The sequence below is a fragment of the Streptomyces sp. NPDC002580 genome (assembly GCF_042889485.1).
GTDB lineage: Bacteria > Actinomycetota > Actinomycetes > Streptomycetales > Streptomycetaceae > Streptomyces.
Genome location: NZ_JBIAQZ010000009.1, coordinates 173,015 through 288,357 on the forward strand (window position 1 = coordinate 173,015; position 115,343 = coordinate 288,357).

92 protein-coding genes, 4 pseudogenes and 1 riboswitch (2 of these 97 running past the window's edge) are annotated in these 115,343 nt (G+C 69.5%); of the genes and pseudogenes, 41 read left to right on the forward strand and 55 right to left on the reverse strand.

Annotated elements, in window-relative coordinates; genetic code table 11:
* From ACFYW7_RS26820 to ACFYW7_RS26840, 5 genes are all read right to left on the reverse strand, one after another.
* Positions 1-464, reverse strand: partial view of an ABC transporter permease gene (locus ACFYW7_RS26820; RefSeq protein WP_389506738.1) — the start only. The gene continues 613 nt to the left of window position 1, outside the view; 464 of the gene's 1,077 nt are visible here — the first part of the coding sequence; it begins with the start codon at positions 462-464; its stop codon lies beyond the left edge, outside the window.
* The gene (locus tag ACFYW7_RS26825) at positions 461-1,480 is read right to left on the reverse strand and encodes a sugar ABC transporter substrate-binding protein (protein WP_389506740.1); all 1,020 of its coding nucleotides are present in this window, start codon (positions 1,478-1,480) and stop codon (positions 461-463) included. The genes ACFYW7_RS26820 and ACFYW7_RS26825 overlap by 4 nt, the downstream gene beginning before the upstream one ends.
* A 438-nt stretch (positions 1,481-1,918) precedes the next feature.
* Positions 1,919-3,079 carry a Gfo/Idh/MocA family protein gene (locus ACFYW7_RS26830; protein WP_389506742.1) on the reverse strand — a complete coding sequence of 387 codons (1,161 nt, stop codon included), beginning with the start codon at positions 3,077-3,079 and terminating at the stop codon, positions 1,919-1,921.
* Between the two features lie 412 nt (positions 3,080-3,491).
* Positions 3,492-4,187 carry a type 1 glutamine amidotransferase domain-containing protein gene (locus ACFYW7_RS26835; RefSeq protein ID WP_389506744.1) on the reverse strand — a complete coding sequence of 232 codons (696 nt, stop codon included), beginning with the start codon at positions 4,185-4,187 and terminating at the stop codon, positions 3,492-3,494.
* 217 nt (positions 4,188-4,404) lie between these two features.
* Positions 4,405-4,980: a PadR family transcriptional regulator gene (locus ACFYW7_RS26840; protein WP_389506746.1), complete on the reverse strand. Its 576-nt coding sequence runs from the start codon at positions 4,978-4,980 to the stop codon at positions 4,405-4,407.
* Between the two features lie 82 nt (positions 4,981-5,062).
* Here ACFYW7_RS26840 and ACFYW7_RS26845 point away from each other — a divergent pair, with 82 nt between their 5' ends.
* Positions 5,063-5,455, forward strand: a complete 393-nt coding sequence (locus tag ACFYW7_RS26845) for a nuclear transport factor 2 family protein (protein WP_389506748.1) — start codon at positions 5,063-5,065, stop codon at positions 5,453-5,455.
* A 51-nt stretch (positions 5,456-5,506) separates the two neighbouring features.
* Positions 5,507-5,878 (forward strand): ferredoxin, encoded by a 372-nt coding sequence (locus ACFYW7_RS26850; protein ID WP_389506750.1) that lies wholly within the window; start codon positions 5,507-5,509, stop codon positions 5,876-5,878.
* A 75-nt stretch (positions 5,879-5,953) separates the two neighbouring features.
* Here ACFYW7_RS26850 and ACFYW7_RS26855 read toward each other — a convergent pair whose 3' ends face one another.
* On the reverse strand, positions 5,954-6,529 hold the full coding sequence (locus ACFYW7_RS26855; RefSeq protein ID WP_389506752.1) for a histidine phosphatase family protein: 576 nt from the start codon (positions 6,527-6,529) through the stop codon (positions 5,954-5,956).
* 123 nt (positions 6,530-6,652) lie between these two features.
* A riboswitch (cobalamin riboswitch) is annotated at positions 6,653-6,815 on the forward strand.
* A gap of 36 nt (positions 6,816-6,851) precedes the next feature.
* Here ACFYW7_RS26855 and ACFYW7_RS26860 point away from each other — a divergent pair.
* The 3 genes and pseudogenes from ACFYW7_RS26860 (at position 6,852) to ACFYW7_RS26870 (ending at position 9,459) form a co-directional block, all read left to right on the forward strand.
* Positions 6,852-7,073 carry a CbtB-domain containing protein gene (locus tag ACFYW7_RS26860; RefSeq protein WP_389506754.1) on the forward strand — a complete coding sequence of 74 codons (222 nt, stop codon included), beginning with the start codon at positions 6,852-6,854 and terminating at the stop codon, positions 7,071-7,073.
* A gap of 233 nt (positions 7,074-7,306) precedes the next feature.
* On the forward strand, positions 7,307-8,497 hold the full coding sequence (locus ACFYW7_RS26865; protein WP_389506756.1) for an acyl-CoA dehydrogenase family protein: 1,191 nt from the start codon (positions 7,307-7,309) through the stop codon (positions 8,495-8,497).
* A 206-nt stretch (positions 8,498-8,703) separates the two neighbouring features.
* Positions 8,704-9,459, forward strand: a pseudogene (locus ACFYW7_RS26870) (transposase family protein).
* Between the two features lie 111 nt (positions 9,460-9,570).
* Here ACFYW7_RS26870 and ACFYW7_RS26875 read toward each other — a convergent pair.
* On the reverse strand, positions 9,571-10,599 hold the full coding sequence (locus ACFYW7_RS26875; protein WP_389506758.1) for a zinc-binding dehydrogenase: 1,029 nt from the start codon (positions 10,597-10,599) through the stop codon (positions 9,571-9,573).
* Positions 10,592-11,029, reverse strand: coding sequence for a 4-oxalocrotonate tautomerase family protein (locus tag ACFYW7_RS26880; protein WP_389506759.1), 438 nt, complete (start codon positions 11,027-11,029; stop codon positions 10,592-10,594). The genes ACFYW7_RS26875 and ACFYW7_RS26880 overlap by 8 nt, the downstream gene beginning before the upstream one ends.
* Before the next feature lie 78 nt (positions 11,030-11,107).
* Between ACFYW7_RS26880 and ACFYW7_RS26885 the strand changes: the two genes are divergently transcribed.
* On the forward strand, positions 11,108-11,692 hold the full coding sequence (locus ACFYW7_RS26885) for a TetR/AcrR family transcriptional regulator (RefSeq protein WP_389506761.1): 585 nt from the start codon (positions 11,108-11,110) through the stop codon (positions 11,690-11,692).
* A gap of 184 nt (positions 11,693-11,876) precedes the next feature.
* On the opposite strand, the gene ACFYW7_RS26890 is transcribed toward ACFYW7_RS26885, so the two are convergent.
* The 10 genes from ACFYW7_RS26890 to ACFYW7_RS26935 form a co-directional block, all read right to left on the reverse strand.
* The gene (locus ACFYW7_RS26890; protein ID WP_389506763.1) at positions 11,877-12,527 is read right to left on the reverse strand and encodes a CoA transferase subunit B; all 651 of its coding nucleotides are present in this window, start codon (positions 12,525-12,527) and stop codon (positions 11,877-11,879) included.
* The gene (locus ACFYW7_RS26895) at positions 12,527-13,282 is read right to left on the reverse strand and encodes a CoA transferase subunit A (RefSeq protein WP_389506765.1); all 756 of its coding nucleotides are present in this window, start codon (positions 13,280-13,282) and stop codon (positions 12,527-12,529) included. Before ACFYW7_RS26895 ends, ACFYW7_RS26890 begins: the two co-directional genes overlap by 1 nt.
* Entirely contained in the window at positions 13,279-14,076 is a 798-nt protein-coding gene (locus ACFYW7_RS26900; protein WP_389506767.1) for an SDR family NAD(P)-dependent oxidoreductase, read from the reverse strand. The genes ACFYW7_RS26895 and ACFYW7_RS26900 overlap by 4 nt, the downstream gene beginning before the upstream one ends.
* The gene (locus tag ACFYW7_RS26905) at positions 14,073-14,828 is read right to left on the reverse strand and encodes an SDR family NAD(P)-dependent oxidoreductase (RefSeq protein ID WP_389506770.1); all 756 of its coding nucleotides are present in this window, start codon (positions 14,826-14,828) and stop codon (positions 14,073-14,075) included. The genes ACFYW7_RS26900 and ACFYW7_RS26905 overlap by 4 nt, the downstream gene beginning before the upstream one ends.
* Complete coding sequence (locus tag ACFYW7_RS26910; protein ID WP_389506772.1) at positions 14,825-15,796, reverse strand: fumarylacetoacetate hydrolase family protein; 972 nt, start codon at positions 15,794-15,796, stop codon at positions 14,825-14,827. Before ACFYW7_RS26910 ends, ACFYW7_RS26905 begins: the two co-directional genes overlap by 4 nt.
* Positions 15,797-15,886: 90 nt before the next feature.
* Positions 15,887-16,825, reverse strand: coding sequence for a VOC family protein (locus tag ACFYW7_RS26915; protein WP_389506774.1), 939 nt, complete (start codon positions 16,823-16,825; stop codon positions 15,887-15,889).
* Between the two features lie 12 nt (positions 16,826-16,837).
* Positions 16,838-17,842 (reverse strand): amidohydrolase family protein, encoded by a 1,005-nt coding sequence (locus ACFYW7_RS26920; RefSeq protein WP_389506776.1) that lies wholly within the window; start codon positions 17,840-17,842, stop codon positions 16,838-16,840.
* On the reverse strand, positions 17,839-18,969 hold the full coding sequence (locus ACFYW7_RS26925; RefSeq protein ID WP_389506779.1) for an FAD-dependent oxidoreductase: 1,131 nt from the start codon (positions 18,967-18,969) through the stop codon (positions 17,839-17,841). The genes ACFYW7_RS26920 and ACFYW7_RS26925 overlap by 4 nt, the downstream gene beginning before the upstream one ends.
* A gap of 23 nt (positions 18,970-18,992) precedes the next feature.
* Positions 18,993-19,958, reverse strand: a complete 966-nt coding sequence (locus ACFYW7_RS26930; protein ID WP_389506782.1) for a cyclase family protein — start codon at positions 19,956-19,958, stop codon at positions 18,993-18,995.
* Positions 19,955-20,956, reverse strand: coding sequence for a fumarylacetoacetate hydrolase family protein (locus ACFYW7_RS26935; protein ID WP_389506784.1), 1,002 nt, complete (start codon positions 20,954-20,956; stop codon positions 19,955-19,957). The genes ACFYW7_RS26930 and ACFYW7_RS26935 overlap by 4 nt, the downstream gene beginning before the upstream one ends.
* 126 nt (positions 20,957-21,082) lie before the next feature.
* On the opposite strand from ACFYW7_RS26935, the gene ACFYW7_RS26940 reads away from it, so the two are divergent.
* Both ACFYW7_RS26940 and ACFYW7_RS26945 read left to right on the forward strand, forming a co-directional pair.
* On the forward strand, positions 21,083-21,994 hold the full coding sequence (locus ACFYW7_RS26940) for a LysR family transcriptional regulator (protein ID WP_389506786.1): 912 nt from the start codon (positions 21,083-21,085) through the stop codon (positions 21,992-21,994).
* A gap of 260 nt (positions 21,995-22,254) precedes the next feature.
* Positions 22,255-23,481, forward strand: a complete 1,227-nt coding sequence (locus tag ACFYW7_RS26945) for an MFS transporter (RefSeq protein ID WP_389506788.1) — start codon at positions 22,255-22,257, stop codon at positions 23,479-23,481.
* 10 nt (positions 23,482-23,491) lie between these two features.
* Here the strand turns inward: ACFYW7_RS26945 and ACFYW7_RS26950 are convergent, their stop codons facing one another.
* A complete protein-coding gene (locus ACFYW7_RS26950; protein WP_389506790.1) occupies positions 23,492-24,487 on the reverse strand; it encodes a LacI family DNA-binding transcriptional regulator in 996 nt (331 codons plus the stop codon).
* A gap of 111 nt (positions 24,488-24,598) precedes the next feature.
* Positions 24,599-25,612 (reverse strand): LacI family DNA-binding transcriptional regulator, encoded by a 1,014-nt coding sequence (locus ACFYW7_RS26955; RefSeq protein ID WP_389154008.1) that lies wholly within the window; start codon positions 25,610-25,612, stop codon positions 24,599-24,601.
* Between the two features lie 296 nt (positions 25,613-25,908).
* On the opposite strand from ACFYW7_RS26955, the gene ACFYW7_RS26960 reads away from it, so the two are divergent.
* From ACFYW7_RS26960 to ACFYW7_RS27010, 11 genes and pseudogenes are all read left to right on the forward strand, one after another.
* Entirely contained in the window at positions 25,909-27,225 is a 1,317-nt protein-coding gene (locus ACFYW7_RS26960) for an ABC transporter substrate-binding protein (protein WP_389506792.1), read from the forward strand.
* Positions 27,226-27,326: 101 nt separating this feature from the next.
* Positions 27,327-28,211, forward strand: a complete 885-nt coding sequence (locus tag ACFYW7_RS26965) for a carbohydrate ABC transporter permease (RefSeq protein WP_389506794.1) — start codon at positions 27,327-27,329, stop codon at positions 28,209-28,211.
* Between the two features lie 5 nt (positions 28,212-28,216).
* Entirely contained in the window at positions 28,217-29,125 is a 909-nt protein-coding gene (locus ACFYW7_RS26970) for a carbohydrate ABC transporter permease (protein WP_389506796.1), read from the forward strand.
* A 310-nt stretch (positions 29,126-29,435) separates the two neighbouring features.
* Positions 29,436-31,766, forward strand: coding sequence for a family 78 glycoside hydrolase catalytic domain (locus ACFYW7_RS26975; protein ID WP_389506798.1), 2,331 nt, complete (start codon positions 29,436-29,438; stop codon positions 31,764-31,766).
* A gap of 520 nt (positions 31,767-32,286) precedes the next feature.
* Positions 32,287-34,710: a glycoside hydrolase family 3 C-terminal domain-containing protein gene (locus ACFYW7_RS26980; RefSeq protein ID WP_389506800.1), complete on the forward strand. Its 2,424-nt coding sequence runs from the start codon at positions 32,287-32,289 to the stop codon at positions 34,708-34,710.
* Positions 34,711-34,881: 171 nt separating this feature from the next.
* The gene (locus ACFYW7_RS26985; protein WP_389506802.1) at positions 34,882-36,084 is read left to right on the forward strand and encodes an ABC transporter substrate-binding protein; all 1,203 of its coding nucleotides are present in this window, start codon (positions 34,882-34,884) and stop codon (positions 36,082-36,084) included.
* A 48-nt stretch (positions 36,085-36,132) separates the two neighbouring features.
* On the forward strand, positions 36,133-36,897 hold the full coding sequence (locus ACFYW7_RS26990) for an IclR family transcriptional regulator (RefSeq protein WP_389506804.1): 765 nt from the start codon (positions 36,133-36,135) through the stop codon (positions 36,895-36,897).
* Between the two features lie 163 nt (positions 36,898-37,060).
* Positions 37,061-38,019, forward strand: a pseudogene (locus ACFYW7_RS26995) (PDR/VanB family oxidoreductase).
* 43 nt (positions 38,020-38,062) lie between these two features.
* Complete coding sequence (locus tag ACFYW7_RS27000; protein ID WP_389506806.1) at positions 38,063-39,280, forward strand: cytochrome P450; 1,218 nt, start codon at positions 38,063-38,065, stop codon at positions 39,278-39,280.
* A gap of 64 nt (positions 39,281-39,344) precedes the next feature.
* A complete protein-coding gene (locus ACFYW7_RS27005) occupies positions 39,345-40,430 on the forward strand; it encodes an S-(hydroxymethyl)mycothiol dehydrogenase (RefSeq protein WP_389506808.1) in 1,086 nt (361 codons plus the stop codon).
* Positions 40,430-41,062 carry an MBL fold metallo-hydrolase gene (locus ACFYW7_RS27010; protein ID WP_389506810.1) on the forward strand — a complete coding sequence of 211 codons (633 nt, stop codon included), beginning with the start codon at positions 40,430-40,432 and terminating at the stop codon, positions 41,060-41,062. Before ACFYW7_RS27005 ends, ACFYW7_RS27010 begins: the two co-directional genes overlap by 1 nt.
* Before the next feature lie 519 nt (positions 41,063-41,581).
* On the opposite strand, the gene ACFYW7_RS27015 is transcribed toward ACFYW7_RS27010, so the two are convergent.
* The 4 genes from ACFYW7_RS27015 to ACFYW7_RS27030 all read right to left on the reverse strand — a co-directional run bounded on the left by ACFYW7_RS27015 (position 41,582) and on the right by ACFYW7_RS27030 (position 46,045).
* Positions 41,582-41,770, reverse strand: coding sequence for a hypothetical protein (locus ACFYW7_RS27015; protein ID WP_389506812.1), 189 nt, complete (start codon positions 41,768-41,770; stop codon positions 41,582-41,584).
* A gap of 68 nt (positions 41,771-41,838) precedes the next feature.
* Positions 41,839-43,188 (reverse strand): chloride channel protein, encoded by a 1,350-nt coding sequence (locus ACFYW7_RS27020; protein WP_389507236.1) that lies wholly within the window; start codon positions 43,186-43,188, stop codon positions 41,839-41,841.
* Positions 43,189-43,979: 791 nt separating this feature from the next.
* The gene (locus ACFYW7_RS27025) at positions 43,980-45,626 is read right to left on the reverse strand and encodes a cation acetate symporter (protein ID WP_389506815.1); all 1,647 of its coding nucleotides are present in this window, start codon (positions 45,624-45,626) and stop codon (positions 43,980-43,982) included.
* Positions 45,626-46,045, reverse strand: coding sequence for a hypothetical protein (locus ACFYW7_RS27030; protein WP_389506818.1), 420 nt, complete (start codon positions 46,043-46,045; stop codon positions 45,626-45,628). Before ACFYW7_RS27030 ends, ACFYW7_RS27025 begins: the two co-directional genes overlap by 1 nt.
* Positions 46,046-46,419: 374 nt before the next feature.
* Between ACFYW7_RS27030 and ACFYW7_RS27035 the strand changes: the two genes are divergently transcribed.
* Positions 46,420-46,617, forward strand: coding sequence for a hypothetical protein (locus ACFYW7_RS27035; RefSeq protein WP_389506820.1), 198 nt, complete (start codon positions 46,420-46,422; stop codon positions 46,615-46,617).
* Between the two features lie 1,105 nt (positions 46,618-47,722).
* Here the strand turns inward: ACFYW7_RS27035 and ACFYW7_RS27040 are convergent.
* From ACFYW7_RS27040 to ACFYW7_RS27070, 7 genes are all read right to left on the reverse strand, one after another.
* Complete coding sequence (locus tag ACFYW7_RS27040; RefSeq protein ID WP_389506822.1) at positions 47,723-49,315, reverse strand: GMC family oxidoreductase; 1,593 nt, start codon at positions 49,313-49,315, stop codon at positions 47,723-47,725.
* The gene (locus tag ACFYW7_RS27045; RefSeq protein WP_389506824.1) at positions 49,312-50,943 is read right to left on the reverse strand and encodes a long-chain fatty acid--CoA ligase; all 1,632 of its coding nucleotides are present in this window, start codon (positions 50,941-50,943) and stop codon (positions 49,312-49,314) included. The genes ACFYW7_RS27040 and ACFYW7_RS27045 overlap by 4 nt, the downstream gene beginning before the upstream one ends.
* 31 nt (positions 50,944-50,974) lie before the next feature.
* The gene (locus ACFYW7_RS27050) at positions 50,975-52,681 is read right to left on the reverse strand and encodes an aldehyde dehydrogenase family protein (protein WP_389506826.1); all 1,707 of its coding nucleotides are present in this window, start codon (positions 52,679-52,681) and stop codon (positions 50,975-50,977) included.
* 103 nt (positions 52,682-52,784) lie between these two features.
* A complete protein-coding gene (locus ACFYW7_RS27055) occupies positions 52,785-54,098 on the reverse strand; it encodes an MFS transporter (RefSeq protein ID WP_389506828.1) in 1,314 nt (437 codons plus the stop codon).
* An 87-nt stretch (positions 54,099-54,185) separates the two neighbouring features.
* A complete protein-coding gene (locus ACFYW7_RS27060; protein ID WP_389506830.1) occupies positions 54,186-55,109 on the reverse strand; it encodes a TauD/TfdA dioxygenase family protein in 924 nt (307 codons plus the stop codon).
* Between the two features lie 118 nt (positions 55,110-55,227).
* Entirely contained in the window at positions 55,228-55,830 is a 603-nt protein-coding gene (locus tag ACFYW7_RS27065; RefSeq protein ID WP_389506832.1) for a TetR/AcrR family transcriptional regulator, read from the reverse strand.
* 626 nt (positions 55,831-56,456) lie between these two features.
* Positions 56,457-56,885: a hypothetical protein gene (locus ACFYW7_RS27070; protein WP_389506834.1), complete on the reverse strand. Its 429-nt coding sequence runs from the start codon at positions 56,883-56,885 to the stop codon at positions 56,457-56,459.
* Positions 56,886-57,568: 683 nt separating this feature from the next.
* Here ACFYW7_RS27070 and ACFYW7_RS27075 point away from each other — a divergent pair.
* Positions 57,569-58,083, forward strand: a pseudogene (locus ACFYW7_RS27075) (DinB family protein).
* A 242-nt stretch (positions 58,084-58,325) separates the two neighbouring features.
* Here the strand turns inward: ACFYW7_RS27075 and ACFYW7_RS27080 are convergent.
* Together ACFYW7_RS27080 and ACFYW7_RS27085 are read right to left on the reverse strand one after the other, a co-directional pair.
* Positions 58,326-58,619 carry a hypothetical protein gene (locus ACFYW7_RS27080; RefSeq protein ID WP_389506836.1) on the reverse strand — a complete coding sequence of 98 codons (294 nt, stop codon included), beginning with the start codon at positions 58,617-58,619 and terminating at the stop codon, positions 58,326-58,328.
* 26 nt (positions 58,620-58,645) lie between these two features.
* Entirely contained in the window at positions 58,646-60,076 is a 1,431-nt protein-coding gene (locus ACFYW7_RS27085) for a DUF2252 domain-containing protein (protein WP_389506838.1), read from the reverse strand.
* A gap of 527 nt (positions 60,077-60,603) precedes the next feature.
* Here ACFYW7_RS27085 and ACFYW7_RS27090 point away from each other — a divergent pair.
* The 4 genes from ACFYW7_RS27090 to ACFYW7_RS27105 are packed head-to-tail and all read left to right on the forward strand — an operon-like array spanning position 60,604 to position 65,631.
* Positions 60,604-62,427 (forward strand): glycoside hydrolase family 15 protein, encoded by a 1,824-nt coding sequence (locus ACFYW7_RS27090; protein WP_389506840.1) that lies wholly within the window; start codon positions 60,604-60,606, stop codon positions 62,425-62,427.
* The gene (locus tag ACFYW7_RS27095) at positions 62,420-63,406 is read left to right on the forward strand and encodes a cyclase family protein (protein WP_389506842.1); all 987 of its coding nucleotides are present in this window, start codon (positions 62,420-62,422) and stop codon (positions 63,404-63,406) included. The genes ACFYW7_RS27090 and ACFYW7_RS27095 overlap by 8 nt, the downstream gene beginning before the upstream one ends.
* Positions 63,407-63,466: 60 nt before the next feature.
* The gene (locus ACFYW7_RS27100) at positions 63,467-65,047 is read left to right on the forward strand and encodes a GMC oxidoreductase (protein ID WP_389506844.1); all 1,581 of its coding nucleotides are present in this window, start codon (positions 63,467-63,469) and stop codon (positions 65,045-65,047) included.
* 44 nt (positions 65,048-65,091) lie between these two features.
* Positions 65,092-65,631, forward strand: coding sequence for a gluconokinase (locus tag ACFYW7_RS27105; RefSeq protein ID WP_389506846.1), 540 nt, complete (start codon positions 65,092-65,094; stop codon positions 65,629-65,631).
* Positions 65,632-65,763: 132 nt separating this feature from the next.
* Here ACFYW7_RS27105 and ACFYW7_RS27110 read toward each other — a convergent pair whose 3' ends face one another.
* The 3 genes from ACFYW7_RS27110 to ACFYW7_RS27120 form a co-directional block, all read right to left on the reverse strand.
* Positions 65,764-66,726: a 2-hydroxyacid dehydrogenase gene (locus tag ACFYW7_RS27110; protein ID WP_389506848.1), complete on the reverse strand. Its 963-nt coding sequence runs from the start codon at positions 66,724-66,726 to the stop codon at positions 65,764-65,766.
* A gap of 124 nt (positions 66,727-66,850) precedes the next feature.
* A complete protein-coding gene (locus tag ACFYW7_RS27115) occupies positions 66,851-68,161 on the reverse strand; it encodes a DUF2254 domain-containing protein (RefSeq protein ID WP_389506850.1) in 1,311 nt (436 codons plus the stop codon).
* Positions 68,158-69,915: a cation:proton antiporter gene (locus ACFYW7_RS27120; protein WP_389506852.1), complete on the reverse strand. Its 1,758-nt coding sequence runs from the start codon at positions 69,913-69,915 to the stop codon at positions 68,158-68,160. Before ACFYW7_RS27120 ends, ACFYW7_RS27115 begins: the two co-directional genes overlap by 4 nt.
* Positions 69,916-70,366: 451 nt before the next feature.
* Here ACFYW7_RS27120 and ACFYW7_RS27125 point away from each other — a divergent pair, with 451 nt between their 5' ends.
* Entirely contained in the window at positions 70,367-71,824 is a 1,458-nt protein-coding gene (locus tag ACFYW7_RS27125) for a cytochrome ubiquinol oxidase subunit I (protein WP_389506854.1), read from the forward strand.
* Between the two features lie 26 nt (positions 71,825-71,850).
* On the forward strand, positions 71,851-72,891 hold the full coding sequence (gene cydB, locus ACFYW7_RS27130) for a cytochrome d ubiquinol oxidase subunit II (RefSeq protein WP_389506856.1): 1,041 nt from the start codon (positions 71,851-71,853) through the stop codon (positions 72,889-72,891).
* A 280-nt stretch (positions 72,892-73,171) separates the two neighbouring features.
* Here cydB and ACFYW7_RS27135 read toward each other — a convergent pair whose 3' ends face one another.
* Entirely contained in the window at positions 73,172-73,426 is a 255-nt protein-coding gene (locus ACFYW7_RS27135) for an integrase core domain-containing protein (protein WP_389506858.1), read from the reverse strand.
* 9 nt (positions 73,427-73,435) lie between these two features.
* Positions 73,436-74,011, reverse strand: a complete 576-nt coding sequence (locus ACFYW7_RS27140; RefSeq protein WP_389506860.1) for an IS3 family transposase — start codon at positions 74,009-74,011, stop codon at positions 73,436-73,438.
* Positions 74,012-74,052: 41 nt separating this feature from the next.
* On the opposite strand from ACFYW7_RS27140, the gene ACFYW7_RS27145 reads away from it, so the two are divergent.
* From ACFYW7_RS27145 to ACFYW7_RS27155, 3 genes are all read left to right on the forward strand, one after another.
* A complete protein-coding gene (locus ACFYW7_RS27145; RefSeq protein ID WP_389506862.1) occupies positions 74,053-74,427 on the forward strand; it encodes a DUF6308 family protein in 375 nt (124 codons plus the stop codon).
* Positions 74,428-75,106: 679 nt separating this feature from the next.
* Complete coding sequence (locus ACFYW7_RS27150) at positions 75,107-78,196, forward strand: glycosyl hydrolase (protein WP_389506864.1); 3,090 nt, start codon at positions 75,107-75,109, stop codon at positions 78,194-78,196.
* Positions 78,197-78,548: 352 nt separating this feature from the next.
* Positions 78,549-79,118, forward strand: a complete 570-nt coding sequence (locus ACFYW7_RS27155; RefSeq protein WP_389506866.1) for a hypothetical protein — start codon at positions 78,549-78,551, stop codon at positions 79,116-79,118.
* Between the two features lie 446 nt (positions 79,119-79,564).
* Here the strand turns inward: ACFYW7_RS27155 and ACFYW7_RS27160 are convergent, their stop codons facing one another.
* From ACFYW7_RS27160 to ACFYW7_RS27175, 4 genes are all read right to left on the reverse strand, one after another.
* A complete protein-coding gene (locus tag ACFYW7_RS27160) occupies positions 79,565-80,140 on the reverse strand; it encodes a rhodanese-like domain-containing protein (protein WP_389506868.1) in 576 nt (191 codons plus the stop codon).
* Positions 80,141-80,308: 168 nt separating this feature from the next.
* Complete coding sequence (locus tag ACFYW7_RS27165) at positions 80,309-81,052, reverse strand: sulfite exporter TauE/SafE family protein (protein WP_389506870.1); 744 nt, start codon at positions 81,050-81,052, stop codon at positions 80,309-80,311.
* Positions 81,049-81,414, reverse strand: coding sequence for a rhodanese-like domain-containing protein (locus ACFYW7_RS27170; RefSeq protein WP_389506872.1), 366 nt, complete (start codon positions 81,412-81,414; stop codon positions 81,049-81,051). The genes ACFYW7_RS27165 and ACFYW7_RS27170 overlap by 4 nt, the downstream gene beginning before the upstream one ends.
* Before the next feature lie 47 nt (positions 81,415-81,461).
* Positions 81,462-82,820 (reverse strand): rhodanese-like domain-containing protein, encoded by a 1,359-nt coding sequence (locus tag ACFYW7_RS27175; RefSeq protein ID WP_389506875.1) that lies wholly within the window; start codon positions 82,818-82,820, stop codon positions 81,462-81,464.
* A 538-nt stretch (positions 82,821-83,358) separates the two neighbouring features.
* Here ACFYW7_RS27175 and ACFYW7_RS27180 point away from each other — a divergent pair.
* Positions 83,359-83,526: a hypothetical protein gene (locus ACFYW7_RS27180; RefSeq protein ID WP_389506877.1), complete on the forward strand. Its 168-nt coding sequence runs from the start codon at positions 83,359-83,361 to the stop codon at positions 83,524-83,526.
* Between the two features lie 183 nt (positions 83,527-83,709).
* Here the strand turns inward: ACFYW7_RS27180 and ACFYW7_RS27185 are convergent, their stop codons facing one another.
* The 4 genes from ACFYW7_RS27185 to ACFYW7_RS27200 all read right to left on the reverse strand — a co-directional run bounded on the left by ACFYW7_RS27185 (position 83,710) and on the right by ACFYW7_RS27200 (position 88,547).
* Positions 83,710-86,268 (reverse strand): alpha-amylase family glycosyl hydrolase, encoded by a 2,559-nt coding sequence (locus ACFYW7_RS27185; RefSeq protein ID WP_389506879.1) that lies wholly within the window; start codon positions 86,266-86,268, stop codon positions 83,710-83,712.
* 170 nt (positions 86,269-86,438) lie between these two features.
* The gene (locus tag ACFYW7_RS27190) at positions 86,439-86,903 is read right to left on the reverse strand and encodes a carbohydrate-binding module family 20 domain-containing protein (protein ID WP_389506881.1); all 465 of its coding nucleotides are present in this window, start codon (positions 86,901-86,903) and stop codon (positions 86,439-86,441) included.
* 448 nt (positions 86,904-87,351) lie between these two features.
* Positions 87,352-87,957, reverse strand: a complete 606-nt coding sequence (locus tag ACFYW7_RS27195) for a class I SAM-dependent methyltransferase (RefSeq protein WP_389506883.1) — start codon at positions 87,955-87,957, stop codon at positions 87,352-87,354.
* A 137-nt stretch (positions 87,958-88,094) separates the two neighbouring features.
* On the reverse strand, positions 88,095-88,547 hold the full coding sequence (locus ACFYW7_RS27200) for a rhodanese-like domain-containing protein (protein WP_389507238.1): 453 nt from the start codon (positions 88,545-88,547) through the stop codon (positions 88,095-88,097).
* Between the two features lie 17 nt (positions 88,548-88,564).
* On the opposite strand from ACFYW7_RS27200, the pseudogene ACFYW7_RS27205 reads away from it, so the two are divergent.
* Positions 88,565-88,798: pseudogene (locus ACFYW7_RS27205) on the forward strand (MFS transporter); the annotation flags it as partial.
* A gap of 48 nt (positions 88,799-88,846) precedes the next feature.
* On the opposite strand, the gene ACFYW7_RS27210 reads toward ACFYW7_RS27205, so the two are convergent.
* The 3 genes from ACFYW7_RS27210 to ACFYW7_RS27220 form a co-directional block, all read right to left on the reverse strand.
* Complete coding sequence (locus ACFYW7_RS27210) at positions 88,847-90,463, reverse strand: multicopper oxidase family protein (RefSeq protein ID WP_389506885.1); 1,617 nt, start codon at positions 90,461-90,463, stop codon at positions 88,847-88,849.
* 817 nt (positions 90,464-91,280) lie between these two features.
* Entirely contained in the window at positions 91,281-91,802 is a 522-nt protein-coding gene (locus ACFYW7_RS27215; protein ID WP_389506887.1) for a DinB family protein, read from the reverse strand.
* Positions 91,803-93,196: 1,394 nt separating this feature from the next.
* On the reverse strand, positions 93,197-93,445 hold the full coding sequence (locus ACFYW7_RS27220) for a hypothetical protein (protein ID WP_389506889.1): 249 nt from the start codon (positions 93,443-93,445) through the stop codon (positions 93,197-93,199).
* A gap of 504 nt (positions 93,446-93,949) precedes the next feature.
* Here ACFYW7_RS27220 and ACFYW7_RS27225 point away from each other — a divergent pair.
* Together ACFYW7_RS27225 and ACFYW7_RS27230 are read left to right on the forward strand one after the other, a co-directional pair.
* A complete protein-coding gene (locus tag ACFYW7_RS27225; RefSeq protein WP_389506891.1) occupies positions 93,950-96,229 on the forward strand; it encodes a tetratricopeptide repeat protein in 2,280 nt (759 codons plus the stop codon).
* A gap of 172 nt (positions 96,230-96,401) precedes the next feature.
* Positions 96,402-97,967 (forward strand): phytoene desaturase family protein, encoded by a 1,566-nt coding sequence (locus ACFYW7_RS27230; RefSeq protein ID WP_389506893.1) that lies wholly within the window; start codon positions 96,402-96,404, stop codon positions 97,965-97,967.
* Between the two features lie 197 nt (positions 97,968-98,164).
* On the opposite strand, the gene ACFYW7_RS27235 is transcribed toward ACFYW7_RS27230, so the two are convergent.
* The gene (locus ACFYW7_RS27235) at positions 98,165-99,949 is read right to left on the reverse strand and encodes a serine hydrolase (RefSeq protein ID WP_389506895.1); all 1,785 of its coding nucleotides are present in this window, start codon (positions 99,947-99,949) and stop codon (positions 98,165-98,167) included.
* Positions 99,950-100,119: 170 nt separating this feature from the next.
* Here ACFYW7_RS27235 and ACFYW7_RS27240 point away from each other — a divergent pair, with 170 nt between their 5' ends.
* The 3 genes from ACFYW7_RS27240 to ACFYW7_RS27250 all read left to right on the forward strand — a co-directional run bounded on the left by ACFYW7_RS27240 (position 100,120) and on the right by ACFYW7_RS27250 (position 104,497).
* Positions 100,120-101,232, forward strand: a complete 1,113-nt coding sequence (locus tag ACFYW7_RS27240; RefSeq protein WP_389506897.1) for an NAD(P)H-dependent flavin oxidoreductase — start codon at positions 100,120-100,122, stop codon at positions 101,230-101,232.
* On the forward strand, positions 101,229-102,779 hold the full coding sequence (locus tag ACFYW7_RS27245; RefSeq protein ID WP_389506900.1) for an acyl-CoA synthetase: 1,551 nt from the start codon (positions 101,229-101,231) through the stop codon (positions 102,777-102,779). Before ACFYW7_RS27240 ends, ACFYW7_RS27245 begins: the two co-directional genes overlap by 4 nt.
* 218 nt (positions 102,780-102,997) lie before the next feature.
* On the forward strand, positions 102,998-104,497 hold the full coding sequence (locus ACFYW7_RS27250) for an acyl-CoA synthetase (protein ID WP_389506903.1): 1,500 nt from the start codon (positions 102,998-103,000) through the stop codon (positions 104,495-104,497).
* 188 nt (positions 104,498-104,685) lie between these two features.
* Here the strand turns inward: ACFYW7_RS27250 and paaK are convergent, their stop codons facing one another.
* From paaK to ACFYW7_RS27265, 3 genes are all read right to left on the reverse strand, one after another.
* Positions 104,686-105,993 (reverse strand): phenylacetate--CoA ligase PaaK, encoded by a 1,308-nt coding sequence (paaK, locus tag ACFYW7_RS27255; protein WP_389506905.1) that lies wholly within the window; start codon positions 105,991-105,993, stop codon positions 104,686-104,688.
* A gap of 171 nt (positions 105,994-106,164) precedes the next feature.
* Positions 106,165-107,496: an enolase C-terminal domain-like protein gene (locus ACFYW7_RS27260; protein ID WP_389506907.1), complete on the reverse strand. Its 1,332-nt coding sequence runs from the start codon at positions 107,494-107,496 to the stop codon at positions 106,165-106,167.
* A gap of 133 nt (positions 107,497-107,629) precedes the next feature.
* The gene (locus ACFYW7_RS27265; protein WP_389506909.1) at positions 107,630-108,589 is read right to left on the reverse strand and encodes a 5-dehydro-4-deoxyglucarate dehydratase; all 960 of its coding nucleotides are present in this window, start codon (positions 108,587-108,589) and stop codon (positions 107,630-107,632) included.
* A 246-nt stretch (positions 108,590-108,835) separates the two neighbouring features.
* Here ACFYW7_RS27265 and ACFYW7_RS27270 point away from each other — a divergent pair, with 246 nt between their 5' ends.
* Both ACFYW7_RS27270 and ACFYW7_RS27275 read left to right on the forward strand, forming a co-directional pair.
* Positions 108,836-109,297 (forward strand): SRPBCC domain-containing protein, encoded by a 462-nt coding sequence (locus ACFYW7_RS27270; RefSeq protein WP_389506911.1) that lies wholly within the window; start codon positions 108,836-108,838, stop codon positions 109,295-109,297.
* Complete coding sequence (locus tag ACFYW7_RS27275; protein WP_389506913.1) at positions 109,294-109,632, forward strand: ArsR/SmtB family transcription factor; 339 nt, start codon at positions 109,294-109,296, stop codon at positions 109,630-109,632. Before ACFYW7_RS27270 ends, ACFYW7_RS27275 begins: the two co-directional genes overlap by 4 nt.
* A 121-nt stretch (positions 109,633-109,753) precedes the next feature.
* Here the strand turns inward: ACFYW7_RS27275 and ACFYW7_RS27280 are convergent, their stop codons facing one another.
* Positions 109,754-111,535, reverse strand: a complete 1,782-nt coding sequence (locus ACFYW7_RS27280) for a sulfatase (protein ID WP_389507240.1) — start codon at positions 111,533-111,535, stop codon at positions 109,754-109,756.
* Between the two features lie 870 nt (positions 111,536-112,405).
* A complete protein-coding gene (locus ACFYW7_RS27285) occupies positions 112,406-114,034 on the reverse strand; it encodes an acyl-CoA synthetase (RefSeq protein ID WP_389506915.1) in 1,629 nt (542 codons plus the stop codon).
* Between the two features lie 196 nt (positions 114,035-114,230).
* Between ACFYW7_RS27285 and ACFYW7_RS27290 the strand changes: the two genes are divergently transcribed.
* Both ACFYW7_RS27290 and ACFYW7_RS27295 read left to right on the forward strand, forming a co-directional pair.
* Positions 114,231-115,031 carry a crotonase/enoyl-CoA hydratase family protein gene (locus tag ACFYW7_RS27290; RefSeq protein WP_389506917.1) on the forward strand — a complete coding sequence of 267 codons (801 nt, stop codon included), beginning with the start codon at positions 114,231-114,233 and terminating at the stop codon, positions 115,029-115,031.
* A gap of 73 nt (positions 115,032-115,104) precedes the next feature.
* Positions 115,105-115,343, forward strand: the beginning of a protein-coding gene (locus tag ACFYW7_RS27295) for a Zn-ribbon domain-containing OB-fold protein (protein ID WP_389506919.1). Its footprint extends 706 nt past the window's final position; 239 of the gene's 945 nt are visible here — the first part of the coding sequence; it begins with the start codon at positions 115,105-115,107; its stop codon lies off the right edge, out of view.

The window sequence follows — 115,343 nt, forward strand, 5'->3', positions numbered from 1 at the left end:
GTTCCGAGGGTCACCAAGAAGCTCGGCAGCCCGCTGCGGACCATCATCCAGCCGTTGAACGCGCCGATCGCGAGCGAGACGACGAGCGCGACGACCACACCGACCCAGACGTTCACGGTGAGTTGGTAGCTGAGCATGCTCGCCGTCAGCGCCGAGGCGATCACCGCGACACCGGCGGACAGGTCGAACTCGCCGCCGATCATCAGCAGGGCCACGGGCAGCGCCATGATGCCGATCGTCGACGACTGGTAGAGCACGGTCGCCATCGAACCGCCGGAGCGCACCGAAGGCGCCGCGACCAGGAAGAAGACGAACACGGCCACGGCACCGAGGAACACCCCGACCTCCGGCCGGGCGAGCAGCCGCACCACCGGGGTGCGCCGCGCCGCCCGCCCGTCGGTCTTCCGGGGGCCGGGAGCCGGCGGCACGGTCACCGCCGGTCCGGCCCGACCGGCCGTGCTCACCGGGTGCCCTTCGAGGCGAACTCGGCGACGGCCTCGACGTTGCTCTTGTCGACGAAGGCCGGGCCGGTCAGGACCGGCTGTTCCCCGCCGCCGCTGTAGTTGCCGTTGTTCTTGTAGAGCCACAGCGAGTCGATCGCCAAGTAGCCCTGGAGGTAGGGCTGCTGGTCGACGGCGAACTGGATGGTGCCCTTGCTGATGGCGCCGGTGAGGTCCTTGTTGAGGTCGAAGGTGGCGATCTTCGCCTTGCTCCCGGCGTCCGAGACCGACTGCACCGAGGTCAGGGCGTACGGGGCGCCGAGGGTGACGACGTAGTCGATCGCGGAGTCCCGCTTGAGCTTCGCGGTGATCGTGGACTTCACGGACGGCATGTCGGTGCCGTTGACGTACAGGGTCTCCGTGCTGCCCTTGAAGGTCTTCTTCACGCCGTCGCAGCGCTGGGTGAGACCGACGTTGCCCTGCTCCTGGACCACGCAGACGGCCTTCTTGGCGCCCTCCGTGTTCAGCCTCTTGCCGAACGCCTCGCCCGCGACGGTCTCGTCCTGGCCGAAGAACTCCGTCAGGCCCAGCTTCTTCCAGTCGCTGAGGCCCGAGTTGAGCCCCACGACGGGTATGCCGGCCGAAGTCGCCTTGCCCACCGCGTCCTTCATGGCGTCCGGCTTGGCGAGGGTGACCGCGATGCCGTCGACCTTCTGGTCGATCGCGTTCTGGACCAGGTTGGCCTGAGCGCCCGCGTTCGGGTCGTTGGCGTAGAGGAGGTCGATGTTGTCCTTCGCCGCGGCCGCCTCGGCGCCCTTGCGGACGATGTCCCAGAACGTGTCACCGGCCGCCTGATGAGTGATCAGGGCGACCTTCATCTTGGGGGTGTCGGCCTTGCCCGTGGCGGCGCCGTCCCCGTCGTCCTCGGACTTCTTGCCGCCCGAGCCGCTGGAGCAGCCGGCGGCGAGCAGGGCGGACGCCGCGGCCAGGGCGATGAACGGGGCGAATCTCCGGGAACGGGGGTGGAACGTGCGATCCATCTTCCAGCACCTCACTGTGCGGTCGGGGGAAAGCGAACGGGACGGCGCGGGGCGCGGGGCCCGTGCGGGGTCCGGACGGCGGATCCGGGCCTGGTCCGGTGCGGCGGCGGTTTCGTTGGGACGGGATACAAGTCCCTGGCGCCCCCACCTGTCAATGCTTTGTTAAGACATCACTTCAGAAACAGGTCCGAATGTCTGTACAAATAGCCTGATCGAAAGAGGATGAGGGCACGTCTCCAAGGCATAGGCGTCCTGCCCCCTCGCATCCCCAACATCCCCCGCACCTCCGGCATCAGGAGCGTCACGCGTGTCTGAGTCCGCTCTACCCAGGGTCTTCGGCGCTGACTCCGTCGAGGTCTCTCGATCCGATCACGGCGGAACGGATCGGCGCCGTCGCCCGGGCGGGCTCCGCGGTGTCGGGAGGACGGTGACCCGGGGTCACTCCGCGTCGAGTGTCACCCAGGCGCCCGACGCGGCGGAGCGGGCCATCGCGTCCAGCGCGGTCGCGCTGCGGACCGCGTCGACCAGCGTCGCACCGTACGGCGTGTTGTCGGCGACGGACCGCAGGAAGGTGTGCGCCTCGACGACCTTGAGGTCGTCGTAGCCCATGCCGTTCGCCGCGCCCGGCTGGAAGGCGCCGTAGTCCCCGGCTTCCGGACCGACGTACACGGTGCTGACCGGCTGGTCCTGGTACGTCGTGCCCCGGCTGACCCCCAGCTCGCCCATGCGGCGGAAGTCCCAGAACACGGCGCCCCTGGTGCCGTGCACCGCGAAGCCGTAGTTGTTCTGCTCGCCCACCGAGACCCGGCAGGCCTCCAGGACGCCACGCGCGCCGGAGGCGAAGCGCAGCAGGCAGTTGACGTAGTCCTCGTTCTCCACGGCGGCCGGTTCGCCGCCGCTCGCGCGGGCGTGACCCGAGGTCGCGCCGGCCGGGCGGGCCCGCAGCGGAAGGAAGACCGCGCTGTCCGCCGTCAGCGCCTCGATCTCGCCGAGCAGGAAACGGGCCAGGTCCACGCCGTGCGAGGCCAGGTCGCCGAGGACTCCGCTGCCGCCCCGCTCCCGCTCGTAGCGCCAGGTCAGCGCACCCTCCGGATCCGCCGCGTAGTCGCTGAGGAGACGGATCCGCGCGTGGGTGACGTCACCGACGGCGCCGGAGGCGATCAGCTCACGGGCGGCCACGACGGCGGGGGCGCCCCGGTAGTTGAAGCCGACCGTGCCCCGCACCCCGGCCCTGGCCACCGCGTCCGCCACCGCCCGGGCGTCGTCGGCGGTCAGGCCCACCGGCTTCTCGATCCAGATGTGCTTGCCGGCCTCGGCCATGGCCACACCGATCTCGCGGTGCAGGAAGTTCGGCGCCGCGATGCTCACGGCCTCGACGCGCGGGTCGGCGGCGATCTCCCGCCAGTCGCGCGTGGCGGTGGCGAACCCGTACCGCGCTGCGGCCTCCGCCGCCCGGCCCGGCACCTCGTCGGCGACGGCGACCAGTTCGGGCCGCAGGGCGAGGTGCGGGAAGTGGTGGCTCACACGGGCGTACGCCTGGGTGTGCACCCGTCCCATCCAGCCGAAGCCCACGACGGCGACGCCGAGCGTACGCACCATGACTGCCCACCCTCCTCGGACCGGCCGGACTGCCTCCGGGCTCACAGTGAAGCCCACACGGCGCCGGTCCGGACAGGCCGCGCGCCGACGGGAACCGAGAAAGACGGACCGCCGGCCACCTGATCAGCGCCCTCCTTGCGGGTGACCCGCCCGCCGCCGTCCCGTCGCGGTCGGTCCACCCCTGGTCCCGTCGCGGTCGGCCCGCCACCGGTCCCGTCGCTGTCGCCCCGTCGGTCTCTCCGCGACGCCGGGTACGGCCGCCGGGCAGCCCGGTAGTGGTCGCGGGCGCCCGGCGATCGGGTCAGCGGGGTGTGGGGCGCCGCGGCGGGCGGCCGTACGCGGCCGAGATCCTCGGCGGGCGGTCACCGGTCGTCGCCCGGACCGGCTGCCGCCGGAGCCGCCGGGCCACGGCTCAGGCCAGCTTCTTCAGCAGTTCCGCGGCGAGCGGGGCGGAGGAGGCCGGGTTCTGGCCCGTGACGAGGTTGCGGTCGACGACCACCTTCGGGGCCCACGGCTCGCCCTCCTGGAAGTCGACGCCCGCCGCGACGAGCCGGTCCTGGAGCAGCCACTTGGCCTTGTCGGCGAGACCGGCCTGGGTCTCCTCGACGTTCGTGAAACCCGAGACCCGGTAGCCCGCGAAGGAGTTGGAGCCGTCCTCCCGGGTGGCGGCCAGCAGCGCCGCCGGACCGTGGCACACCACGCCGAGCGGCTTGCCCGACTCCAGCGCGCCGGTGAGCAGCCGTCCGGACTCGGCGTCGGCCGAGAGGTCCTCCATCGGGCCGTGGCCGCCCGGGTAGAAGACGGCGGCGTAGTCGTCGAGGTTCACTTCCGACAGCTTGAGCGGCTGCCGCAGCTCGGCCATGGAGGCGATGGTGCGCGCGACCTTGTCGGCGCCCTCCTGCCCGCCGTTGAACTCGGGCGCCAGGCTCCCCTGGTCCACCGTCGGTACGACCCCGCCCGGCGTGGCGACGACGACGTCGTGCCCGGCCGCCTTGAAGGCCTCGTACGGTGCCGCGGCCTCCTCGGCCCAGAAGCCGGTCGGGTGGAGGGTGCCGTCGGCGAGCGTCCAGTGGTCGGCGCCGGTCAACACGAAAAGGATCTTCGACATGGTGCGTTCTCCGGGGGTGCGGGTCCTGTCGGACCTGGAAGGGATCTCGTTCGTACGCCCTGACGGTCCAGGTGCGGAACGTCGGGGCGGTGATGTCCTCGACCGTATGCGGGCCGGACATAGGTGACCAATAGGGAACCCGCTCGCAGCCATAGGCCATCCGATGGGGTGGCGGGAATATCCGTGGCCGGGGCGGTGGCCCTGCGGTCGTGATCCTTCAGGGCCCGTCCGGGCGCGGCGTGGACGCGCGCCGTTCCAGGACCCGCAGCGTCCGTTCCGCCCAGTCGATGATCGCCTGCTCGAAGGCGCGTCCCCCCAGGAGAGTGAGGTACGGGCCGACGCGATCCGTCCCGGCGAGGTACTCCTCCTCGGTGCGGCCGTCGAGGAGGCGAACGCCGATCCGGTCGTAATGGGCCAGCTTGGCGCGCGCCCATTCCAGCCGCTCGGCGACCGACGCCCGGACGGCGTCCGCGTCCCCCTCGTCCAGGGCGTACACCTTCACCATCAGCTCGTCGCGGATCGCGGTGGGCCTCGCCGGATCGGCGGTGAAGGCCGCCAGCGCGGCGAGACCCGCCGCCGTCAGGGAGAACACCCGCTTGTTGGGCCGGCGCTCCTGCTGCACGAGCCTGGCCTCGATGAGCCCGTCGGACTCCATCCGGTCGAGTTCCCGGTACAACTGCTGGGGGGTCGCCATCCAGAAGTTGGCCACCGAGGCGTCGAACCCCTTGGCCAGGTCGTAGCCCGACGCCTCACCCTCCAGGAGCGCGGCCAGAACCGCGTTGCGCAATGCCATCCCGTCAGGCTAGACGGCACTCACCCATCCGACTAATCTGATCCGCACCTAATCAATTAGTTGAGTATGAGAGGCGGGTTCGATGAACTCCTTCCGCAAGGCCGTGGAGGCCGGTGACCTCGGCGCGGTCGAGGAGCTGCTGGCCGACGGTGTCGTGTTCACCAGTCCCGTCGCCTTCAAGCCGTATCCGGGCAAGGCGATGACCGCGGCCATCCTGCGCGGTGTCTGGCGCGTCTTCAGCGACTTCCGCTACGTCCGCGAGATCGCCGGAGCCGACGGCCGTGACCACGCGTTGGTCTTCACCGCCAAGGTGGGGGACAAGGAGATCAACGGCTGTGACTTCCTGCACTTCGACGAGGACGGGCTGATCGACGAATTCACCGTGATGGTGCGGCCGTTGTCGGCCGCGCAGGCGCTCTCCGAAGCCATGGGAGCGCAGTTCGAGCAGATCTCCCGGGAGGCGGCCGGGGCGTGAGGTCCCCGCGCCGCGCGGTTTGAACCGACTCCTTCCGGCTACCCGCCCGTTGTGACGACGACTTCCGAGCAAGAGCTCTTCCGGTTCCTGGAGGACCGGTTCGCCTGCGCCCAGGCCTGCGCCGATTGTGCCCTGGCCTGTGCGCTGCGGGTCGGCCTCATGGGTTCCGAGGGGCCCGAGGAGCAGGATCTCGCCCGGCGCAAGGGCATCCAGTGCGCGGAGGTGTGCGAGGCGACCTGTCACGTGCTGTCCGGGCAGCCGGGGCAGAACGAGTCGCGTATCCGCACCCAGTTGGAATGGTGCCGTGACGTCTGCCTGGAGTGCGCGGACGTCTTCGACGGGCAGCCCGGCGCGGAGGCGAGCGCCAAGACCAGCCGCGCGTGCGCCCAGGCGTGCGCGGACTTCATCGCCACGCTGAGGTGAGGGCGCCGGCCTACCCGGTCGCGCCCGACCGGGCCCTGGCCACCCACGTCCGCGGGCCGATGGGCCGAACGGCCCCTATCCGAGAGGGCGTCCGGCCCGCACGTTCCAGCGCCCCGAGCGCCCGCTGAACTCGGTCATGGTGAGCGGCGGCACGTCGACGCGCCAGAACGCCGAGTCGGGAGCCCCCAACACCCGTACCGTCAGGGCCCGTACGATCTCGGGTTCCACCACCGCGACGGTTCTGCCGTCGAACTCGGCCGCCGAGTCCAGGTGTTCGGTGACCCGGTCGCAGAACGCCCGCACCGACTCCCCGTCGTGCGGCGCCGACGAGGGATCCGCGAGCCAGCGCGCCACCGCCTCCGGCTCCTTCGCGCTCACCTCGGCCAGGGTCGCCCCGTGCCAGCGGCCCACGTCCAGACCGGCCAACTCCGGTGCGTCGACACCGCCGTCGAGCCCGAGCGCCTCCGCGGTCTGCCGGCACCGCGCGGTGGGGGAGACCCGCAGTCGGGCTCCGGCCGGCACGGCACCCGCCTCGGCCGCCGCCCGGGCGGTCCGCAGCCCGGCGGCGTCGACCGGACTCCCGGCGTCGAAGCGGGCCTCGCGCAGCGCCTCGCTGATCGCCGCGGAGATCAAGAACACTCGGCTCGTCATGCCGTCACTCTGCTACGCGCCGACCCGTTCGCCAAAGCCGGGCCGCGGTCCGGCAGGGCGGTCCCCGCGCGTCTCCGGCGCGCGGGGCTCACACGGCGCGGGCCGTGCGCGCCCTTTTCCGGGAACACGCTTCGCGGTACGGTCGCGTGGATATTGACGACGGTTCGGCGGAAGTCCGGTGGGAATCCGGCACGGTCGCGCCACTGTGAGCCCGGTACACGCCGCTCCGGCCAGGAGCGGTGAAGGCGGGCCGAGTCAGACCCGTGGCTGTCGTCCTGTGCACCACCGAGACGGGACGCGAGTTCCCCAGGAGGTTCCGCCCATGGCACAGTCCGTCGTCCAGCCGACCGTCACCCCCACTGCCGTACCCGCCAAGCTGCCGATCGGCGCGATCGCCCCCTGGGCGTTCTTCTTCGGCGTCCTGATGCTGGTCCTGCTCTACTTCGTCGGCGCCGAACAGGGCGCCACCTCCCTCGTGTCCGGCGAGAACGTCCACGAGTGGGTCCACGACGCACGCCACCTGCTCGGGTTCCCCTGCCACTGACGGCGGGAGACCGACGAGCCGAGAGATCACGCGACGACCGGCGGCCGACGGCCGCACGGGCGGCCGTCGCGACGGGGCGGAGCCGGGTTCGACCGGGCTCCGCCCCACCGCTTTGCCCCGTCGCACCCACCGCCGCGCCCCGAATCTGTCTCCCATGTCATCGGCATTCCCAATTTCTGCAACACGTTCTACGGTGTGCGCCGTCAGGTCGGCTCGGAGGGGCAGGAGGCGCCGTGCATCTCGAATACACGCCGGAGCAGCAGCGGTTGCGGACCGAACTGCGGCTCTACTTCGCCGAGTTGGTACCGGGCAACGCCTATGCGCGATACGGCGACCCGGCGGCGCAGAAGCGGTTCTACCGCGAGACGATCCGACGCCTGGGCGCGGACGGCTGGCTCGGGGTCGGCTGGCCCGAGGAGTACGGCGGCCGGGGCCTGAGCCCGATGGAGCAGTTCATCTTCTTCGACGAGGCGGCCCAGGCCGGGGTGCCGTTGCCCCTGATGGCGCTCAACACCGTCGGGCCGACCATCATGCGGTTCGGCACGGAGGAGCAGAAGTCGTACTTCCTGCCGAAGGTCCTCTCCGGTGAGATCGACTTCGCCATCGGCTACAGCGAGCCCGACGCCGGCACGGACCTCGCCGCTCTCAAGACCAAGGCCGTACGGGAAGGCGACACGGAGACCGGCCACTACACGGTGAACGGCCAGAAGATCTGGACGACGAACGGTGACACGGCCGACTGGGTGTGGCTCGCCGTCCGTACCGATCCGGACGCCCCGCCGCACAAGGGCATCACCATGCTGCTCGTGCCGACCTCCGACCCCGGCTACTCGTGCACGATCATCAACACCCTCGCCTCGCACGACACCACCGCGAGCTACTACGAGAACATCCGCGTCCCCGCCGCGCGCCGGGTGGGCGAGGAGAACAAGGGCTGGCGGCTGATCACCAACCAGCTCAACCACGAACGCGTCACCCTCGCGGCACACGGCACCATGGCCATCCGTGCCCTGCACGACGTCCAGCGCTGGGCGATGGAGACCAAACTCGCCGACGGCCGCCGCGTCGTCGACCTCCCGTGGGTGCGCCGCCTCCTGGCCCGCACGCACACCAGGCTCGACGCGATGAAACTCCTCAACTGGCGGATGGTGAACGCCGTCCAGGAGGGCACGCTCACCCCGCAGGACGCCTCCGCCGTCAAGGTGTACGGCTCGGAGGCGCGCCGGGACGCGTACGCCTGGCTGATGGAGATCGTCGCGGCCCCCGGCGTCCTCAAGGAGGGCTCCTCCGGAGCGGTCCTGAACGGCGAACTCGAACGGGGCTACCGGTCGGCGGTGATCTTCACCTTCGGCGGCGGCAACAACGAGATCCAGCGGGAGATCATCTCGTGGATCGGGCTGGGGATGCCGCGGGTGCGGCGGTAGTTGTGTGTGACGAAGCTTTTTAGTTGGCACAAAAGCGGGATAGTTGGCACCGAACCTCCGACGCGGACCGAAGGGTAGCGGGCCTGGCTTGCGGACTGAGCCTTTCCAACCTGCCTATGATGCCCGCGTGTTGGACGGTTCAGCGAAGCGGCGAAGCTCCTGGTAGACGGGTTCTCGACCAAGATCACCCGTACCGCCAGGAGCGCGTGCTTGTTCACCCGTCGTCGATCGACCTGTCCAGTCGCACTCTGCGGCACCTGACCGGGCAGCTCGCAGGCCGCCGCAGGGAGATCGGTACCCGGTGGCGGCGGCCGGCGGCCGGGCGTCAGGCCCCGCTCGCCCTGGCCCACCTGCGGTGCGGTGACACCTGTGTCCGGTTCGCTGCCGGGTTCAGCGTCGGGATCGCGACGGTCTACCGCTGCATACGCGAGGCCGTCGAGGTTCTGACCACACCGGCTCCCACCCTGGCCGAGGCGATGACGACGGCCCGGACGAAGGCGTTTGTGATCCTGGACGGCACGCCGCCGCCGATCGGCCGGATCGCCGCCGACACCCCGTAGCACTCCGGGAAACACAAACGCCACGGCATGAACGTGCAGGTCCTCGCCGATCCGTTCGGACGTCTGCCGTGGGCCTCAGCAGCGCTGCCCGGCTCGACTCACGATCTGACGGCCGCCCGGCACCACGGGATCATCGACGCGCTCACCACCGCGGAGCTGAAGTGCTGGGCGGACAAGGCGTATCAGGGGGCCGGTGGTCCCATCCGAGTCCTGTTCCGGGGCCGTCGCCTCAAGCGATGGAAGCGGCGCCACAACACAACCCACGCCAAGATCCGCTGCGTCGGCGAGCAGACCATGGCCGTCCTGAAAGGCCGGCGTCCGCTCCGCGAACTCCGCTGCAGCACCAACCGGATCACCGACGTCGTGAAGGCCGTCCTCGTCCTTCACCACGCATCAACATGAGGCTGGAAGAGGCTCCTTGTCTTCCTGATCTTGCGGGGTGCCGCTTGTGGCGGTGAGGGACGTGTTCATCAGGTGTCTCTGTATGTGTGGTTGCGAGCCGCCGTGCCGTGGTCAGGGTGCAGCCTGGGGCGGGGCGGAGTGGCGGACGAAGACGGGCTTGAGGTGCTTCTCGGGCAGGGCGTCGGGGAGCTGTTCCCAGTCGAGGACGTGGGAGACGACTCGGGCGGGGTCGACGGTGCCGGAGGCGGCGAGGTCGAGGGCATCGGGGATGTGGGCGCGAACGTTGTCGCGGGCGATGCGCAGGGTGACGCCGGTGAGGTACATGTCGAGGAATGGCAGTTCACCGGGGCGGAAGTGGTTGCCGGCTGATTCGCAGATGCCTTCGGGCGCGAGTGACTTGACGGCGAGGGTGAGCTGGTCGACGCGCCCGGTTGCCTCGACCGCGAGGTCGAAGCCGTGGCGGATCGCTTCGATCGATTCGGCGGTGCGGGCGCCGAAGCCCTCGGCGAGCTTGCGGTGCTCCGCGTCGGGGTCGACGTAGAGAACGTCGGAGGCGCCGAGGGCGCGGGCGATGTCGCAGACGTACAGGCCGATGCTCCCGCGGGCGACGACCAGGACCCGGGCGCCGGGGCGGGCCTTGAGGTGGGGCGCGACCAGGCGCCAGGAGAGCGACCAGTTGTCGCTCGCCGAGGCCATCGCGACCGGGTCGAGACCGGCGGGCAGGGGTACCAGCATGGCGTCCGCGTACGGGACGCGGACCAGGTCGGAGAAGAGGCCGCCCCAGCTGCCGCCGATCGGCGCGCCGTACATGGCCATGTACGGAACCGAGGTGCAGTGGGCGGTGAGTCCGTTGCGGCAGTGGTCGCAGGTGCCGCAGCTGATGGACCAGGGCACGACGACGAGGTCGCCGGGGGACACGGTGGTCACCGCGTCGCCGATGTCGGTGACGCGGGCGATGCACTCGTGGCCGAGGGCGAACGGCGGATCGATGAAGCCGTGCCCGGCCAAGATTGCCGAGTCCACGTCGCAGGAGGTCGCGGCGATCGGCGCGACGATCGCCTCCTGGTCGGACTGGAGCTCGGGGTCCGGGGCCTCGCGCCACTCGACCGTGCGGCGGGCGACGTATGTCAGCTCACGCATCGGCCTGCTCCTTGCTCTGCCGCGCCAGAGCGACCAAGTCGGCGTAGCGGATGGCGGAGCCGCCCGCGCCCCAGGTTCCGTCCTGCTGCTCATGCACGAGCACCCACACTCGCAGCGCGTCGTCGGGGGAGAGGCCGGCGGCTGACAGAACGGTCTTCGTCGCGTCCTGGACCAGACCGGCCTTGCGCCGCTCGGACAACGCCCCCTGCGGCACCGTCACCTCCACCAGGAAGCGGGGAGCGTCGTCCTCGGCGGTCCCTTGGGCGCGTTCGGGCAGCTCGACGAGGTAGCTCCACGCCTGGGCGCGGAAAAAGGCGGTGTCGGGCGCGCCCTCCCAGCGCAGCAGCACGGCCGCAAGGTCGCTCTGAACGGTGGTGCGGCCCTCTTTGGTGAGGGCTCCGGCAGGCACAGTCAACCGGATCATGGGCATGGCAGCTCCTATGACGATCGTTATAGACCTGGGTCACGGTAGACTATGACGATCGTTATAACGAGAGGGGAGTGCGAGATGGCCAAAGGCGGTACGCCGTCCCGTGAGCGGATCGTGGCCGGTGCCGCGGACATGATCAGTCGGCGCGGCCTGAGTGCGACGAGCATCCGGGAGATGGCCAAGCATGCCGAGGCGCCGCTCGGCTCGACGTACCACTACTTCCCCGAGGGCAAGCAGCAACTGGCCGCCGAGGCGGTCCGCTTCACGGGCGAGTGGGTCGCGCGGAGGCTGCGCAAGGAACTGGAAGCCGGGCCCGCGGCGGGGCTGCGGGCGTTTCTGGACCTGTGGCGGAGGATCGTCGTCGAGAGCGACTTCCATGCCGGCTGCCCCGTTCTGGCCGTAGCCATCGAGGAGCCCCCGGCTGACGAGGTGCCGCCCGCCCTGGTGGCCGCCGCTGAGGTCTTCGAGCAGTGGGAGAGCCTGCTGGCTGCATCGCTGCGGGAGCACGGCGCCGAGACCGAGCAGGCTGCGCAGCTCGCCACACTCATCGTCGCCGCCGTCGAGGGGACGGTGGCGATGTGCCGCGCCAAGCGCAGCATTCAGCCCCTCGATCAGGCCGCCGAACAGCTTCAGGCCCTCATCGCCACCGCAACCAGGGACTGAGCCGAGCTGGGCCCCGGCCGACCGGTCTTTCGCCGGGTCGGCCCTCGCTACCAGGAAGGCGGGTGGGAGGAACGAAGGAGGGAGTGGGGGACTTCGGCAACGCCGTGATTTCACGGCGTGACGTCGTCCAGGAGCCAGGAGCCAGGAGCCAGGAGCCAGGAGCCTGGAGATGACGCGGCGCGGGTCAGCAGACAGCGGTGGTGCTGTCCACGCGGAGGGGAGCATTCGTGCGGGTGGTGATGTCCTCGATCGTGACGCCGGGGGCGGTTTCGACGAGGGCGAGGCCGTCCGGGGTGATGTCGAGGACTCCGAGGTCGGTGATCACACGGTGCACGCACTGTTCTCCCGTGAGCGGGAGGGTGCATTCCTTGAGGATCTTGGGGCTGCCGTCCTTGGCAGTGTGTTCCATGAGGACGATGACCCGGCGGGCGCCGTGGACGAGGTCCATGGCTCCGCCCATGCCTTTGACCATCTTGCCGGGGATCATCCAGTTGGCGAGGTCGCCCCGCGCCGAGATCTGCATGGCACCCAGCACGGCTGTGTCGATGTGGCCGCCTCGGATCATGCCGAAGGAGAGGGCGGAGTCGAAGAAGCTCGCGCCGGGCAGGACGGTGACGGTCTCCTTGCCCGCGTTGATGAGGTCGGGATCGACCTCCGTTTCCGTGGGGTAGGGGCCCGTACCGAGGATGCCGTTCTCGGAGTGCAGGACCACATGCACGCCGGCCGGCAGGTGACCGGGGATCAGCGTCGGCAGGCCGATGCCCAGGTTGACGTAGGAGCCGTCGGTGAGTTCGGCGGCGGCGCGGGCGGCCATCTGGTCGCGGGTCCAGGCCATCAGGAACGTACCGTCCTCTTCTCGATCTTCTTGTCGGCGGCTTCCGCGGCGGTGAGCGCCACGATCCGCTGGACGTAGACGCCGGGCAGGTGGATTTCGTCGGGGCGCAGCTCGCCCGGCTCGGCGAGTTCCTCGACCTCGGCGATCGTGATGCGGCCGGCCATCGCGGCCAGCGGGTTGAAGTTGGCTCCGGCTTTCCGGAAGACGAGATTGCCGTGACGGTCACCGCGCCAGGCCCGTACGAGAGCGAAGTCGGTGATGATGCCGTGTTCCAGGACGTGTGTGCGGCCCCCGAAGTCCCGGGTTTCCTTGGGCGGGGAGGCCACGGCGACCGAGCCATCGGGTCCATACCGCCAGGGCAGTCCGCCCTGGGCGACCTGCGTACCGACGCCTGCTGGGGTGTAGAAGGCCGGAATACCGGCGCCGCCGGCCCGCAGGCGCTCGGCCAGAGTGCCCTGTGGCACCAGTTCGACCTCGAGCTCTCCGGACAGGTATTGCCGGGCGAACTCCTTGTTCTCGCCAACGTAAGAGCCGGTGACCCGGCTGATGCGGCTCGCGGCGAGGAGGATGCCGAGGCCGCGGTCGTCGACGCCACAGTTGTTCGAGATGACCTTCAGGTCGCTGGCGCCGTGTATGTACAGGGCGCGGATGAGGACATCGGGTACGCCGCTGAGGCCGAAGCCGCCGACGGCAATCGAGGCGCCGTCGGGGACGTCGGCGACCGCTTCGGTGGCGCTCGCTAGGACCTTGTTCATGCTGAGGGAGTCCCTTCTGGGCTCGCGCCGGGCAGGACGGCGGACCAGCCACCGTCGATGACGAGGTTGGCCCCCGTGATGTAGGCGGCTTCGTCGGAGGCGAGGAAGACGGCGGCGTTGACGACGTCGTCGGGACGTCCGACGCGGCCGAGCGGGATGTGGCGGGCGATGGCGCGCATCGGGTGGTCGTCGGCGAGGAGGGTGGCGCGGGAACCGGCGGTGTCGATCACGCCGGGGCTGACACAGTTGGCGCGGATTCCGTGCGGAGCGCCTTCGGCGGCGAGTTGGCGGGTCAGCGCGATGACGGCCCCTTTGGAAGCGGAGTGCGCGGTTCGCTGGTTGCTGAGTGAGCCGGTGAGTCCCGCGGTGGAGCCGACGGTGAGAATGCAGCCGTGGCTGCGCCGCAGGTGCGGCCAGGCAGCTTGGACGGTCAACCACACCGAGTCCAGTTCGGCTCGCATGGTGAAGGCGAAGTCCTGGTAGGGCTGGCTGTCGACCGGTCCGAAGCGGACGGCGCCTGCGTTGGCGTAGACGATGTCGATGCCGCCGAATGCGTCCACGGCTTCGTGGACCCAGGACGAGACGGACTGCTCGTCGGTGACGTCCAAGGGGCCGGTGGCCAGGGCGGTCCCGCCTTCGCGGGCGATGAGCTGCCGTGTCTCGAGTGCCTGCTCGTGCAGCAGGTCGCCTCCCACGACGAGCGCGCCCTCGGCCGCGAAACGCAGTGCTGCGGCCCGGCCCTGACCGCTGCCGGTCCCGGAGATCAAGGCCACCTTGCCGTCAAGCCGCTTCACGTGCCGGCCTCCCCAAGGAGTGCGTCCGACACGGACTTCACGCCGCCGTGCGCGGTCAGGCCGCCATCGACGGCGATCTCCGTGCCGGTGATGAAGGACGATTCGTTCGACAGGAGGAACACGACCAGCGGGGCCACCTCGGCTGCGGTGCCGGTGCGCCCGAGTGGGGTCTCGCGGATGTTGGCGGCGCGGAAGGCCGGTGCGGCGGAGGCGGTCATCTCGGTCTCGATGTAGCCGGGGTGGATCGTGTTGACGCGGATGCCGCGTGGGCCGAGTTCCGTGGCCGCGGTCTTCGACAGGCCGCGCAGGGCCCATTTGCTGGTCGTGTAGGCGACCGGGTAATGAGCGGTGAGAGCCGCCGAGGATCCGACGTTCACGATGGATGCGCCGGGCGGCATGAGCGGGGCGAGGTGCTGGATGCCGAGCAGCGGGCCGGTCACGTTGACCGCGTGGACCCGTGCCAGGTCGTCCGGGCGCACGTCGCCGATGCGGGCGCGCCAGGTGATGCCGGCGTTGTTCACCAGGCCGTGTACCTGCCCGTACGCCTCCTCGAGCTCGGCGGCCAGTTCCGCCCAGTCCTTCTCGTCGGTGACATCGAGGCGGCGGCAGCCCTCGGCGGATGCGACGTCGGTGGCGATGACGCGGGCTCCCTCCCGCACCAGTGCCTCGGCCTCGGCGGCTCCCTGGCCGCGGGCCGCTCCGGTGACCACGACGACCTTGCCGAGCAGCCTTTTGGGGTGCAGGTCGTTCACGGCCTCTCCCGGGAGCGGCGCCGGCCGAAGGGAAGGGCGATGAGTTCAGGGCCGGGGGCGACGGTGTTGGACACGGTGCCGATGCCCTCGACCGTGAGGGTGACGGTGTCGCCCGGTTTGAGCGGGGGCGGGGTCTGTTCTCCGCATACGCCCCACAGTTCGGCCAGGCAGCCGCCGTTTCCGCAGGTGCCGGATCCGAGTACGTCGCCTGGGACGACCCGGGTGCCGCGGGAGGCGTACGCGACCATTTCCTCGAACGTCCAGCTCATGTTGGACAGCAGATCCCTGCCGACGACCTCGCCGTTGACCTCAGCGGTGAGAGCCAGCCCCAGGAAGCCGTCCTCGTCCCGATACCGCTCGAGTTCGTCGGCGGTGACCAGGTACGGGCCGAGGGTGGTGGCGGTGTCCTTGCCCTTGCACGGGCCAAGTCCCACCTTCATCTCGGCCGACTGCAGGTCCCGTGCGGACCAGTCATTGAAGACCGTGTAACCGATGATGTGATCGCGTGCCCGATCGGGTGTGAGGTCGCGACCCTGGCGGCCGATGACCGCGGCAACCTCCAGTTCGAAGTCGAGGACTGCGGAGCCCGGCGGCATCGGAATGTCGTCGCCGGACGCGTAGATCGCGTGCGGGTTGGTGAAGTAGAAGGTGGGCGCGGCGTACCACTGTTCGGGCACGCCGCCTGTTCCCTCCACCGAGCGGCGTACGCCCTCGACATGCTCCTCGAACGTCACGAAATCCCGTACGGAGGCGGGCCGAAGCGGTGGCAACAGGCGTACCTGGGAGACGTGCGGGCCGGCCGGGACGTCGAGGGTGGCGGCACCGAGATCGAGGAGCGCCGGGAGACCGTCCCCGGCGCTGATGATCTCGGTCAACGAACGAACGCCGGGCACGGGATAGAGCACGCCGTCGTCGTCGAGGACGGCAACGCGGGGCTGATGCCGGTGTTCGTAGGAGGCGAAGCGCATGAGCAGCTCCTGGCTGGGCTGGGCCCGAGGCGCGGCGCCGTGTGTCAGGGCAGGTGACAGGCTGCCGCGCCCCGGGAGTTCGGAGAGGGATCAGACCGGCGGGGCGACGAAGCAGCCGCGGTCGGGGTCGTTGAAGGACTCCTTGGCGACCAGTTCGTTCATCGGGTTGGCGGTGCCCCACTGGTCGGTGACCTCGGGCCGGGAGAAGTCGTAGACGTGTGGATGCCAGGTGTCCTCGTCCAGGCACTCCAGCTCGGTCGTGTACTCGACGGTGTTGCCGTGCGGGTCGAGGAAGTACGTGAAGGTGTTGTCGCCGGCCATGTGGCGGCCGGGGCCCCAGATCTTCTTGAAACCGGCGCGGATCACCCGGCCGGAGCCGCGCATGTACTCGTCGATGCCACGCATCTCGAACGAGACGTGGTGCAGAGAAGCGTGCGGTCCCTTCGCCAGCGCCATCGAATGGTGCTGGTTGGAGATCCGCATGAAGTGCATGACCTCGCCCATGTGCGGCGAGCTGAGTGAATCGGAGAGCCGGAAGCCGAGGTGCTGCTCGTACCACTCCCTCGTGCGTTCCAGATCCGGGGAGTTGAGCACGACGTGGGACAGCTTGACCGGGATCGACTCCTTCTCCTCGATCTTGCGGTGCTGCCGTACCGCCACGTCGGCCGAGACCTCGATGGTCCGGCCGTCCACGTCGAAGAAGCGGAAGCCGTAACCGCCGCCGGGCGTGTCCACCTTGCCCGGCTGCGTGATCAACTGCACGCCACCGGACAGGAGCTGCTCGGCGAGAGTGTCCACGTCAGCCGATGTGGCGGCGCCGTAGGAGACGAGGTCGAGGCGCTTCTCCTCGGCCTTGCGCAGCCTGATGACGTACTGCTCGGGGGAGCCCTCGGCGGCGAGGAAGGAGATCCCGGAGTCCTCGGCGACCTTGGTCAGGCCCCAGACACCCGCGTAGAAGTCGAGCTGCTTGTCGTAGTCGGGCACGGCCAGGTCGACGTGCCGCAGATGGGTGAGCAGTCGTGCGCTCATGAGGGTTCCTCCTCAGGACAGGGTCAGGTTGAGCAGGGCGGAGGCGGTTTTGCCCCGTATGGCCTCGAAGTCGGCCTCGGAGACACGTGCGGCGCGCAGCGCACCCACGGGGTCCTTCGTGCCCATGTCGAAGGGGAAGTCGGAGCCGAGCAGGACACGGTCGGGCCCGGCGACCCGGACCAGCTCCCGCAGGACGGACGGGTCGTGGACGAGCGAGTCGAAGTACAGGCGCTTCAGATAGCTGCTGGGCGGATGGGCGCAGCCGGCAGCCGCATCGGTGCGGGCGGACCAGGCGTGGTCGGAGCGGCCGATGTGCGTCGGCAGGTAGCCGCCACCGTGGGCGGCGATCACCTTCAGCCCCGGGTGACGGTCGAGCACTCCCGAGAAGATCAGGTGCGACAGGGCCACGGCGTTCTCCGTGGGCTGGCCGACGGTGTTGGACAGGTACCACTGGTCCAGGCGCTCATCCAGCGTGCATCCGAAGGGGTGCAGGAAGATGACGGCGCCGGTCTCCTCCGCTCGCGACCAGAACGGTTCATAGGCCGGATCGGACAGTTCCAGGCCCGGAGCGTGGCTGGAGATCTCCACCCCGGCCAGGCCCTGCTCCAGCGCGTGATCGAGCGCCCCCACTGTGCGGCCCGGGTGCTGGAGCGGCACCAGCCCGAGGCCGCGCAGTCTGTGCGGAGCGGCTGAACAGTGCCCGGCCGTTGCCTCGTTGGCCAGCCGGTACAGCTTCTCGGCCGTCTCCTCGTCCGTCCAGTAGTGGTAGTGCGAGGGTGAGGGGCTGACGAGTTGGACGTCCACGCCCTGTGCGTCCATCGCGGCCAGCCGTGCGGCCGGGTCGGTGAGCTGCGGGATGCGCTCGCGCACCATGGGGCCGCTGACCGCGAGCGCCGCGGGGCCGTTGCGCCGGGCATCCAGCGCTCTCGCCGTCGTCAGTCCGGGCAGGCCGTCGACGAGGGATTCGACCTCGGGCAGCAGTACGTGAGCATGGACGTCGACGGTCGGTGAGGTCACGGCAGTTCCCTGAGCATCGTCATCGTGCGGCCCATCAGACCGGGTACGTCCGCGTCGCGTACGCCGTCGAGCTGCCACTGTCCGATCTGCACGGACGCCTCGACCACCGGACGGACGCGGGCGATCCGCCGGTCGTAGTACGCCTGGAAGAGCGCGTCGTCCCAGACCTCGGCGCTGGTCAGCAGCTGCGAGAGCACCCACGCGTCTTCCAGGGACAGGGCGGCGCCCTGCGCGAGAGTGGGCGGACAGCAGTGGGCGGCGTCACCGACCAGGACCACACGGCCCCGGTGCCAGGACCCTTCGACCAGCATCCGGTCGAACCAGGTGTAGTTGACCTTCGCCGGATCGGTGATGTGCTCGGTGATCTCCGGCCAGAATCCCCCGTAGGCGCCGGCGAGGCCACGCATTTCGTCGGCGTAGGACTCCAGCGGGATCGACGCCCGGTCACGATTGGCCTCGACCACGTAGGCGTAGATCGTGGTGTCGCTCGTCGGACAGTAGCCGGCGATGTAGGCGGGGCCGCCGTAGGCGAGATCCGTGCGGGTCACGCCGGCCGACCGCGGGACGGCGACACGCCAGATGGCCATACCGGTGGGTTCCGGCTTGGCGGTGATGCCGATGGCCGCACGGGTGGTGGAGCCCAGCCCGTCGGCGGCGATCACCAGGTCGTAGCGACCCTCGGTGCCGTCGGTGAAACGCACGCTCACACCGGTGTCGTCCTGCTCCAGATGTTCGACCCGGATGCCGAGGCGCACCGAGGCGCCGCTGGCACGGACGGCGTCGATCAGGATGCGCTGCAGTCGGGGACGCTGCATGCCGACAGTGGCGGGCAGGTCGTCGCCACCGGTCCGAATGTCACGTGCGACGTGCAGGACCGTTCCGTCGGGAGCGGTGATGCCGACCGATCCGAAACCGAATCCGGATGCGCTGACCTCCTTCCACACGCCCAGTTCGCGCAGCACGCGCAAGGCGTTGCCCTGCAGAGTGATGCCCGAACCGGCGGTGGCGTTCCAGTCGTCCTTCGCCTCGATCAGGTCAACGCTCAGACCGGCGCGGCGCAGCAGGATGGTCACGGCGTTCCCGGCGGCGCCACCTCCGATCACCAGGACCGTGCGGGCTGTACTCATGGAGGACTCCCTTGCTGAGCGCGTCACTTGATCGCGATCGGGTTGACGGGGGAACCGACGGCGCCGGTGATGCGCAGGGGTGCGGCGGCGAGCAGGAACTCGTACACCCCGTCCGCGGCGCAGTCCTCGGCCAGGGCTTCCAGGTCCCACATCTCCCCGATGAGGAGGCCGATGTTGGGTATCGCGACCTGGTGCAGGGGCTGGAAGGCGTTCTCGAACTCGTTGGGACGGACCTCGAAGCCCCAGGTGTCCGTGGCGATCGCCGCGATCTCGGTGCCGTGGAGCCAGCCCGCCGTGGTGAAAGACAGACCAGGCGCGGGGCCGCCCGCGTACTCGCCCCACCCGTCTCGGCGTGCGCGCGCGAGTTGACCGGTGCGCACCAGCACGATGTCGCCGCGTCCCACGCGCACACCGTGTGCTTCCGCGGTGGCGGCCAGGTGCTCCTCGGTGATGGCGAATCCGTCGGGCAACTCGCCCGCGGTGCCCACGACCCGTCCCACGTCCAGGAGTACACCGCGTCCGGCGACATGGGGCGCCATGTGCTCGATACCGGTGACCAGGTCACCGTCGGAAGTGACGACCTTCTCGGCCGCGCGACCGTTCCACGCCTTGCCGTGATCGAAGATGTGCCCGAGCCCGTCCCACTGCGTGGAGCACTGGAGCGGCATGGCGATCACGTCGTCGGCACCGCCGATGCCGTGCGGGAACCCCTGGTGCCCGAGCGCGGCATCGGTGCCGGTGTCCAGCATGGTGTGCACCGGGTTGGTGCGCCGCCGCCAGCCCTTCTGCGGGCCGTTCATGTCGAAGGACTGCGACAGGGAGAAGCTGACCCCGCGCCGGACGAGCCCGGCGCCCTCGCGGCGCTTTGCCTCGTCCAGGAAATTCAGTGTGCCGAGCCGGTCGTCCTCGCCCCAGCGGCCCCAGTTGGAGTACGTCTTGGCCGCCAGCGCGATCGCGCCTTCCGGATCGCGGGGATCGACGGCCGTCATGCCTTCGCCTCCGCCACACAGCGGGTGCTCTGGACGCCGAGCCCGGTGACCGAGCCCTCCATCACATCGCCGTCCCGCAGGAGGCGGCCCCAGTGCATGCCATTGCCGGCCGGGCTGCCCGTGAGCACAAGATCACCCGGGAGGAGGTGCGCCGTCTGCGATGCGTACGACACCATCCGCGCGACCTTGAAGATCATGTCCTTGGTCGACTCGTCCTGCATGGTTTCGCCGTTGAGCTTCAGCGTCACGCGCAGGTCGTCAGGATGGGCGATCGACTCTGCGGGCACGATCCACGGGCCGAGCGGCGTGAAGCCGGGCGCGTTCTTGCTGCGCAGCCAGTCCGTGCCGATCTGCGGCATGTCCCTGCGGAAGACGGTCGACCGGTCGGTCAGATCGTTGGCGATCGTGTAGCCCGCGATGTGCGCGGATGCCTCCGCAACGGACACCTGGTACGCGGGGCGGCCGATCACGACCGCCAGTTCCAGCTCCCAGTCCGGCTTCTCGGCCCAGGCGGGCAGCACGACGTCGTCGTAGGGTCCCGTGATCGCACTGGGCAGGCCGATGAACACGTACGGCAGGTCCTCGGTAGCCCGCCGGTCCATGATCTCGGCCGCTTCCGCGCGTCGTTCGGCCTCGGACCGGTCATCGCCGGGGGCACGGTGGGCGACGTGCAGGTCGATCACGTGCTGCCGGTAGTTCGCACCGGACTGGAAGACCTGGCGCGGTTCGACCGGGGCATGGACGTGAAGGTCCGTGATCGGCGTGCGGCTGACGCCGGTGTCGGCGGCCAGGGCGCGCAACTGCGGCAGGGTCTTGTCCCAGCGATCCAGCAGGCTCAGCACGGTCAGCTGTTCGTCACCCAGTGCGGCCCGAAGGTCGAGAGCGTTGCCATCCGGCATGACGAGAGCGGGGAAGCGGGGCCCGTCCGGGGCCGAGAGAGTCGCGAGGGCGAAAGGTCCGGCGAAGAGTGCGGACGCGGATTCAGGTTTCACGGACATGTCCTCCTGATTGCAGTGCGACTAATCTGGACCCCGCAGCACCGATCAGGGAAATCGATTCTGTGGATGATGTTCATCCATCTAGTGGATGGCTCCGGATCGGCATGGCTCTCTAGAGGAACTTTCATGAACCTGGCCCGCTTGGATCTCAATCTCGTCGTCGCTCTGCGCGCCCTGCTGGAGGAGCGCAACGTCACCCGTGCCGGGCAGCGTGTCGGCCTCAGCCAGCCCGCGATGAGCGCTGCCCTCTCCCGGTTGCGCCGGCATTTCGACGACGACCTGCTCGCTCGGGTCGGCGGCCACTACGAGCTGACCGCGCTGGGGCAGGTCCTACTGGACCGGACCTCGACCGCCTATGACGTGCTGGAACGTCTCTTCGCCAGCCAGGCCGACTTCGACCCGGCCAAGGAGAACAGGGAATTCAAGCTGGTGGCGTCCGACTACGCCGTGGCGATCTTCGGCACCGAGCTGGCTCGTGTGATCCATGAGGAGGCTCCCAGGATTCGGCTGCGCTTCTCCCAGACACCGACGACCGTGGTGGACGACACCGCCACCCTGCTGAGCGCCAGCGACGGGCTGTTCATGCCGCACGGTGTCATCAGCGACTTCCCCGCCACCGACCTCTATGACGACCGCTGGGTCTTTCTCGTCGCGCAGGACCACCCCAGCGTCGACGACCACCTCACCCGCAAAGACCTAGCCCGGCTTCCCTGGGTGACCTACCAGCGAACGTATGACGCCCCAGCAGTACGCCAGCTCGGCATGCTCGGGATCGAACCGCGGGTCGAGGTCTCCGTCGACAGCTTCCAGTCGCTGCCGCTGCTGGTCGCAGGCACCCGGCGCATCGCGCTGGTCCAGGAGCGTATGGCCCGGATGATGGAACCCATCGCCGCCGTCCGTGTGGTGGAGCCGCCCTACGAAGCCGTACCGCTGAGAGAGGCGCTGTGGTGGCATCCGGTGCACACGCACGACGCGGCACACATCTGGCTGCGTGAGACCGCCGCGCGTGTCGGAGCCCGTCTGGCGCCCCGGGGCTGAACGGGACTTCTGAATCACCGGCTGTAACCGGCCCACCGGGCGGGAAGTCGCTGAAGCCCGACGCGACATCACCATCCACACGATGGATCGAGGGCATCAGCAACTTGGATGACGTGAGGGGTGGGCAGGCCGAGACCCGGAACGCATAGTCGTGGGACACCACCGCGCCCATCAGCCGACCGCCGGGCCGCCTGCGCACGCATCCGGCCCGGTCCGCGACACGGCGCTCTTCCCTCCCTCACGTCCCACGGAGTGTCGCCATGCCCGCTTCCGCTGCCCTGCCCGCTTCCGAACACGCGGGGGATCCGGCCGTCAGAGGCAGGCTTCCCGCCGTGCTGCTGATGGCCGGCAGCTGCCTGCCGATCCTGGGAGCTGTCCTGATCGCTCCGGTCCTGCCACGCATGCAGGACGCCTTCCGGCACGTCCCGGGCAGTGCAGCTCTCGTCCCGCTCGTGCTCACCGTCCCGGCCCTCTCCCTGGCCGTGCTCGCCCCGTTCGCCGGTGTTCTCGTCGATCGGCTCGGCCGCAAGCGCCTGCTGGTCATATCCACCGTGCTGTACGCACTGTTCGGCACCGTCCCCCTGTGGCTGGGCTCGCTCTACGGCATCGTGATCAGCCGTGTCCTGGTGGGCGTCGCCGAGGCGGCCATCATGACCTGCTGCACCACGCTGATCGGCGACTACTACAGCGGACGCACCCGCGACCGGTACCTCGCCCTGCAGACCATGTGCGCATCGGCGTCCGCCACACTCTTCTTCGTCCTTGGCGGGGCCCTCGGCTCGATCGGCTGGCGAGCACCCTTCTGGCTGTACGTCGTCGGCGTGCTGCTCGCTCCGGTGATGGCCAGGGTGCTGCCCACTCCAACTGCGACGGCTGAGCCGACAGCAGCCGACCCACACCCCTTCCCGCTGCGGCGCATGGCGGGGATCTGCCTGCTGACCGTCTTCGGCGCGGTGGTCTTCTACACCGTGCCCGTGGAGATGTCCTATCTCATGGACGACCTCGGTGTGCGGTCCACCGGCGTGGTGGGCGCGGTCACGGCGCTGGCCAGCGCTGCCACCGTCGCGGGCTCGGTGATCTTCACCCGGTTCACCGATCGGCCCCGCCGCCGCATGCCGGTCCTCTTCCTCCTGTGCGCCCTCGGCTTCGTGCTGATGGGAGCGACGGACCACGTCGCCCTTCTCATCGTCGGCGCCGTCGTCAACTGCGTCGGAACGGGGCTGCTTCTTCCCTCCCTGCTGACCATGGCACTGTCCCGGCTCGACTTCGCCGACCGCGGCCGCGGCACCGGCCTGTGGACCGCGGCCTTCTTCCTCGGCGAATTCGCCTGCCCGCTTGCCCTGTTGGCCGCCAAGGGTGTGCTGGGAACGCTGGCCTCGGCCGTCGTGCTGCTCGGCCTGCTCACGATGCTGGTCTCGGCCGCTCTGCTTCCCCTGACCCGCCGATCACCGAAGACGCTGCCTCAGCATGTTCCCGAAAGCATCTGACCCTGACGGGTCACCGCGCCGGCGTCCGCATGGTCGACCGGCGCACGACCAGTTCCGGCTGCAGCACGACGTGGGTGTGCTCGTGCGCGGCGGGTTCGGCGGTGTCCTCAAGGAGCAGCCGGCCCGCCTCCCGGCCCAACGTGAGGGCCGGTCGTCGCACAGAGGTGAGCGGAACAACAGCGGACGCGGCGAACTCGATGTCGTCGTACCCGACCACTCCGATGTCTTCCGGCACGCGCAGACCAGCCTCGTACAGTGCCTGCATCACACCAAGCGCCAGCAGGTCGTTGGCGCAGAAGACAGCGGTGGGGCGCTTTCTGAGGCCGAGGATCCTGTGCCCGGCGTCTCTGCCGGCGCTCACGGTGAGCGCCGGGCACGGCAGGTCCCGAAGAGACTCCGCCGGAAGACCGGCCATGTTGACCGCGATGGCGGCCCCCCTGCGCCGGTCCCGAACCTGCTGGAGACAGTCGGGTCCACTGACGTAGCCGATCGACCGGTGTCCCTGCTGGATCAGGTGGCGTACAGCGGCCTGTCCTCCCGCGACGTCGTCGATGCCGACCGAACACGCCCCCGGTTGAGGGGCGTTCTGGTCCGCGATAACGTACGGCACCCCGTTGCGACGGAAGCCCGCCACCCTGCGTCCCGTGCCGTCTCCGGAGGCCAGTACCGCGCCGCGGACCCGGTGCGAGGTGATCAGCGAAAGGTGACGGGCCTCGTCGGCCGGTCCTCGACCAGTCGTGCACACCATGACACCGAGGTCCGCCTCGAGCGCGGCCTGCTCGACACCGGCGGCCAGCGCGGTGAAGAAGGGATTGGCCAGGTCGAGGACAAAGACAGCCACGAGCCGAGAGGTGAAGCCGCGCAACTGGCGCGCTCCGTCCGAACGCACGTACCCCAGGGCGTCTATGACCTCCAAGACCCGCTGCCGGGTCGGAGAGGCCACGATGTCGGGGCGGTTGAGGACATTGGACACCGTGCCGAGCGAGACGCCGGCTTCCCGAGCCACGTCCTTGATGCCCACTCTGCGTCGGGCTGCGGCTTCCCGAGAAGTTGTTGTGTGGCGTCGCGGTGGCTCGCGCCGGACCGCGGGCACGGTGGGCATCGTCCGTTCCACGGTCTACCGGCCTCCTGGCGTTGCCGTGCTCTTCCGCACGACCAGACGCGGGGTCATGGTGGTGCGGATCGCCCGGTCTCGGCGGCCTTCGACTCGCTCGATGAGAAGGCGCGCGGCTGTCGAGCCCATGGTGTGTCCGGCCTGGTCGACGCTGGTCAGCTGGACAGGGGCCAGGGCCGCGAGGGCCGTGTTGTTGTAGCCGACGAGGGAAAGATCCTCGGGGATGCGCAGGCCGAGTTCGTGGGCGGCGCGGTAGATGCCCAGGGCCGCGACGTCTGCACCGGTCATGATGGCCGTGGGGGCGCGTTCCGCGGTCAACAAGGTCATGCCGGCCTTGAAACCACCGTCGTCGGAGTACGCGGCATGGTGCACCTGGGCGTGGTCGGCGAGACCATGCCGCTGCATGGCCTCCATGTAGCCGGAGGCGAGCACGATCTCGGGTGTCCTCTTCCACTGGCCCGTCTTGGCTCCGGACGCCGAGACAAGGGCGATGTCGCGGTGGCCGAGGGAGACCAGATGGTCCACCACCAGGCCGGCGCCGACATCGTCCGCGTCCACGACCGAGTCGTGGCTGTCCGCGGCGTCGTCATGGCCGATCACGACCGTGGGCGTCGACGCAGCGGTGGCGAGGACCTCCGGGCGAGGCGTGCTCGGCGCGATGAGGATCAGGCCGTCCATCTGGCGGTCCACCATGGAACGGATGGTGCGTGCCTGGTCCTGGCCGTCGAACCCGGCCGCTCCGATCAGCACGGTGTAATCGGAATGGCGCAGCTCATCCCGGATGCCGTCCAGGATGTCGGCGAAGAAGGCGTTGCGGACGTTGTCCAGCAGGACACCGATCGTGTAGGTCCGCCCGCGCATGCCACGGGCGGCCGCGTGTGGGCGGTAGTTGAGCGCGGTGATCGCGGCCTGCACCTTCTCGTGCATGGCCGGGCTCACCCCGTAGGCGTTGTTGAGCACCTTGGACACGGCCGCGGTGGACACGCCTGCGTGCCGGGCGACATCGGTGATCGTCACGCGCTTGTTCTGCCTGGGTTCTGCAGCGCCGTCCATCGCCCGCACTCCGGTTCTCGTGGTCGTTGGTGTAACGGTTTACAGGATGTCACACGCCCGGCGTCAAGTCTCTTACTGAAATCCCTGGTGTTACAGCTCCGTGTCTTGACGGAGTCGGGTGACAGGTGCAGGGTATTGCCCACTCGATATGGAGAACGTTTTACGAACTCCACCGCGGCGCGGCCGCCTGTCGCTCTCGGCGCCGTCCTCGCGCCTTCCGCCTCACATCTCGCTTCTTCTCCAACCTCTGGGAGTCACCCGTGTCCCTTCGCACGATCCGCGCTCGGCGCACACGTCTGAGCCTGTTCACGGCCGGCGCGGCCTCAATGGCGCTGCTCGCCACCGCATGCGGCGGCAGCGGGAGTGGCACCGCGGCGGCGCCGAAGAACTTCAGCTACCTCAGTGTCACCGAGAACACCACCGTCAAGACGGCCCTGACCAGCCTTTCCGAGGGTTCGTGCAAGTCCGCGAACGACGCGCTGCCTCTGAAGGTGGAGACCGTTCCCCAGGCAAGCCTCGACCAGAAGCTGCAGCTGCTGGCCGGGCAGGGCGCCCTGCCGGTGCAGTTCGCTGCGGGCAACGCCCCCGCGCTCACCCAGAAGCTCGCCAAGTCGGGGAAGATCGCCGACCTGGAAGCCAAGCTGAAGGAGCTGGGAGTCGGCGACCAGCTGGAGCCGGCCGCCGTGTCGACGATCAAGGCGCTGTACGGCGGCAAGCTGGAGGTCCTGCCGTACGAGTACAACATCGAGGGCGTCTTCTACAACAAGAAGATCTTCGAGGCCAACGGCCTGAAGGTCCCCGGGACCTGGGACCAGCTGGTCGCTTCAGCCGCCAAGCTCCAGGCCAAGGGCATCCAGCCCTTCTCCGCCTCCGGGCAGCAGGGCTGGCCGCTCACCCGCCTCATCAGCGGCTACCTCTACCGCAGTCTTGGCCCGGACGCACTCAAGGACGTCGCCGACGGCAAGGCCAAGCTGACCGACCCGCAGTACGTCAAGGCCGCCACCGAGATCGCCGCACTCGGCAAGAAGGGCTACTTCGGCAAGGGCGTCGGCTCCATCGACTACGACACCGCCATGAACCAGTTCCTCACGGGCAAGGCCGCCATGTTCTACATGGGCAGCTGGGCGCTGGCGAACATCGCGGACGCCAAGCAGGACAAGATCGGCGCGGGCAACGTCGGCTTCATGCCCTTCCCCGCCGTGTCCGGCGGCAAGGGCTCCATCGACCAGTACCCGTCCAACGTCGGCCTCGGCATCACCCTGGGCGCCAAGTCCTTCGACAAGAACACCGGCGCCTGGGTCTCCTGCATCGCCAAGAACTACGGCAGCAAGGCCCTCAAGGACCACGGCTCGATCTCCGGCTTCAAGGTCAACACCCCGGTCACCGACGCCAACGAGGTCACCACCCAGGTACGCGACACCATCAGCGCCTCCAAGCAGAACGTGCTGTGGTTCGAGGCCCTGTTCGGCACCAAGGCCACCACGGTCAGCCAGACCAACGCAGCGGGCCTGGTCAGCGGAAGCATGAGCCCCAAGCAGTTCATGCAGACCGTCCAGGACGCGCTGCCCGCTCAGTGAGCCGACCGGGGCGGCGTGCCTGACGCCGCACGCGCCAACAGCGCGCCGCCCCGGCGCCCACTGGGCACAACTCCTCATCGTCATCGAAGTGGATACCACTCATGCACCGCGTACTCGGTGACCGCAGGGCCGTCGCGATCCTGCTCGGTCCCGCGCTTGTCGTCTATTCCCTGATCATGCTCGTCCCAATGGTGTGGTCGCTCGGCTACTCCTTCACCAAGGGCAACTCCATCGACGGCTTCACCGGCAACGATGTCGCCAACTTCTCCCGCCTTCTCGATGATCCGGCCGTCCGCCAGGCTTTGTGGTTCACCCTCAAGTACGCCGTCGTCGTCACCGCCGGCCAGGTGGTCGCGGGCTACCTCCTGGCCCTGCTCTACGTCTTCTTCCTCAAGCGCGCCTCCGCGCTCGTGCGAACCCTCGTGTTCTTCCCGGTCGTGCTGCCCACGGTCGCCGTCGGCCTGCTCTTCCAGAAGTTCTTCCAGGTCGCTCCGCAGACCGGCCCCGTCAACTCGCTGCTGAACGCGGTGGGCATCGACTCCATCGACTTCTTCGGAAGCTCCTCGAGCGCCTTCTGGGTCCTCATCGTCATGGACATCTGGCGTTCCATGGGCTTCTACGCCGTACTGCTCTTCGCCGGTCTCGTCGACATCCCCGAGGAAGTCCTCGAGTCCGCCCGCCTCGACGGAGCGACCGGTCTGCGACTGGTACGCCACATCGTGCTGCCGCTGTCCCTGCCCGTGCTCATGTCATCTCTGATCTTCAGCATCAACGGGACGCTGAAAGCCTTCGACTCCATCGTCGCGCTCACCAACGGCGGCCCGGGCAACAGCACGACGCCACTGACCCTGTACATGTTCCAGACGTCGTTCTCCTACGGCGACTACGGCTACGGCAGCACCATCGCCGTGCTGCTCACCGTGGTGTGCCTGCTGGTGAGCCTGGTCGTCTTCCGCGTCTCACGGCGCGACCTCACGGAAAGCTGACAACCATGGCCATCGACACCCCTGTGAAGGCCACCGCACATCGGGCAAACCGCGAACCGTCCGCCGCCTCCGGACGGCCCCGGCGGCGCGTCCAGCTCAGCAAGGTGTGGGTGAAGATCGTCGTCACCCTGCTGCTGGTCGTCGAGATCTACCCGCTCGTCTGGATGTTCCTGACCTCACTGAAGTCCAACGACGACTACCTCAACCACTCCACCTGGAGCCTGCCCACCACGTGGGAGTGGGGCAACTACACCGAAGCGTGGACCACGGGCCACATCGGCCTCTATGTCCGCAACAGCCTGCTCGCCGTCGTCCCGGCGCTGGCCCTGATCCTGCTGCTGGGAGCGGCTGCCGGCTTCGCACTCCAGGTCATGGTGTGGAAGGGACGCAACCTGACCCTGCTGGTCTTCCTGGCCGGCATGATGGTGCCACCGCAGATGATCCTGCTTCCCCTGTTCACGGTGTACTTCCAGACCGGCCTGTCCGGCACTCTGTGGCCGCTGATTCTCACCTACACCGGCACCGGCCTGCCCCTGACCGTCTTCATGATGGCCACCTACTACAAGTCCGTTCCCCGTGAACTCTTCGAGGCCGCCACGATCGACGGCGCCGGGATCCTGCGCTCCTTTTGGACCATCAGCGTCCCGATGGTCCGCAACGCACTCCTGACCGTCGGCCTGGTCGAGTTCTTCTTCATCTGGAACGACCTGCTGATCGCCCTCACCTTCACCAACAGCCAGGACCTGCGCACCGTCCAGGTCGGCCTGCTCAACTTCACCGGCGACTTCGGTGCCACCCAGTACGGCCCCCTGTTCGCCGCCATCTGTCTCAACGTTTTCGGCACCCTCCTGATCTACCTCTTCCTCAACCAGAAGGTCATGAAGGGCCTCACTTCCGGAGCGCTCAAGGGCTGACCTCCGAAGCCCGCCCGCTCCCGCACGTGAAGAAAGGTTCCCCTTGTCGACCCCCCAACCCGCCCCGGTCTCCTTCGAACACCTCCCGGACGGCCTCGGCATCGGTACGGCCACCCCGCGACTGACCTGGAAGCTTCCCCCCGGCTCCGGCAGCCAGCAGGCGTACGAGGTCCGGCTCGAACGGGCCGGCCGTCAGCGCGGCACCGGTCGGATCGAAGGCAGCGACCAGGTACTGGTGCCCTGGCCCGATGAACCGCTGACCTCACGTGAGAACGTGATCGTCCGAGTTCGGGTCTGGACGGATGGAGCCGTGGCTCCTTCCGCCTGGAGCGAGCCCAGTGTTGTGGAAGCCGGCCTGCTCGATCCAGCGGACTGGCGTGCCATCCCCGTCGGCTGCGGATGGACCGAGGATCCCGCTGCCGAACGCCGTCCGGCCCGGGTCCGCAAAGACTTCCACCTCGATCGCCCGATCACCCGAGCCCGTCTCTACGTCACCGCGCACGGCCTGTACGAGGTGGAGATCAACGGACTCCGGGTGGGCAGCGAGATCCTCGCCCCAGGCTGGACGGTCTACCCCCACCGCCTGCGCTACCGCACCCACGACGTCACCGCCCACCTCGGCACCGGCGCCAACGTGATCGGAGCCTGGCTCGGTGATGGCTGGTACCGCGGCAAATACGGATTCGACGGCGGTACCCGAAACATCTACGGCAATGACCAAGCTCTCATCGCTCAGTTGGAAGTGACCTACGACGACGGCACCACGGCGGTGATCGCCACGGACGCCACCTGGACGGCGGCCACCGGCCCCATCGCCAGCAGCGGCCTCTATGAGGGCGAGCACTTCGACGCCCGGCTCGACGACCCCCATTGGGCGACCATCACGCCTGAGCGGCACGATGAGTGGACCCCCGTACGGCTCGGCAACCGGAACCCGCGCACACTCGTCGCCCCCCAGGGCCCACCCGTTCGCTGCACCCAGGAGATGGCCCCCACCGCCATCACACGAACCGCCGACGGCCGACACCTTCTCGACTTCGGCCAGAACCTCGTCGGCCGGCTCCGCCTCACCGCCGACGGACCCGCCGGCACCACCATCACCATCCGCCACGCCGAAGTGCTCCAGGACGGAGAACTGGCCACCCAGCCCCTGCGCGAGGCGTACTCCACCGACACCCTGATTCTTTCCGGGCATGGTCCGTACACGTGGGAGCCCCGGTTCACCCTGCACGGCTTCCGCTACGCCGAAATCAGCGGCTGGCCAGGAGAGTTGACCCAGGAGTCGGTGACGGCCCGTGTCTATCACACAGACATGCGCCGTACGGGCTGGTTCGAATGCAGCGATCCGCTGATCAACCGGCTCCACGAAAATGTCGTATGGAGCATGCGCGGCAATTTCGTCGACATCCCCACCGACTGTCCCCAGCGCGACGAACGCCTAGGTTGGACGGGCGACCTTCAGGTCTTCGCCCCCACCGCGAGCTTCCTCTACGACTGCGCCGGCATGCTGGACTCGTGGCTCACCGACGTCGAGCTTGAGCAGCTTCCCGACGGCACCATCCCCTGGTACGTTCCCGTCATCCCCGGCAAGCCGATGTGGACACCGATCCAGCCCGGCGCCGCCTGGGGAGACGTCGCCACGCTCACCCCCTGGACCCTGTACCGGCGCTTCGGCGACCTTCAGATCCTGAGCCGCAACTACGCCATGGCCAAGGCATGGGTGGACCTCGTCGAACGACTTGCCGGCCCCGCTCGCCTCTGGGACACCGGATTCCAGCTGGGTGACTGGCTCGACCCCGCCGCTCCGCCGGATGACCCGGCAGCAGGTTGCACAGACCGCTACCTGGTGGCCACGGCCTACTTCGCGCATTCTGCCCGTCACCTGTCCCTGGCTGCAGCCGAACTGGGCATGAAGCAGGACACCGAGCGATACGCCGCACTGGCCGAAGAGGTAGCGGTCGCCTTCCGCCGTCGGCACGTACTGCCTGATGGCCACATGACCAGCGACAGCCCCACCGCCTACGCGCTCGGTATCGCCTTCGACCTCCTCACCGAGCCGCAACGCCGCGCAGCCGGCGCACGGCTGGCAGAGCTGGTCCTCGCCGATGAAGCCCGAATCGCCACGGGATTCGTGGGGACGCCGGTGATCTGTGACGCTCTCACAGACACCGGCCACCTCGACGTCGCCTACCGCCTGCTGACCCAGACCGAATGCCCATCCTGGCTCTATCCGGTCACGCAAGGCGCGACCACCATCTGGGAGCGCTGGGACAGCCTTCGCCCCGACGGCACCCTCAATCCCGGCGGAATGACCTCCTTCAACCACTACGCCCTTGGAGCCGTCGCCGACTGGCTCCACCGCGTCGTCGGAGGCATAGCCGAGGCCAGGCCCGGCTACCGGCAGCTCGTCTTCCAGCCGCGGCCCGGCGGCGGTATCACCTGGGCGCGGACACGCCACGAAACGCCCTACGGCGCTGCGGCATTGTCGTGGGAGACGACCGCCGAAGGCCGGATGCACGTCCATGTCGTCGTGCCAGACGGCTGCTCGGGCGTCGTGCGGCTACCAGGGTGTCCGCCAGTCCACGTCGGGCCAGGGAAGCATGACCTCGACTCCTGGGAACTCCTGCAGGAAACAGCCTGAAAGACATTCATCGATTCCAAACAGTCCGGCGCCGCTTGCGGCGCCGGACTGTTTCTCTTTGAAATTCATTGAGGCTTCACCATTCGCCTGGTCGATGGCGTCCATCGATAAGACTTATGGTGACTCGTGTCGGTCGTTCGTTTCAAATTGAAATTTCACATGCGCATTTCAATTTGAGCGTTAAATGCGCTGGTCAGTGACATTTCTGTTGCGTGGTTGCCAAAAGGGTTGACCCTTCTGTGCGGGCCCTCTAGTTTGTCCGTTCAACAAGCGTACGCAACACAGAAATCCCCACTCCATCGTCGCTACTGCTGCCGCGGGACTCGGTAGGCAAGCAGGCGATTCTGGGAACATCGCAGGGATCCGTCTCCCTTCCCCGAACCGGGGCCGGCCGTGAACCTGACCCAATCGGCTGGCCCCCTCTTTTTCTGTGTGCGTATATCCGTCCCCCCTTCGGAGAGCCGCCGTGAAAAGAAGAACATTTCTGTCTGCCGCTACCCTCACCGCAATAGGGCTGAGCATGGCTCCCCTGATGACCGACGCGGCCGCCGCAGCGCCCTCCGCGACACCGCAGGACCAGGCGGACGCGATGCTCGCCCGCATGACAGCAGCCGAGAAGGAAGCGCTCGTCCGGTGCGACTTCGCGACTGTCGCCCACCTCGGTATTCCGGCTCTGACCATGGTGGATGCCTCGGCCGGTCTGCGCGGCGAGCAGGGCGTGACCGCATTTCCGGTTCCGGTCGCGCAGGCGGCGACCTTCGACGCCAACCTGGCGGCACGCATCGGCACGGCGATCGGCGCGGAGGGCCGGGCCAAGGGCTACAACAACCTCCTCGGCCCCACCATCGACCTCACCCGGACCTGGCATTCCGGCCGGCAGTCCGAAGGCATGGGCGAGGACCCCTTGCTGGCCGGCCAGTTGGGCGCGGCTCTCACCACCGGCATACAGAGCCAGAACGTCGCAGCCACGGTCAAGCACTTCGCCGCCTACACGCAAGAGACCAACCGCTTCTCCACAGACACCAAGGTCTCCGACCGCGCGCTGCACGAACTGTACGAAGCGCCGTTCCGCCGCGTTGTCACAGCCGCTCCGACCACTTCGGTCATGATGGCCTACCCCAAGATCAACGGGACCTTCGCGACACAGAGCCCCGCCCTCTTCGACGACGTGAAGAAGACCATCGGACTGCAGGGCTACACCGTGCCGGACTTCTGGGCGGGAGACGGCCAAGTCGCCGCCGCGCGAGCCGGCATGGACCTCGCCGGACTCGGCCCCTACGCGGTCAAGATCCCCGCCGGAGGACTCACCGGCGGTGCGATACCGAGCACTCGGCTGGACGACGCAGCCCGACGCATCCTGGTCACGATGTACGCGAACGGCCTCTTCGACCATCCCGTGCCCACTCCGGCGGCCGACGTCAGCACCCAGGACCACCAGGACCTCGCCCACGAGAGCGCCGTCGCCTCCCTGGTGCTTCTGGCCAACCGCTCCGCCGCACTGCCGTTGCCGACCACCCTGAAATCCCTGGCCGTCATCGGCCCGGCCGGCACCGACGTCTTCACCGGCGTGGGCGGCTCCACCTACGTCGATCCGGGATCATGGACGACCCCTCTGGACGCCATCCGCGCCCGCGCGGGCAGCGCCGTCACCGTCACGCACGCACAGGGCACCAAGGGAGATCTCCCCCTGACCGCAGTGCCCTCCACCGTGCTGCGCAACGGCGCCGGGAGCCCGGGCCTGTCCGCCACCTACTACTCGGGAGCAGATGCCTCCGGCACCCCGCTCACCACCCGCACGGACACTGGTATCGACTTCACCTCCGCTCCCGTGGACAACCTGCCCGACGTGTGGTCCGCGAAGTGGACCGGCACCCTGGTTCCAGCGACCACGGGCTTGCACCGCTTCTCCCTGCTCGCCGCGGGAACCGCCACCTTGAAGATCAACGGCACCACGGTCGCCACCGGCGCCCGGCACAGCCGCCGATTCTTCCTCGGCCCCTACGACTACCCCCTCCAGGGCACCGCCGCGCTGACCGCCGGAAAGGCCGTCACCATCGAGGTGATTTACACCAACGCCACCACCGACGCCGGTACCTGCGGGCTCACGCTGGGCTGGCAGCCCGATTCCCTGATACCCGCCGCAGTCGACGCGGCGCGCGCCGCGGATGCCGCCGTCGTCTTCGGCAACCGGGTCGCCGGAGAGGACATGGACCACCTGGCACTCGGTCTGCCCGGTGATCAGGAACAGCTCATCGCCGCCGTGGCAGCGGTCAACCCGCGCACCACGGTCGTCCTCAACACCGACGGTCCCGTGGCCATGCCCTGGCTCGGCGACGTCGAGGCCGTGCTCCAAGCCTGGTACGGAGGCCGCGGCATGGGCACGGCGCTGGCCGCGGTCCTCTTCGGAGACAGCGACCCCTCCGGCCGCCTGCCCGTCACCTTTCCCGCCGACGCCACCCAAGGGCCGGGCACCACACCCGCGACCTACCCCGGCAGCCACGGAGCCGTCTCCTACGACGAGGGCATCGCCATCGGCTACCGCTACTACGACAGCAAGGGGCAGCAGCCACGCTTCCCCTTCGGCCACGGCCTCTCGTACGCCACCTTCGCGCACGGCTCGCTCGAGGCCACCTACGACAAGAGCGCCAAGACAGTGACGGTGGGCGTGACCGTCACCAACACCAGCTCACGCAAGGGCACGGAACTCGTGCAGGTCTATGCCGCACTGCCGAGCGCCGCAGCCGCTGAGCCGAAGCGGCTCGTCGCGTTCCGCAAACTCACCCTGGCCCCGGCTGGCTCCCAGCGGCTCACGGTCACCATTCCCTTGGACAACCTCACCATCTGGAAGGCAGGCGCCTGGGCGCTTGTCCCTGGCACGTACACCTTCGCCACAGCGCACAGTTCCCGCGACCTGACCGCGCAGCGAACCGTGCCCATCAGCTGACCGCAATCCCAGCCGGCGCGTCACGCTGTCCGCCTTCTCGCCACGGCGTGACGCGCCTTCGTCATTCCGGCTCATCGAACCTCCGCCTCCACAACCGCATGGAGCCCGCCCGTGTCCTGCAGACCGAGACCCTTTCGCTTCGCCGCATCCCTGACGTTGAGCATGGCACTCTTGACCAGCTGCTCCGCCATCGGAGTCGGCAGTGACACCTCGGACACCGAGGTGTCCGTCAGGGCCAACATCACCGACAAGGCTTCGATGCAGGCCGTCGTCGCGGCCTTCCACCGAAGCCATCCCAGCATCCACGTCAGCGTCAGCTACGCCGACACCAACACCCTGCAAAAGGAGCTTCCGCAGCAGCTTCGAGCAGGCAACGCGCCGGATGTCTTCACCGTCTGGCCCGGCAGCGGCAACCCTGCCTCCGTCCTGGCCTTGAAAGAGGACGACTTCCTGGAAGTACTCAGCCTGCGCTTCTTCGCCGGCCGGATCCCGGACAGCATGCGACCGGTCACCGACGGTGGCGTCGGTACGTACCTGGTACCTGTCACCTTCAGCGCCATCGGCGCGATCTACTCGGCGGAAACGCTCAAAGCCATCGGCGGAACCCGGCCCACCACCTACAGCGGCCTCCTCGCCCTGTGCGAAACCGCCCGCCGGCACGGGAAGGTGCTCTTCGCGCTGGGCAACCAGACCCCATGGGTCACCCAGCTCGTCGACTACGCACTGGTAGCCACCACGGTGTACGCCCACGACCCCGACTTCGACACGCAGATGGAGTCCGGAAAGGAGACCTTCGCTCGGTCGGGATGGCGCCAAGCCATGACCAAGTACCTGGAGATGCGCGATCGTGGCTGCTTCAGTCCCGCTCCGCTCAAAACCAGCTACGAGAACGCCCTCGACCAAGTGGCCGACGGGAAAGCAGTGGGGGTGGTCCAGGTCGCCAGCACTCTTGCCACTCTGCGTTCCGCGGCCCCGGACATGCACTTTCGGATGACGGTCCTGCCCGCCACGGATCAGCCGAACGAAACCCGGATACCTGGCGCCGTCTCCGCCGCCTACGGGCTCAACGCCAAGACCCCCCACCGCAAAGCGGCACTGGCGTTCGTGGACTTCCTGGGATCAGAACGGGGCCAGAACCTGTACAACCGGTCCGGAGCGACGCTGCCTGCTCTGCCCAACAACTCCTTCTCCGTCGATCCCGCCGTCGCGGAGGTGGCACGGCGGCAGAAGGACGGAACGACGGTACCGTTCATGGATCAGCGTTGGCCCAACTCAGAGGTGCAGCAGACACACTTCGAGCAGGTGCATGCACTCTTCGCAGGCACCACGGACATCGCTCACGCACTGGCTGCCATGGACCGTGCGTACGAGTAGACGCAGAAACGGACACCCCCGACCGGGAGACCACCAGAACGGTTCGCCATGAACACACCTCATCAGGAGTCGGTGCTGTCCAGGGCAGCTCGCATTCTCGAAGCGTTCAGCCAGGACGAGCCAGCGCTGACGGTCTCCGAGATCGCCCGTCGAACCGGCCTGCACGTGGCCACGGTCTCTCGCCTCGTGGCCGAGCTCGTGGCGCACGGTTTCCTGAGCCGGGACTCCGACCGCAAAGTACGCATCGGCGTGCGGCTGTGGGAGCTGGTAACGCGTGCTTCCCCCACTCTCTCCCTGCGCGATCATGCAATGCCGTTCATGGAAGGCGTCCACGACGTCGTCGGTCACCACGTGCAGATCGGCGTCCTCGACGGCGACGACGTGCTCTTCCTCGAACGGCTCTCCGCACCACACGCGGTGATCAACTACACCCGGATCGCCGGGCGCCTTCCTCTGTACGCCTCCTCCAGCGGTCTGGTGCTCCTCGCCCACGGCCCCAGTGACCTCAAACAAAGGATCCTGGACAGCCCGTTGATCGCGTACACACCGGTCACACCAGCCACACCGGCACAGCTGCGCGCGGTTCTTGCCGAGATCCGGCAGCAGGGTTACGCGTACTGCCCCGGCTACGTCCACGCGGAGGCCCTCGGCGTAGCCGCGCCCGTCCGCGGTGCGGACGGCACGGTGATCGCGGCGCTGTCGGTCATCGTGCCCAATGAGGCCGGTGCCCAGGCCGTTGTCCCCGTCGTACGGACCGCCGCCCGAGGCATCTCCCGCGCGCTGGCCGGACGCGGGACACAGGACGCTTCGTAGGCATATGACGGCGATGCGACGGCCGCATGACATCTCCGCGAAGTTGGTCTCTCACTGAACGAGAATGCCGTCGCGGTCCGACGGTGCCCGCGCGCATGCTTCCTGCATTCCACAGACGGGAGGCGACAACGTGGTCGTACACAACCTGCTGCCCACCGCTCCGCTGCAGCAGAACCTCTCCACCGTGACGTTGCGGGTACAGGACAAGGAACCTGTCGCCGACGGCGTCGTGTCACTCACCCTCGCGCATCCCGAGGGCACACGGCTACCGGACTGGACGCCCGGCTCGCACATCGACCTCATTCTCCCGACCGGTGCGACTCGCCAGTACTCCCTGTGCGGCGACCGATGGGACCCGCGCGCCTACCGCATCGCGGTCCTCCGCGAAGCCCCCGGCAGGGGCGGCTCCGCCTACATCCACGATCAGCTCATGCCCGGGAACCTCGTGGAAGTCGGAGGGCCGCGCAACCACTTCCCCCTGGCGCCCGCCGAGCGCTACCTGTTCATCGCGGGCGGCATCGGCATCACGCCTCTGCTGCCGATGATCCACCAAGCCGACGTGACCGGAGCCGACTGGCAACTGCTGTACGGAGGCCGCAGCCGAGCGTCCATGGCCTTCCTGGAGGAACTCACATCCTCCTGGGACGACCGAGTCCACATCAGCCCCCAAGACGAGGTCGGACTCCTCGACCTGGAGGCCTGGCTGAGCGAACCGGATGAGGGAACCAAGGTGTACTGCTGCGGACCTGGGCCCTTGCTCACTGCCGTTGAGACAGCGTGTTCCCATTGGCCCGCGTACAGCCTGCGGACCGAGCGATTCACAGCCAAGGCCCTGACAGAGCCGGTGCACCACGGGCCCTTCGAGGTCGAACTGCGCCGCAGCGGGCGGGCGGTGACCGTGTCACCCCCGACGTCACCGTCCTCCAAGCCGTGCGGCGGGCAGGTGCGGACGTCTTGTCTTCCTGCGAGCACGGCACCTGCGGCACCTGCCTCACCCCGGTCGTGGAAGGCACCCCGGACCACCGGGACTCGGTGCTGGCCGAACACGAACGCGCCGCCAACGACTGCATGCTGCCCTGCGTCTCACGTTCCCGCTCGGCCCGCCTGGTCCTGGACCTCTGAGCCACGACCCGCCCCTTCCCGAGCCGCATTCGCTGGAGCCGCCATGACCGAAGCACCCGCCGTCGCCGTCGAACCGCCCACGAGCGACGCCGACCCGTTCGCCACCGAACACCTCACGACGCCCGAACCCCTGCACCACGCCCTCCGGGAAGCAGGTCCCGTCGTGCGGCTGTCCCGCTACGACGTCTACGCACTCGCCCGATACCGCGAAGTGCACGCGGCCCTCGTCGACTGGCAGACGTTCCAGTCCGCCGCCGGCGTGGGACTGGCCAACTTCCGCCATGCGAAGCCCTGGCGGCCTCCGAGCCTGCTGCTGGAGGCCGACCCACCGCACCACGACGCACCGCGCCGCGTCCTGCGCGAGATACTCGCCCCACCAGCACTGCGCCGACTGCGTGCGGCATGGCAGCCGATAGCCGACGACCTCGTCGACACCGTCCTGGACACCCAGGGAACCGACTTCGACGCGTTTGAAGCGCTGGCCAAAGCATTCCCGCTGCGCGTCTTCCCGGACGCCGTGGGACTGGGACCCGACGGCCGCGACAACCTCCTGCCCTACGGCAACGTGGCTTTCAATGCCTTCGGCCCCGTCAACGCCCTCGTGCAGGCAGACGCTCCCAGAGCCGCCGACCTGTCCGCCTGGGTGAACGCCCAGTGCGCCCGCCAAGCCCTCACCGACGACGGATTCGGCGCCCGCATCTGGGCCGCTGCCGACCGCGGCGACCTCACCCACGAGCAGGCACCGCTGGTCGTACGCTCCCTTCTCACCGCCGGCGTCGACACGACAGTGCATGGCCTGGCCGCCACCCTCTACGCCCTCGCCAGCCACCCTGACGAATGGCAGCGGCTCCGCGAACGCCCCGAACTGGCCCGCGTGGCGTTCGATGAGGCGGTGCGCTGGCAGTCACCCGTCCAGACCTTCTTCCGCACCGCCACGACCGACGTCGAGATCGCGGGATCCCTCATCCCCGAGGGATCCAAGATCCTCATGTTCCTCGGCGCGGCGAACCGTGACCCGGCCCGCTGGAACGACCCGGACCGCTTCGACCTCACCCGCGATCCATCCGGACACGTCGGCTTCGGCATGGGCATCCACCAATGCGTAGGCCAGCACGTAGCCCGCCTGGAAGCCGAAGCACTCCTCACGGCCCTGGCTCGACGGGTGGAACGCGTCGAGCTCGCAGGCGAACCGCGCCGGCACCTCAACAACACCCTGCGCTCCTTCGCAGAGCTCCCCGTACGCGTGCGCCCCGTGAGCTGACCACCGTCCGTCGTAAACCCGAGCATCACCTCCCACACAGACAGACAGTCGAGAGGATCCATCCATGCCTCAGCACGTACGCGGCGTCGTCGCCCGCAGCAAAGGCGAGCCGGTGCGCGTCGAGACGATCGTCGTGCCCGATCCAGGGCCGGACGAGGCGGTGGTAAGAGTGCAGGCCTGCGGCGTCTGCCACACCGACCTGCACTACCGCGAAGGCGGCATCAACGATGACTTCCCGTTCCTTCTCGGACACGAGGCGGCGGGCATCGTGGAGGCGGTCGGCACCGGAGTCACCGACGTGGCGCCGGGCGACTTCGTCGTCCTGAACTGGCGGGCGGTCTGCGGCCGTTGCCGCGCATGCCGACGCGGACGCCCGCAGTACTGCTTCGATACGCACAACGCGCGCCAGAAGATGACCCTCACCGACGGCACCGAACTGTCACCCGCCCTCGGCATCGGCGCCTTCGCCGAAAAGACCCTCGTCGCCGTCGGCCAGTGCACGAAGGTCGATCCGGCCGCCTCACCAGCCGCTGCCGGCCTGCTCGGCTGCGGGGTCATGGCAGGCATCGGTGCGGCGATCAACACAGGAGGAGTAGGCCGAGGCGACACCGTCGCTGTCATCGGCTGCGGAGGCGTCGGTAACGCAGCCGTCGTCGGCGCCCGGCTGGCCGGCGCCGCGAAGATCATCGCCGTGGACATCGACGACCTCAAGCTCGAGACAGCCCGGACGATGGGCGCCACGGACACAGTGAACGCGCGCGACACCGACCCGGTCGAGACGATCCGCGAGCTGACCAGCGGATTCGGCGCCGACATCGTCATCGAAGCCGTCGGGCGGCCGGAGACCTACCGACAGGCGTTCTACGCCCGTGACCTGGCCGGCACCGTCGTCCTCGTGGGCGTCCCCACCCCCGACATGCAACTCGACCTGCCGCTACTGGACGTCTTCGGACGAGGCGGCACGCTCAAGTCCTCCTGGTACGGCGACTGCCTCCCGTCCCGCGACTTCCCCATGCTCATCGACCTCTACCTCCAAGGCCGCCTGGACCTCGACTCCTTCGTCACCGAGACGATCACCTTGGACGAGGTCGAAGACGCCTTCGCCCGCATGCACAAGGGCGATGTCCTCCGCTCGGTGGTGATCTTCTGATGACCGGGGTCCGCGTCGAACGCCTCACAACCTCAGGCACCTTCAGCCTGGACGGCGGCCTCTGGGACGTCGAGAACAACGTCTGGATCGTCGGTGACGACCACGAGGCGATCGTGATCGACGCTGCCCACGACGCCGATGCCATCGAGGCAGCCATAGGCGACCGGCGCCTGACCGCCATCGTGTGCACCCACGCCCACAACGACCACATCAACGCGGCCCCGGCGCTCGCCGAAGCCACCGGAGCTCCCATCCTCCTGCACCTCGACGACCGACTGCTGTGGAAGCACACCCATCCCGAGCACAGCCCTGACGGCTATCTGTCCCATGAACAGCGCATCGACGTTGCGGGAACGGAGTTGCGGGTGATACACACCCCCGGCCACACACCGGGATCGATCTGCCTGTACGCCTCGACGCTCGGCACCGTATTCACCGGCGACACTCTGTTCGCGGGCGGTCCCGGAGCCACTGGGCGCTCGTACTCGGACTTTCCCACCATCGTCCGCTCGATCCGCGACCGACTCCTCACCCTGCCACCCGGCACACAGGTCCGCACCGGGCACGGCAGCGATACGAGCGTCCGGGCGGAAGCTCCCCATCTGGAGGAGTGGATAGCCTCCGGTCACTGAACGGGGTCGGTGACGGAGCCGATGCGCTTGTCCTCGGCCACCTGTGGAGGGGACATACCTACGCTCAGCCTCACGAGTGGAGGGCGGCACCCCTTGTGACCTGCGCTGTACCAAAGTGCCAACTATCTCGCTGATTCCGGACCTCTGGTTGCTGAAGCCAGTTGGCATCAGCGCAGGTTGCGAACGTCGCATGGTGCCAACTACCGAGCTTGGTCACAGTGTGTGACGAAGCTTTTTGGTCGGCACAAAAGCGGGATGGTCGGCACCGTACCGAGGGCGCGGACCGGAGGGCAGCGGGCCTGGCTTGCAGCCTGTCCGAGGCGGCTGACCTGCTATTTTCTCAGGGCTGGTGAGGTTCGGGCGTGCTGCGCGTTCGTGTCTCCTGCTTGATGGTCGTGCGTACGGAGACGCGGAGGTGCGGATTCTGGTCGCAGGGAGTCCCGAGTCGTGTCGAGTCTCAGGCGTCCGCGGCAGCAGCGCTGCTCGCTGCTTCGTCCTTCAGCGTGAGGCCTGTGATACTCACGCTGAAGTCAGCCCGGACGAGATGTCGTCGATGCGGACCTGGAGACTGTCCTCACGGTCGCAGGCGCTCGCCGGATGCGCCGCGTAGACGTCGAGACGTCTACGAAGATGGAGCCGGGCACCGCGCAAGTCGTCTCCCTGGAGAACGGAGAGCCCGCCGCCCTCTCGCGTTTCTCGGTCTCGCATGATCACAAAACGGATGTCAGCCGACTACGACGAAGCCCTGCCACTCCGCTGGAGCACGCCTTCCCTTTTCATGGCGCGGGCTTCCTCGCCGGGATGGGGTCCGCGGGGGTGGGGGCGGGGGCGAGCCGCAGCGTGAGGACGTAGGAGACCACGACCGCGACAATCACGAGCGGCATCACAGTGAGGCCCTGCATTCCGAGCAGCAGAGTGGCCAGCAGAACCGCAGTCATCGGTAGCTTCAGCATCGCCACGCACATTGCTCCGACGCCCATCGCGAAGCCGGACGTTACGTCCAGTCCAGGCAGATGAGCCAGCGCCAGCCCACCCGCCGCTCCCAGGAACATCGACGGAAAGACCGGTCCACCACGGAAGGCGCTGAGGGAGAGGCTGTAGGCGGCGGCTTTGCAGACCACCAGTACCACTAGGGCGCCGGCCGTGTAGCCGGCCTGGCCGGCCAGCAGTGGGCCGAGCGCGTCCTGGCCGGAGTACAGCACGTCGGAGGCCTTCTCGCCCGTCCACTCGGCGTACACCAGTGCGGCCACTCCCACAAGCGCACCGGTCAGCGTCGTTGCCACCACGCGCCGCCGCTCGACTCGGCCCTGCAGGAAGAGGGCCGACCTGTGGATTCCTGCGCCAAGGACGGCTGAAGCCACGCCGATGACGAGTGCCCATCCGAAACCGGCGACGTCGGGGCGGTCGGCATGCGGTACCTGGCCGAGAACCAGGGAGTAGGTCCCCAGGCCTGTCCACGAATCCAGTCCGGTGAAGATCAGCGCGCCGACGCCGGCCGCAAGCAGACCCGGCACCAGGACGGCCCCCATCATTACGCCACCGAGGCCGGCCGCCTCCATCAGCAGGAAGGCCCCGAGCAGCGGCGAGCCGAGCAGTGTGCTCATGGCCGCAAAACTCCCCGCGGCCCCGAGCACAGTGATGGCGCTCGGTTGGATGTCACGCTTCACGGCCCGCACTGCGAACACTGCCAGGCCGCCGCCGAGCGCGATGAGCGGCGCCTCAGGCCCGATCACCGCCCCGGCTGCGAGGGAGGTCACTGCGGCAAGTGCGATGCCGGGAAGTTCCGCCGCCAAGGGCGCTCCCTTGGTGACCAGGCCCTCGGCCGGCTTGTGGCCGCCCTCACCCGGCAGGTACCGGATCGTCAGTGCCACCAGCAGTCCGGCCACGGCGAGCAACGGGATCGGCCACCACGACGGCGTCTCGGCAAAGCCGAGCCCTCTGGGTAGATCGTTGTAGGTCAGCGACTGCAGTTCGGAGACGAGTGCGAGGAAGCCGAACGCTGCCGCCGAGATCGGAATACCGAGAAGCGCTGTCATGACCAGCAGCACGGCGTACCCGCGCGAGCGGATCAGTGCGAGCGGATCGGGCGGCGCCGGGGCGGACGGCCCGCTGGGTGTGGCTGGCACGTTCATCGTCTCCTCAGTACCAGGAGCCATCTGAAGTACGTCTCGTTGACGCGGCTCCGTACCGTCGTATCACGCACGATGAGCTACTCGGCGTCACGACTCCGCGACTTTCCGGGGAGCGAGGTCCCCACTGCTCGACCGTGTGTACGGAGACATCTCATGGCTCAGTGACAGGTCAAGCGGCCGACCGGAGGTGACGTTAGTGCCGCGACAGGCAACGTTTGCCGCGTCGTGACGCCCGGCACGCCCTCTCGCTGCACCGGCCGAAAGCCCAAGTACATCCAGTACGAGGACTTCCGGCCGGCACTCCCCCGAGCTCTTCGAACAGGGGGTACCCCCAGAGCACGCTCCCGAGCTCTCGGCTTCGTTCGAGCAGGGGGACCCCCATTGACGCCGCTCCTTGACGAGCAAACGTTGCAGTACTAGCTGCAGCCGTAGCGGCAGGGCGCACGCTGCAGTAGCCCGTCGTCCTCCGGCATCGTGTTCCAAGTAGGCGGACGCTTTTGCGGGGCCAACGGGAGGAGGCGGATGCCTGCGGCTCCGTTGAGGAGCATGGCGGTCCCCGCCGCTGTGGTCAGGGCCTTGCGGTGTTCGGCGGCCCGGCTGGAGAGCACGAGCGGCTGCCTGGTCGGTAGTACCTGGTTGATGGAGTGCAAGGCTTGGTTGCGCAGGCTTTCGGGAAGTTCGTCCAGGCCGTCGAGGATGGGCAGACCGTTCCGCCCGTCGCCAGACGGAACCCCCCTGCTCGATCGCTCGAAGTCCGGAGGGCGTTCCTCCGTCTGGACCGCCGTTCAGTCGCCCCCGGCGCCAGTGAGGATCCGGAACTCCGCTTCCGCGTAACCGGGTTCGCCCTGCCCGTCGTCGGCCCTGTGCCCGCGTGCAACGACGCTGCCCACCCAGCCGAGAAGGAAAGCCGTCGGTATCGACACCACACCAGGAGTTTGCATCGGATACCAGTGGAAGTCGTTGTGCGGGAAGAGTGCGAAGGGCGTGCCGGAGACCGCCGGTGAGAACACATTCAGTCCGATGGAGGTCGCGAGGCCGCCGTAGACGGTCCACAACAGCCCGGTGCGGTTGTACCGCTGCCAGAAGAGGGTGTAAATGACGGCGGGCAGCACCGAGGAGGCCGCGACGGCGAGTGCGAGGGAGGAAAGGAAGTTCACGTTGTAGCCCTGCGAGAGGGTGGCGAGGACGATGCTGAGGACGCCGACGCCCGTCCCGGACCAGCGAGCCGACCGGATCTCGCGCATTTCCGTGAGCCGGCCGCGGCGTAGTGCGTGCGCGTGCACGTCGTGGGCCAGTGCAGCGGCCGCCGAGAGCGCGGCACCGGCGACCACTCCGAGGACCGCGACGAACACCGCGCACGCCACAGCTGTGAACAGAGCGCTCCCCGCAGCGTTCGTGGTGCCTCCTTCCAGCCCGCCGGCCAGCAGCAGCAGTGACATCTGGCCCTTCGGGTCGACCGCGGTGATGGTGCGGTCGCCGACCAGAGCGGCCGCGCCCAGCCCGGCGATCGCTACGAGCAGGCAGAAGACGCTGATCGCAGTGAGGGCGTACCGGGAGGCACGGCGCGCGGCCGCGCCGTCGGCAACGGAGTTGATCTGCGTGATCATGTGCGGCATCACGGCAAGGCCCAGCACGACGGTCAGTTGGGTGCCGAAGAAGTCGAGCCGTCCGGCGGGGTCTTGGCCCAGCTGAAGCCCGGAGTGCAGATAGACGTCTGGGCGGCCGCTGCCGCGCGCAGCGGCCGCGAGCAGTGCGTTCACGTTCCAGTGGAAGCGGTGCAGTACGAGGACGGCGACCGTGGCCACCGCGCCGAAGACGATGACGACCTTGAGTGTCTGCACGACGCTGGTGCCCCGCATGCCGCCCAGCACGGGGTAGCAGATCATCAGTGCGCCGACGAAGACGATGCAGGCCTTCTGCGCGCCAGGGTTTTCCAAGCCGATGAGCAGGGCGGTTGCGCTCCCCACACCCGACAACTGCACCACCAGGAAGGGCAGCGAGACGGCGAGGGTGGCCACCGCGGCCGCGATCCGCGGCGCTGCCCCGGGCATCCGCAGTGCGAGGATGTCGCCGATGGTGAAGCGACCGGCATTGCGTAGCGGCCCGGCGAGTATCAACAGCACACCGAGGGCGAGGCTGGTGCTCAGCACGAGGACCAGGCCGTCATAGCCGACGACGGCGACGAGTCCGGTGGTGCTCAGCAGAGTTGCTGCCGATATGTAGCCACCCACCAGGGCGATGGCGGCCTGAAACGGCGTCAGTGATCGATTGGCGGCGTAGAAGTCGGCGACCTCGTCCCGCTCGGGTGCGGCCAGCACGCACAGGAGCAGCGAAAGTCCAGCGAACGCCAGAAACGAGACTAGAACGGCCGTTTGCGCGCCGGAGCCGAGGAAGCTGGCGCCGGGTCCCTCGAGAAGCGTGACCTCGCTCATCACCACGTCATCCCCGTCCATCCCGTCGGGTCGACCGGCCGGCTGTGGCCCCGCGCGCGGAGGCCGCCTTGCCCTCGTGCTGTGTCTGCGCGGGCCCGCAGGATCTTCGCGCGTGTGTCGCAGCGCTGGGTGGAGAACCGGTCGTACCGCCAGGCGGTCACCAGCAGCAGCACTGCCTGCAGAAGGCCGAGGCCCATGCCGAGAGTGAGCGTGCCCGCGATCTGCCACGCCGGAAGTCCGTCTGACGAGCAGTCGATAAGTAGGGCGAGAGCGAATACGGCTCCGTTGGCGATCACGAAGCGTCGCCGCGATCGTGCGGCCAGGCGGCGGAGCCTGCCGAGTTCCGGACCGTCAGCCGTCAGATGCTCCTCCGAAGGGAACGCCGCGGACGGGTTGACGGGGTGGTGCGAGAAGGACATACGGGTGTCCCTTCACGTGAGGAGTCTGTTCGGTTGTTGTCTGCAATGTGGAGCCGGCTCAGAGTCGACAGCCGGACAGAAGCCGCGATCGTTCGTCCGGGCGGAAACGGATCGTGAAGCCGGCACGCAGCAGCCGCAGTGGATCAGTTGCTTGTCGAGGAACCGTTGAAAGAGGGCAGGAGTTTTCGCGCGACCCTCGGCGCCCACACCGAGAATCGTTACGATGAGTATCGATATATGGGGGTGGAGGGGCAAGGCTCTGGCAGGAGATTTCCGAGGAGACTGGCGGGACCCGTGAGGCGTGAGCTGTCAGGCGTGTCGGCCCGCAGAGATGATCAAGGATCCACGGGTCAGGGCAAGCGCAGCCACGCCAGGTGCGCGCATCGAGGCTGGGACGAGGCGGAACCCGGTACGGCACGGAGCAGCAGGTCCGGCGCATCCTGCCCTGGGAGGCTCATGTACCGGCCCACGCGTACGGCCCGTCCGCCGTCAGCCTCCCCGAGAAGGTGTACGTACCGGGTGTCGAGCGCCGCTTGCACGGTCATCTCGGCGGCGGCCGGTGGCGCGGGTGACGCCTTCGACCGGCGCTTCGGCGTTCCGAGATCGGCGGGTGTCCGGCGTCGCCAGAGCCCTCGTGGGGACAGGAACGCAGCGCGGTCTCGGGCATGTGCCACGCTCGGCCGCAGAACCGGCCGTGCCCCTACCTCGGACTACTGGCCGCCATGGCCTTGCGGGAGCGAGGTAGCTCAGCATGTCGCATGCCATGTTCATCTGCCACCAGGTCCGAGCCGCGGGCTGGCAGTTCAATCGCGCCTCCGCTCGGAGGAGCTCGAGAGCGCAGCCCGGCTCTATCTGGCTTCCGGCTCTGCCGCCTGGCTCGTCGACCCCCTCCTCGGCAAGCCTGGTCGGCTTCGTCGGACCAGGGCGGCCGACTGGGCCCTGCGCGCGCTTCGAACACATCGTGATCGCCAGTTCAGCGCGTACGTACGCCTCGTCGCCATGGCCCTCATCGCCCACACCGCCAGAGGAAATGGGCGGGGTCTCCGGCACAGGCCAACTGGCCCGCCGGTGCGGGATGCTACCGGCGGGCCAGATCACCGCAATCCAGTTGCTGGTTGAACACTGCGCGCTCGCGGCATGGACGCTTGACCCTCAACGAGCAACCTCGCGTGGATCACAACTCTGGCAAGCGAATGGATCAGACGGCTTGAGAACGAGTCTGTCCCCGAGCACTTCGGACTTCCCATCCTGAACTGGAGGCTGCCCGAGCCGCGAACCGTAACCGGACCCGATCCCTGGACCAGCGCGGATGTCCTGCTGCAGCAAGGTCCATCACGCCGCCCGGAACCGTGTGATCGGGGTGGGTGCTTGCCGTCACGGCAGTCGGCTTCTCATTGTCTCGGGCCAAGTACTTCGTCGGAGCTCTTTCTCCAGCCCCGAGGCCGGGTCGAGGTCGCGCCGGACCACCGCGGCGGCGAAGGGCGGGTCGGGGGTGATCCGCACCTTGGCGAGGTAGTACCCGTGCCGGACCGCGCCCATCGTTCAGTAGCTCGACAGCAGCGAGTTATCGCCGTGATGGCGGTCTTGATCTTCGTCCTTGGGCTGAAACTGCTCGGTGACGGCATCGGCATCCTCACCTCCTGGCAGGCCTATCGGTCGGGCGTGGCCACTACCGCTTCAGCTCGCTCCGAGCAGATCCGCGGCCCTTTCTCCGATGACGATGGCGGGGGCGTTGGTGTGGCCGCGGATGATCGTCGGCATGATCGATGCGTCCGCGACCCGCAAGCCCTCTGTCCCTCGTACGCGAAGTTGCGGGTCCACGACCGAGGTAGCGTCGCTGCCCATCCGGGCTGTTCCGACCGGGTGGTAGAGAGTGTGGGCGTGATCGGCCAGCGCAAGGGCGTCACGCCGGTGACGGGACAGGAGCTCGCCCCCCGGGGGCATGAGGAAGCGGCCCGAGGACAGCTCCCTGGCAGTGAGTCGCTCGATGATCTGCTCGCAGACGTCCAGCCCGGCCATCAGGGCCGCACGGTCGGTCCCGCCCGCGTCCGTGAGGTAGCGCGGGTCGATGACCGGCTTGTCGAGTGGATCCGGTGAGGCAAGTCTGATCGATCCGGTGCTCTGGGGTCGGAGAAGGATCGCACCCACCGTGACACCGTGTCCGGAGGGCTTGACGAGACCTTCGCCGATGAACGGCACCGGGGCGAAGATGATTTCGAGGTCGGGGAGTTCGAGTTCGGGGCGGCTGCGGACGAAGCCATATGCTTCGCCGACGTTCGAGGTGAGCATTCCTCGGCGGCGGACGAGGTAGTTCAGGAGTTCGCGGGGCCGCTCGGCGGAGAACAGTGTCCTGTCCGGCACGTCGACGGCGAGTCCGGAGATGAGGTGGTCGGTGAGGTTGGCGCCGACCTCGGGGGAGTCCACGAGGACGTCGATTCCCCGTTCGCGCAGGTGAGTGGCGTCGCCGATCCCGGAGAGCATGAGCAGTTGCGGGGTGTTGACCGCGCCCCCGCTGAGTACGACCTCGCGGCGTGCCAGCACCTTTCGTGCGACGCCGCCGGTGACGTACTCGACTCCGACGGCGCGGCGGCCCTCGAAGAGGACGCGGGTGACCTGCGCGTCTGTGATGACGTGCAGGTTCGAGCGGCTGCGGGCGGGCTTGAGGTAGCCGTCCGCGGTGCTGAACCGGGCTCCGCGTCGCTGGCTGACCATCGTCTGCGAGAAGCCGTTGGGCGTCGCTGTGTTGGCGGGCTCGACGGTATGGCCGAGCTCCCTGGCGGCGTCGAGGAAGGCGGCCGTGTGCGGGTTCGGGTTGCGCTGCGGCTCGATGTTCATGGAACCGGAGCGTCCATGGTCCGGGTCGGTGGCGCCTGCGGTCCTTTCCAGGCGGCGGAAGTAGGGCAGCAGGCCCTGCCACGACCAGTCCGGCCCGCAGAGGTCGCCCCACTCGTCGTAGTCGGCGGCGAACCCGCGCACCCACATCATGGCGTTGATCGAGGAGGATCCGCCGAGCATCCGGCCCCGGGGCCAGTAGACGGGGCGGCTGGAGAGCTGGGGCTGCGGAACCGTCGTGTAGTCCCAGTCGAGTTCGGTCTTGAAGAGCTGGGAGAAGGCGGCGGGGATGTGAATGGCCGCCTTCCTGTCCGGGCCGCCCGCCTCCAGGAGCGCCACCGAGGCCGTGCTCTTCTCGGTCAGTCGGCCGGCGAGAGCGGCTCCGGCCGATCCGGCTCCGACGACGACGTAGTCGACGCTGTCGGGCGAGGTGCTCATCTGTCCCCCTCGATCGTGCGGGCATCCGCCGTACCTGCGTCCCGTGTCTGCGTCACCGGTCGGCTGAAGGGGGCCCCGTGCGTGTCCCGGAGCTCGCGCTTGAGGATCTTGCCGGTGGCGTTGGTGGGCAGGATATCGAGGAACTCCACCAGGCGGGGGTACTTGTAGCCGGCCATCTCTTCCTTGCACCAGGCGATCAGTTCCTCCTCGGAGAGCACCGCTCCAGGGGTGAGGACCACGCAGGCCTTGATCTCCTCGCCGTGGCGCTCGTGGGGTACGCCGATGACGGCCACCATGGACACGGCGGGATGTGTGAGCAGTACTTCCTCGATCTCCCGGGGGTACACGTTGAAGCCACCGCGGATGATCAGGTCCTTGGCACGGTCGACGACGTAGTACCAGCCTTCGGCGTCCCGGCGTGCGAGGTCGCCGGTGCGGAACCAGCCGTTGCGCATCACCTCGGCGGTCGCCTCGGGCCGGTTGTAGTAGCCCTTCATGATGTTGTGCCCGCGGATGACGAGTTCGCCGACCGCGTCGGGCCCTGTGACCGGGGTCCAGTCCTCGGCGACCAGGTCCACCTCCACGCCCCAGACCGGACGTCCGATGGAGCCGGGCCGCACCGCCTCGCCGGGAGCCGAGAAGGTGGCGGCCGGGCTGGTCTCCGACAGGCCGTACCCCTCGCGGATCGTGACCGAGAACCGCTCGCCGAACCGCCGGTGGATCTCGACCGGCAGCGCCGAGCCCCCCGAGCCGGCTATCCGCAGGTTCTTGGCTATCCGCGGCAGGTCCACATCGGGCGCGTCCGCTTCCAGCAGGGCCCAGTACATGGTGGGGACACCCGCGAAGAAGGTGACGGCATGGCGTTGCATCAGGGCCAGGGCCGATCGTGCGTCGAAGCGTGGCAGCAGCACCAGAGTCGCACGTGAGGCGAGGCCGGCGTTCATCTGCACGACCTGGCCGAAGGAGTGGAACAGCGGAAGGGCGATCAGGTGCACGTCGTGCTCGACCTCGCCGAACAGCTTGTGACAGGTCAGCACATTGAGCGTCACGTTGGAGTGGGTGAGCTCGGCGCCCTTGGGCAGGCCGGTGGTGCCGGAGGTGTACAGGATGACCGCCGTGTCACCGGGTTCGGTGGCGACCGTCTCGAAGGTGGTGCTCTGGCCCGTCAGCGCGGCCGTCAGCGTCTGGGCGCCCGTGATCGGGGACTCCAGAGCGGGGGCCGCGGTCATGACGAAGAAGTGCTCGCAGTTCTCGGTGTTGCCGAAGCCGGTCCATCCCTCCTGGCCCAGTGGGAGCCCGGGGGTGTCTTCGAAGCAGAAGTAGGCCTTGGCTTCCGAGTCCTTCAGGTGGTACGTGATCTCCCGGCTCTTGAGCAGCACGTTGAGCGGGACGGCCACCGCACCGGCCTTGAGGATGCCGTAGTAGACGACGGGGAACCAGGGAACGTTCGGGCAGGACAGTGCGACCTTGTCGCCGGGCTCGATGCCGCGCGAGCGCAGCAGGTTGGCCACGCGGCAGGCGGCGGCGTCGAGTTCGGCGTAGGTCAGCTGCTGGTCGCCCAGGACCACCGCGGCGCGGTCCGGCACGGCACGGGCACTGCTTTCGAGCATGGCGGCGAGATTGAGCATGCGATCTCCATAGGGGTGGGGTGGGCCGGGGTCAGCCGCGCAGCGCGGAGGCGAAGATGGCGGGCAGTTTCAGGAGGCCGGGCGCGGCGGTGAAGCGGGTGACGAGTTCCACCGTGGCCGGCGCCGTCCTGTTGGTGACGAAGTACGGCGGGCGGGGGGACAGGGACGGGTCGCCCGTGAGCAGACCGCGTGGGGCGGGCGTGAAGGGTGCGCGCAGCACGGTCTTCTCGATGTCCTCGAGCATGAAGGCGTTGTGCACGAAGCCGATGCCGCTGCCGATGTTCTGGCGGGTGTGGCCGGGGAACGCGCCCCAGGGGGTGAAGCCGAGGAGGAAGCCCACCGCAGACCAGCAGTTGACGCCCAGGGTTCCGTACCGCAGTCCGGCGACGGCCTTGTCGACCGCTGCCCGGTGGGTCTTCTCTGTCCTGGGGTGGACGATCAGGGTGGCGCCCAGGGTCCCGGGGAGGGTGTCGTTGGCGAAGTCGACGGCGTGGCCGAGGAATTCGGCCGGGGTGTCGCCGGGCAGTCGTACGACGCCGAGGGCGCTGCCGAAGACTTCTCCGGTGATGAGGATGTCGTCGTGGTCGGTGATGTCGGGGACGAGGAGCCGGCAGCCGTCGCCGTGGGTCTCGGCCTTCGGATGGGCCGCCAGCACAGCGGACAGGCGTTGCTCGGCGCCCGGGTAGTAGTCGGCGCGCGGCGGCAGTGCGCGCAGCACCTGCCGGATCTCGTCCAGCAGTCGTTCGGTGCCGTCCCACTCGCGGGGCAGGACCAGGATCTGGCTGGCGATGCAGTTGTGACCGGAGTTGTTCATCTTGCTGGTGACGATGTGCTCGGCCTGGTAGCGGAAGTCCGCCGCGCTCCAGGGGCCGGGGGTCACGATGCAGGGGCTGACGCCGCCCAGCTCGCTGGTGAACGGCTTGCCGATCAGCGGCGTGTCGTCGCGGCGGCGCTCGCCCGCCTGCTCGTCGGTGCCCCACACGATGGCGTCGTGGGTGCGGTCGCTGCCGGTGACGTGAATGGCGTCGACGCCCTCGTGCGTGGCGAGGTATCCGCCCTCGGCCGCACCTCCGTCGACGAAGCGCACCCAGCCGCGCGCGACGAACTCGGCGAAGACGTGCTCGAAGTGCGGGCGGAGATAGGCGTTGACTGGGTTCATCTTCGCGACGACGACCTGGCCCTCGGCGTAGAGCTTGTGCAGGATGTCGAGGGCGGTGATGGCGGCGACGTTACCGGCACCGAGTACCAGGGCCACCGCGGGACGGCCCGGCCGGCCCCGGTACTCCCCTGCGGCGCGGCTGCGTGCCTGCTCCCCGGTGATGCCGGGCCGAAGCCACACCTGAGCCGTGAAGCCGTTGAGCAGCAGCGTGTCCCAGCCGGTGGCGGGGAAGACGTCGACGTGGGTACGGCCGTCACGGGCTTGCACGGCCTTGGCGTCGACCGGGTCCTTTCCCACGGCGATGCGCCGTAGTACGTGCAGATATGCTGCGGCGTTCTGGACCAGGGCCCACGGCCCGCCTATCCAGTCCTCGGCGGCCCATGGGGAGGCAGGGTCGTAGCCCTTGGCGCGGGCGCCGGCAGCGGCCAGGTCGGCGGCGCCGGAGGTCATGCGGGGGAGCAGGCGCTCCAGCAGGGTGATGCGTTCGGTGAGCGGGGTGGCGGACCAGGACACGGCGCCGATGCGCAGTTCGGCGACGGCCTGGTCGAGGCAAGAGGTGTCGAGGGCGCTGGGGTTCACGTCATTCCTCGTGGAAGATGGTTGATGGCGGGCGGGGGCCGTACTTTGTGCGCTGTGCGAGGGGCTGCGAACCCCGCCCGGGGGACACGACGGTGTCGCGCCGTCAGGCCGGGAGCAGGCGCGCGTCGCGATCCGGGTCGATCAACGTGACGGCGGCGCTGCCGCCCAGCAGGAGCAGAGCACCGGTGATCATGACCGCGTACCGGTAGCCCCCGGCTCCATGCGCGTCCACGAGGTGCCCGATCAGCGTCGGGGCGATCAGACCGGCAGTGGTCACCACGGCGTTCATGATGCCGAGTGAGCCGCCGCGGCGGTCGGCCGGCGCCAGTTCCACGACGGTTGTGGCGGCGACGCTGCTCATCGCTCCGGAGAGTGCGACTCCGGTGACGAAGAGCACGACGGTCACGGCACCGGCCGGGGCCCACGGCAGGGCCAGGCATGCCGCCGCGCCGATGAGCATGAGGATGCCGCCGACCCTGCCGCGGGCCCACCGGCTTGCGGTCCCGCGGCGCAGCAGCCATCCGGTCAGGCCCGCCTGTCCGAGCACCACGATGCCGCTCACGCCCCACACCAGCATCAGCAGCTGGGTGGAGGCGGTTGAGGAGTAGCCCAGACCGTCATGGAGGTAGGACGGGAGCCAGACCAGGGCGAAGGCGATGACCCAGTAGGTGCCGAAGTAGGCGATCGTGGCACCGATCCAGGTACGGGTCGCGAGGATCCGGCGGTACGGCGTCCCGCAGGCTGCCGGGCCGGTTGCGGTTCCGGCGCCCTCGGCAAGGGCCGGCGAGTCGGTCCCGTACCGTCCCTCTCCGCCGAAGGGGATCCACAGCAGAGCCCACACCACGCCGGCGACCGCCACCACGGCGACGGCCGAGCGCCATCCGTGGTGGTGGATCACCCAGGTCAGTACGGGAGCGGCGACGAGGACTCCCAGGGTGATTCCCAGCACGATGAGTGCCCCGGGCAGGTTGCGCCGGTGGTTGGGGAACCAGGACAGGGTGGTCTGCTGGGCCACGGGGAAGGCGGGCCCCTCAGCGGCGCCGAGAAGGACGCGAGAGGTGATGAGCACCGCGAGCCCTCCGCCCAGGGCCAGTGGCGCCTGGGAGATGGACCACAGGAGGGCCATCGCCAGCAGCAGCCACTTGGGCCGTATGCGGTCGGCGAGCAGTCCCACCGCGGCGCCGCAGATCGAGAACAGCAGGAAGAAGGCGCTGCTGGCGAGCCCGAAGGCGGATGCGGACAGACCGAGATCCTTGCGGATCGGGTCGGCCGCCAGGCCCAGCACGGACTTGTCGGCGAAGTTGATCATCATGAAGACCACGAGCAGAGCGGTGACGACCCATGCGCGCAGTCGTGGGTCGCTCGCGGTCTTCGCAGGATCGGCGGGCACAGCTGGTACGACGTCGGTGTCGGTCACAAGAGCTCCGCGGGGGACGAGCGGGACGGGGAGGATGGGCGAGGGGTCCGGCAGCCCCTCGCCCGTGGGTGTACGGTCCGGCGCCGCTCAGGAAAGCGGGACACCGGCGATCGCGATGCGCTCCATGACGCGGCGCTGCGGGTAGTAGTCGTTGATCGCGTAGTGCTGGGTGGCGATGTTGTCCCAGATCGCGACGGAGCCCGGGTGCCAGCGGAAGCGCACCTGGTACTCGGGGATACGGGCCTGCAGGACGAGCTCGTCGAGCAGGTCGCGGCTCTCGCTGTCGGACAGGCCGACGATCCGGGTGGTGAAGGGCTCGTTGACGTAGAGCAGCTTGCGTCCGGTGCGCGGGTGGCGGACGACCACCGGGTGCTCGACGGGCGGCAGGGCGTCCCGGAAGGCGGCAATCTGGCTCTCCGTCATCATCGCCCCCCAGCTGGGCACCCAGTCGTGCACAGCGGTGAGTCCTTCGATACGGGCCTGCGTCTTTGCCGAGAGGTTGTCGTACGCGGCAGCCATGTCGGCCCACTGGGTGTCGCCACCCGCGGGCGGGACCTCGACGGCGCGCAGGATCGAGCCCAGGGCGGGCGCGGCCATGAAGGAGTGGTCGCTGTGCCAGATGTTCTCGGTGCCGATGGCCATGGCGTCCTTGGCCAGACGGGAGACGCCGGCGGTGTCTCCCTTGGGGAAGAAGGGGTTCACCTCCGGCTTGCCCCACAGACCGGAGAGCGCGAGCTGGGACTGCGGGTCGAAGGCGTGCTGGTCACGGAAGAAGATCACCTTCCACTCCAGCAGGGCCTGCTTGAGCTCCTGGGCGAGGTCCTCACCCATCGGCCGGGACAGATCGACGCCGTCGATCTCGGCACCGATGTGAGGGGTGAGCGGACGGATGCCCAGGTGCTGGTACTCGACCTGGGCCCAGCCTGGCGCGGTGCGCTCCAGCACACGCTTTCCGTAGTGCATCAGGGGCTTGTCGAGGGCGGGGGCGGGGGCGGTGACGACGCTGTCCATGGGCACTCCGAGGCGACGATCGGCATTTCGTTCCTGGGAGTATCGTTATTCGGGCATGGTCTGGCAAGGGCTTGACAGCACCGATGTGAAACGAGAGTGTCCGGCGTGGTCGACGCGGTCAGGACGCCGAACCGACGGCGCGCGCCACAAGATCCACCAGGGCGTCCACGAACCTGGAGTCGGGCATCTCCTGCTCGCCGATCAGCCGGAACAGCAACGGTGCCGCCACCAAGGTGGCCGCGGCCCGGACATCGGTGCCGGGCTGCACGTCGCCGCGGGCGATCCCGCGCTCGAGGATGCGCCTCGTTTCGCTCGTGATCCGCTCGGTGTACTCCGCGTACTGCCCCCGTATCGCGCCCGTCTCGGCCGCCGCTCCGATCAGGCCCGCGATCAGCCGGTCCGACCCCGGCAGCCGGTAGGCCTCCAGGCGAGCGGTGAGCACGAAGTGCAGCTCGGCACGGAAGCTGCCCAGATCAGGCACTGACAGGACGCCGATGCGGGTTTCCGCAGCGGCGATGATGAGGTCCTGCTTGGTGGACCATCGCCGGTAGATGGCGGGCTTGCTCACCCCGGCCCGTGCCGCAACGGCATCCATCGTCACCGCCCCGATCCCCTGCTCGGTGACCAGGTCAACGACCGCATTGAGGACGGCCCCGGTGGCCCGCTCCTCCCTCGGTCGCCCCGGTCCCCTTACTGTCCCGCGCGGTTGCATACCCACCATGTACAGAGCCTACGATCTCGCGGACATCATCACCGCCGCCTCGCCCTTGCACGCCGCCCGGATCCCGGATCCTGGAGGCCAAGCAGTGCGGAGCGACGGGCGTTGAGCCGTAACCGCTGCTCGCGGAGGCCAACCGAGTCTTATTTCGCGAGGACGGCACCGCCCGCGCAGGCCTTCGCGTCGATTTCCGGGACGTCGAACACCTCGATATCTCGTTTGAGCCGGGGAGAATTCCCGACTGTTATAAACCTGTCTGGTGCCGCATCAAGCAACGTTCGCCCTGTCGTGACGGATCACCCGCTTGTTGCGCGGGCAGCAGCAATGAGTCAGTGGCGTCACCAAAAAGATCCATGCCCGACTACTTCGCGAGCGTGGCCCTCCTTGTACGGCTACGCCGTCAGCATGTCGGCGTGGCGGATACCGGCCACCGGCCGTTGGCTTGGGCTGACGATCGGACAGAGTGACACAGAGTTCCCGTTCGAACTCCTCGCCGCCGTCGGCGAGGAATCCCCGTTCCCACAATGAGCGATATCGCCGCCCGCACCACGGCCCCGCGCCATCGTCTACAGGGCGCAGCCCCGATACCGGCGCCCCATGGTTCCCGCCGACCGTGGTCCGGCATGGGTTCACCGACCGCCGCTGGTTCCGCCATGGAACCTCGTCAGCGCAAAGATGATCAGGAGGTCGAGTGTCATCACAGAGATGGACCACACCGGGTAGTACGGAACGAACATGAACTGGGTGATCAGGCTGATCCCTGCCGTCACTACGCCGGCCCCACGACCCCAGCTCCTGTTCGTCAGGACTCCCAGACCGGCAATGACCAGCCCCACTCCGACCACGAGGTGGATCCAGCCCCAAGCGGCCAGGTCGAATTGGTAGGTGTAGCTGGACGCGGAGAACACGTTGTCCTGTGCGGTGCCGGACACGCCCATGAGAATGCTGAGCGGCCCGCTGAGCATGAGCACGGCCCCGGCGAACAAGGACGGCCCGCCGATCTTGCCGCTCTCGGGTCCCCCACGCCCTCCCCGTGTCCCTTCGGGAACTGCTGTCATGGGCCGCTGCCTTCCTGTCCAGCGCGGTCGCCGGCGCACAGCACCCGCGCGAAGCCGGCCACGCTCTCCTGCCAGGATCGCCGCGATCCTTCGGGACCGCGACTGCAACCCGCCACGGGGAGACCGCGGACTCCTGCCGCACTGCCCGGTGCCCGGCCTCGGCTGGACCGTTTCCAATGAGCTGCCGAACGACGATCGACAGTCCTGCGGCACAGCCGTGCAGACCGTCGCTGAACATGATCCGCCTCGGGGCGCGACGCGCTTGGGCCGCACTCACAGCCTTCTTCAATGTGATGTGGGTGGAAAACCGCCCGGCGGGATCATGCCGACTTCGTCAACAAGCTCACCCTCCAAGGAGGTTGGGGTCGTCAAGGCGCATGACCGTCTTGCGCGTCGCGGGCCGAGGCATCACAGCTGTCTCGCGGGACTGCAGTCCGAGGGCGGGTCGACGGCTGTCGTGACGATGCGACCGACATCCGCACGTGCTGAGCGCAACACCCCGGCGAATGTGACCCTCATGCTTACGAACGTAGAACTCCAGCCACACCGAACGTCCCACGGCAGATAGGTCTGTCCGGCGGATCTTGCCGGGCTCTCCCTGAGCGCAGCCGGTGCTGTGGCGCTTGGCGGTGCTTCCGATCAATTGAGTCGACCCCCGTTCCGAGCTGCGGGATATTCCCGCGATGCTTCAACGAACCGACACGCCTCCCTTGTGGGACGAACGTACGCAACTGGCCACCTTTCTGGACTACGCCCGTGACACCGCGCGAGCCAAGTGTGAGGGCGTGTCCGCCGAAGACGCCCGCAAGGCTCCACTCCGAGTTCACCGCTGATGACGTTGTGCGGGCTGATCAGCCATCTGCAGTGGGTCGAGTACCACTGGTTCCAAGTGATGTTCCTGGGCGAGGAGCCTGCGGGACCGCTCACCGAGGCGACCGACGACGATCCCGACCCTGAGATGCGGACAGTGGTCGAAATCCCGCTGCCCCGGCTTCTCGCCGAGTACGAGGAGCAGAGTGCCCGCTACAGTCGCCTGGTGTCCGACCGCGAGCTGAACTTAACGGCCAAGCGTCCCATCAGCGACGGCCGCCACGTCGATCTCCGCTGGGTGATCCTCCACCTCATCGAGGAGACGTCCCGCCACAACGGCCACCTCGACGTCGTGCGTGAGCTCGTCGACGGGCGGACCGGCGTCTGAGACCTGCCGTGCGGGTCAAGAGCGGAGCCGGATCGAGGCGAGGGGGACGGTGCCGTGGAACACATAGGCGCACTTGTCGAACCTGGTGGTCACACGATCCGCCAGACAGGCGCTAAGGCCGGTCCCACCCGTCCAGCTTGATCTTCACCTGATGGTTGTGGTCCGCATGCCAGATGACCGCGCCTGTGACACCGGTGCGCGTGGTTGCCGGGCACCGGTGTCAGTCCGCGAGGGTCGAGCGGCTACCGGGGCTCGGCTGAGCGGGCCTCGGGGGTGTCGATCTGTCGTTTGAGTATCTTGCCGGTGAGGCCCTTCGGGAGAGCATCCACCAGCCGGACCTCGCGTGGGTATTTGTACCCGGCCACCCGGTTGCGGACGAAATCCCTCAGTTCCTCCATGTTCGCCCTGGCACTCGGTCGCAGGGCCATGACCGCGGCGATCTCCTCGCCGAGCGTGGGGTGCGGGACGCCGATGGTGGCAGCTTCGGCCATGGTGGGGTACTCGTACAGAAACCCTCCTCGATCTAAGACGATCAATAGGCCACCTACTCCGGTAGGCGCGATCAGTTGGCTGGAAGCTCCTGTGCGGGCAGTCGTCCCGCCTTCACCGCGTCGACGAGCGCCTGATGGTCGCGCTCGTTCTGGTCGGCGTACGCCTCCGCGAAGGTGACGAGGGCTCGGTCGAAGGAGTCTTTTTTACCCAGGTAGGAGGCGATCGCGATCCGGTCGCCGGACCGTGCGTGCGCGCGGGCGAGTGTGAGGCCGCAGACACTGCCGAAGGCCTCCAACTGCGCGGGCGACATCGTCTCCGGCATCGCGATGCCCTTCCAGTCGCGCAGTTGCCGGACGTAGAAGTCGCGGCGCCTGCCGTCGATGCCGTCCACCTGCTCCCAGCCGAGGAAGATGTCGCTCGTCGCCTGCATCAACCGCTGCCCCGCGACGACGCGTTCGCCCTGGTTGCGGTACTGACTGGCTCCGACGTGGTCGGCGAGCACGGAGGTGTCGGCTTCCTTGGCCTGCAGGAACAGCGGGTCCCGGCCGTCCCGGCCGAGGAGCAGGAAGATCCAGCACCGGGTGCCGACACTGCCGACTCCGACCACCTTGCGGGCGACGTCCGTGAGTCGGTAGTCGTCGAGGAGGGTGCGCCGGTCGGACGGCAGCGTGGTTCCGTACCGCTCGACAAGCCCTCGGAACTGGCGTTCCAGCGGGGTGCGTTCGGCTTTGGGCAGCAGGTCGGCCAAGGGGACCAGCAGCGGTGGATCAGCCGCGATCCGCGGCCGGCCGTCGACGTGACGCGTGAGCTTCTCGAACACCTGCAAGGTGTCGCGCGAGCGGGCCTTCGTCAGGGCGTGATCCAGCTTCCTCCGCCCGCTTTTGTGAAGCCGGTCCGTCGTGAGGTCCTTGAGGCGTTCGGCGTCGATCTTCGCGTACCAGACATCGAGATTGCTCATACCGGCGAAGCGAATCATCCCTTCCCGGTACGAGCGCACGGTGCCGCTCACGATCCGGGCACGTTCGGCGTCGTCGAAGCCGTTCGCCCGGGCTGCGATGACGAAGCTCGCCGACAGCCGTTTGACGTCCCACTCCCACGGGCCTGGCAGGGTCTCGTCGAAATCGTTGATGTCGAACATCAACTCCCGCTCGGGGGAGGCCAGGAGCCGGAAGTTGAGCAGATGGGCGTCTCCGCACAACTGGGCGTTGATTCCCGAGACGGGACTGCCGGCCAGGTCGGACGCCATGATCGCCGCGGCGCCCCGGTAGAAGCGGAAGGGGGACTCGGTCATCCGGCTGTACCGGATCGGCACCAACTCCTGCACCCGGGCCGCGGACTGGGCCTCGAGGATCGCCAGTGGGTCCGGTCTCCTGGGTCCGGGCCTGTACACCGCGTGTCCCGACCGCGGGCAGTGCCGCCGCGTCTCCTTTCCCAGTGCCGCGCGCTCCGCGGGTGTCGCGTGAGGTGACGTACGCATCGCCGTGATCGCGTGCTTGGGCATCGGGGGCTCTCCTGCCTGGCCCTGCGGATCCCGGGGCACCAGGGAGAATGACAGTCGAGGCGTTCCCCCTGCGCCGTGGGTTTCTTGGACCGCGTCGATCATTTGTGCGAGTGGAGGCTGCTCTCGGCCCCGGTCCCTCGATCCCGACGTCGGCGGTGCGTCGAACGTCCGTGAACGCAGGGCTTCCCCTCAACCGTAGAACCGTCCCGGGGACCCCGCATGGCGGCGCAGGTCGCCCGACGCCATGGAACGAGGGAGGCCGGCGGGAGCGCTGCGGGCCGCTCGTTCTGAAAGGGATCACAGTTGTGGCCCAGTCGCCCGGACGGGTCTAGCCCGTACGGACCGACTCGGAGTGCCGTCTCGCCGTGGAACGACGGAAATGGAGGCAGGCGGCGCGGAGCATCCGGGCTCGAGGGCACTGCGGGCCGCCGTCCACGGCTCGATTCGCCCGTCCGCGGCACCGAAAGGCGCCCGTTCGCGGCCTGTCCGACAGTGGACCGCGCCGAAACCTCCTCGATTGGACGCTCATGGACCGCTATCCACCCATCGCCAACCACGGCCTGGTGGGCGACCTGCAGACCGCCGCCCTGGTGTCCTCCGAGGGCGTGGTGAACTGGTTCTGCTCGCCGAGGTTCGACTCGCCGAGTGTCTTCGCCTCGCTGCTCGATCACGACCGCGGCGGGTATTTCCGGCTTGCGCCGGAGCACTCGGACGTGACGTGCAAACAGCTCTACTACCCGGACACCGGCGTGCTGGTCACGAGGTTCATGTCGCCGGAGGGCGTCGGCGAGGTCATCGACTGGATGCCCGCGAACACCAGCCGCACCCCCACCGACCGGCACAGCCTGATCCGGGTGATTCGCGTGGTGCGCGGCACCGTGCGGTTCCTGCTGGAGTGCAGGCCGCGGTTCGACTACGGCCGGGCCGACCACGAGCTGGATCTACGGCCCCAGGAGGCGGTGTTCCGGGGGCCCGGGATCGCGGGGCACCTGCAGGCGTCCTTTCCGCTGGTACGGGACGCGCAGGACGTGAAGGGCGCGGTCACCCTCGGAGTCGGCGAGTCGGCCGTCGCCGTGTTCACCACGTGCGCCGTCGACGGCGAGGCGCCGCCGCCGCTCACGGTCGAGGGCGTGACAGATGCGCTGTGGCGTGAGGTGGACTTCTGGCAGAAGTGGCTGCACACCTCCCGCTACCGGGGGCGCTGGGCCGAGATGGTGAACCGCTCCGCCATCACGATCAAACTTCTGACCTACCACCCGACGGGTGCGCCGGTCGCCGCCGCGACCATGGGGCTGCCGGAGCAGGTCGGCGGTGAGCGCAACTGGGACTACCGGTACTCATGGGTGAGGGACGGGTCGCTCTCGGTGCGCGCCCTGCTCGACCTCGGGTTCACCGAGGAGGCGTCGGCGTTCACCAAGTGGCTGGGCGAGCGGATGCGCGACCGCGCGGACCTGCCGGGTGAGCGCCTGCAGATCATGTACCGGGTGGACGGGGACCCGCACCTGACCGAGGAGATCCTCGACCACTGGGAGGGTTACCGGGGATCAAGTCCCGTCCGTGCCGGCAACGCCGCCGCGGACCAGTTGCAGTTGGACATCTACGGCGAGGCCCTCTACGCGATGGCCGAGGGCATGGACGTCAGCGAGGAGCTGGGCTTCCACGGCTGGAAGGGGCTCGCCCGGACGCTGGACTGGCTGTCCGACAACTGGGACCGTCCGGACGAGGGTGTCTGGGAGACGCGCGGAGGCCGCAACGACTTCACGTTCAGCCGGGTGATGTGCTGGGTCGCCTTCGACCGGGGCCTGCGCCTGGCCACGGAACTCAGCAGGCCCGCCGACATCCCGCGCTGGCGCAACGCCCGTGACAGCATCCTCGAACAGGTGATGGACAAGGGCTGGAGCCAGGCCGAACAGGCCCTCGTGCAGCACTACGGCGGAGACGTCCTGGACGCCTCCCTGCTTTTGATCCCGCGCGTGGGGTTTCTCTCCGCGAAGAGTCCCGGCTGGCTGTCCACCCTGGACGCCATGGAGCGCAAGCTCGTCTCGGACAGCCTCGTCTACCGCTACGACCCGGCCGCCTCCCCTGACGGCCTCCGCGGCTCGGAGGGGACCTTCAGCCTCTGCACCTATCTCTACGTCGACGCCCTGGCCCGCGCGGGGCGGATCAGTCCGGCCCGCTACACCTTCGAGAAGATGCACACCTACGCCAACCATGTGGGCCTGTTCGCCGAGGAGATCGGCCCGAGCGGCGAGCAACTCGGCAACTTCCCGCAGGCGTTCACCCATCTCTCGCTCATCATGGCGGCATCGACCCTGGACGAGGCCATCGACCGGCAGCGGCAACGTGGCTGAGCCGGAGCCCGGACCGCCGGGTCCGGGCGCGCCGAATCCTGACGGCCGCCCGCAGAGCCGAGCCGCCTTCGACGCCCTGTACACGCGTCTGCGGCAGCAGGCGGACGCAGCCGGATCGCCGCTCTCCACCGGCGGTCGCGGGGCACTGGCCGGCATCACCCCGGCGACCGTCCTTGCGGCGGCGGGAGAGGTCCGCCTGGGCCTGACGGTGTCACTGTCGTCTCCGGTCGAGACGGACGTCGCTTCCGACAACCCGCACCCGGCCGGCCACCGGCTCACCAGCCGTCCGGAGGCCGAGGCCCCGGCCACAGGGCTGCACTTCGCGACCGACCGCTTCTCCATGAACGTGCACGGTGACGCGGACAGCCATCTCGACGCCCTGTGCCACGTCGTCTACAACGGCACGATCTCTGGTGGCATCCCCGCGAGCACGGTGACCGCCGAGGGCGCCACCGCCCTGTCGATCAAGCTCGTACGAAACGGCATTGTCGGCCGGGGTGTCCTGCTCGACATCCCGCGGCTGCGGGGCGTGCCGTGGCTCGAGCCCGGCGACCATGTCACCGCCGACGACCTCCGGGCCGCAGAGGCCGCCCAGGGCGTGCGGGTCGGGACCGGAGACATCCTGCTCGTGCGGGTCGGCCACCGTCGCAGGCGTGAGGAGGCAGGGCCGTGGGACGTCTCGCGCAGCCGGGCGGGCCTGCACCCGACCGCGATGGAGTTCCTGTCCGAGCGCCGGGTCGCCGCGCTGGGCAGCGACGGCAACAACGACACGGCCCCCAGCCTCACCGAGGGCGTGGACTTCCCCGTGCACGTCCTGGGCATCCACGCCCTTGGTCTGCACTTCATGGACTACCTGCAGTTCGAGGACCTGGTGCCGCTCTGCGAGGAGGCGGACCGCTGGTCGTTCCTCTGCGTCGTCGCACCCCTGCGGCTCCCCGCGGCCACCGGCTCCCCCGTCAACCCCATCGCCATCCTCTGACCCGCGAGCCGGCAGGTCCAGGCCCGCCCGCACCCGTCCCCATGATCTTGAGGTGTCCCCATGACAGGAACCGAGCACTACGACGTCATCGTCATCGGTACGGGAGCGGGCGGCGGCACTCTCGCCCACCGCCTCGCTCCCACCGGCAAGCGTGTCCTGATCCTCGAACGCGGCGGATACCTGCCGCGCGAGCGGGACAACTGGGAGTCCACCGCGGTCTTCGTCAAGGGCAAATACCGCGCGCCCGAATTCTGGTACGACAAGCACGGCGAGAAGTTCCCGCCCGAGGTGAACTACTACGTGGGCGGGAACACCAAGTTCTACGGTGCCGCGCTGTTCCGTCTGCGCCCCGAGGACTTCGGTGAGTTGCGCCACCATGGCGGCATCTCCCCGGCCTGGCCGATCCGTTACGAGGATCTTGAGCCCTACTACACCCAGGCCGAACACCTCTACCTGGTGCACGGCCGCCACGGCGAGGACCCGGGTGAGGGGCCGGTCAGTGCCCAGTACGCCTATCCGCCGGTGCAGCACGAGCCACGGATCCAGCAGCTCAGCGACGACCTGGAGAAGCAGGGGCTGCACCCCTTCCACCTGCCGATCGGCGTCAACCTCACCCAGGACGCCCACGGCGGCGCAGCCCACGGAAGCGTGTGCATCCGCTGCAACCGGGTCGACGGATTCCCGTGCCTCGTGCAGGGCAAGGCCGACGCCCAGGTCATCTGCGTCGACCCGGCCCTGGAGCACGACAACGTCACGATGATCACCGGGGCGAACGTCCGCCGGCTGGAAACCGGCCCGACCGGCCGCAGCGTCGACAAGGTCGTCGCCGAACTCGCCGACGGGACGGTCGCGGAGTACTCCGCCGACATCGTGGTGGTGGCCTGTGGTGCCGTCAACTCCGCCGCGCTGCTGTTGCGTTCGGCGAACGACAGCCATCCGGACGGCCTGGCCAACAGCTCGGGCGTGGTGGGCCGTCACTACATGCGGCACAACAACCTCGCCCTGATGGCGGTGTCGAAGGAGCCCAACGACACCCAGTTCCAGAAGACCCTCGCCCTGAACGACTGGTATCTGGGCGCGGACGACTGGGACTATCCGCTGGGCGGCATCCAGATGCTCGGCAAGTCGGACTCCGACCAGATCCGGGGCGAGGCGCCGCGGTGGGCCGGCATGGCCTCGCCGGACCTCCCCTTCGAGGTGCTGGCCCATCACGCGGTGGACTTCTGGCTCTGCGGCGAGGACCTTCCCCACCCCGACAACCGTGTCACCCTCGACAGTGACGGTGACATCCACCTCGCCCTGGACGAGAAGAACAACACCGAAGGGCTGACGCGCCTTCAGCACAAACTCCAGAAGATGCTCGGCCACCTGGGCATGCACCCCCACCACTTGCTGCCGCACAGCCTCTACCTGCACAAAGGCATGCCGATCGGCGCCACCGCCCACCAGGCGGGCACCGTGCGTTTCGGCACCGACCCGAAGACCTCTGCCCTCGACGTCGACTGCAAGGCCCACGATCTCGACAACCTCTACGTCGTGGACACCAGCTTCTTTCCGAGCATCGGTGCGGTGAACCCGTCGCTGACCGCCATCGCCAACGCCCTTCGGGTCGGTGACCGCATCGCCGAGCGCCTGCGCTGAGCAGCTGTTGCGGGCGGTCTCGGTGAACGACTGAGAGGAGGAGCGTGACCGGATCCGCAGTGGCACCGACGATCATCGTGGTGACGGGCGTTTCCGGTTCGGGCAAGACGACCCTGGGCCGACTGCTCGCCCGCCGCCGCGGTGTGCCGTTCGTGGAGGGTGATGATCTCCATCCGTCGTCGAACATCGCGAAGATGTCGGCCGGCGAGGCCTTGACCGACGAAGTCCGCGCGCCTTGGCTCCAGTTCGTCGCCGCCCGCATTCGAGCCGCGACGGAAAGCGGGGAGGGCGTCGTGATCTCGTGCTCGGCGCTCGGACACCGATACCGGCAGCTCCTTGGCACAGCCGGCGCCGAGGTGTGGTTCCTCCATCTCGCCCTGGACCCCGAGGCCGCGCGGGTCCGGATCGCACAGCGCACCGGACACTTCATGCCACCCTCCCTCCTCGACTCCCAGTTCGCCGACCTGGAACCGTTGCGAGCGGAAGAGCCCGGGCCGGTCATCGACGCCTCGTCCGGCGCCGAGGAGATCGTGGAGGCGGCAGAGGTCGCCCTGGCGGACTTCGAGGCCCACAAGCCGCACTGACCTGCCCCTTGCCCGAATGCCGGAGAACGAGTCGCCCGGGGCAACGTCCCGCACGCCGGCCCCGAGCGGTGGGACGTCAGCGGGCACGGCCGGGACGGCCCTCCTCCGATGCCCTGGGAGTCGGCCGGCACCTCACCGCGATCCTTTCGTCACGATGTTCGCCAGGGGCTCTCCAGCCCGGTGGCACAGCAGTTGAGTGCGGATCAGGCGCATGGCCCGGGGCAGGAAGGCCGAACTGTTGCCTCCGACGTGCGGGCTGATCAAGGTGTTCGGCGCGCGCCAGAGGGGATGTCCAGTGGGGAGGGGCTCCGGATGGGTCACATCCAGTGCGGCGAGGAGTCGGCCCGCGGTGAGTTCGCGGAGCAAGGCCTCGGTGTCCACCACCGCACCCCGGGAGACGTTCACCAGAAGTGCGCCGTCCCGCATCAGCGAGAGGAAGCCGGCGTCGACGAGGCCACGTGTCTCGTCCGTCAGCGGAAGGGTCAGGACCACGACGTCCGCGCGAGGCAGCAGTTCGGCCAGTTGGGAGAGCGCGTGAACCGCACCACGGGGGACGGTTCGAGCAGTGCGCGCGACGCGCAGGATGTCGCACTCGAAGGGGATCAGACGTTCCTCGAGAGCGGCGGCGATCGAGCCGTGCCCCACGAGCAGCACGGTGCGGTCGGCCAGAGCGGGCCGAAATCCAGGCTGCCACGTTTCAGCGGTCTGGGCCCGCACAAAATCGGGGATCCCACGGAGTGAGGCCAGAATCAACGACACGGCCAGTTCGGCCGTGCTGGCATCGTGCACTCCCCGGGCATTGCACAGCACGACACCAGGTGGAACGTGGCGCGCCAAATCGTCGACACCGGCGGACAGGGACTGGACAACGCGAAGGAACGGCATTCGACCGAACAGTGCTACCGCCGCGTCGGTCGAGCCGTAAGGGACGACGAAAAACTCGACCCCCGTCAGGCTTTCCGGACTCGGAGGATCACCGGAACCGTCCCAGACCATGACGTGCAGGTCCTCCGGCAGGCCACCGATCCGGCTGAGCGGGTAGGGCAGCAGAAACCGGACTGTGTCCGAACCGGCGGTGGAGTCACCAGCAACCATGCGGAGAAGCCTAGGCAAGACAGGCGCTCGCGCATGTCTCCACGCCGCTGCGGGTCGGTGATTCCGCCATGCCGGCGGCCCCTCGACGGTCGTCGAGTATGGCGAGGAAGGCCCTGCAGATGTCCTACGGGCCGGGCTCGCCGGGCGGTGAGATGCCGCGGGGCGCACCTCGTCCGTGCCGTCCCCCGATGCCCTGGGGGTCGGCCGTCCGTGCGTCGGCACGGCGAGGGGCGTCGCCGAACTCTCTTTCGACCGCATCGTCGAGGAGCCCGAGTTCGGCACGGAGAGCGGGCCCGCACTTGTCCGGCAGGGTTGCCAGGAGACTTTCGAGGAGGGCCCGGAGCCGTCGACAGACCTGGACGGAGCTCGCGCCGTAATCGCGGATCTCGGTGACGGCGAGCTTCAGGTAGTTCTCCCAGGGCCGGCCGGGCAGCACCAGGCGGGGCCTGCCCCGGTCGTCGGCGAGCACGTAGTGACCGCGGGTTCCGGCACGTCCGACGGCGTGCAGGAACGCCTCGATGTGGTTCAGTACCTGGACGGCTGTGGTGGGGTCGTTGACCGCGGGGGAGAGGGCGCGGATGGCGATGTCGACCAGGATGCGCAGGGCGAAGGCCGGGTCCTGCTCGATGGTCCGCTCCGGGCCGAGGGCGAGGAGGCCGGTCACCAGTCGCGGGTCGGGCGCACCGCCGTGGATCTCGACGACGGTGCCACTGGGCGGGACGAAGTCGCCGACCGACGCGGCCAGTACGAACACGCAGTCGTGCCGGGCCGCGAGCGAGACCATTCCGGGTGCGTCGAACGCCTGGATGACACCGCCGCGTTCCGACCGGATGCGGGCCACCGGGCCTCCCGCCGGTGGCACCCCGTCGGACACCGCGGTGCTCCGTACATGTGCCGCCATGCGGTCGAGGACCTGTTCGCCGAGGCGTCCCACGATGTCGGCGATGGCCACGGGCCGCAGATTGTGGGTGAAGCGGTTCAGGTAGATCAGCAGGAGCAGGAGGCTCACCGAGACGGCGACCCCGGCCAGGGTCACACCGAGGTTGGGTACTGAGTTCGTCTCGATGCTCCGCAGCAGTGTGTACGCGAACGAGAAGGTGCCGGTGAAGGTGGCCAGTACGGCCTTCTGCAACCGGTCGCGGTACCAGAGCCTCATGTAGCGCGGCGAGAGGGTGCCAGTGGCCTGCTGGATGACGAGGACCCCGATGGTGACGACGAACCCGAGCAGCGCGATCATCGCACCGACCACGGAGCTGAGGACGCTGCTCGCCGTCGACGCGGAGTAGTCCCAGGTCTTCGGCAGCCAGGAGGCTCCTTCCGCGGCGGACGCCGCTTCGGCCAGGGCGACACCGAGCAGGAGCCCGAACAGGGGGACGATCCACAGACTCGCCTTGGCGTACTGCTGTAGTCGGAAGCGTGCGGCCCACGAGGTCATACGGAGCTCATCAGTACGGAGGTGTCGCCGGGTTGAGGTGTGATCGTCTGCGCGCCGGTGACCGGGGCCAGCTGGCCATTGGCCCGGACCACGAACAAGATGTCGTAGTCCGAAGGGATCGGCTGGGATCCGGGCTGGACGTGGAAGCGGGCGCCCTGCTCGTAGCGGGCCGCCAGGCGGTGCCGGACCAGCGCGCGGCCGAAGAGGATGTCGCCGCCGGTGTAGGGGGCGACCACACCGTGGCTGTCCCGCGGCGGCCCCACCCGGTAGACGGGCCCATGCACGTTGTCCTTGATGACGACGGAGGCGAGGGCGTTGAAATCGTCGTCGTCGGTGAGCAGGAACACCGCCGTCACCCCTTCCAGACGGGCTCGGGGATTGGTCGCGGTCGCCAGCATCTCCCCGTGCGCGAGTTCGATTCCTGCCGCGGCGATCCGCTCGCGTTCCTCGTCCAGTCCGGCCCACATCAGTACGTGGAGTCCGGCGGCCTCCAGAGCCTTCCCCAGGCCGATGACCCATGGGGCTCCGCCCACCAGAAGCGGCCGTGTCCGCGCCAATCGGACGACGCCGAGCTTCCGGGCCACGGGCGCGGCGGTCAGGGCGTAGAGCAGGACCGTCCCCACGATCACGAGGAAGGTGATCGGAAGGATCTTGGATGCGCCGGGCAGTCCCTTCGCCACGAGGGTGGCGGAGAAGGCGGAGGCTGTCGATGCCGCGACGATGCCCCGCGGTGCCATCCACCCGATGAAGCCCCATTCGCCCACCGTCAGGCCGGAACCCCAGGCGGACGCGAACGCGATGAGCGGCCGGACCACGAGGACGAGCACGGCGATCAGGATCAAGGAGGGAACCAGTACGGGCACCACGGACGCGGGCGTGACCGCGGAGGAGATGGAGATGAACAGCAGGCCGATGATCATCTGGACGAGTGTCTCGAGGAAGGGCCGGCGAGCCGGCATGTCCATCCCCCGCAGGTTGGTGATGGCGAGTCCGGTGAAGATGGCGGCGATGAGGCCGGTGTCGTCGCGGACGATGTCGCAGCCCGCGGAGACGAGGATCACCGTCGCCAGCTGGGCGAGGGTGCCGAGCGTTTCACCGAGCCGCAGTTTGTTCAGGGTCAGCCAGAGGATGGCGGTGCCCACAGCACCACCCACGAGACCGACTCCCACGCTGAGCAGGAACTGTCCGATCTGGTAGCCCCGGCCGATGTCGACCCGGTGGGAGGTCGCGACGGCATGGAAGACGACCGCTCCGAGGATGGCGCCGATCGGGTCGGTCAGCGTTCCTTCCCAGATCAGGATGCGCCGCAGCCTGTCCGTCGGCCGGACGTACTCGAGCAGCGGGCCGACGACGGTGGGACCGGACACGACGAGGATCATGCCGATCATCGCCGCCCCCCGCAGCGGGATGCCGAACAGGGCCGGCCCGATACCCCCGACGGCGAAGAAGGTGACCAGGATGCCGATGATCAGCAGCCGGACGACGGTCGAGCGGGTACGGCCGGTCAGGTTGCGCAGGTTCAGCCCGAGACCCGCGTCGTAGAGGATCACGGCGACGGACAGCGAGACCAGCGCGGGAAAGTCCGGGCCGACAAGCCGCCCGGGGTGGATGACGTCGGTCAGCGCTCCCGCCGTGAAACCGACGGGCAGGAGGATGATCAGCGCGGGGACGCGCAGCTTGTTCGCCAGGATCTGGGAGCCCGTGGCGAGGGCGACGGTCAGCGCGATGCCCAGGAGGATGTCCTCGTCGGTCACAGCGGTCGTCCTCCTTCCGCCGCTCGGTGCCGCGGGATTTCAAGCGCGTCCACAAGTCCTGCGCCCCGCCTGGAAGGGATCTTGGAATCCGCTCGCGCCCGGCTCGATGCCGACGAGCGTTGCCTTCAGGGCGTCCGCCGAGCAGGCCCGTGCCCAGACCGACCGTGGGCATGAGGTGGTTACGTCGAGGTCCAATCCACTACACCTGCGTACGGCACGCACCACCACGAAGCCGTCCGGGTGACCCGGGGCGTACGCGCCGTTGCCGGGCAAGCACATGGACGGCCAGGACGACGGCGCCGCCGCCGACCACGACGGTGACGGCGCGAATCACCCGAACGAATGGCCGCGGTCTTTCACGAGCACGGTTTGCCGACTGCCAGGGAACCAGTGTGCTTGTCTGGGCGGCCGCATCAGCTGCGTCGCAGTGCGATCCGATGGATGAGGACAGATGAGCCAGCTGGACTTGGCGCGGCTGCAGTTCGCGATGACGTCGATCTACCACTTCCTGTTCGTCCCGGTGACCATCGGACTGAGCCTGCTGACCGCCCTGCTCCAGACCGCCTGGCACCGAGGCGGACAGGCCGCGTACCTGCGGCTGACACGGTTCTTCGGGACCCTGCTGGTGATCAACGTCGCCGTCGGCGTGGTGACCGGCCTGGTCCAGGAGTTCCAGTTCGGCATGGACTGGTCGGGCTACTCCCGCACGGTCGGCGACGTGTTCGGGGCACCCCTGGCGATGGAAGGCCTCGCCGCGTTCTTCCTGGAGTCGACGTTCCTCGGCCTGTGGATCTTCGGCTGGGACAAACTGTCCAAGCGCGTCCACCTGGCGACCATCTGGGCAGTGGCGGCCGGCAGCGCGCTGTCGGCGCTGTTCATCATGGCCGCGAACTCGTGGATGCAGCACCCGGTCGGCTACAAGATCGACCCGTCCACCGGCCGCCCGCAACTCGACGACGTCTGGGCCCTGTTCACCAACCCCGTCTTCCTCCGCGGCTACCTGCACGTCCTGCTGGCCGCGCTGGTCACCGGCTCGATGGTCATGCTCTCCGTGTCCGCCTGGCACCTGCGCAAGGCCCTGCGCGACGACAAGGGCCACACCGAGGACAAGGCCGCCCAGGCACAGGACCCGAGCGCCCCGGACGCCGCGAAGGAGGCGGCCTCGGGATTCCGGCTGTCAGCACGCCTGTCGCTGTTCATCCTCGTGCCGGCCCTGATGCTCAACATGCTCGTCGGCAGCGAACTCGGCGTGACCGAAGGCAAGTACCAGCCGATGAAGATCGCGGCAGCCGAGGCGCAGTGGGAGACCTGCCAGCCCTGCTCCTTCTCCCTCTTCCAGATCGGCGGCGGCAACAACGACCAGACCCCCACGCAGATCCTGGAGATCCCGCACCTGCTCTCCCTGCTGGCCACCAACCACTGGAACGGCAAGGTCCTCGGCCTCAACGAGGTCAACAGCCAGTACCAGCAGGCCTACGGTCCGGGCGACTACGTACCCAATGTCTTCATCCAGTACTGGGCGATGCGCGTCATGGCCTACCTCGCCTCGCTCGCCCTCCTCCTCGGAGTGTGGGGCCTGTGGCTGCTGCGGCGCGAACGGCTCACCCGCTCACGCTGGTTCCTGACCGCGGCGGTGTGGGCCGTGGTGCTGCCGTTCCTCATCAACACCTCCGGCTGGCTCCTCACCGAGAACGGACGCCAGCCCTGGATCGTCCAAGGCATCCAGCTCACGAAGAACGGCGTCTCCCCCTCCGTCAGTACCGCCGAAGTCGCCATCAGCATCGTGGCATTCTTCCTCCTCTACGCCGCGATGGCCGTGATCGCCGCCGTGCTGATGACACGCCACACGCGCAAGGGCACCGGCCCCCTGCACCAGGACGACCAGCCCGCACCCGAGATGACCTACTGAGGTCCCGAGCCGCCGGAAGGCCCGCGATGGCATTCACCACCCTCTGGTTCATCCTCGTCACCGTGCTGTGGACGGGCTTCTTCGTTCTGGAGGGCTTCGACCTCGGGGTCGGCATGCTCCACGGACTGCTCTCCCGCGACGAATCGCATCGCCAGGCCACGCTGCGCACCATCGGACCGGTATGGGACGGCAACGAGGTCTGGCTGGTCACCGCCGGCGCCGCGATGTTCGCCGCCTTCCCGGGCTGGTACGCCACCCTGTTCTCCGGCTTCTACCTCGCTCTCGTGCTCCTTCTGGCCGGACTCATCGTCCGCGGCATCGCCATCGAGTACCGCGGCCGCGTCGACAGCACGCGATGGCGACGGAACTGGACGGCCTTGCTGACCGCGAGCAGCGTGACCGTGCCCCTGGTGCTCGGCATCGCCCTCGGTGACCTGCTGCACGGCGTGCCCATCGGTCAGGACCAGGAGTACGCGGGCACCTTCGCCGACCTGTTCACCGGCTACGGCGTCTTCACCGGGATCACCCTCACCGTGCTCTGCCTCCTGCACGGTGCGACCTTCGTCTCCCTGAAGACCAGCGGGGACATCCGCGAGCGGGGCCGCCGACTGGCCCGGCTCACCGTCCTGCCCGCCAGCCTGGTGGTCCTCGCCTTCGTCTTCTGGACACGCTCGCTCGCGGGCGGCGGCATCCTCCTCAACCTCGCCGAGCTGGCCACCGTCCTGGCCGTCGCCGCCGCGGCCTGGCTGATCAGCAGCGGCCACGACGGCTGGGCGTTCGGTGCCACCACGTTCACCATCGCCGGAACCGTGGTGTCGCTCTTCACCGAGCTCTACCCGAGGGTCATGGTCTCCAGCACGAACAGCGCCTTCGACCTGACCGTCCACAACACCGCGTCCGGCCCCTACGCGCTCAAGGTCTTGACCGTGGTCGTCCTCGTCCTGCTCCCCGTCGTCCTCTGCTACCAGGGCTGGACCTACCACGTCTTCCGGCAGAGGATCTCCTCCGACCACTTCCGCGCTCCCGGCCAGGCCGCTGTGCCGTCGACCGCCCGGCCTGACCGGTGAGACCACTGAACTTGATCGAGTGATGTCGGGCCCGCCGCAGGGTGGCAGGGGTCGGCTCGCGCCTTCCCGTGCGGCCGGAGCACGAGGACGATGCTCGCGTGATCCGAGACTTCCCGCCGTTGCCGTTGCCCCAGTACGCCGTGGTCCGTATCGGCTGCTCACCAGGGGTGCCTGCCGAGATCGCCGCCGATCTGCGGGAAGTCGGCGTCCCGGCAGGGCTGATCGGTTATGAGTACCAACCGCTGACTGAACTTTCCCCGTGGTGCTGGACACTCGTTGCTTACGCTGCGAGGGCGTGTTCTTGCTCGTGTCGCTGTCGGATCTCCAGCGGGGTGAGGTAGCCCCAGGCCGGGTGCTTCCTTAGTCGTCTGAGGTTGTAGAAGGTCTCGATGAAGGCGAAGATCTCCGCGCGGGCGGTGGTCCGGTCGGGCCAGTGACGGGTGCCGATCTCCTCTTTGAGCAGTGCGAAGAAGCTCTCGGCGGCGGCGTTGTCATAGCAGGAGCCGGTTCGGCCCATGCTCTGCTGCAGTCCCAACCGTCCTGTTTACCGGCGGAGTTCGTCGAAGGTGTACTCCGATCCGCGATCGGAGTGCGCGATGCAGCCGGGCTGGAGCCGACCGCGCCCCGCTGCCATCGTCAGTGCGTCGACCACCAGGGAGGCCCGGTGGTGGTCGGCCATCGAGCAGCCGACGATCTCGCGGGTGGCCAGGTCCAGCCAGGTCGCCAGGTCCAGCCAGCCCTCACCGGTGGGGATGTAGGTGATGTCACCGGCCAGTTTTCGGCCCGGTGCGTCGGCCGTGAAGTCGCGGCCGGTCAGGTCCGTGGCGGGCACCGCCCTCTTCGCCGGACGGGTCAGCGGCCGGCGCTTGCGCCGGGTGACCCCGCAGATGCCGCGCTCATGCATGATCCGTTCCACCCGCTCGCGGTTGACCCGCCGGTCCAGCCTGCGCAACTCGGCGTGGATCCGCGGCACCCCGTAGGTGCACCGGGAAGCGAGGTGCGACACGGTGATCTCGTGGGCCACCTCGGTGACGGTCCTGCCGGAGGACCGGACCAGCGCGACCGCGTCGCGCTGGAACTCCTCCGTATACCGCCTGCTGCGGTTGCTCTTGCTTCCCACCTGGCACTACTTCCCCTGGAACCTCACGTCCCAGTCTCCAGGTGTCCAACATCAAGGGGAAGCTTCACCTTCACCAACATGACATCGACATGGTCGAGGCCGAGGCTGCCGACCTGGCCGAAGGGGCGCCGGCCCACACCGCCTGGCGCGTTCTCTGCGACCAGCCCGGAATCGGGTGGGTGACGGCGGGCAAGCTCCTTGCCCGGAAGCGGCCGAGGTTGCTGCCTGTCTACGACCAGGTCGTTCGCTGCGTTCTCGGCCGGCCGAAGTCGTTCTGGCTCGACCTGCATGACGCATTGCGTGCCGACAACCATGCGCTGCACCGCGACCTGACCGCCCTACGGCAGTCCGCCGATCTCCCCGCAACCGTCAGCACGTTGCGAGTCTGCGCCGGTGGCAGTGTTCAGCATCGGTGAGAATTCCTGACGCTCGCGAGACGCTTGGTCCCGGTGTTCGGGTCCCTCTTCTCTTCGGTCCTTGAGGACTTCGTCCGCCTCGCGCTCCCTGACGCCCTGACGAGAGGTGGGCGGAGCACAGGGCTGTCGCCGAAGGCTCGAAGGCATTCCGCTCGCGATCGACCGGACCCAGGGCGGTGACTGGGTGTGAGGGCAGTCGGGCGGAACGACGGACCACCTCGACGACAGGTTCCACCTGTCGTCCCTGCGCGGACAGGTATGTCCTCCCGCTCTCGACAACCCCTTCGCGACGCTGCCGACCGGAGTCGCGAGCTGCCCCGAAGGGGATCGGCCGGCCCTGAACCGGTTGTTCGTGTCCTCCTGCCGCTTCGGTCTTCAGGCGGCGGAGCGGTCGGCGGGGTGGAGGGCTTCACCTGAGTGGACGTTCTGAATCCGCTGGTCGGACCGGTGGGCAAGTCGACCGTGGCAGTTGGCGGTTCGCCTTGCCGTACCCCGTGCAGCCTGCTGAGGAGGCGGCCCGCGTACGCCTTGCCGGATGAGACGTCGCGCATGGTGATGTCCTGGCCCCCCGCGCGTGAATGCTCGGGTATCCGTGTCGGCCTGCCGCGAAGGATTGACCGTCAACCGTCGGAGCCCTACGTTGACGCCGTTCTTGAGAGCGCTCTCAGAAAGGTCGATCATGAGATTCCGAAGACGCCTCACCTTACTGTCGGTAGCCGCCGTGGCCGCCTCGGGCCTGTCCGTGACCGCCGGTGCCGATGTCGCCTCCGCCGCCACCATCGGTGTGGGCAAGGGGAGTTACAGCGACGTTCGTCCGGCGGGGAGACAAGGGCCCTCCGACAACGGCGGTCAGCCGGTCAAGCCGAAGGTCACGCCGGCCATGGCGGACAAGCCGGTGCCGACCAACGACTGGTGGTCCTCGCTGGTCTTTCAGCGATTCTCCAGCAACCCGTGGTCCGAGAACATGTACGGCCACCCCCTCACCTACAAGGCGGTGTCCGGCGGTCTCGAGGTCGGCTACCCGACCGCCCACCAGATCGTGGGCGGCGGCCGCCAGTACGAGTTTCCGCACCAAGCCGACCTGACCCTCGGCCTCGCGGGTCTCAACTCACCCGACGCCAAGGCGGACGGGTGGAGCGACTGGACCGTCACCCCCTGCTGGAAGGACGGCGCGCGCACGCTGCGGGCGACCATCGGCCACGGCTCGCCGTACGTGTATGCCGAGGGCACCGGTGGCGCGGCGCAGATCACCGCGGCGGCCCCGCCGACCGTCTTCTCCGACCGGGGCAACGTGCTCGGCGTCACCATCTCCGGCCACGACTACGCGCTGTTCGCCCCGAGCGGCAGCGACTGGACCGTCTCCGGCAACGGCATCCGGGCCGACCTCGGCTCCAAGGACTACTTCTCCCTCGCGGTCCTGCCCAGCAAGGAGGCGCTCGCCGACTACACGAAGTACGCGTTCAGTTTCGTCACCGGCTCCACGACCAAGTGGGACTACCAGGAAGGCGAAGGCAAGACCAAGGCGACCTACTCGCTGACCACCGAGGCGAGGGAAGGCGACGAGACCGGGACCCTCCAGGCGCTCTACCGCCACCAGTGGCTGCACACCACCGACGAGTTGACCGACTACACCTACGTCTCGTCGCGCGGTGAGATGAAGGTCCGAGAGGGCACCTCCTTCACGACGGTCCAGGACGTCAACGGCGTCCTGCCGGGGCTGCCCAGCGCCGCCGGCGTCGACAAGGCGAAGCTCAAGACATACATCAACGACGTGCTGACCCAGGGCGACCCGCTGAGCGGTGCCGTCGACACCTACTGGACCGGCAAGGCCCTGGGCAAGCTCGCCCAGCTCGTACCGATAGCCGACCAGATCGGCGACACCGCCGACCGCGACAAGCTCCTCGACCTGATCAAGGGACGGATGGAGGAGTGGTTCACCGTCGGCGGCCCCTCCGAGTTCTCCTACGACAAGGACTGGCGCACCCTCATCGGCTACCCGGCGTCGTACGGCAGCGACCTGGAGCTGAACGACCATCACTTCCACTACTCGTACTACGTGATGGCCGCGGCCGTAGTGGCGCAATACGATCCCCAGTGGGCCGCCGACTCCGAATGGGGCGGCATGGTCAAGGAACTCGTCAAGGACGCCGCCAACCCGGCCAGGGACGACACCAGATACCCGTTCCTGCGCGGCTTCGACGTCTACGCCGGCCACAGCTGGGCCGCCGGCCACGAGTCCTTCGCCGCGGGCAACAACCAGGAGTCGTCCTCGGAGTCGATCAACCTCAGCGCGGGGCTGATCATGTGGGGCTCGGCCACCGGTGACAAGGCGCTGCGCGACCAGGGCGTCTACATGATGACGACCGAGTCGGAGTCGATCGCGCAGTACTGGTTCGACGCCGACCGAAAGGTCTTCCCCGAGGACTTCACCCACGATGCCGTCGGCATGGTCTGGAGCAGCGGCGGCGCCTACTCCACCTGGTGGACCGCCAACCCCGAAGAGATCCACGGCATCAACTTCCTCCCTGTGACAGGTGGTTCGCTGCACCTGGCCCGCGAGAAGGGCATGCTCCGCCGCAGCATCGCCGAGATGGAGACGGAGAACGGCGGCCCGGCCGTCGAGTGGCGGGACATCCTCTGGGAGGCCCAGGCCCTGGCCGACCCGGACAGGGCCATGGCGTTCTGGAACCAGTGGAACGGCGGCTACGTCCCCGAGGAAGGCGAGACCAAGGCCCACACCTACCACTGGATCGCCACGATGAACTCCATCGGTGCTCCGGACATGACCGTCACGGCCAACATGCCATCGGCCGTGGTCTTCGAGAAGAACGACACCAAGACGTACGTCGCGCACAACTACGGCGCCGAGGCGTGCTCGGTGAAGTTCTCCGACAGCGGCGTCCTCAACGTTCCGGCAAGGTCCACCGCGTCCGGAGCGGGCGACGACACGCAGCTCGAAAATCTCTGCGGAACGGGCGGAGGCCCCCCGCCGCCGGACGACAGGAAGCCCACCGCACCCGGCACCCCGGTCCCGAGCGATGTCACCGACAGCTCGGTCACCCTGACGTGGACTGCCGCCGAGGACGACAAGGGCGTCAAGAACTACGACGTCTTCAGGGGCAGCACGAAGGTCGCCACGGTCACCGAGCTCGCCTGGACCGACACCGGGCTGACCCCCGGCACCGCGTATACGTACAGCGTCAAGGCCCGCGACACCGCCAACCAGGTCGGCTCGGCCAGCGGCACCGTGACCGTCACCACCACCGGTGACACTCCACCGCCGTACGTCACGGGTGACACCTTCTACCCGCAGTCCGGCGGCCTCCTCAGCACCACGGCGGACACGACGCCGTCCTCCGACACGATCCGGTCCGCCGGCGGCACGAACAACGACGGCACGCCGAGGAATCCGCTCGTCTACGAGGTGAAGAAGGTGAAGGGCACGGTGAAGGCGGGCGCCACCACGGCCTTCGACTTCAAGGTCGACGCGGGCACCGTCGTCGGGAACGCCCAGCAGGCCCGGGTGTCGTACGACCTGACCGGTGACGGGACGTTCGACCGTGTCGAGACGTTCCGCTACTTCGCCACGGATCCGATCTCCGGATGGGAGGCCTACTCATCGGCCCGGCAGGGCCTGCACTCCGCATCGGGCACGTTGGGCGACCTGAACGGCGGAACGATCCGCGTCGAGGTCTGGAGCGTACTGGGCAACACCCCGTCCACCCTCCAGGTGGGTTCGGGCTCCGTCCTCACCATTCCGTTCACCTGACCAGGGGCCTGTGGAGCGAGGTGACGGCGGGCACGCCACCCGAAGCGGCGTGAGCGTCCGGATGACCACGAATCCCGGGCGCACAGCGCGCGGGCGGCCCGGCGCTGGGGGCTCCGCGCCTCAGCCACCGGGCCGCTGCGGGACGAGCCGCACCATAGTTCGACCCCCGTGTGGACGCCGACAGGTTGTCGAGGCCGGTGTCGCGGAAGCGGCGGACGGTCTTGCGGTCCAGGTACAGTCGCCGCGCGACCTCGGAGACGGAGTGTTCCCCCTCCGGCCGCACGAGCCGACGTTCGCCCTGATGGACGTGCCTCGGTGCCGTGTGCGTGAAATGTGGTGCAAACTGCTTGGCATGCCCGAGGACGAGGCGCAGTACACCCCTCCGGACTCACTGCTACAGGTGATCGACAACCTCGCGCGGTTCCATCGAGAACATGAGAAGTACTACTCACAGGCCCCCCTGCGGCAGGCCGCCGAGCTCCAGGCGCGGTCCCGGGCGCTGAAGTCACTGGCCGATCGGTGGAGCGACGTCGAAGCCGGTGAGCAGACGTCGGCGATCGCGTTCGCCGGCACGGAGGACCTGAACGCTCCAGGGCTTGTGGCGGAGTCGGGCATCCTCTTCATGGAAGGGGAGGACGAGCCCGCAGAACTCCGGAGGCTGAAGAGGGAAGTCGGCATGATTGCCGAAGACACCGAGCAGGGCGGTGCCTGGCTGGCCCAGGCGATGGAGCAGGCGTGGGGGATCGCGGGAAGCCTGGCTGCCTACCCGGCGCTTGCCGACCTGTTGGGGAGCGGCACCGGATCATCGCCAATGACTGGCAGTCGGCGGGTCTGCAGACTCTGGTCGCGCGTCTGCTGCGCCGCGCTCTCGACCTGCTGGCCAGGGTCGACTTCTCTCCGGCGGCGCTCCGGGCCGACCTGAGAGGCGAGCGGAAGGCTCCTTCCTACCTCTATTCCGCTTCTGAGCTGTTCGACCGGGCAGCCGACCTGATGGCGGAGTCGGCGACGCTCGTGCATGAGAACGAGAGGCGCTGGCGCACATTCCGTACCCGGGTTCGCGAACTGCGATCCGAATAGGCCGGCGCCCCGGGAGTGTTCCCATCACGAGAGACGGTTTTCATGGAACTGCCGCCGCGCCCAGGGCCGTGGGGCCCAGCCAGGGGCGGCCGTCCTCCTTCCACCCATGGACGCGGGGTGTGAGGCCGCTGAACCTGTAGCGGCTGAAAGATGGTTGCGAGGCTCCCGCTTCCCGTGCCCTGCGGTCAAACGTTCACCGTGACCGCCGCTTTGAACAGCGTGGTCCGGGCGGCCGCGGTCCGTACCGGGGCCGGCACGAAGGCATCCGGGAGTGGTCGCGGCCGGCACGCGTCAGTTGTTGCGCAGGCGGGCCAGCGTCGCGTCGAGGTCGGCCTTGCGGGGCCGGTTGTGGGGAAGCTTGGCGAGCAGGGCGGCCATGCCGCAGCTGTTGGTCACGGCGGAGAAGACCAGGCCGCCGGCGATGCCGGCCGACAGCAGCCGGAAGGCCGGGTGGACGAACTTGCTTAGGCCCAGGCCGAGCAGGACGACGGAGCCGGCGGTGAGGCGGACCTGGCGCTCCATGCCCCAGGCCGCTTTCCGGGTGCCCTCGGGGCGGTGCAGGTCGTGGCCCTGGGCGGCCCAGGCGCCGGTGCCTCCGGCGAGGGTGGCGGTGTGGACGCCGTTCTCCGCGAGCATCCGGCAGGCGTTCTCGGAGCGGGCGCCGGAGGCGCAGACTACGAGGACTTCACCGGTCTGGGCGGCGGTGCGGAGGTCGGGCAGCGCCCGGTCGAGCTGGTCCAGGGGGATGTTCAGCGCGCCGGGGATGTGGCCGCCGGCGTACTCGCCGGGGGTGCGGACGTCGACGATGGTGAGCTCGTGCAGACGGGCGCGGGCCTGGCGGGGGTCGAGGGCGGTGGGGGTGGTCATGGGTGTTTTCATCCTTGTGCGTTGGGGTGTCCCGGCCGGAGGGGCTCTCGTGCCGATGAGGTGCGGGTGAGGACGGGACGGCCGTGTAACTCGGTCACCCGGTGGGGAGTTGTGTCGATCGGCGCCAAGGGGGCTGCGCCGGGCTGCGGGTCTTCGAGCCTGAGCGGGTCAGACGAGCACGTCGGCCAGCATGAAGACGGCGACTGCGAGGAGCACGTAGGCGAAGACCCGCTGAAGTGTCCGGCCCTTGAGCTTTTTCGCGAGGCGCTTGCCGTCCCAGGCGCCCAGGATCGCTGCCGCGGTGAACGGTGCGATGACGGCCCAGTCCAGCTGCATGCCCGAGCCTGCCCGTGCGGTGAGGGCTGCCATCGAGTTGATCGTGATGACCAGGAGGCTGGTGCCGACCGCCCGGCGCATGGTCAGTCCCAGCACGCCGACCAGGGCTGGTACCGCGAGGAATCCGCCGCCCACTCCCAGGAATCCGGTGACCGCGCCCAGTCCGGCACCGGCTGCCCCGGCCTTGCGGGGGTTCACCGGGCCCGACGGTTCGGTGTGCGCGGGGCGCAGCATCCGCAGGGCGGCGAGTGCCGCGATGACGGCGAAGGCGACGGTCAGCACGGCGTTGGGCAGGTGGCCTGCGGCGGCTCCGGCAATCACCGCGGGCACGATGCCCGTGGCGGCGAAGAGCAGCCCTGTGCGCCATGCCACGTTGCCGTCCCGGGCGTGCCCGGCCAGTGCTGTGGCGGAGGTGAGGGTGACGATGACGAGGCTGGCCGTCGTCGCCCGCGCCGGGGTGAAGTGGAGCAGGTAGATCAGGGCGGGGACGGCGAGGACGCTGCCGCCTCCGCCGAGTCCGCCCAGGGCCAGGCCGATGACGCCACCGGCGACGAGCGCGAGGATCAGGGCGGTCATGCTATCGAGCCGTCGTTCCCGTGCTTGTCGATGACGGCGTGTCCGGCGGCGGCCCACGCCTGCATACCGCCCTTGACGTCGACGGCGTCGGAGCCGCGCTCCGTCAGCAGTTCGGCGGCCTGCTGTGAGCGGCGTCCGCTGCGGCAGATCACCACCAGCGGCCTCGCCTGGGCCCTGCTCGGCAGGGCGGCCCCCGCGGCCAGGCGGGACAGTGGCGCGTGGATGGCGCCGGGTGCGTGTCCGACGTTCCACTCGGTCTGCTCGCGCACGTCCAGCAGGACGGCCGGGGCGTTGGCACCTTGAGTGCGTCGGTGGGCCTCGTCCACGGTGACGCGGTTCGCGCTGCGGCGGAAAAGGAACATCACACAACCTCTCGGAAAGTTCTCGGGTACGGGCCAGTTGGCTGCGGTCAGCCGGTGACGACGGTCAGTCCGGCGGCCTCGGCGTTGTCGAAGCCGTCGTCGACCGCCACCACGGCACGGCCGGACGCGTCCAGCAGCGAGGCGGCGATACCGGCGCGCATGCCGCCGGCGCAGTGCACCCAGACGGTGCCGGCTGGCACCTCGCCGAGCCTCTTGCGCAGCTGGTGGATCGGAATGTGCACGGAGCCCTCGATGTGTCCGGCGGCCCGTTCGGAGTCGCGCCGCACATCCAGGACGACGATGTCGTCCGTGCCCCGCTCGGCCAGGCCGGCGAACGTGGAGCGGGAGAAGGACACGAGCGTGGTGCCCTCGGCCGTCCAGTCCTGCGGTGTGCCGGTGGCGGCGGCCGCGGGGCGGTCGATGCCGACCCGGACCAGTTCCCGCTGGGCGGCGGCCAGTTGTTCCGGGGACTCGGCCAGGAGCGTCACCGGCTTGCCCCAAGGGATCATCCAGGCCAGATACGTTGCGATCTTGCCGTCCGCCTCGAAGTTGAACGACCCGGCGACGTGGCCCTCGGCGAACGCGACCCGGTTGCGCAGGTCGACGACCCACTCACCGGCCGCGAGCCGCGCGGCGATCTCGTCGGCGTCCGCGACGGCCGGAGGAGTCAGGTCCACGGGCGCGGGACCGGCGGCGTTGGCCGGCCCCATGTACGTGTAGTAGGCGGGGACGGCGTCGAGGTCCGCGAGGAGCTGGGCGACGAAGGAGTCCACGTCCGTCGTCAGAGCCGCGTTGACCGCCTTCTCCTTGCCGATCGTGGTGGCGTCCCCCTCGGCCTGTGCCGAGGAGCAGAAGCTGCCGAAGCCGTGCGTGGGCAGTACGGACGTCTCGTCGGGCAGTTCGGCCGCCAGGCGGTGCGCGGAGGCGTGCTGGGCGCGGGCCAGGTCTTCGGTCAGACGCGGCTCGACGAGGTCGGGACGGCCCACCGTGCCGATGAGCAGGGAGCCGCCGGTGAAGGCGGCCACCGGCTGCCCCTGGTCCTGCAGGACGTAGGAGGTGTGGTGCGGAGTGTGCCCCGGGGTGGCGACCGCCCGCAGCTCCAGCTCGCCGTCGACGGTGACGGTGTCGCCGTCGGTCACCGGGACCCGCGTGAACGACACGCGCGCCCCGGCCGGCACCAGGTAGGAGGCGCCGGTGACCCGCGCCAGCTCCAGACCGCCGGTGACGTAGTCGTTGTGGATGTGCGTCTCCACCACGTGCGAGATCCGTATCCCCCGGCGCGCGGCGGCCGCCAGAACCTGGTCGACATCGCGCGGCGGGTCCACCGCCACGGCCGTCCGCGCGCCGCCGGCCAGGTAGCTGCGGTTGCCCAGGCCCTCGAGCTCGATGGTGTCGATGAAGAACACGGAGATGCTTCCTTCCCGTCGAATGTACCCCCCGGGGTATACGCACTCTAACATTGATACCCCCGGGGGTATTCAGGTCGGGGTTTCGGCCTCGGTCCGGTCCTCGGCTGCGGGCCGCTGCCTACGTGGTTGGCGTTGCAGATCCAGCCGTGCCGTCCGCCGGGTTCGTGGTGCAAGGGCCGGCCGCTGCCGCATTCCCCGGCCGACCGCAGGCCTTCCGGGGCCCGGGAGGCGTGTTCGCCATCGCGGTCACGCCGCCGTTCACCGTCCCCTGGTGATCGCCTTGCCGGTACGGGTGGCGACCTTGGTCCGCCTGGGGCTGGGGCGCCTCCGAGCCGGCCGGTGACACCGGTCAGGTACTCGGCCGGACTGGTCACGCGTGGAAGTCGCCCTCGCCGGACCGAGGAACCACTGCGGAACTGATCCTCCGACAGCGCGCGGAGTCTTCTGCAGGGTGGCTTCCGTCATGGGGAGGGCGGAGGATTGAAGCAGCCACTCAGTGGACTGACAGGCTCGCTTCCCCTGCCGGGCTTCGGACGTGGTGCCGTATCTCGGCGAATCTCTTGCCCTGGTTGACTGCGATGATCGGCAGGAGCGCCGCAGTCGCTGGAACGCCGACCAGCCGTTCCGGCAGATGGCCGAGTGCGGCCTGGCCGTCGTCGGCGCGTTCCTCGTCGCTGAGCGGACGCTCGCCGGCATGCGCTGAAGGTCGTCCTTGGCCCGGCCGGGAAGAGGTTCCCCGCCGCGGGGGTGAACGCGACAACACACACCCGATGGTGACCGCCTGGTACCGCTGGTGGCTCTCACCGCGGTGTCCGAGTCGAGAGGCACCCCGAGGGGTGCCTCTCGACTGTCAGTCCGGCCGTAGTGTTCGAGACCCGCAGTGTTGTCAGTTCTTCTTGAAGACCGTCACCGCCAGGCTCGCGCAGGCGTTGTCGCTCGCGGCGACGGCGCCGGTGGTGTCGAGCACCTTCGTCCAGGTCCCCGGCGGCAGCGCCACGTTGTAGGTGCTGCCGGTGGGGTTGTCGACGACGACGGTGTCGTAGGTCGTGGGCGCGGCGGGGTTCGAGCTGAAGCGGCCGATCACCACCGAGCCGTCGACGGTCGCGGACACCTGGTTGTGCACCGCGCCCCAGGTGGTGAGGCGCAGGGCCGCGCGGGCCTTGCGGAGCGCGATGGCGTCCTTGTAGTAGCTGAAGATGTTGGCGTTGGCGGTCTTGTCGCCCCAGTGGATCGCGTTGACGGCGTCGGAGGCGGCGTAGGAGTTCATCGCGGTCGGGTAGTCGCCGCTCACGACCTTGGAGCGGAGGAACTCGTCGCCCTCGGCGATGACCGGGACGCCCTCGGAGGTGAGGATCATGCCGACGGCGAACCGGTCGATGCGGCCGGCTGTTCCGGTGGCTCCGCCGGTCGCGCCGGAGTACGTGATCTTGTCGTAGAGGTTCAGGTTGTCGTGGATCGAGGCGTAGTTCATGGTCTGCTCCGGGTCCTCGGCGAAGGCCGGGGTCCACAGGTTGGAGACCGGGGAGGTGCTGTTGGCGTCCGTGGGTGATCCGCGCATGCCGAAGGCGATGGCCGCAGCGTTGCCGGTGCCGCCCATGTAGCCCATGGTGTTCGTGTCCGTGCCACCGCGGATCGCGTCGCGGTAGACGCCGTTGAAGACGCCGAAGTGTGCGGGCGCGAGGGTGGGGAGGTTGCCGTAGCGGACCTTCTGCGGCTCCTGCGGGTCGCTCGCTCCGCCGTTCCAGGGCTCCCCGTACATCATCAGCGTGCGACCGGCGTAAGCGGTGTTGAGGTGGTTGGCCCAGGTGTTGACGTTGTCGGTGTGGTGGACGCCGACCAGGTCGAAGCGGAAGCCGTCGATGTTGTAGTCACGGACCCAGTGCTCCAGGGAGTCCTGGATCATGCGGGCGACCATCGGGTTGCCGTCGTCGATCGAGTTGCCTGTGCCGGACAGGTCGGTCGACGTGTAGTACTTGCCGGTGATGTTGCCGAAGACGCTCTTGCTGAAGGTGTGGTTGTAGACGACGTCCATGACGACGCGGATGCCGTTCTTGTGGAACACGTTGACCATGTCCTTGAACTCGCGGATCCGGTCCTCCGGCGCCGTGAACTGCGAGAACTGCTCCTCAGGAACGTTGTAGTCCACCGGGTCGTAGCCCCAGTTGGGCACGGTGCTGCCGAAGTCGAACGAGGGCATGATCTGGACGGTGGTGACGCCCAGCTCCTTCAGGTGGTCGATGCCCGTCTTCGCGCCGTTGTCCGTCGTCCCGGTCTGCACCAGGCCGAGGAACTTGCCGCGCTTGGCCGCGTCGACGCCGGAGCTCGCGTCGATCGTGAAGTCGTGGACGCTCAGCTCGTAGACGACCGCGTCCTCACGGTTCGTCAGGGCCGGGCGCGCCACCCAGCTGCCGCCGGTGGGCGTCACGGCGGCGGTGCCGACGACCACGCCCCGGGTGGTGCCGGGGGTGGTCATCTGGGCGTAGGGGTCGGGGACGGCCACGCCGCCGACGTGGAACTGGTACGTCTGATCCTTCAGGTCTCCGCTGACGACGGTCTGGTAGACGTTCGTGTAGCCGCTGAGGGTCGTCGGGCTGAGCGGGTGGCTGCTGCCGCCGACGCTGACACTGACGTTGGAGCTGTCCGGCGACCAGAGCCGGAAGGTGGTGCCGGTCGGGGTGTAGAGCGCGCCGAGGGTGTTCAGCGAGGACGTGCTGCCGCCGTTGCTCACGACGGTGATCCAGTGGGTCGCCGAGTTGTAGGAGAAGGTGGTGGTCGCCCCGGCCGAGGGCACGTCGAAGGCGATGTCGGCGCCGTTCGCCGTGCCGCCCGCGCCGTAGTTCACGGTCCAGGACTGGCCCAGGGTCACCTTGGTGTTCCAGCTGCCGGCCGGGATCGCGGTGGTGCTGCAGGTGTAGACGCCGTCGCCGTCGGGGTCGGTCATCCGCGTCGTGGCGCAGGTGGCGGACCAGTCCGCGCCGCAGCCGAGCTCGGACTGGTAGTCACCGGCCGCCGTGACGGCGGGCCGGGCGGAGTCGTCGGTGACCAGGTGGGTGTTGGGGTCGTAGACGAAGTCGACGACCTCGCCGCCTGCTGGGACGGTCATCGAGATGTTCGAGCCGTCCGCCACGCCGCCCGCACCGTAGTTCTCGGTCCAGTCGTCGTTGATCGCGATCTTGTAGTTGTAGCTGCCGCCCGGGACGTTGAACGAGGCGGTCCAGGTGCCGTCGGCCCGCGGGGACATCTGGGCCTGCGGGCAGTCCGGCTGCCAGTCGGCGGAGCAGCCGATCTCACTGCCGAAGGTTCCGGCCAGGGTGACCGTGCTCGGCGCGGCGGCGCTGGCCGGGGAGGAGGAGAGGGAGACGGTGCCGGCGCCCAGCAGGACGGCGGACACGCCGAGGGCTGCGGCTCTGCGTATTCCGGCGCGGGGGTGTGGTCTGCGGCTCATGAAGGGGAGTGCCTCCGGGCATGCCGAGGGCGGACGGGTACGCGCAGCGGCCTGCGGCTGCCCGTACCTGCCGTCCTCGGGTGGGGTGGGGTGGAGTCGGAGCGCGGGGGTGGGGACGCGAGCGGCGGGGAGCCGACGGGTCCCCGGGGACCGGGAGCGGTCGGCCGGTGTCAGCGCCAGGAGTCGTCGAGGGTGACGGCTCCGGAGGCGGGGGTGGTGCAGGAGCGGTGGGGGTCGCTCTCCCGGGTGATCGTTCCGTCCGGGTTCTTCTTGACGTACTTGTAGGCGAAGCTCGAGCTGGACGGCGAGGTCAGCGCGGTCGACCAGGTCGGGCAGCCGGCGGCCGAGAGCGGGACCACCGCGGCGGTGTTCCTGTTGCCCGGCGCCGGGATGGAGCCGACCACGTCCACGTTCTGGCGGTAGTAGGTGTCGGGGTACTCGTCGAAGGCGACGGAGACCTGCCCGCATGGCTGCAACTGCTGCCCGTGCAGGGGCTGTTGACGGCGACCGTGTCCTCGGGCGCGACGGCGACGGTCGCGTTGCCGTTCGCGTCGACGGTCACGACCGGTCAGGTGGACGGACGCGACGGAGTTCCCGTTCCACCGGAACAGGTCGGCGATGACGTCGTCGCCCATGCCGGGTGGCGAGGCCACCACGGGCGTGCTGCCGCCGACGAGGGCGAGCGGCGTGACGGCGGTGAGGAGGGCGGTGGAGGCGGGGATGGCCCGCAGTCTCCGGGATCTGGGATCTGGGAGCTGCGGGCGTGTGGAGGGTGAGATGCATGTGCGGCTCCGGGGGCAGGGGAGTGCTGTGGGTGGGCAGTCCGCGGCGACGGTTGCCGCGACACCGGGACCCGACCCGGGAGCGCCGCACCGCGCGGGGAAGACAGTGCCACCGCGCGGAGGAGTCGACAAGACTCATGGAAGAATTTGCTGCAAGTTTCTACAACCCGTTTCAGCTTGCTTTCGCTGCACCGCACCCCGGGGTTCGAGGGGAAGCCTGGACATCCGCGTCTCGAACGCACCCGGCATGCTCCATTCGCCTGGCACGCCGACCGATGTGCCTGGTCTGCGCGGGACGACGTCAACGGCGCACGGCCCGTACGAGGCCGTCCACGGCCGTACGGCTGTTGCCGTCGGCGTCGGTCACCGGGCGGGTGACCGTCTCGGCCCGCAGGATGTCGGCGTACGGCCGCCAGATGTCGGCCACCTGCTCGACGGTGTACAGCACACGCGCATCCTGGGGGCCGCCGTGACCTCGCTCGGGATTGCTCGCGTCGTGGCCGACGAGCAGCAGGGTTCCGCCCTCGCGTACGCCGGTAGCGGCCCGGAGCAGTACCTGGGCCATCGCGGTCCACGGGAGATGGAGATAGGCGATCAGTGCCAGGTCGTAGCTCTCCTCGTCAGGGGCCCAGGCGGTCAGATCGGCGCGGACGGCGTGCAGGCGCACACCTCGGTCGGCTGCCAGTCGCCCGGCCTTCTCCAGTGCCACGGCGGAGAAGTCGACGGCGTCCACGTCCCAGCCCCGTTCCGCCAGCCAGACCGCGTTGCGCCCTTCACCGGCGGCGATGTCCACCGCCCGCCCGGTCGGTTCCAGATCGGACAACTCCTCCTCGACGAACCGGTTGGGTTCCGCCTTCCACACCAGTTCGCTGCCGCGGTACCGCTCGTCCCAGCCCACTGCGTCCATCTCGTGCACCTCATTCCTCCGCGTGAGCGCAATCCTCGTCCGTACCGGCGTCTTCCTACGGGTCCGCCTCGCCGTCCCCCGTGTTCTCGGGACGGACGGCGGCCGATGCCCGCGGCCGCCCCCCGGAGTGCGGTGGATCAGGCGCCGGCCGGTGCGGGCTGGGCGGGCCAGGCGCCGTAGCCGCCGAGCAGATCGGCGACGTCGGTGCGGCCCTGGTGGCACAGCAGGCCGGCTGCGATGGAGGAGCGGTGGCCGCCCGCGCAGTGGACGACCAGGGGCCGGCCGGGATCTCGTCGGCACGACGGGCGAGTTCGGCCAGCGGGATGTACAGCGAGCCCTCGATGAAGCCCTCCTTGCGCTCCGCGGCGTTGCGCACGTCCAGGGCCGGCGGCCGCTCCTCGCCATCGAGAGCCCGACGCGGCTCGTCGGCGGTGAGACGGCCGGCTTGCTCCATCTCGTCGGCCAGGGCGGGGAAGGCGCCTTCGGGTTCGCGCAGGTATCCGCCGACCTCGCCGAGGCTGATGCGCTCGCCGTCGGTCAGCTCGCGGATGGGGTACTCGGCCTCGGCGCGCTGTCCGTAGCCGATCCAGGCGCCGGTGCGGTCCCCCGGCGGACCCTGCTGGCCGGGCTCGCCCTGTTCGCCGCGGCCTCCCTGGCCACCGGCCTGGCGCAGGACGCGCCGACGCTGCTCGGCGGGCGCGTCGCCCAGGGGGTGGGTGCCGCACTGCTGTCCCCGGCCGCGCTGTCCCTAGTCACCACCACCTTCCACGGCGCCGAGCGCAACAAGGCGCTCGGTGTCTGGGCCGCGATCGGTGGCGGCGGCGCGGCCGCCGGTGTCCTTTCCGACAGCTTGAGGGGCTGGACGGAACAGGGAGGCGCGTACAGGGGATCAGGCTTCGTAGGCGACCAGCGCCATCATGCCTGCCTCGCCGTGGTAGGCATTGTGGCAGTGCAGCATCCATTGCCCCGGGTTGTCGGCGTCGAAGAACACCGGCACCGTCTTCTTGGGCAGCACGATGGTGGTGTCCTTGCGCGGTCCGCTGCCGCCGAGCTGGTAAGTGTGGCCGTGCAGGTGCACCGGGTGCCACATGGTGGTGGTGTTGACGAAGTCGAGCCGGACTCGCTGGCCCTGTTCCACGGTGATCGTGTGCGCGGTCGGGTTGTCCATGTCGAACCGCTTGCCGTTGATGGCCCAGTTGTAGGTCATCATGCCGCCGGTCAGTTCGATGCGGTGGACCCGGTCGGCCTTCTTCGACGGCAGTCGGACGTCGTCCGCCGCATGCAGCTGCGATGCGGCCATGAGCATGCCGTCCAGTTCCCTCGGACGGACGGATGCCTTGGGAGTGCTGCCGGAGCCGGTGCGGATGACGGCCATGCCGGTGGCGTTCTTCCCCTCCGCCGAGGCCACCAGGGGGAAGACGCCGTCGTCCAGGGTGACGAGGACGTCGTAGCGTTCGCCCATGCCGATCAGCAGGGCGTCGACCTGCTGGTGCCGGACAGGGAAGCCGTCGGTGTGGGTGATGGTGAGCTTGTGGCCGCCGAGCGCGACGCGGTAGGCGGTGTCGCCGCCGGCATTGATCAGACGCAGCCGCACCCGCTTGCCGGGCTTGGTGCGGAAGACGGCTGGGTCGGCCGGAACGCGCCCGTTGACCAGGTGGTAAGGGTAGTTCACGTCGCCGGCATCGCCCCCGAGCAGTCGGCTCTGCGCGCCCATCAGCATGAATCCCCTGCCTGCGCCGGAGGGAGACGCGGAGGGGGTACTGCCCGTTCCGTCCATGCCGCCGCTCATGTCCATGTCCCCCATGTCGTGGCCCTCGTGGCCGGAGGAGCGGGACGGGCTGCTGGAGTCTTCGCCCATGTGCATGCCGCCCATGCCCTGCCTCAGCTCGGCGAAGACGTCGTCCGGGGTGCCGGTGACACCGTCGAGCCAGTCGTCGAGGACGACCACCCACTCCTCGTCGTACGACAGCGGCTCCCTCGGGTCATCCACGATCAACGGCGCGTACAGGCCCCTGTCGAGCTGGACGCCGACGTGCGGGTGGAAGAAGTAGGTGCCGGGGGCATCCGCGGTGAACCGGTAGGTGAAGTTGTGTCCCGCGCGGACGGCGCGCTGGACGGCCGGCGGTGCGCCGTCCATGTCATTGCGCAGGGCGATGCCGTGCCAGTGGACGGAGGTGGCGGTCTGGTCCGGCAGCTGATTGGACAGTGTGGCTGCCAGTGTGTCACCGGCCGAGACGCGCAGCTCCTTTCCCGGCGTCCGGCCGTCGAAGGCCCAGGTCCCGGCGGTGATCCCGGCGCCCAGATCGAGCTTGGCCTGCGCCGCGGTCAGAGTCAGCTCGTGGGTGCGGCCGGTCCTGGTGCGCTTTTGGTCCGCAGCGGCGACGGCCGGCCCGGAGGGACTGATCAGGGCGGGCGTGCTGCCGGAGCCGCTGCAGGAGGCGAGCGCGCCCGCGCCCGCGACGCCGAGCCCGGCCAGCAGGAGAGAGCGGCGGTCCATGCTGTTCACAGTGGGTGTCCTTCTTCTCGATTTTACTTCTGTTCGACTCGCGTGAGGGCACGGCCGGGCGCGAGTGAGCGCGCGCAGCCGTGGACGCGGCCTACAGCAGCAATCGAGAGAGGACGGAAAGGTCGGGTGGTGCCCGGCCCGTCGTTCCCGGCACGTCCCGGCCACCGGCCGCACCAGGGTGGACGGCCGGAACACAGCCGGCAGAGGGCTGGTGGGGAGGTCCGAACTTCAGCCCGTCGACGCCGGCGGCGGAGCAGTGCTGCCCCACCGTGCCGCAGCACTCTCCGTCATCGTCGTGGCCCGCGGCCGGGGCTGTGACTGCGGACGGCACGGCGTGCCCGCTCGTGTGGACGGACATCGGCGGCGTGGCCGTATGGTGCATGCCCGCCGTTGCCCGGACAGGCGGCACGTGCGTGAGGGCGCCCGCCGTTTCGTGGTGGACGAGAAGAGCGAGCGCCGCCAGCAGCGCGATGACGGCGGAGCCTGTCCACCGCAGTACGGCGCCGCGAGCGCCGTCTGACCGGTGGCCGGCTGTCGTCATTGCTTCCGTCCGTACTCGAGTGAAACGACTGGTCGCGGTCAATATACCCCGGAGGGGTAAGGCGGTGAGTCGAGTGGCGGGAGCGAGAGACCCCACCGTAATGACTACCGGCGCAGTGCGCGGCGCAAGGCGGTGGTGAGCTCGGTGAACTTCTCCTCGCCTGAGTGGGGTCGGTGCGGGCGGCGTTGGTGACGCAGTCGCGCAGGTGGTCGTCGAGGAGGCCGACGGCGACTTCCCGCAGGGCGCGGCCGGCAGCTCACAACCCTGCGGTGCGGGTCAGGACGTGGTGTCCAGGGTGAGTTGGCCGCGGTGGAAGTCGAAGTGCTGAGTGGGATACCGGTACACGTCTTCGAGGGTCATCGCGTCTTTGAAGAAGGGATCCCACCGCACGGGAAAGTGCATCCTCCGCGCCAACGCCGCCTCGGTCTCCGCTTCCAAATGACGGGACAGGGCCGCAAGGGTGCGATCGAACTTCGCACCCATGCGACGGTGGTTGTACAGCCGGGCGCCGCCCACGGCCCCCAGATAGTTGATCACGTCGAACGGGCGTGTGGAGGCATTGAGCAACCTGGCCCAAGCACGGCTCGCGCCCGGCGGAAGACGGCCGAACAGACGCACCAGGGGCAGCAGTGCCAGCACGACGATGTAGCCGAAGAGCATGTGGTAGAGCAACTGCTCATTGGTCCAACGGGTTCCGCTGCTCCGGCGGCGCAGGTCGTCAGCGTCGGCCGCGTCCAAGAGTTCGTGGAACGTGGCACCGGCCTGCTGCAACTCCGAACGGACGACTTCCCGGTCCATCGTTCCCTCCTAGGCACAGCGGCTGGGACCGAGCCTCATGGTGACGTTTTACCGAGGCGTCCGGCAACGCATTCGATCAGAGAGACGTTGTGGACAACGGACTGCCTCGGTGAAGCTTTGATTCTCGGTTCTCCGTTTCGTTTGGTTTAGCTGTCACGCCGGTTCGGGGTGGACTCGTGGGCGAGGCGGCGGGTCATGAGGTTGACGGTGGCTCGTTACTTGCCGGCCGCGTAGGCCCCGATGCCTGCGCAGCCGGTGATGCCGGGGAGTGAGGAGATGTTCACGATCACGCCTATGTGGAGCGTCTTTGGGATCCGTAGACGCGCGGTGCGGTGGCGCGCAGCAATGTGGCCGGAGCGTCGCTGTCCTTGAGGAGCTTGTTGCCGCTGGAGGTCGACCGACGGTACACCTCGCGAGCGAGCGGCTCGATTCGCTCGCGAAGAGGGACGAGATCCCGATCGCCGAGTGCAGTCGCGGCCGCGAGAAACAGGGCGGAGGTTTCGGCCGTACCGCGGGGCGCGCTGCGCCGCACCTGAGGTCCGGGTCGGGATGGGTTGTGCAGACAGGGCGTGGCGTATCCGTCCGGGGCCTGAGGTTCGTCGACCGCACCACGAGGGTGCTTCGGTCCGGAAGGTGATCCACCCGCGGCGTTCGAACAACCCGGGCGGCAGCAGGCAGATCCGGCGGGTCCAGCAAGTCCGACGGGTCCTCCCGCCCGGCGAACGCACCAAGTGTTCGACCGATCGCATGATTGTTCGGCGCGCCTGGCGTCGAGAACGCGCGCCCGTGAGATTCCTGCCGGAGGATGCCGCGAGTGGGGTTTCCCCGACCCCTCCCCATTCCGAGGAGCGCTCGAGCATGACTCCTGAGAGACAGATCCGGTCCGGCACGGGGCCGCGGCCCCGGCAGGTCAGGTGGCGAGCCGGCGGCGCCGCCGCGTTGCTGACCGTCGCGGTGCTCGGGCAGGCCGAACCGGCGTTGGCGAGCCCGCGGACTTCCGTACCCGAGGGTGCGACGTCGGTACGTGGTCCCGGAGCCGACGAGTGCTGGGTGGTCATGGGCGACCCGTTCGGCAGGCCCGGTCACCAGCACGGCAACGGAAGGGACGACCGCTGCACGGTCAGGCCCGCAGGTCCGCAGGGGCCGACAGGTCCGCAGGGCCCACGGGGCGAACCCGGAGTGGCGGGTCCGCAAGGCCCTGTCGGGCCGACGGGTCCACAGGGTGCTCCGGGCGTGCCGGGTGCTGGTTCCGGGGCGACGGGTCCCCAGGGTGTTCCCGGGGCCACCGGTCCGCAAGGCGCCGTCGGGCCGACGGGTCCACAGGGCGACACCGGGCCCACGGGCCCGCAGGGACCCGGGGCGGTCCAACCGGTGTTCGGTCAGTTCCTGCCGACTCAGATCGTGCGGGGAGCGACGCTCACCTGTTCGAGCACCACCACGAGCGCGACCAACTCGGCGTGCTCCGGGGCGAAGCTCAACGGTCTCGACGTCCGGCTCGGGGCCACCGAGGTGAATGTCATCTGCAACGCGGTCACCGGCCAGGGCTTCAGCTCGGCGTCCGGGAGCGGTGCCGTGAATCCGCACGCCGTATGGACCGGCACGGCATGGACGCTCAACACGACCGGGACCGGCTTCACACCCATGCGAACGATCGACTGCAATCGTTGAACGGTGATGCGGGCGGACGCGACGACGTCCCCGTCGACGTCGTCGCGTCCAGTGGGGCCACAGGGGCAGCGGCACATCCCGAACGCTCCGCCGTTCAGGAGTCCGCGACCCGGCCGGTCCCTCCGCGGGCCCGCCCGCCGTCCGAAGCCCGTCCCGGCGCGCGCCCCACCGGGGGCGGCGTGCGGTCCGGGCCGGGTGCGCCGTTCTGCCGCCGCGCGCCCACGCGTTGTCCCACAGGGCGCCGTCGCCGCCCGCCCCTGGTGACACGGAGTCCGTGCGTCACGGACATCACGCCGCGCCGTGTCCCCCTACGACGGCACGGGCATCCTCCGCGCGGAGACATTCTCCCGACCGTGTCACGGCTCGGCCCCGGCTCGCGCCCGGTGCCGCACAAAGTCGGCGAATAGCTCGTCATACTGGACGGGGCGGCGCCGGGGGGCGGGCTCGGGGTCGAGCGGTGACGGGGGCGATCACGCGAGATGACGGAGAGCAGGCTGATCCAGGGTCGTTACCGGATGCTCGATCCGATCGGGCGCGGTGGCATGGGCGAGGTGTGGCGGGCGCGGGACGAATCACTGGGCCGTCACGTGGCCGTCAAATGCCTGAAGCCGCTCGGCCCGCACCACGACCAGTCCTTCACCCGCGTCCTGCGCGAGCGGTTCCGCCGCGAGGCCCGGGTCGCGGCCGCCCTCCAGCACCGGGGCGTGACCGTCGTCCACGACTTCGGCGAGTCCGACGGAGTGCTGTACCTGGTGATGGAACTGCTGGAGGGCAGCAACCTCAGCCAGCTCCTGGAGGAGAACCCGCAGCGCCGGCTGGCGGTCGACCTGGTCGTCGACATCGCCGAGCAGGTGACGGCCGCGCTCGCGTACACCCATCAACAGGGCATCGTGCACCGCGACCTGAAGCCGGCGAACATCATGCGGCTGACCGACGGCACCGTGAAGATCTGCGACTTCGGCATCGCCCGCCTCGGTCACGACATCGGATTCACCTCGCGGCTCACCGGCACCGGCATCGCGATGGGCACCCCGCACTACATGTCGCCGGAACAGATCAGCGGCTCGGAGGTCGACCACCGCAGCGACCTGTACTCCTTCGGCTGCGTGCTCTACGAAATCGCCACCGGGGCACCGCCGTTCGACCTCGAGGACGCCTGGTCCGTCCTCGTCGGCCACCGTGACACCGTGCCCGAGCCGCCGCGCGACCACCGGGCGGAACTCCCCGACTACCTGGAGCGGATCATCCTCGACCTGCTCGCCAAACAGCCCGAGCAGCGTCCGCGGGACGCCCGCGAACTGGGCCGTCGCATCAGCGCGGGCCGCACCACCCCGATGTACGTGCCGACGGTCGTCACCCCGTCCCTGCCGCATCCCGCCGTGGGCCGGCGCTCCCCGGCACCCCCCGTCCCGTCCGGCCCCGCACAGCCGCCCGCCCGCGAACCCCGACTGCCCTCCTGGACCCAGGGCATGACCACCGGCCGCAAGGCCACCGGGGCGGGACTGCGCGTCACCCCGCCGGACGCCTCCGCCGGTCTCACCGGCGAGTGGATCGCCCGTCCCCTCACCACCGTCCCGCCCCCGCCGGGTACGAGCGAACAGCGGTCCCCGGCGGCGGAGTCGCTCAACGCCCTCACGGGGCGGCACAACGCCGGACTGAACCTGGGCAGGCTCGGCCGATGGGCCGAGGCCGGAGAGGTGCACCGGGCGGTCGCCGCCGAACGGGAGAGTCTGCTCGGGCCCGACCACCCGGACACCCTCGCCAGCCGCTACGAGATCGGCTTCACCCTCAGCCGCACCGGGCACCCCGCCGAGGCGCTGCGCGAGTACGCGCGCGTCGCCCAGGCGCGCGGGCGGTCGCTCGGCACCGACCATCCCGACACCCTGGCCGCGCGACAGGAAATGGCTTACGTACTCGGACAGTTGGGCCGCCACTTCGAGGCGCACCAGGCCTACGCCTCGGTCCTCTCCGTCCGCGAGCGCGTGATGGGCCCCGACCATCCCGACACGCTGCGCTGCCGCCACAACCTCGCCTTCAACCTCAGCAGGCTCGGGCGCCTGGAGGAGTCGTACCGCATGGCGGGCGAGGTGGCCTCCGCCCGTGCCCGGGTGCTCGGGCCGACCCACCCCGACACCCTCGTCACCCGCTATGAAGTCGCCTACGCCCTGGGCCAGTTGGGGCGATGGCCCGAGGCTCTGCACAGCTATCAGGAAGTGGCCGCGGCCCGCGCGCGGGAACTGGGCCCGGACCACCCGGACACCCTGGCCGCCCGCTACGAGGTCGGCATCAGCCTCGGCCGTCTCGGCCGCAGCGCCCAGGCGCTGGAGCTGTACCGCTCCCTCGTCGACGACCGCACCCGGGCGCAGGGCCCGGCGCATCCCGAGACCCTGCGCGCGCGGCACGGGCTGGGCGTGAACCTCGGCCGTCTCGGCCGTTGGGAGGAGGCCCTCGCCGAATCCCGGGACGTGTGCGCCATCCGCGAGCGCGTACTCGGAGCGGACCATCCCGACACCCTCGTCAGCCGCCGGGAGGTCGCCGTGGGACTCGGCTGGCTCGGCCGCTGGGCCGACGCCCTCACCGAGTACCGGCGGGTCTCCACCGCCCGCGACCGCGTCCTCGGTCCCGACCACCCCGACACCCTCGCGAGCCGCAACGACGAGGCGCACTGCCTCGAGCAGCTGGGGCACGGACGGGAGGCCGCGGAGCTGTACCGGAGGGTGGCCGCGCTGCGGCAGCAGCGGGCGGCCGGAGGGCGCTGACCGGGCGCCGACCCCGGGACGACCTCGACGGCAGGGGACGGGACCTCGGGGTTTCGCGAGCGGAAGCCGGGAATCCGGGCGGCGCCCCCGGTGGCCGCGCGGGCCCGTACGGCCGCCCGCCGCTTGCCGCGCACCCCTGGCCGACGTAGATCGTCACGTGCTACGAAGAATCATGCCTGCACACGAGCGATATGACGCAGTGATCGTCGGCGGAGGCCACAACGGACTGGTCGCCGCCGCCTATCTGGCCCGCGCCGGGCGGTCCGTGCTGGTGCTGGAGCGCCTGGGGAACACCGGTGGCGCCGCCGTGTCCACGCGGCCGTTCGCCGGAGTCGACGCGCGCCTTTCCCGCTACTCCTACCTGGTGAGCCTGCTGCCCCGGAAGATCGTGCGCGACCTGGGGCTCGACTTCCGGGTCCGGGGCCGCACGATCTCCTCGTACACGCCCGTCGAGCGCGACGGACGGCCCACCGGGCTGCTCGTCGGCGGCGGCGAGCGGCGCACCCGCGAGGCCTTCGCCCGGCTGACCGGATCGGACCGTGAGTACGAGGCGTGGCGGCGTTTCTACGGGATGACCGCCCGGGTCGCCCGGAACGTGTTCCCGACGCTGACCGAGCCGCTGCCCACCCGTGAGGAGCTGCGGACGCGGGTCGACGACGCGGAGGCCTGGCGGATCCTGTTCGAGGAACCGGTCGGCGCGGCCGTCGAGGAGTACTTCTCCGACGACCTCGTCCGGGGTGTGGTGCTCACCGACGCGCTCATCGGCACCTTCTCCGACGCGCACGACCCGTCGCTGCGCCAGAACCGCTGCTTCCTCTACCACGTGATCGGCGGCGGCACCGGAGACTGGGACGTGCCCGTCGGTGGGATGGGCGCCCTCACCGACGCGATCGCCGGCGCGGCGCGCTCCGCGGGCGCGGTGATCGCCACCGGACACGAGGTGCTGCGTGTCGAGACGGACGGCGAGTCCGCCGAGATCACCTACCGGACCGCCGACGGCGAGGGCGTCGTCGCGGCCCGTCACGTCCTGGTGAACGCCTCGCCGCAGGAGCTCGCGCACCTGACCGGGGACGAGCCGCCGACCCCGGCCGAGGGCGCCCAGCTCAAGGTGAACATGCTGCTCAAGCGGCTGCCGAGACTCCGCGACACCTCCGTCGACCCCCGTGAGGCGTTCTCCGGGACCTTCCACATCGCCGAGGGCTACGAGCAGTTGGCCACCGCGCACGCGCAGGCCGCGGCCGGTGAGCTGCCCGCCGCGCCGCCCTCCGAGATCTACTGCCACTCGCTCACCGACCCCAGCATCCTGGGCCGGGACCTCGCCGAGCAGGGCTATCAGACCCTCACGCTCTTCGGCCTCCACACACCCGCCCGGCTCTTCGAGCGCGACAACGACGCCGTACGGGGGGAGTTGCTGAAGTCGACGCTGGCGCAGCTGGAGGAGCATCTCGCCGAGCCCCTCGCCGACTGTCTGGCCACCGACGCGGACGGGCGGCCGTGTATCGAGGCCAGGACCCCGCTCGACCTGGAACGCGATCTGCGGCTGCCGGGCGGCAACATCTTCCACCGTGACCTCGCCTTCCCCTACGTCCAGGAGGGCACCGGCCGTTGGGGCGTCGAGACCCGGCACGCGAACGTGCTGCTCTGCGGGGCGGGCGCGGTGCGCGGCGGCGGCGTGAGCGGGGTACCGGGCCACAACGCGGCTAAGGCCGTGCTGGAGTCGCTGGGCCAGGGACGGTAGGCCGCGCCGCGCCGCGCCGCCCCTGTTCCCTCCCGCTCGGGACCGTGCCCCGAGCGGAGGGAACAGGGGCGGCGCGGCGGTGGGGAGGGCGACAGCGACAGCGGGAACCGAGGTGCCGCCGGTGCGTCGCTGCCCGACGACCTCGCATCCGGCGGATCCCTCGGGTGGGATCGGCGCCCGCCCCCGCCACCCCGAGTTCAGTCCCGGGACGGCACCCAGCCCACCGCCGCGATCCGCGCGGCGTCCGCGGGGAGGGTCTCGTCGAAGAGGACGCGGTCGCCTGCCTCGACCCGCAGGGCGTCGACATAGGCGCCCCGGCCGACGTACAGCCGGTCGGTCGCGTACCGCCAGCGCAGGGTGAGCGCCGCGGCGTCCGGCAGGTCCGCGGTGAGCCGGTGCCACACCCGCCCCGACCATCCGCCGGCCGTGCCCGCCGGATGGTCCCGCGGGGCCTCGGACCGTCGCCGGGTCGTGAAGGGGACCGGCCGCCAGGTCGTGCCGCCGTCCGCGGACGATTCCAGGTACAGGAGGTCCGAGAGCGGTTCGGTGTCCCACCACAGGGCGCAGTCGAGCCGCGTGGGGCCGGCCGTGGTGTCGAGCGGGGGCAGTGTCAGCGTCGCCGTCGTCGCGCTCGCCGTACCGGAGAACCAGGACGTACGGCCGCGCGGGGCCCGCACCGGGACGGCGCGCGCCAGACTGTTCGCGGTGGCGACCCGGGGTGCGGAGCCGGATCGCCATGTGCGCACCGGGTGCACGGAGTTGCCGAGGACGATCAGGAAGGAGTCGGTCGTCGGGTCGAGGACGAGCGAGGTGCCGGTGAAACCGGTGTGGCCCGCGGTGCGCGGTGTCGCCATCGCGCCCATGTACCAGTGCTGGTAGAGCTCGAAGCCCAGACCGTGCTCGTCGCCCGGGAAGGCGGTGTTGAAGTCGGTGAACATCAGGTCCACCGTCTCGGGTTCCAGGATGCGGGTCCCGCCGTACGCGCCGCCGTTGAGCAGCGTACGGCCGAGGATCGCCAGGTCCCAGGCCCGGGAGAAGACCCCCGCGTGACCGGCGACCCCGCCGAGGGAGTACGCGTTCTCGTCGTGGACCTCGCCCCACACGAGTCCGCGGTCCAGTCCCGACCAGGGCTGCCGGGCGTCCTCGGTGGCGGCGATCTGCGGCTTCCAGTCGGCGGGCGGGTTGTAGCGGGTGCGGTCCATGCCGAGGGGGCCGGTGATCTCGTCGCGCAGGAGGGTGTCGAGACTCCGTCCGGTGATCCGCTCCAGGACCAGTTGGAGCGAGATCAGGTTCAGATCGGAGTAGAGGTAGGTGGTGCCCGGCGGATGGAGGAGCACCTCGTCCCAGACGAGCTGGAGCTTGCCCTCCCGGGTCGGGGCACCGTACAGCGGGATCCAGGAGCGGAACCCCGAGGTGTGGGTGAGTAATTGACGGATCGTCACGCCACTCTTGCCACCGCCCGCGAACTCCGGGAGGTACGAGGCGACGGCGGCCTCCAGCTCCAGGGCGCCGCGCTCCGTCTGCTGGACCGCGAGGATCGACGTGAACAGCTTGGAGACCGAGGCGAGATCGTAGACCGTGTCCAGGGCCGCCGGGATCTGCCGGTCGGCCGGGAACTCCACTCCCGTGTCGGACTTCTCGTCGTACGCCGAGTAGCGCACGGCCATGCCGATCGGCTGGTGCAGGGCCACCGTGTGGCCGCGCCCGGCGAGCAGCACGGCTCCGGCGTACCAGGGATGCCGGGGCGAGGGGGCGAGGAACGCCTCGGCGTCCACGACCAGTTGACGCAGATGGCCGGCGAGCAGACCGGCCTGCCGGGGGGTCCCGTGCCGCAGGGTCCGCCGGCCGTCGCCCGCCGAGGCCGCCGCCGGGCCCGCCGGGAACGGCGCGAGGGTCAGCGCTCCGCCCACGGCCAGTACGCCCTTGCCCCATTGGCGACGGGTCAGCCCGTCACCCGATCTGCCCTTCGCGCCTTCGGTCATCGAGAAGCCTCTCGGTCACATGGCCTGAAAGTATCTTTCTGATCTGCCGTGCCGAGTGAAACTTTCCCGTCAGGCGCGGGCCTGTCAACCCTTCCCGGCGGGTGTCGATGATCTGACGGAGTATCAGAAAAGGCCTTCCCTCGTCCGGACGTCTGCGGCATTCTGCGGCCATGCAGACGGAGCTGAGCAAGGAACTGGGAGTCGAGCACGCCATTTTCGGCTTCACGCCGTTTCCCGCCGTCGCCGCGGCCATCAGCCGCGCGGGCGGATTCGGTGTGCTCGGCGCGGTCCGCTACACCGCCCCCGCCGACCTCGAACGCGACCTCGACTGGATCGAGGCGAACGTCGACGGCAGGCCCTACGGCCTGGACGTCGTCATGCCCGCGAAGAAGGTCGAGGGCGTCAGCGAGGCGGACGTCGAGGCGATGATCCCCGAAGGCCACCGGCAGTACGTCAAGGACACGCTCGCCAAGTACGGGGTCCCCGAACTCGCCGAGGGCGACGCGGCGGGCTGGCGCATCACCGGGTGGATGGAACAGGTCGCCCGCGGACAGCTCGACGTCGCCTTCGGCTATCCGATCAAGCTGCTCGCCAACGCGCTCGGCTCACCGCCCGCCGACGTGGTGGCACGCGCCCACGCGCGGGGGGTGCTCGTGGCCGCCCTCGCGGGCAGCGCCCGGCACGCGCGCAAGCACGCCGAGGCGGGCATCGACATCGTCGTCGCCCAGGGCTACGAGGCCGGGGGGCACACCGGGGAGATCGCCTCGATGGTGCTCACCCCCGAAGTCGTCGACGCCGTCGACCCGTTGCCCGTCCTGGCGGCGGGCGGGATCGGCAGCGGACAGCAGGTGGCCGCCGCACTCAGCCTCGGCGCGCAGGGCGTATGGCTCGGGTCGGTCTGGCTGACGGTCACCGAGGCCGACATGCACTCGCCCGCCGTCACCCGGAAGCTGCTCGCCGCCGGTTCCGGCGACACCGTCCGCTCCCGCGCCCTGACCGGCAAGCCCGCACGCCAGTTGCGCACCGAGTGGACCGACGCCTGGGACGACCCCGACGGGCCCGGCACCCTCCCCATGCCGCTCCAGGGGCTGTTGGTCGCCGACGCGGTCTCCCGCATCCAGAAGTACGAGGTGGAGCCGCTGCTCGGCACGCCGGTCGGGCAGATCGTCGGCCGGATGAACAGCGAACGCGCCGTCCAGGAGGTCTTCGACGACCTGACCCGGGGTTTCGAGCGCGCCGTCGACCGCATCAACCGCATCGCGGGCAGGGAGGAACAGGCATGAGCACCGCACCCAACGGCTTCTGGGCCCAGGCCGCCGCCGATCCCGGGCGCGTCGTCCTCGTCTCCCCCAGCGGCGAGGAGTGGACCGCGGGACGGCTGCACGAGGCCGCCAACGGGCTCGTCCACGGCCTGCGCGCCGCCGGTCTGCGGCGCGGCGACTCCTTCGCGGTCGTCCTGCCCAACGGCGTCGAGTTCCTCGTCGCCTACCTCGCCGCCTCGCAGGCGGGCTTCTATCTCGTCCCCGTCAACCACCATCTCGTCGGCCCCGAGATCGCCTGGATCGTCTCCGACTCCGGCGCGAAGGTCCTCGTCGCCCACGAACGGTTCGCGGACGCAGCCCGGCTCGCCGCCGACGAGGCGAAGCTGCCCGGGGAGAGGCGGTACGCCGTCGGCGCGATCGAGGGCTTCCGGCCGTACGCCGAACTCCTCGACGGACAGCCCGGGTCCGCCCCAGCGGACCGCACCCTCGGCTGGGTCATGAACTACACCTCGGGCACGACGGGCCGCCCGCGCGGGATCCGGCGCCCGCTGCCCGGCAAACTCCCCGAGGAGTCCTACCTCGGCGGCTTCCTCGCCATCTTCGGCATCCGGCCGTTCGACGGCAACGTCCACCTCGTCTGCTCGCCGCTCTACCACACCGCGGTCCTCCAGTTCGCCGGCGCGTCCCTGCACATCGGTCACCGGCTGGTGCTGATGGACAAGTGGACGCCCGAGGAGATGCTGCGGGTCATCGACGCGCACGGCTGCACCCACACCCACATGGTGCCGACCCAGTTCCACCGGCTGCTCGCCCTGCCCGACGAGGTCAGAGCCCGGTACGACGTCTCCTCCATGCGGCATGCCATCCACGGCGCCGCCCCCTGCCCCGACCACGTGAAGCGCGCCATGATCGAGTGGTGGGGCGACAGCGTCGAGGAGTACTACGCGGCCAGCGAGGGCGGCGGGGCCTTCGCGACCGCCGAGGACTGGCTGAAGAAGCCCGGCACGGTCGGCAGGGCCTGGCCCATCAGCGAACTGGCCGTCTTCGACGACGACGGCAACCGTCTGCCGCCCGGTGAACTGGGCACCGTATACATGAAGATGAGCACCGGCGGATTCTCGTACCACAAGGACGAGACCAAGACCCGGAAGAACCGCATCGGCGACTTCTTCACCGTCGGGGACCTGGGCCTGCTCGACGAGGACGGCTACCTCTTCCTCCGCGACCGCAAGATCGACATGATCATCTCGGGCGGGGTCAACATCTACCCGGCCGAGATCGAGGCGGCGCTCCTCGCCCATCCGGCCGTCGCCGACGCGGCCGCCTTCGGCATCCCGCACGACGACTGGGGCGAGGAGGTCAAGGCCGTGGTCGAACCGGCCGCGGGCCACGAGGCCGGCCCGGCGCTCGCCGCCGACATCCTCGGCCACTGCGAACGCCGGCTCGCCGGCTTCAAGCGGCCCAAGAGCGTGGACTTCATCGAGGCCATGCCCCGCGATCCCAACGGGAAGCTCTACAAGAGGAGGCTGCGGGACCCCTACTGGGAGGGCCGCACCCGGGCGATGTGACCCGCGCCCGATCACCGATCACGATCACCGATCACCGAGCGCCCGTGCGGCTCCGGCCCGCCCGTGACTCCGGCCCGGTCGGCCCGTCGCCCGTGGGACCGCCCGTGCGACGGTCCGCGCGCCGGCGCCCGGGGCGCCCGGGGCCGGTCCGGCCGCGGGACCCCGGCGCCGGCGTCATGACTTGACCTCGCTGTTCCGTGGATCGAGGATCACCTGTCATGAAGCCTGGACACGGCAGTACCGTTGACGGGGTGCTGCGCCGCAGCGCCCGGCGGACACCCGCGCGGCGCGCGGTCGACTACCGCGAGCGCTCCTGGACGTACGCGGAACTCGACGAGGCGGTCTCCCGCGCGGCCACCGTCCTCCTCGGCGAGGGGCTGGTCCCCGGCGACCGTGTCGGCGCCTACGGGCACAACTCCGACGCCTATCTGATCGCCTTCCTCGCCTGCGCCCGCGCGGGTCTCGTCCACGTTCCGGTCAACCAGAACCTGACCGGCGACGATCTCGCCTACATCGTCGGCCAGTCGGGAAGCACCCTCGTCCTGGCCGACCCCGATCTCGCCGGCCGGATCCCCGACGGCGTACGGACCCTGCCGCTGCGCGACGCCGACGACTCGTTGCTCGCGCGGCTGGACACCGCGCTCCCGTACGACGGCGAGGAACAACGCGGCGACACGCTCGTGCAGTTGCTCTACACCTCGGGCACCACGGCGCTGCCCAAGGGCGCGATGATGACCCACCGCGCCCTGGTGCACGAGTACTTGAGCGCGATCACCGCCCTCGACCTGAGCGCCGGCGACCTGCCGGTCCACTCGCTGCCGCTCTACCACTCGGCCCAGATGCACGTGTTCCTGCTGCCCTACCTCGCGGTCGGCGCCTCGAACACGATCCTCGACTCGCCGGACGCTGACCAGATCTTCGACCTGATCGAGACGGGCCGCGCGGACAGCCTGTTCGCGCCGCCCACCGTATGGATCGGCCTGTCGAACCGCCCCGACTTCGCCGACCGCGACCTCAGCGGCCTGCGCAAGGCGTACTACGGGGCGTCGATCATGCCGGTCCCCGTCCTGGAACGGCTGCGGGAACGGCTTCCGAAGCTGGCCTTCTACAACTGCTTCGGCCAGAGCGAGATCGGCCCGCTGGCCACCGTCCTCGGACCCGACGAGCACAAGGGCCGAATGGACTCGTGCGGACGCCCGGTGCTGTTCGTGGACGCACGGGTGGTGGACGCGGACGGCAAGGACGTGCCCGACGGGACGGCGGGCGAAGTCGTCTACCGGTCACCGCAGTTGTGCGAGGGCTACTGGGACAAGCCCGAGGAGACGGCCGAGGCCTTCCGGGACGGCTGGTTCCACTCCGGAGACCTCGCCGTGCGCGACGCCCACGGGTACTTCACCGTCGTGGACCGGGTGAAGGACGTCATCAACTCCGGGGGTGTCCTGGTTGCTTCGCGCCAGGTCGAGGACGCGCTGTACACCCACGAACAGGTCGCCGAGGTGGCGGTCGTCGGGCTCCCCGACGACCGCTGGATCGAGGCCGTCACCGCCGTCGTCGTCCCGCGCGGCGAGGTCACCGAGGACGAACTGATCGCCCACGCGCGCGAGAAGCTCGCCCACTTCAAGGCGCCCAAGCGCGTCCTGTTCGTGGCCGAACTGCCGCGCAACGCCAGCGGGAAGATCCTGAAGCGCGAGCTGCGGGACCGGTTCGGCGAGGCTTAGGGTTTCCGGAGCCGGAGCCGGAGCCGGAGCCGGAGCCGGAGCCGGAGCCGGAGCCGGAGCCGGAGCCGGAGCCGGAGCGCGGCGACGGGGAGGCGGGGAGGCGCCCGGGGCGCCGGTCCGACCACCGCTGCGGCGAACGGATGCCCGCGAACGGCCGGGGGCATCCGTGCCCGGGTCCGCCGCGCCCGTCACCCGCGCGGGCGCAGGTCCACGATCCGCTTGAGCTTGCCCACCGACCGTTCCAGGGACTCCGGTTCGACGATCTCCACCGTGGCGGAGACACCGATCCCGTCCTTGATGCCCCCCGCGATCGCCCGCGCGGCGGCCTCCCGCGTCTCGGGCGTCGCACCGGACCGGGCCTCGGCTCGTACGGTGAGGGCGTCGAGCCGGCCCTCGCGCGTCAGCCTGAGCTGGAAGTGCGGGGCGACTCCCGGGGTCCGCAGCACGATCTCCTCGATCTGCGTCGGGAAGAGGTTGACCCCCCGCAGGATCACCATGTCGTCACTGCGCCCGGTGACCTTCTCCATCCGCCGGAAGACCCGCGCCGTGCCGGGGAGCAGCCGCGTCAAGTCCCGTGTCCGGTAACGGATCACGGGCATGGCCTCCTTGGTGAGCGAGGTGAACACCAGCTCGCCCTCGGCGCCGTCGGGCAGCAGCTCACCGGTGACCGGGTCGACGACCTCCGGGTAGAAGTGGTCCTCCCAGATGTGCAGACCGTCCTTGGTCTCCACGCACTCCTGGGCCACTCCCGGGCCGATGACCTCCGAGAGGCCGTATATGTCCACCGCGTCGATCGCGAACCGCTCCTCGATCTCGCGGCGCATCGCCTCGGTCCACGGCTCGGCCCCGAACACCCCGACGCGCAGCGAGGTGCCGCGCGGGTCCACGCCCTGCCGCTCGAACTCGTCGAGCAGGGTCAGCATGTACGACGGTGTCACCATGATGATCTCGGGCTTCAGGTCCTGGATCAGCTGGACCTGACGTGCCGTCATGCCGCCGGACGCGGGAATCACCGTACAGCCGAGCCGTTCCGCGCCGTAGTGGGCGCCGAGCCCGCCGGTGAACAGCCCGTAGCCGTAGGCGATGTGCACCTTGTCGCCCGGCCGGCCGCCCGCCGCGCGGATCGAACGGGCCACCATGTCGGCCCACATGGACAGGTCGTTCTCCGTGTAGCCGACGACCGTGGGCCGTCCGGTCGTCCCGCTCGACGCGTGGATGCGCCGGATCCGGTCCTGGGGCACGGCGAACATCCCGTACGGGTAGTTCTCGCGCAGATCCGCCTTCACCGTGAAGGGGAACCGCGCCAGGTCGGCGAGCGAGCGGCAGTCGTCCGGGCGCAGCCCGGCCTTGTCGAAGGACTCCCGGTAGAACGGGACGTTCTCGTACGCGTGCCGCAGCGAAGCGCGCAGCCGCTCCAGCTGGAGGCTCCGCAGCCCCTCCGCGTCGAGTCGCTCGCCCGCGTCGAGCGGGCCCTTCGCGTCCATCGAGCCCGCCATCGAGACTCTCCCTCGCCAACCGTCCGATTCCGGACGACCGATCATTCGGTCGTGCTGTTCCGGATCAGTAATTCAGGTGTCCCGCGCCAGTGCAAGGGGTCGGCCACCGCTTTCTGCGGGAACGGGCGGGGCGACGGCCGACGCCTCCGGCGGGAACGGGGGAGGCGGCGGTCAGCGCACCAGCGCGGGCCGCTTCGCGTCGAACTCCCACCCGGGGACGAGGCGGCGCATCCCCGCCGCGTCGTCCCGGGCGCCGAGCGCCTCCTGGAGATACAGCTCGTGCGCCGCCAGCAGCCGGTCCATGTCCAGCCGGACGCCCAGGCCCGGGGCGTCCGGAAGCGCGATCTCGCCGCCGACGATGCGCGGCGGGTCGGCCGTGAGCCGCTCCAGACCCTCCTGCCAGATCCAGTGCGTGTCGAGGGCGTTGTACGCGCCCGGTGCCGCGGCCCCGCAGTGCGTGATCATGGCGAGCGAGATGTCGAAGTGGTTGTTCGAGTGGCAGCCCCAGGTCAGGCCCATCGCGTCGCACAGCTGGGCCACGCGCACCGAGCCCCGCATCGTCCAGAAGTGCGGGTCGGCCAGCGGGATGGAGACCGACTGGAGCGCCAGCGCGTGGGTCAGCTGCCGCCAGTCCGTGGCGATCATGTTGGTCGCCGTCGGCAACCCCGTGGCCCGGCGGAACTCGGCCAGAATCTCCCGGCCCGAGTAGCCGTTCTCGGCGCCGCAGGGGTCCTCGGCGTAGGCGAGCGTGTCGATCAGGGGCGCGCACAGGTCGATCGCCTCGCGCAGCGACCAGGCGCCGTTGGGGTCGAGGGTGATCCGGGCCCCGGGGAAGCGGTCCTTGAGCGCTCGCACGGCCCGGACCTCCTCCGCGCCCTCCAGGACACCGCCCTTGAGCTTGAAGTCCTGGAAGCCGTAGAGGTCGTGGGCGGCTTCGGCCTGCCGGACGATCGCGTCGGGTGTGAGCGCCTCCTCGTGCCGCAGGCGGTACCAGTCCACGTCCGCGTCCCGCTCCCGGACGTAACCGAGGTCCGTGCGGTCCGGGTCGCCGACGTAGAAGAGATAGCCGAGCACCCGCACACGGTCGCGTTGCTGCCCGTCACCGAGGAGGGCGGCGACCGGGACGTCCAGGTGCTGGCCCAGCAGGTCGAGCAGCGCCGACTCGACGGCGGTCACGGCGTGGACGGTCGTCCGCAGGTCGAAGGTCTGGGCGCCGCGCCCGCCGGCGTCGCGGTCGCCGAAGCGGTCCCCGATCTCGCGCAGGACGCGCTGGTAGTCGCCCACCTTCGCGCCGAGGACGAGGGGCCCGGCGTCCCGCAGCGTCCGGGTGATCTTCTCTCCGCCGGGCACCTCGCCGAGTCCGGCGCGCCCCTCGGAGTCCTTCAGGACGACGACGTTGCGGGTGAAGTAGGGGCCGTGGGCGCCCGACAGGTTCAGCTCCATGCAGTCCCGGCCCGCGACGGGATAGACGGAGAACTCGGTGATCGACGGCTGCTGACTCATCATCAAGATCCTTGTGTACGAGGGTGACCGGGACCGGAGACCACAGGATGACGGCGGCGGGCCGGGCGCGGGGGAGACCCGCCCTGAGCCCCTTCGGACCCGCCCCCCCCGCGTGCCCCGTGCCCCGCGCGCTTCAGGCCCGGCGGCGTTCGGCTCCGACCAACGCCAGCCCGGTGTCGAGGATCCGCTCCAGGTCGGCGAGATCGGCCGGGCCCGGATCGGTGAGGGGCGCCCGCACCGGGCCGACGGGAAGGCCCCGGAGCCGGGCCGCGGCCTTGACCAGCGAGACCGCGTAGCCGGGCACGCGGTCGCGGAGTTCCACGAGCGGGACGTAGAAGTCCCGCAGCAGCTTGTTCACGGTCCCGTCGTCACCGGCCCGCAGGGCGGCGAAGCAGGCGTCGGCGATCTCCGGAGCGAAGGCGTGGACCGCCGAGGAGTAGGCGGGGACGCCCACGGTGGCGTACGCGCGCGCCTGGATCTCGGCGGTGGCGGCTCCGTTGAAGAACAGGAAACCGTCGGGGGCGGCGAGTGTGAGCCGCTGGAGCCGGTCGAGGTCGCTGTGGCCGTCCTTGAGGCCGATGACGCCGGGGATCGCCGCGACGGCCCGCAGTCCCGCGGGGGTGAAGGCGACCGGGCCGCGCTGGTAGGCGATCAGCGGTAGCCGCGTGCCGGCGGCGATCCGGCGCAGCTGCTCGACCAGACCGGCCTCCGGGGCCTCGACGAGGTAGTGGGGCAGCACCAGGAGGGCGTCCGCCCCGGCCTCCTCCGCGATCCGGGCGAACCGCAGGGCCTGCGCCCATCCGTAGCCGACGCCCGCCACCACGGGCAGGCGGCCGTCGGTGATCTCGACGGTCGCGGAGACGACCGTGCGGTACTCGTCCTCGTCCAGCGCGCTGAACTCCCCGGTCCCGCAGGCGGGGAATACCGCGCCCGGTGCCGTGGCCAACTGGGCGGCCAGGTAGGTCCGGCAGGCATCCGGATCGAGGTCGCCCTCCTCGGTGAAGCTGGTCAGGGGAAAGGACAGGACCCCGCTCGCCATCCCGTCCCGCAACCGTTCGGCCACGCGCTCCGGCTCCGTGCTGAACCCCGCCATGTGTCCCATCTCCGTATGCAGCCGTTGTCTATGTATGCGAACTCAGATTACGTCCGTGAATCCGGAGGGTCAATGCGGGGGAGGGCGTGGATCCGCTCGCGGCGCCTCTCGTGCGGCCGGTGCGGGGTGCGGGGTGCGGTGGTGAGGGTCGCCCGGAGGTCTACGTGCAACTAAAGGTTGCGCCGGTGGAGTGCGCCGGATACCCTGAAATGCAACCGATGGTTGCGCTTAGGTCAGGAGAGGCACATGGAGTACGGCAGCATCGAGCGGGAGCTCCGCATCGACGCCACCCCCGACGTGGTCTACGAGGTCGTCAGCTCCCCGGAGCACCTGCGCGAGTGGTGGCCCGACGACGCGGAACTCGACCCGGTCCTGGGGGGCACCGGCACGATCACGTTCGGCGACCCGACGGCACCCGACGCGAAGGTCGTGCCGCTCACGGTCGTGGAGGCCGACCCGCCCCGCCGGTTCGCGTTCCGCTGGGTGTACGACGAGAGCCCGGCCACCGAGACGAACTCGTTCCTGGTCACCTTCGACCTGGTCCCGTCCGGAGACGGCACGCTGCTGCGCTTCAAGGAGACCGGCTTCCGGGAGCGCGGCTGGGAGGCCGCGGTGCTGGAGGAGGCCTACGCCGACCACGTCCGGGGCTGGGACCTGTTCCTCCCGCGCCTCGTCACGTATGCAGGCAAGCTGGGCGAGCGGCCATGACCACCACGATCGACAACGAGCTCTGGTCCGCTGTCGGCGACCCGACCCGCCGACGGATGCTCGACCTGCTCCTCGCCCACGGCGGCGGTACCGCGACCACGCTCAGCGAACGGCTGCCCGTCAGTCGGCAGGCGGTCGCCAAGCATCTCGGTGTGCTGGACCGGGTGGGGCTGGTGCACGTGACCCCGGCGGGGCGCGAGCGCCGGTACGAGGTGGACGCGGCCCAGTTCGCCCGCGCCGTGGCCCAGTTGTCCGCGGTGGCCGGTGCCTGGGACGCCCGGCTCCAGCGGATCAAGCGGATCGCCGAGCGGATCCAGGGCACCAAGTCGGACTGACCGCGCCCGGGTCCCCACGCCACCGCGTGCGCGGCGGCACCAGGTGGGGACCCGGTGGCGCCCGGTCGGGAGACGCGCGAGGGGGCAGCGGCGCCGCCGCTGCCCCCTCGTCCCAGGACGGTCAGTTCGTCGAAGTCGTCGAGCTCGCGGAAGCCGTCGAACCCGGAGCGGCGGAGCCGGGGTTCGGGCCGTACGCCGTCATGAAGCGGTCGCGGAAGGTGTCCATGCGCCACTCCGGCGCGTTCTTGGCGGGCTTCAGGCCGTCGCTCCAGCCCCAGTCGGAGATCCGGTCCAGTACCTTCGGGTCCTTCGCGACGATCGCGACGGGCACGTCCCGGCTGGTGCTCCCCGCGGTCACGGTCGGAACCGGCTGGTGGTCGCCGAGGAAGACGAGCACCGTGTTCTTGTCGCCGTACCGCTTCACGTACTCGGTGAGGCTGTGCAGCGAGTACTGGATGGCCTTCGAGTACTCCGCACGCACGCTCGCCGGGTTCTTCCAGACCTCCTTGGGGTCCTTCCCCTCCTTCTTGATCTGGTCGAAGACCGAGCCGTCGCCGAGGTCGTTCCAGTCGATCATGTGGGCGACGGGCGCCCAGGGGTTGTGGCTGGAGGCGAGGATGATCTCCGCCATCATCGGCTTGCGGTTCTTCTTGCCGTGCTCCAGCCGCTCGAAGGCCTCCAGGCTGAACTGGTCGGGCACCGGGGTCCAGCTGAAGTACGGGCCGTTGTAGCCGAGGTGCGTGGAGTCGTAGATGCGGTCGAGGCCGAAGAACTTGCCCTCGGGCCAGGCGCGGCGCACGCCCGGCACGATGCCGACGGTGTCCCAGGCGTCGGTCTTCTGGAAGTACTTGGTGAGGGTGTTGCGGTCACTGGTGGTCAGGCTCCGGTAGCGCTGCTGGTTCTTGATCCACAGACCGGACAGGAACGTGGAGTGGGCCAGCCAGCTTCCGGCGCCCGTCACGGGCGACCTCAGCCAGCCGCTGCGGGAGGCGAACCCGGCCGCCTTCAGCGAGCTGGTCTCGTCGGCCAGGACCGAGCCGACCTGCTGGGACATCGCCGGGTCGTCGATCGCCGTACGCCCGTAGCTCTCGATGAAGGTGAACAGGACGTCCTTGCCGCGCAGTCCGGTCAGCAGCTGATCGGGCGGGGTGTCCGCGAAGGCGTCCACGGACGCCTGCTTCGCGAAGACCTTCCCGTCGCTCAGGCTCGCCTGCACCTGGTCGACCCGGTTCTGGATGATCCTGGCGTTGAGCTGGGAGGCCACCGGTACGTCGGTGAACTGCACGCCGAGCGTCACGCAGGTGATCCAGGCGGTGCCGAGGATCAGGGTGGTGCGGGTGGCGACGGGCCGGTGACGGACCATGACCTCGGTCAGCCGAGCGACCGCAAGCGTCATCAGGACGAGCAGGGCGATGACGAGCACGACGACGCCGATGAGGGCGGCGATCTCGCCGCCGCGACCGAACGACTCCCTCACCCAGTCCGCCGCGTTCTCGAACAGGATCCAGTCCAGGACCAGGTCGAACGGCCGGGCCATCACCGAGTAGAAGCCCATGTCGACGAACTTCAGGACGGTCACCAGGCCGAGCAGGCCGCCCACGACGTACGAGGTCATGCGCCTCGGCCTCGGCGGGAGCGCGAGCAGCAGGGCCGCGAGGAGGACGCCCTCCGCCGGGATGCGCAGGAAGGCCCCGAACTCCAGGCGTTCGAGCTTGTTCGGTACGAGGAGGGCGAAGAGGACGAGCACGGCGGCGAGGACCGTCGTCCCGACGGTCACGCTCCGCGCCGCCCGGGGGTACTTGGCCGACAGGCCCCGGCGCCTCGGGCCGGCCGCGGGCTTCTCGGGGTCGCCCCCGTCCGTGTCGGCCTCGGGGCGGTCCCCGGCGTCGGCCGCTTCGGTCACGCCACCGTCGGTGGGGACCCCCGTCTTCTCGTGGGCGTCGGTGTCCTCGTCCGCGTCGGTCTTCGCGGGGACGTCGTCGCCGCTCTTCGCGTCGGCGACGGCCTTCTCGGGAGCGTCGCTGCCTGCGTCGGTGTCCCCGTCGGCGTCACCTGCGGTCGCCGACGGCGCGTCATTCTCTGCCACCGCGCCCACCGCGCCCACCGCGCCGTCGGCCTTCGTGCCGCCGTCGACGGCGGCGGCACCGTCCGCGGCGGAGCCGGTCCTTGTCTCCGTACCCGCGCCCACCGCGCCCACCGCGCCGTCGGCCTTCGTGCCGCCGTCGACGGCGGCAGCACCGTCCGCGGCGGAGCCGGTCCTTGTCTCCGTACCCGCGTCCGCCGTGCCTTCGGTGCTTTCGGCGTCGTCCCCCGCGTTCACGTCGCTGTCCCGGTCGTCCGCGCCCGTCCGGGCGCCCTCGCCGTCCGCGACCCCGGTACGCGGGCTCGCGTCCGCGTCCGGAACGGCCGTGGCGACCGCCGGACCCGCCTCCGCGCCGGTGGCGGCCCGGGGTTCGGCGTCCGGCCCCGTGGGCCCGTCGGCGTCCGTGCCCGTCGGGGCGGGCGTGCCGGTCTCCGTGTCGGCGGGGGTCCCGGTGGCCGTGCCGGCGTCCGGATGCGGCTCCGTGTCCCTTCCCGGTTGTTCGGGCAGTTGACTGGAGCGCGTGATGTGCGACACGCCGATGGTCCTTCCGTACGAAGCCCCGCGATGACACGACGGACACGCCCCGGGGCAGGGCAGGTGTGCCACCTCTCGTACGGCTGATCTTCACCCATCATTCAACCCGGAGTGTCAATCATGGGCAAAGAGTGCGCCACGTGCGGGTCGGCCAGGTCAGCGGTCTGTGTTCGCGGCGACCGACCGGGCCCAGCGGTAGTCCGCCTTGCCGCTCGGGGAACGCTGGATGGAATCGGTGATCACGAGCCGGCGCGGGATCTTGTAGCCCGCGAGGTGGGTGCGGCAGTGCGTCTGGATGTCGTCGAGGGACGGCCGCGCGGCACCGTCCCGGAGCTGGACCACCGCCGCCACCCGGTTGCCCCACTTGGGGTCGGGTACGCCCGCGACCAGGGCGTCGTACACGTCCGGATGCGACTTGAGAGCCTGCTCGACCTCTTCGGGATAGACCTTCTCGCCGCCGGTGTTGATGCACTGCGAGCCGCGCCCGAGGACGGTGACGATGCCCTCCTCGTCGACCGTGGCCATGTCGCCCAGCAGCACCCAGCGCTCGTCACCCTTGCGGAAGAAGGTCTCGGCGGTCTTCCTGGCGTCGTTGTAGTAGCCGAGAGGCACGTGTCCACGCTGTGCGACCCGCCCCGGCTCGCCGACGGCCACCGGTTCGTGGGTGACCGGATCCACCACCTGCGTACGGGAGTTGACCTTGATCCGGAATCCGCGTCCGGGGCCCGAGTCGGGCGTCGCGGTGCCGTTGAAGCCGGACTCCGAGGAGCCGAAGTTGTTGAGCAGCATCACGTTCGGGACGTGCGCCTGGAACTCCTCGCGCACGGTGTCCGACATGATCGCGCCGGACGAGGAGACGCTGAACAGGGCGGAACAGTCCGTGTCCTTCATGGGTCCGTTCAGCGCGTCGATCAGCGGCCGCAGCATCGCGTCGCCGACCAGCGACACGCTGGTGACCTTCTCCTTCTCGATCGTCCGCAGGACTTCCTCGGGCGCGAACCTGCGATGGATCACCACGCGTTGGCCGAAGTTGAAGGCGATGAACGCGGTGAGCGTCGAGGTGCCGTGCATCAGCGGGGGAGTGGGGAAGAAGGTGATGCCCGCGCCGCCGGCCGCGACCCGCTCGGCCAGTTCCTCCGGCTTCGCGACCGGTTCACCGGTCGGGGCGCCCCCGCCGAGGCCGGCGAAGAACAGGTCCTCCTGGCGCCACATCACCCCCTTGGGCATTCCCGTCGTGCCGCCGGTGTAGATGATGAACTGGTCGTCCGCGGAACGTGCGGGAAAGCCGCGTCCGGGCGATCCGCCGGCCTCGGCGTCGGCGAAGTCGACCACGTCGAGGGTGACGGTGCCGTCCGCTCCGGGCACGGGGGTGCCCACCCGGACGAGGTGCCGCAGGCGGGGGGCGCGGGGCCGTGCCGCCGCGACCCGGTCGGTGAACTCCGCGTCGAAGACCAGCGCCGCGAGGTCCGCGTCCGCGTAGAGGTAGGCCAGCTCCTCTTCCACATAGCGGTAGTTGACGTTGACCGGTACGACACGCGCCTTCAGGCAGCCGAGCACGGTCTGGAGGTACTCGACGCCGTTGTAGAGGTGCAGGCCGAGGTGTTCGCCCGGACGGATCCCGCTGTCGATCAGGTGGTGGGCGACCCGGTTCGCGGCCGCGTCCAACTGCGCGTAGGTCAGCCGGACCTCCGCGCCCGTGCCGGGGTGGTCGATGTACACGAGCGCCTCACGGTCCGGGACCACGTCGACGACCGACTCGAACAGGTCGGCAAGGTTGTACTCCACCGTTCCTCCTGACCGTGTACGTCCGTGGCCGGTCGCCGCGGGGCGGGCCCGCACGGGCCCGACGGTCATCAGAGCAAAGCCCGCCCCAAGTGTGAAGGGTTCAGGAGCAAGAAATCTGACTGTCTGTCAGAAAACCCTTGTACTGGCCGGACGCCTCCTGCAACCTGTTCTCGCATCCGAGACGGGAGGACGCCACATGGGTGGGACGGAACACCTCACCGTGCAACGCGAGGGCGCCACACTGGTGCTCACGCTCAACAGGCCCGAAGCCAGGAACGCGCTCTCGCTGCCGATGCTGGTCGGTCTGTACGACGGCTGGGTCGAGGCCGACGAGGACGACGCGATCCGCTCGATCGTGCTCACCGGCGCGGGCGGCGCCTTCTGCGCCGGGATGGACCTCAAGGCACTGGCCGGAAAGGGCATGGAGGGAGAGCAGTACCGGGACCGGCTCAAGGCCGACCCCGATCTGCACTGGAAGGCCATGCTGCGGCACCACCGCCCGCGCAAACCGGTGATCGCGGCCGTCGAGGGGTACTGCGTCGCGGGCGGCACCGAGATCCTCCAGGGCACCGACATCCGGGTCGCCGGGGCCTCCGCCACGTTCGGGCTCTTCGAGGTGCGGCGCGGCCTCTTCCCGATCGGCGGCTCGACGGTCCGGCTGCAACGCCAGATCCCGCGCACCCACGCCCTCGAGATGCTCCTCACCGGACGCCCCTACACCGCCGAGGAGGCCCTGGGCATCGGTCTGATCGGGCGCGTCGTGCCCGACGGCACCGCGCTGGAGGCGGCCCTCGCCGTCGCCGAGCGGATCAACGCCTGCGGCCCGCTGGCCGTCGAGGCCGTCAAGGCGTCCGTGTACGAGACCGCCGAGCTGACCGAGACCGACGGGCTGGCCGCCGAACTGCGGCGCGGCTGGCCGGTCTTCGACACCGCCGACGCCAAGGAAGGCTCCCGGGCCTTCGCAGAGAAGCGCCCGCCGGTCTACCGGCGCGCCTGACCCGCCCGGTCCCGGACCCGTCCCGTCCGCCCCGCGGACCCGCGCGTCCGGCCCCTGGAAGGAGAGATCCGGGATGCCCGAAGTCCTCAAAGCCCCCCTCGTGGTCGAGTTCCCCTTCACCCGCTCGCTCGGTCCCGTGCAGAGCGCCTTCCTCACGGGCCTGCGCGAACAGGTCGTCCTCGGCGTGCGGACCACCGACGGGCGCGTACTCGTCCCGCCCGTCGAGTACGACCCCGTCACCGCGGAGGAGATCCACGACCTCGTCGAGGTCGCCCCCACCGGCACCGTCACCACCTGGGCCTGGAACCACGA

Excerpts from the sequence above, each read along its gene's own strand:
- ACFYW7_RS27040 (WP_389506822.1), bottom strand. The coding sequence starts at position 49,315 with ATGAGCACCTCGCCCGACAGCGTCGACTACGTCGTCGTCGGAGCCGGA.
- ACFYW7_RS26990 (WP_389506804.1), top strand. The coding sequence starts at position 36,133 with ATGAACACACCTCATCAGGAGTCGGTGCTGTCCAGGGCAGCTCGCATT.
- ACFYW7_RS27270 (WP_389506911.1), top strand. The coding sequence starts at position 108,836 with ATGGAGTACGGCAGCATCGAGCGGGAGCTCCGCATCGACGCCACCCCC.
- ACFYW7_RS26970 (WP_389506796.1), top strand. The coding sequence starts at position 28,217 with ATGGCCATCGACACCCCTGTGAAGGCCACCGCACATCGGGCAAACCGC.
- ACFYW7_RS26910 (WP_389506772.1), bottom strand. The coding sequence starts at position 15,796 with ATGCGCTTCGCCTCCTACGAACACCGGCATCAGCCCCGCGTTGCCGTC.
- ACFYW7_RS26885 (WP_389506761.1), top strand. The coding sequence starts at position 11,108 with ATGGCCAAAGGCGGTACGCCGTCCCGTGAGCGGATCGTGGCCGGTGCC.
- ACFYW7_RS27265 (WP_389506909.1), bottom strand. The coding sequence starts at position 108,589 with ATGGCGGGGTTCAGCACGGAGCCGGAGCGCGTGGCCGAACGGTTGCGG.
- ACFYW7_RS26860 (WP_389506754.1), top strand. The coding sequence starts at position 6,852 with ATGGCACAGTCCGTCGTCCAGCCGACCGTCACCCCCACTGCCGTACCC.
- ACFYW7_RS26980 (WP_389506800.1), top strand. The coding sequence starts at position 32,287 with ATGGCTCCCCTGATGACCGACGCGGCCGCCGCAGCGCCCTCCGCGACA.
- ACFYW7_RS27275 (WP_389506913.1), top strand. The coding sequence starts at position 109,294 with ATGACCACCACGATCGACAACGAGCTCTGGTCCGCTGTCGGCGACCCG.
- cydB (WP_389506856.1), top strand. The coding sequence starts at position 71,851 with ATGGCATTCACCACCCTCTGGTTCATCCTCGTCACCGTGCTGTGGACG.
- ACFYW7_RS27085 (WP_389506838.1), bottom strand. The coding sequence starts at position 60,076 with ATGCCCAAGCACGCGATCACGGCGATGCGTACGTCACCTCACGCGACA.
- ACFYW7_RS26965 (WP_389506794.1), top strand. The coding sequence starts at position 27,327 with ATGCACCGCGTACTCGGTGACCGCAGGGCCGTCGCGATCCTGCTCGGT.
- ACFYW7_RS27260 (WP_389506907.1), bottom strand. The coding sequence starts at position 107,496 with ATGAGTCAGCAGCCGTCGATCACCGAGTTCTCCGTCTATCCCGTCGCG.
- ACFYW7_RS27010 (WP_389506810.1), top strand. The coding sequence starts at position 40,430 with ATGACCGGGGTCCGCGTCGAACGCCTCACAACCTCAGGCACCTTCAGC.
- ACFYW7_RS27220 (WP_389506889.1), bottom strand. The coding sequence starts at position 93,445 with ATGGGTGTGAAGCCGGTCCCGGTCGTGTTGAGCGTCCATGCCGTGCCG.
- ACFYW7_RS27215 (WP_389506887.1), bottom strand. The coding sequence starts at position 91,802 with ATGGACCGGGAAGTCGTCCGTTCGGAGTTGCAGCAGGCCGGTGCCACG.
- ACFYW7_RS27250 (WP_389506903.1), top strand. The coding sequence starts at position 102,998 with ATGAAGCCTGGACACGGCAGTACCGTTGACGGGGTGCTGCGCCGCAGC.
- ACFYW7_RS26940 (WP_389506786.1), top strand. The coding sequence starts at position 21,083 with ATGAACCTGGCCCGCTTGGATCTCAATCTCGTCGTCGCTCTGCGCGCC.
- ACFYW7_RS27165 (WP_389506870.1), bottom strand. The coding sequence starts at position 81,052 with ATGACCGCCCTGATCCTCGCGCTCGTCGCCGGTGGCGTCATCGGCCTG.
- ACFYW7_RS27110 (WP_389506848.1), bottom strand. The coding sequence starts at position 66,726 with ATGGTTGCTGGTGACTCCACCGCCGGTTCGGACACAGTCCGGTTTCTG.
- ACFYW7_RS27230 (WP_389506893.1), top strand. The coding sequence starts at position 96,402 with ATGCCTGCACACGAGCGATATGACGCAGTGATCGTCGGCGGAGGCCAC.
- ACFYW7_RS27225 (WP_389506891.1), top strand. The coding sequence starts at position 93,950 with ATGACGGAGAGCAGGCTGATCCAGGGTCGTTACCGGATGCTCGATCCG.
- ACFYW7_RS26825 (WP_389506740.1), bottom strand. The coding sequence starts at position 1,480 with ATGGATCGCACGTTCCACCCCCGTTCCCGGAGATTCGCCCCGTTCATC.
- ACFYW7_RS27025 (WP_389506815.1), bottom strand. The coding sequence starts at position 45,626 with ATGAGCGAGGTCACGCTTCTCGAGGGACCCGGCGCCAGCTTCCTCGGC.
- ACFYW7_RS27160 (WP_389506868.1), bottom strand. The coding sequence starts at position 80,140 with ATGACCACCCCCACCGCCCTCGACCCCCGCCAGGCCCGCGCCCGTCTG.
- ACFYW7_RS26925 (WP_389506779.1), bottom strand. The coding sequence starts at position 18,969 with ATGAGTACAGCCCGCACGGTCCTGGTGATCGGAGGTGGCGCCGCCGGG.
- ACFYW7_RS27150 (WP_389506864.1), top strand. The coding sequence starts at position 75,107 with ATGAGATTCCGAAGACGCCTCACCTTACTGTCGGTAGCCGCCGTGGCC.
- ACFYW7_RS27190 (WP_389506881.1), bottom strand. The coding sequence starts at position 86,903 with ATGGGCGACGACGTCATCGCCGACCTGTTCCGGTGGAACGGGAACTCC.
- paaK (WP_389506905.1), bottom strand. The coding sequence starts at position 105,993 with ATGGCGGGCTCGATGGACGCGAAGGGCCCGCTCGACGCGGGCGAGCGA.
- ACFYW7_RS26915 (WP_389506774.1), bottom strand. The coding sequence starts at position 16,825 with ATGAGCGCACGACTGCTCACCCATCTGCGGCACGTCGACCTGGCCGTG.
- ACFYW7_RS27030 (WP_389506818.1), bottom strand. The coding sequence starts at position 46,045 with ATGTCCTTCTCGCACCACCCCGTCAACCCGTCCGCGGCGTTCCCTTCG.
- ACFYW7_RS27045 (WP_389506824.1), bottom strand. The coding sequence starts at position 50,943 with ATGCTCAATCTCGCCGCCATGCTCGAAAGCAGTGCCCGTGCCGTGCCG.
- ACFYW7_RS27115 (WP_389506850.1), bottom strand. The coding sequence starts at position 68,161 with ATGACCTCGTGGGCCGCACGCTTCCGACTACAGCAGTACGCCAAGGCG.
- ACFYW7_RS26855 (WP_389506752.1), bottom strand. The coding sequence starts at position 6,529 with ATGACGAGCCGAGTGTTCTTGATCTCCGCGGCGATCAGCGAGGCGCTG.
- ACFYW7_RS26935 (WP_389506784.1), bottom strand. The coding sequence starts at position 20,956 with ATGTCCGTGAAACCTGAATCCGCGTCCGCACTCTTCGCCGGACCTTTC.
- ACFYW7_RS27155 (WP_389506866.1), top strand. The coding sequence starts at position 78,549 with ATGCCCGAGGACGAGGCGCAGTACACCCCTCCGGACTCACTGCTACAG.
- ACFYW7_RS27125 (WP_389506854.1), top strand. The coding sequence starts at position 70,367 with ATGAGCCAGCTGGACTTGGCGCGGCTGCAGTTCGCGATGACGTCGATC.
- ACFYW7_RS27070 (WP_389506834.1), bottom strand. The coding sequence starts at position 56,885 with ATGACAGCAGTTCCCGAAGGGACACGGGGAGGGCGTGGGGGACCCGAG.
- ACFYW7_RS27100 (WP_389506844.1), top strand. The coding sequence starts at position 63,467 with ATGACAGGAACCGAGCACTACGACGTCATCGTCATCGGTACGGGAGCG.
- ACFYW7_RS27290 (WP_389506917.1), top strand. The coding sequence starts at position 114,231 with ATGGGTGGGACGGAACACCTCACCGTGCAACGCGAGGGCGCCACACTG.
- ACFYW7_RS26930 (WP_389506782.1), bottom strand. The coding sequence starts at position 19,958 with ATGACGGCCGTCGATCCCCGCGATCCGGAAGGCGCGATCGCGCTGGCG.
- ACFYW7_RS27170 (WP_389506872.1), bottom strand. The coding sequence starts at position 81,414 with ATGTTCCTTTTCCGCCGCAGCGCGAACCGCGTCACCGTGGACGAGGCC.
- ACFYW7_RS27090 (WP_389506840.1), top strand. The coding sequence starts at position 60,604 with ATGGACCGCTATCCACCCATCGCCAACCACGGCCTGGTGGGCGACCTG.
- ACFYW7_RS26890 (WP_389506763.1), bottom strand. The coding sequence starts at position 12,527 with ATGGCCTGGACCCGCGACCAGATGGCCGCCCGCGCCGCCGCCGAACTC.
- ACFYW7_RS26945 (WP_389506788.1), top strand. The coding sequence starts at position 22,255 with ATGCCCGCTTCCGCTGCCCTGCCCGCTTCCGAACACGCGGGGGATCCG.
- ACFYW7_RS27240 (WP_389506897.1), top strand. The coding sequence starts at position 100,120 with ATGCAGACGGAGCTGAGCAAGGAACTGGGAGTCGAGCACGCCATTTTC.
- ACFYW7_RS26840 (WP_389506746.1), bottom strand. The coding sequence starts at position 4,980 with ATGGCATTGCGCAACGCGGTTCTGGCCGCGCTCCTGGAGGGTGAGGCG.
- ACFYW7_RS26875 (WP_389506758.1), bottom strand. The coding sequence starts at position 10,599 with ATGCGTGAGCTGACATACGTCGCCCGCCGCACGGTCGAGTGGCGCGAG.
- ACFYW7_RS27005 (WP_389506808.1), top strand. The coding sequence starts at position 39,345 with ATGCCTCAGCACGTACGCGGCGTCGTCGCCCGCAGCAAAGGCGAGCCG.
- ACFYW7_RS27015 (WP_389506812.1), bottom strand. The coding sequence starts at position 41,770 with ATGCGAGACCGAGAAACGCGAGAGGGCGGCGGGCTCTCCGTTCTCCAG.
- ACFYW7_RS27065 (WP_389506832.1), bottom strand. The coding sequence starts at position 55,830 with ATGGTGGGTATGCAACCGCGCGGGACAGTAAGGGGACCGGGGCGACCG.
- ACFYW7_RS26845 (WP_389506748.1), top strand. The coding sequence starts at position 5,063 with ATGAACTCCTTCCGCAAGGCCGTGGAGGCCGGTGACCTCGGCGCGGTC.
- ACFYW7_RS27060 (WP_389506830.1), bottom strand. The coding sequence starts at position 55,109 with ATGGACAGCGTCGTCACCGCCCCCGCCCCCGCCCTCGACAAGCCCCTG.
- ACFYW7_RS26895 (WP_389506765.1), bottom strand. The coding sequence starts at position 13,282 with ATGAACAAGGTCCTAGCGAGCGCCACCGAAGCGGTCGCCGACGTCCCC.
- ACFYW7_RS27245 (WP_389506900.1), top strand. The coding sequence starts at position 101,229 with ATGAGCACCGCACCCAACGGCTTCTGGGCCCAGGCCGCCGCCGATCCC.
- ACFYW7_RS27185 (WP_389506879.1), bottom strand. The coding sequence starts at position 86,268 with ATGAGCCGCAGACCACACCCCCGCGCCGGAATACGCAGAGCCGCAGCC.
- ACFYW7_RS26830 (WP_389506742.1), bottom strand. The coding sequence starts at position 3,079 with ATGGTGCGTACGCTCGGCGTCGCCGTCGTGGGCTTCGGCTGGATGGGA.
- ACFYW7_RS26835 (WP_389506744.1), bottom strand. The coding sequence starts at position 4,187 with ATGTCGAAGATCCTTTTCGTGTTGACCGGCGCCGACCACTGGACGCTC.
- ACFYW7_RS26880 (WP_389506759.1), bottom strand. The coding sequence starts at position 11,029 with ATGCCCATGATCCGGTTGACTGTGCCTGCCGGAGCCCTCACCAAAGAG.
- ACFYW7_RS27195 (WP_389506883.1), bottom strand. The coding sequence starts at position 87,957 with ATGGACGCAGTGGGCTGGGACGAGCGGTACCGCGGCAGCGAACTGGTG.
- ACFYW7_RS27235 (WP_389506895.1), bottom strand. The coding sequence starts at position 99,949 with ATGACCGAAGGCGCGAAGGGCAGATCGGGTGACGGGCTGACCCGTCGC.
- ACFYW7_RS27000 (WP_389506806.1), top strand. The coding sequence starts at position 38,063 with ATGACCGAAGCACCCGCCGTCGCCGTCGAACCGCCCACGAGCGACGCC.